The sequence below is a fragment of the Pseudolysinimonas yzui genome (assembly GCF_014653215.1).
GTDB classification, from domain to species: domain Bacteria; phylum Actinomycetota; class Actinomycetes; order Actinomycetales; family Microbacteriaceae; genus Pseudolysinimonas_A; species Pseudolysinimonas_A yzui.
Map to the genome: position 1 here is coordinate 165,294 of NZ_BNAI01000003.1, position 113,103 is coordinate 278,396.

Annotated in this window: 111 protein-coding genes, 1 tRNA gene and 1 riboswitch (2 of these 113 running past the window's edge); of the genes, 30 read left to right on the plus strand and 82 right to left on the minus strand. The window is 69.6% G+C overall.

The features are described from left to right. The 8 genes from dapC to IE173_RS09470 form a co-directional block, all read right to left on the minus strand. Window positions 1-450 carry the start of a succinyldiaminopimelate transaminase gene (gene dapC / locus IE173_RS09435; RefSeq protein WP_191283217.1) on the minus strand. The gene continues 645 nt to the left of window position 1, outside the view, so 450 of the gene's 1,095 nt are visible here — the first part of the coding sequence; its start codon is at window positions 448-450; its stop codon lies beyond the left edge, outside the window. 4 nt (window positions 451-454) lie between these two features. Then, window positions 455-775 carry a ferredoxin gene (gene fdxA, locus IE173_RS09440; RefSeq protein WP_191283218.1) on the minus strand — a complete coding sequence of 107 codons (321 nt, stop codon included), beginning with the start codon at window positions 773-775 and terminating at the stop codon, window positions 455-457. A 36-nt stretch (window positions 776-811) separates the two neighbouring features. Beyond that, window positions 812-1,195: a hypothetical protein gene (locus tag IE173_RS09445; protein ID WP_191283219.1), complete on the minus strand. Its 384-nt coding sequence runs from the start codon at window positions 1,193-1,195 to the stop codon at window positions 812-814. Then, a complete protein-coding gene (locus IE173_RS09450; RefSeq protein ID WP_191283220.1) occupies window positions 1,192-1,629 on the minus strand; it encodes a hypothetical protein in 438 nt (145 codons plus the stop codon). The genes IE173_RS09445 and IE173_RS09450 overlap by 4 nt, the downstream gene beginning before the upstream one ends. 8 nt (window positions 1,630-1,637) lie before the next feature. Further along, a complete protein-coding gene (locus tag IE173_RS09455) occupies window positions 1,638-2,117 on the minus strand; it encodes a hypothetical protein (RefSeq protein ID WP_191283221.1) in 480 nt (159 codons plus the stop codon). An 85-nt stretch (window positions 2,118-2,202) separates the two neighbouring features. Beyond that, window positions 2,203-4,107, minus strand: a complete 1,905-nt coding sequence (typA, locus tag IE173_RS09460) for a translational GTPase TypA (RefSeq protein ID WP_191283222.1) — start codon at window positions 4,105-4,107, stop codon at window positions 2,203-2,205. Window positions 4,108-4,261: 154 nt separating this feature from the next. Beyond that, window positions 4,262-6,085, minus strand: coding sequence for an ABC transporter substrate-binding protein (locus tag IE173_RS09465; protein WP_191283223.1), 1,824 nt, complete (start codon window positions 6,083-6,085; stop codon window positions 4,262-4,264). Window positions 6,086-6,109: 24 nt separating this feature from the next. After that, window positions 6,110-7,789 carry a dipeptide ABC transporter ATP-binding protein gene (locus IE173_RS09470; protein ID WP_191283224.1) on the minus strand — a complete coding sequence of 560 codons (1,680 nt, stop codon included), beginning with the start codon at window positions 7,787-7,789 and terminating at the stop codon, window positions 6,110-6,112. Between the two features lie 44 nt (window positions 7,790-7,833). On the opposite strand from IE173_RS09470, the gene IE173_RS09475 reads away from it, so the two are divergent. Next, window positions 7,834-8,454 (plus strand): PH domain-containing protein, encoded by a 621-nt coding sequence (locus tag IE173_RS09475; protein WP_191283225.1) that lies wholly within the window; start codon window positions 7,834-7,836, stop codon window positions 8,452-8,454. A 26-nt stretch (window positions 8,455-8,480) separates the two neighbouring features. On the opposite strand, the gene IE173_RS09480 is transcribed toward IE173_RS09475, so the two are convergent. From IE173_RS09480 to IE173_RS09490, 3 genes are all read right to left on the minus strand, one after another. Beyond that, window positions 8,481-9,536 carry an ABC transporter permease gene (locus IE173_RS09480; protein WP_191283226.1) on the minus strand — a complete coding sequence of 352 codons (1,056 nt, stop codon included), beginning with the start codon at window positions 9,534-9,536 and terminating at the stop codon, window positions 8,481-8,483. A 5-nt stretch (window positions 9,537-9,541) separates the two neighbouring features. Then, the gene (locus IE173_RS09485) at window positions 9,542-11,074 is read right to left on the minus strand and encodes an ABC transporter permease (protein ID WP_191283227.1); all 1,533 of its coding nucleotides are present in this window, start codon (window positions 11,072-11,074) and stop codon (window positions 9,542-9,544) included. Between the two features lie 111 nt (window positions 11,075-11,185). Further along, the gene (locus IE173_RS09490; RefSeq protein ID WP_191283228.1) at window positions 11,186-13,003 is read right to left on the minus strand and encodes an ABC transporter family substrate-binding protein; all 1,818 of its coding nucleotides are present in this window, start codon (window positions 13,001-13,003) and stop codon (window positions 11,186-11,188) included. A 254-nt stretch (window positions 13,004-13,257) separates the two neighbouring features. On the opposite strand from IE173_RS09490, the gene IE173_RS15495 reads away from it, so the two are divergent. Both IE173_RS15495 and IE173_RS09495 read left to right on the plus strand, forming a co-directional pair. Continuing rightward, entirely contained in the window at window positions 13,258-13,641 is a 384-nt protein-coding gene (locus IE173_RS15495; RefSeq protein WP_229842018.1) for a thiol-disulfide oxidoreductase DCC family protein, read from the plus strand. Then, window positions 13,614-14,426 (plus strand): CPBP family intramembrane glutamic endopeptidase, encoded by an 813-nt coding sequence (locus tag IE173_RS09495; protein WP_229842019.1) that lies wholly within the window; start codon window positions 13,614-13,616, stop codon window positions 14,424-14,426. Before IE173_RS15495 ends, IE173_RS09495 begins: the two co-directional genes overlap by 28 nt. Here the strand turns inward: IE173_RS09495 and IE173_RS09500 are convergent. From IE173_RS09500 to gcvT, 7 genes are all read right to left on the minus strand, one after another. Beyond that, complete coding sequence (locus IE173_RS09500; RefSeq protein WP_191283230.1) at window positions 14,423-15,463, minus strand: FUSC family protein; 1,041 nt, start codon at window positions 15,461-15,463, stop codon at window positions 14,423-14,425. The genes IE173_RS09495 and IE173_RS09500 overlap by 4 nt on opposite strands. Window positions 15,464-15,482: 19 nt before the next feature. Next, on the minus strand, window positions 15,483-15,947 hold the full coding sequence (locus IE173_RS09505) for an SRPBCC domain-containing protein (RefSeq protein ID WP_191283231.1): 465 nt from the start codon (window positions 15,945-15,947) through the stop codon (window positions 15,483-15,485). Beyond that, entirely contained in the window at window positions 15,944-16,600 is a 657-nt protein-coding gene (locus tag IE173_RS09510; RefSeq protein ID WP_191283232.1) for a dihydrofolate reductase family protein, read from the minus strand. The genes IE173_RS09505 and IE173_RS09510 overlap by 4 nt, the downstream gene beginning before the upstream one ends. After that, the gene (locus IE173_RS09515; RefSeq protein WP_191283233.1) at window positions 16,597-16,947 is read right to left on the minus strand and encodes an ArsR/SmtB family transcription factor; all 351 of its coding nucleotides are present in this window, start codon (window positions 16,945-16,947) and stop codon (window positions 16,597-16,599) included. Before IE173_RS09515 ends, IE173_RS09510 begins: the two co-directional genes overlap by 4 nt. Window positions 16,948-17,135: 188 nt before the next feature. After that, the gene (gcvP, locus tag IE173_RS09520; protein ID WP_191283234.1) at window positions 17,136-19,919 is read right to left on the minus strand and encodes an aminomethyl-transferring glycine dehydrogenase; all 2,784 of its coding nucleotides are present in this window, start codon (window positions 19,917-19,919) and stop codon (window positions 17,136-17,138) included. Next, window positions 19,916-20,278, minus strand: a complete 363-nt coding sequence (gene gcvH, locus IE173_RS09525; RefSeq protein ID WP_191283235.1) for a glycine cleavage system protein GcvH — start codon at window positions 20,276-20,278, stop codon at window positions 19,916-19,918. The genes gcvP and gcvH overlap by 4 nt, the downstream gene beginning before the upstream one ends. Further along, window positions 20,275-21,381 carry a glycine cleavage system aminomethyltransferase GcvT gene (gene gcvT, locus IE173_RS09530; RefSeq protein WP_229842020.1) on the minus strand — a complete coding sequence of 369 codons (1,107 nt, stop codon included), beginning with the start codon at window positions 21,379-21,381 and terminating at the stop codon, window positions 20,275-20,277. Before gcvT ends, gcvH begins: the two co-directional genes overlap by 4 nt. 124 nt (window positions 21,382-21,505) lie before the next feature. Beyond that, window positions 21,506-21,599: riboswitch (glycine riboswitch) on the minus strand. A gap of 86 nt (window positions 21,600-21,685) precedes the next feature. Here gcvT and IE173_RS09535 point away from each other — a divergent pair. After that, window positions 21,686-24,847 (plus strand): hypothetical protein, encoded by a 3,162-nt coding sequence (locus IE173_RS09535; RefSeq protein WP_191283237.1) that lies wholly within the window; start codon window positions 21,686-21,688, stop codon window positions 24,845-24,847. On the opposite strand, the gene IE173_RS09540 is transcribed toward IE173_RS09535, so the two are convergent. From IE173_RS09540 to IE173_RS09550, 3 genes are read right to left on the minus strand one after another with little or no spacing between them, the layout of a single operon-like run. Then, window positions 24,844-24,996, minus strand: a complete 153-nt coding sequence (locus IE173_RS09540; protein WP_191283238.1) for a hypothetical protein — start codon at window positions 24,994-24,996, stop codon at window positions 24,844-24,846. The genes IE173_RS09535 and IE173_RS09540 overlap by 4 nt on opposite strands. Further along, window positions 24,993-25,271 carry a DUF4190 domain-containing protein gene (locus IE173_RS09545; RefSeq protein ID WP_191283239.1) on the minus strand — a complete coding sequence of 93 codons (279 nt, stop codon included), beginning with the start codon at window positions 25,269-25,271 and terminating at the stop codon, window positions 24,993-24,995. Before IE173_RS09545 ends, IE173_RS09540 begins: the two co-directional genes overlap by 4 nt. Before the next feature lie 31 nt (window positions 25,272-25,302). Further along, the gene (locus tag IE173_RS09550) at window positions 25,303-26,091 is read right to left on the minus strand and encodes an SDR family oxidoreductase (protein WP_191283240.1); all 789 of its coding nucleotides are present in this window, start codon (window positions 26,089-26,091) and stop codon (window positions 25,303-25,305) included. 58 nt (window positions 26,092-26,149) lie between these two features. Here IE173_RS09550 and IE173_RS09555 point away from each other — a divergent pair, with 58 nt between their 5' ends. Genes IE173_RS09555 through IE173_RS09565 form a run of 3 tightly spaced genes read left to right on the plus strand, consistent with a single transcriptional unit; the run spans window position 26,150 to window position 28,689 of the window. After that, a complete protein-coding gene (locus tag IE173_RS09555) occupies window positions 26,150-26,512 on the plus strand; it encodes a DUF4180 domain-containing protein (RefSeq protein WP_191283241.1) in 363 nt (120 codons plus the stop codon). After that, a complete protein-coding gene (locus IE173_RS09560) occupies window positions 26,509-27,687 on the plus strand; it encodes a flavin-containing monooxygenase (RefSeq protein WP_191283242.1) in 1,179 nt (392 codons plus the stop codon). Before IE173_RS09555 ends, IE173_RS09560 begins: the two co-directional genes overlap by 4 nt. A 48-nt stretch (window positions 27,688-27,735) precedes the next feature. Next, the gene (locus IE173_RS09565) at window positions 27,736-28,689 is read left to right on the plus strand and encodes a hypothetical protein (RefSeq protein WP_191283243.1); all 954 of its coding nucleotides are present in this window, start codon (window positions 27,736-27,738) and stop codon (window positions 28,687-28,689) included. A 60-nt stretch (window positions 28,690-28,749) separates the two neighbouring features. Here IE173_RS09565 and IE173_RS09570 read toward each other — a convergent pair whose 3' ends face one another. The 5 genes from IE173_RS09570 to IE173_RS09590 are packed head-to-tail and all read right to left on the minus strand — an operon-like array spanning window position 28,750 to window position 31,067. After that, window positions 28,750-29,400 carry a DUF2461 domain-containing protein gene (locus IE173_RS09570; RefSeq protein ID WP_191283244.1) on the minus strand — a complete coding sequence of 217 codons (651 nt, stop codon included), beginning with the start codon at window positions 29,398-29,400 and terminating at the stop codon, window positions 28,750-28,752. Between the two features lie 47 nt (window positions 29,401-29,447). Next, on the minus strand, window positions 29,448-29,885 hold the full coding sequence (locus tag IE173_RS09575; RefSeq protein ID WP_191283245.1) for a hypothetical protein: 438 nt from the start codon (window positions 29,883-29,885) through the stop codon (window positions 29,448-29,450). 32 nt (window positions 29,886-29,917) lie between these two features. Then, a complete protein-coding gene (locus tag IE173_RS09580; protein ID WP_191283246.1) occupies window positions 29,918-30,376 on the minus strand; it encodes a hypothetical protein in 459 nt (152 codons plus the stop codon). A gap of 41 nt (window positions 30,377-30,417) precedes the next feature. Next, a complete protein-coding gene (locus tag IE173_RS09585) occupies window positions 30,418-30,837 on the minus strand; it encodes a type II toxin-antitoxin system VapC family toxin (protein ID WP_191283247.1) in 420 nt (139 codons plus the stop codon). After that, window positions 30,834-31,067 (minus strand): FitA-like ribbon-helix-helix domain-containing protein, encoded by a 234-nt coding sequence (locus tag IE173_RS09590; protein ID WP_191283248.1) that lies wholly within the window; start codon window positions 31,065-31,067, stop codon window positions 30,834-30,836. The genes IE173_RS09585 and IE173_RS09590 overlap by 4 nt, the downstream gene beginning before the upstream one ends. 185 nt (window positions 31,068-31,252) lie before the next feature. On the opposite strand from IE173_RS09590, the gene IE173_RS09595 reads away from it, so the two are divergent. Then, complete coding sequence (locus tag IE173_RS09595) at window positions 31,253-31,744, plus strand: tetratricopeptide repeat protein (RefSeq protein WP_191283249.1); 492 nt, start codon at window positions 31,253-31,255, stop codon at window positions 31,742-31,744. Here IE173_RS09595 and ychF read toward each other — a convergent pair. Then, window positions 31,734-32,810, minus strand: a complete 1,077-nt coding sequence (gene ychF / locus IE173_RS09600; protein ID WP_191283250.1) for a redox-regulated ATPase YchF — start codon at window positions 32,808-32,810, stop codon at window positions 31,734-31,736. The genes IE173_RS09595 and ychF overlap by 11 nt on opposite strands. A gap of 144 nt (window positions 32,811-32,954) precedes the next feature. On the opposite strand from ychF, the gene IE173_RS09605 reads away from it, so the two are divergent. Next, window positions 32,955-33,545 carry a 3'-5' exonuclease gene (locus tag IE173_RS09605; protein WP_191283251.1) on the plus strand — a complete coding sequence of 197 codons (591 nt, stop codon included), beginning with the start codon at window positions 32,955-32,957 and terminating at the stop codon, window positions 33,543-33,545. On the opposite strand, the gene ppsA is transcribed toward IE173_RS09605, so the two are convergent. Both ppsA and IE173_RS09615 read right to left on the minus strand, forming a co-directional pair. Then, window positions 33,542-35,917, minus strand: a complete 2,376-nt coding sequence (gene ppsA, locus IE173_RS09610) for a phosphoenolpyruvate synthase (protein WP_191283252.1) — start codon at window positions 35,915-35,917, stop codon at window positions 33,542-33,544. The genes IE173_RS09605 and ppsA overlap by 4 nt on opposite strands. An 86-nt stretch (window positions 35,918-36,003) precedes the next feature. Next, a complete protein-coding gene (locus IE173_RS09615; RefSeq protein ID WP_191283253.1) occupies window positions 36,004-37,497 on the minus strand; it encodes a CoA-acylating methylmalonate-semialdehyde dehydrogenase in 1,494 nt (497 codons plus the stop codon). A gap of 93 nt (window positions 37,498-37,590) precedes the next feature. Between IE173_RS09615 and IE173_RS09620 the strand changes: the two genes are divergently transcribed. Continuing rightward, a complete protein-coding gene (locus IE173_RS09620) occupies window positions 37,591-39,006 on the plus strand; it encodes a DNA recombination protein RmuC (RefSeq protein WP_191283254.1) in 1,416 nt (471 codons plus the stop codon). Here the strand turns inward: IE173_RS09620 and IE173_RS09625 are convergent. Genes IE173_RS09625 through IE173_RS09635 form a run of 3 tightly spaced genes read right to left on the minus strand, consistent with a single transcriptional unit; the run spans window position 38,984 to window position 43,256 of the window. Beyond that, entirely contained in the window at window positions 38,984-40,912 is a 1,929-nt protein-coding gene (locus tag IE173_RS09625; protein WP_229842021.1) for an ABC transporter ATP-binding protein, read from the minus strand. The two genes, IE173_RS09620 and IE173_RS09625, sit on opposite strands and share 23 nt — an antisense overlap. Beyond that, entirely contained in the window at window positions 40,912-42,645 is a 1,734-nt protein-coding gene (locus tag IE173_RS09630; RefSeq protein ID WP_191283255.1) for an ABC transporter ATP-binding protein, read from the minus strand. The genes IE173_RS09625 and IE173_RS09630 overlap by 1 nt, the downstream gene beginning before the upstream one ends. Continuing rightward, complete coding sequence (locus IE173_RS09635) at window positions 42,645-43,256, minus strand: TetR/AcrR family transcriptional regulator (RefSeq protein WP_229842039.1); 612 nt, start codon at window positions 43,254-43,256, stop codon at window positions 42,645-42,647. Before IE173_RS09635 ends, IE173_RS09630 begins: the two co-directional genes overlap by 1 nt. Window positions 43,257-43,334: 78 nt before the next feature. Between IE173_RS09635 and IE173_RS09640 the strand changes: the two genes are divergently transcribed. Both IE173_RS09640 and IE173_RS09645 read left to right on the plus strand, forming a co-directional pair. Beyond that, window positions 43,335-43,694: an ArsR/SmtB family transcription factor gene (locus IE173_RS09640; RefSeq protein WP_191283257.1), complete on the plus strand. Its 360-nt coding sequence runs from the start codon at window positions 43,335-43,337 to the stop codon at window positions 43,692-43,694. Next, complete coding sequence (locus tag IE173_RS09645) at window positions 43,694-45,343, plus strand: SulP family inorganic anion transporter (RefSeq protein WP_191283258.1); 1,650 nt, start codon at window positions 43,694-43,696, stop codon at window positions 45,341-45,343. The genes IE173_RS09640 and IE173_RS09645 overlap by 1 nt, the downstream gene beginning before the upstream one ends. A 10-nt stretch (window positions 45,344-45,353) precedes the next feature. Here the strand turns inward: IE173_RS09645 and glpX are convergent, their stop codons facing one another. Then, window positions 45,354-46,352, minus strand: a complete 999-nt coding sequence (gene glpX, locus IE173_RS09650; RefSeq protein ID WP_191283259.1) for a class II fructose-bisphosphatase — start codon at window positions 46,350-46,352, stop codon at window positions 45,354-45,356. A 139-nt stretch (window positions 46,353-46,491) separates the two neighbouring features. On the opposite strand from glpX, the gene fbaA reads away from it, so the two are divergent. Further along, the gene (gene fbaA / locus IE173_RS09655) at window positions 46,492-47,526 is read left to right on the plus strand and encodes a class II fructose-bisphosphate aldolase (RefSeq protein WP_191283260.1); all 1,035 of its coding nucleotides are present in this window, start codon (window positions 46,492-46,494) and stop codon (window positions 47,524-47,526) included. A gap of 6 nt (window positions 47,527-47,532) precedes the next feature. Here the strand turns inward: fbaA and IE173_RS09660 are convergent, their stop codons facing one another. From IE173_RS09660 to IE173_RS09675, 4 genes are read right to left on the minus strand one after another with little or no spacing between them, the layout of a single operon-like run. Further along, the gene (locus IE173_RS09660; protein WP_191283261.1) at window positions 47,533-48,696 is read right to left on the minus strand and encodes a hypothetical protein; all 1,164 of its coding nucleotides are present in this window, start codon (window positions 48,694-48,696) and stop codon (window positions 47,533-47,535) included. After that, entirely contained in the window at window positions 48,693-49,892 is a 1,200-nt protein-coding gene (locus IE173_RS09665) for a sensor histidine kinase (protein WP_191283262.1), read from the minus strand. The genes IE173_RS09660 and IE173_RS09665 overlap by 4 nt, the downstream gene beginning before the upstream one ends. Window positions 49,893-49,895: 3 nt before the next feature. After that, window positions 49,896-50,393: a DUF6264 family protein gene (locus IE173_RS09670; RefSeq protein ID WP_191283263.1), complete on the minus strand. Its 498-nt coding sequence runs from the start codon at window positions 50,391-50,393 to the stop codon at window positions 49,896-49,898. Between the two features lie 5 nt (window positions 50,394-50,398). Further along, window positions 50,399-51,484, minus strand: a complete 1,086-nt coding sequence (locus IE173_RS09675) for a 4-hydroxy-3-methylbut-2-enyl diphosphate reductase (protein ID WP_191283264.1) — start codon at window positions 51,482-51,484, stop codon at window positions 50,399-50,401. Window positions 51,485-51,585: 101 nt separating this feature from the next. Between IE173_RS09675 and IE173_RS09680 the strand changes: the two genes are divergently transcribed. The 7 genes from IE173_RS09680 (at window position 51,586) to IE173_RS09710 (ending at window position 56,700) form a co-directional block, all read left to right on the plus strand. Further along, window positions 51,586-52,134, plus strand: coding sequence for a hypothetical protein (locus tag IE173_RS09680; protein WP_191283265.1), 549 nt, complete (start codon window positions 51,586-51,588; stop codon window positions 52,132-52,134). A gap of 53 nt (window positions 52,135-52,187) precedes the next feature. Then, the gene (xseA, locus tag IE173_RS09685; protein ID WP_229842040.1) at window positions 52,188-53,354 is read left to right on the plus strand and encodes an exodeoxyribonuclease VII large subunit; all 1,167 of its coding nucleotides are present in this window, start codon (window positions 52,188-52,190) and stop codon (window positions 53,352-53,354) included. Between the two features lie 10 nt (window positions 53,355-53,364). After that, on the plus strand, window positions 53,365-53,592 hold the full coding sequence (locus tag IE173_RS09690) for an exodeoxyribonuclease VII small subunit (RefSeq protein WP_373298466.1): 228 nt from the start codon (window positions 53,365-53,367) through the stop codon (window positions 53,590-53,592). Continuing rightward, entirely contained in the window at window positions 53,589-54,176 is a 588-nt protein-coding gene (locus IE173_RS09695; protein ID WP_191283268.1) for a DUF4245 domain-containing protein, read from the plus strand. Before IE173_RS09690 ends, IE173_RS09695 begins: the two co-directional genes overlap by 4 nt. Further along, window positions 54,173-54,799: a carbonic anhydrase gene (locus tag IE173_RS09700; protein ID WP_191283269.1), complete on the plus strand. Its 627-nt coding sequence runs from the start codon at window positions 54,173-54,175 to the stop codon at window positions 54,797-54,799. Before IE173_RS09695 ends, IE173_RS09700 begins: the two co-directional genes overlap by 4 nt. Window positions 54,800-54,860: 61 nt before the next feature. Then, complete coding sequence (locus IE173_RS09705; RefSeq protein ID WP_268248910.1) at window positions 54,861-56,258, plus strand: class II fumarate hydratase; 1,398 nt, start codon at window positions 54,861-54,863, stop codon at window positions 56,256-56,258. 37 nt (window positions 56,259-56,295) lie between these two features. Next, window positions 56,296-56,700: an HNH endonuclease gene (locus IE173_RS09710; protein WP_191283271.1), complete on the plus strand. Its 405-nt coding sequence runs from the start codon at window positions 56,296-56,298 to the stop codon at window positions 56,698-56,700. A gap of 105 nt (window positions 56,701-56,805) precedes the next feature. Here IE173_RS09710 and IE173_RS09715 read toward each other — a convergent pair whose 3' ends face one another. The 3 genes from IE173_RS09715 to IE173_RS09725 all read right to left on the minus strand — a co-directional run bounded on the left by IE173_RS09715 (window position 56,806) and on the right by IE173_RS09725 (window position 60,241). Then, window positions 56,806-58,164 (minus strand): PhoH family protein, encoded by a 1,359-nt coding sequence (locus IE173_RS09715; RefSeq protein WP_191283272.1) that lies wholly within the window; start codon window positions 58,162-58,164, stop codon window positions 56,806-56,808. Window positions 58,165-58,349: 185 nt separating this feature from the next. Beyond that, window positions 58,350-59,459: an aminotransferase class V-fold PLP-dependent enzyme gene (locus tag IE173_RS09720; RefSeq protein ID WP_191283273.1), complete on the minus strand. Its 1,110-nt coding sequence runs from the start codon at window positions 59,457-59,459 to the stop codon at window positions 58,350-58,352. Further along, on the minus strand, window positions 59,456-60,241 hold the full coding sequence (locus tag IE173_RS09725) for an isoprenyl transferase (protein ID WP_229842022.1): 786 nt from the start codon (window positions 60,239-60,241) through the stop codon (window positions 59,456-59,458). Before IE173_RS09725 ends, IE173_RS09720 begins: the two co-directional genes overlap by 4 nt. Before the next feature lie 60 nt (window positions 60,242-60,301). Here IE173_RS09725 and trhA point away from each other — a divergent pair, with 60 nt between their 5' ends. Then, complete coding sequence (trhA, locus tag IE173_RS09730; protein WP_191283275.1) at window positions 60,302-61,021, plus strand: PAQR family membrane homeostasis protein TrhA; 720 nt, start codon at window positions 60,302-60,304, stop codon at window positions 61,019-61,021. Window positions 61,022-61,081: 60 nt separating this feature from the next. Here trhA and IE173_RS09735 read toward each other — a convergent pair whose 3' ends face one another. After that, entirely contained in the window at window positions 61,082-61,306 is a 225-nt protein-coding gene (locus IE173_RS09735; RefSeq protein WP_191283276.1) for a hypothetical protein, read from the minus strand. A gap of 48 nt (window positions 61,307-61,354) precedes the next feature. Here IE173_RS09735 and IE173_RS09740 point away from each other — a divergent pair, with 48 nt between their 5' ends. Both IE173_RS09740 and greA read left to right on the plus strand, forming a co-directional pair. Next, window positions 61,355-61,753 (plus strand): DUF4307 domain-containing protein, encoded by a 399-nt coding sequence (locus IE173_RS09740; protein ID WP_191283277.1) that lies wholly within the window; start codon window positions 61,355-61,357, stop codon window positions 61,751-61,753. Between the two features lie 80 nt (window positions 61,754-61,833). Further along, window positions 61,834-62,319, plus strand: coding sequence for a transcription elongation factor GreA (gene greA, locus IE173_RS09745; RefSeq protein ID WP_191283278.1), 486 nt, complete (start codon window positions 61,834-61,836; stop codon window positions 62,317-62,319). On the opposite strand, the gene IE173_RS09750 is transcribed toward greA, so the two are convergent. The 7 genes from IE173_RS09750 to IE173_RS09780 are packed head-to-tail and all read right to left on the minus strand — an operon-like array spanning window position 62,307 to window position 69,790. After that, window positions 62,307-63,284: a DUF2332 domain-containing protein gene (locus IE173_RS09750; RefSeq protein ID WP_191283279.1), complete on the minus strand. Its 978-nt coding sequence runs from the start codon at window positions 63,282-63,284 to the stop codon at window positions 62,307-62,309. The two genes, greA and IE173_RS09750, sit on opposite strands and share 13 nt — an antisense overlap. Window positions 63,285-63,291: 7 nt before the next feature. Continuing rightward, window positions 63,292-64,536, minus strand: a complete 1,245-nt coding sequence (gene ilvA, locus IE173_RS09755) for a threonine ammonia-lyase (RefSeq protein ID WP_191283280.1) — start codon at window positions 64,534-64,536, stop codon at window positions 63,292-63,294. Window positions 64,537-64,544: 8 nt separating this feature from the next. Continuing rightward, window positions 64,545-65,768, minus strand: a complete 1,224-nt coding sequence (locus tag IE173_RS09760; protein ID WP_229842023.1) for an AI-2E family transporter — start codon at window positions 65,766-65,768, stop codon at window positions 64,545-64,547. Between the two features lie 30 nt (window positions 65,769-65,798). Next, a complete protein-coding gene (locus tag IE173_RS09765) occupies window positions 65,799-66,905 on the minus strand; it encodes an ABC transporter ATP-binding protein (protein WP_191283281.1) in 1,107 nt (368 codons plus the stop codon). Further along, window positions 66,902-67,726: an ABC transporter permease gene (locus IE173_RS09770; protein WP_191283282.1), complete on the minus strand. Its 825-nt coding sequence runs from the start codon at window positions 67,724-67,726 to the stop codon at window positions 66,902-66,904. The genes IE173_RS09765 and IE173_RS09770 overlap by 4 nt, the downstream gene beginning before the upstream one ends. Next, window positions 67,723-68,664, minus strand: a complete 942-nt coding sequence (locus IE173_RS09775; protein WP_229842024.1) for an ABC transporter permease — start codon at window positions 68,662-68,664, stop codon at window positions 67,723-67,725. The genes IE173_RS09770 and IE173_RS09775 overlap by 4 nt, the downstream gene beginning before the upstream one ends. Window positions 68,665-68,677: 13 nt before the next feature. Next, entirely contained in the window at window positions 68,678-69,790 is a 1,113-nt protein-coding gene (locus IE173_RS09780; RefSeq protein ID WP_191283283.1) for an ABC transporter substrate-binding protein, read from the minus strand. A gap of 142 nt (window positions 69,791-69,932) precedes the next feature. Between IE173_RS09780 and IE173_RS09785 the strand changes: the two genes are divergently transcribed. Then, a complete protein-coding gene (locus tag IE173_RS09785) occupies window positions 69,933-71,141 on the plus strand; it encodes a winged helix-turn-helix domain-containing protein (RefSeq protein ID WP_191283284.1) in 1,209 nt (402 codons plus the stop codon). Between the two features lie 3 nt (window positions 71,142-71,144). Here the strand turns inward: IE173_RS09785 and IE173_RS09790 are convergent, their stop codons facing one another. The 20 genes from IE173_RS09790 to IE173_RS09885 form a co-directional block, all read right to left on the minus strand. After that, a complete protein-coding gene (locus IE173_RS09790; protein WP_191283285.1) occupies window positions 71,145-72,032 on the minus strand; it encodes a M48 family metallopeptidase in 888 nt (295 codons plus the stop codon). An 86-nt stretch (window positions 72,033-72,118) separates the two neighbouring features. Next, a complete protein-coding gene (locus IE173_RS09795; protein WP_191283286.1) occupies window positions 72,119-72,685 on the minus strand; it encodes a LemA family protein in 567 nt (188 codons plus the stop codon). Window positions 72,686-72,706: 21 nt separating this feature from the next. Next, window positions 72,707-74,092 carry a glycoside hydrolase family 1 protein gene (locus IE173_RS09800; RefSeq protein ID WP_191283287.1) on the minus strand — a complete coding sequence of 462 codons (1,386 nt, stop codon included), beginning with the start codon at window positions 74,090-74,092 and terminating at the stop codon, window positions 72,707-72,709. Window positions 74,093-74,096: 4 nt separating this feature from the next. Then, the gene (locus IE173_RS09805; RefSeq protein ID WP_229842025.1) at window positions 74,097-75,527 is read right to left on the minus strand and encodes a glycoside hydrolase family 1 protein; all 1,431 of its coding nucleotides are present in this window, start codon (window positions 75,525-75,527) and stop codon (window positions 74,097-74,099) included. After that, entirely contained in the window at window positions 75,524-76,843 is a 1,320-nt protein-coding gene (locus IE173_RS09810; RefSeq protein WP_191283288.1) for a D-arabinono-1,4-lactone oxidase, read from the minus strand. The genes IE173_RS09805 and IE173_RS09810 overlap by 4 nt, the downstream gene beginning before the upstream one ends. Continuing rightward, a complete protein-coding gene (locus IE173_RS09815; protein ID WP_191283289.1) occupies window positions 76,840-78,060 on the minus strand; it encodes an alanine racemase in 1,221 nt (406 codons plus the stop codon). Before IE173_RS09815 ends, IE173_RS09810 begins: the two co-directional genes overlap by 4 nt. Next, window positions 78,057-79,346, minus strand: coding sequence for an MFS transporter (locus tag IE173_RS09820; RefSeq protein ID WP_191283290.1), 1,290 nt, complete (start codon window positions 79,344-79,346; stop codon window positions 78,057-78,059). The genes IE173_RS09815 and IE173_RS09820 overlap by 4 nt, the downstream gene beginning before the upstream one ends. Then, window positions 79,343-79,954 carry a TetR/AcrR family transcriptional regulator gene (locus tag IE173_RS09825; RefSeq protein ID WP_191283291.1) on the minus strand — a complete coding sequence of 204 codons (612 nt, stop codon included), beginning with the start codon at window positions 79,952-79,954 and terminating at the stop codon, window positions 79,343-79,345. The genes IE173_RS09820 and IE173_RS09825 overlap by 4 nt, the downstream gene beginning before the upstream one ends. Before the next feature lie 87 nt (window positions 79,955-80,041). Next, the gene (locus IE173_RS09830) at window positions 80,042-80,989 is read right to left on the minus strand and encodes a heparan-alpha-glucosaminide N-acetyltransferase domain-containing protein (protein WP_191283292.1); all 948 of its coding nucleotides are present in this window, start codon (window positions 80,987-80,989) and stop codon (window positions 80,042-80,044) included. A gap of 35 nt (window positions 80,990-81,024) precedes the next feature. Next, window positions 81,025-81,098 (minus strand) — tRNA-Leu (locus tag IE173_RS09835). A 38-nt stretch (window positions 81,099-81,136) separates the two neighbouring features. Beyond that, window positions 81,137-82,213: a DNA glycosylase AlkZ-like family protein gene (locus IE173_RS09840; protein ID WP_191283293.1), complete on the minus strand. Its 1,077-nt coding sequence runs from the start codon at window positions 82,211-82,213 to the stop codon at window positions 81,137-81,139. A gap of 29 nt (window positions 82,214-82,242) precedes the next feature. Next, entirely contained in the window at window positions 82,243-83,565 is a 1,323-nt protein-coding gene (locus IE173_RS09845) for an NAD(P)/FAD-dependent oxidoreductase (protein ID WP_191283294.1), read from the minus strand. Window positions 83,566-83,598: 33 nt separating this feature from the next. Beyond that, the gene (locus IE173_RS09850; RefSeq protein ID WP_191283295.1) at window positions 83,599-84,816 is read right to left on the minus strand and encodes a S8 family serine peptidase; all 1,218 of its coding nucleotides are present in this window, start codon (window positions 84,814-84,816) and stop codon (window positions 83,599-83,601) included. Beyond that, on the minus strand, window positions 84,813-85,349 hold the full coding sequence (locus tag IE173_RS09855; protein WP_191283402.1) for a DUF501 domain-containing protein: 537 nt from the start codon (window positions 85,347-85,349) through the stop codon (window positions 84,813-84,815). The genes IE173_RS09850 and IE173_RS09855 overlap by 4 nt, the downstream gene beginning before the upstream one ends. Continuing rightward, window positions 85,346-85,858, minus strand: coding sequence for an FtsB family cell division protein (locus IE173_RS09860; protein WP_191283296.1), 513 nt, complete (start codon window positions 85,856-85,858; stop codon window positions 85,346-85,348). The genes IE173_RS09855 and IE173_RS09860 overlap by 4 nt, the downstream gene beginning before the upstream one ends. Before the next feature lie 65 nt (window positions 85,859-85,923). Then, the gene (gene eno / locus IE173_RS09865) at window positions 85,924-87,201 is read right to left on the minus strand and encodes a phosphopyruvate hydratase (RefSeq protein ID WP_191283297.1); all 1,278 of its coding nucleotides are present in this window, start codon (window positions 87,199-87,201) and stop codon (window positions 85,924-85,926) included. A gap of 53 nt (window positions 87,202-87,254) precedes the next feature. Then, a complete protein-coding gene (locus IE173_RS09870) occupies window positions 87,255-88,529 on the minus strand; it encodes a histidine--tRNA ligase (protein ID WP_229842042.1) in 1,275 nt (424 codons plus the stop codon). Between the two features lie 66 nt (window positions 88,530-88,595). Beyond that, on the minus strand, window positions 88,596-89,135 hold the full coding sequence (locus IE173_RS09875) for a carboxymuconolactone decarboxylase family protein (protein ID WP_191283299.1): 540 nt from the start codon (window positions 89,133-89,135) through the stop codon (window positions 88,596-88,598). 22 nt (window positions 89,136-89,157) lie between these two features. Then, window positions 89,158-89,757 (minus strand): gamma carbonic anhydrase family protein, encoded by a 600-nt coding sequence (locus IE173_RS09880; protein ID WP_191283300.1) that lies wholly within the window; start codon window positions 89,755-89,757, stop codon window positions 89,158-89,160. A 9-nt stretch (window positions 89,758-89,766) separates the two neighbouring features. Beyond that, window positions 89,767-90,426, minus strand: a complete 660-nt coding sequence (locus IE173_RS09885; protein ID WP_191283301.1) for a hypothetical protein — start codon at window positions 90,424-90,426, stop codon at window positions 89,767-89,769. Window positions 90,427-90,531: 105 nt separating this feature from the next. Between IE173_RS09885 and IE173_RS09890 the strand changes: the two genes are divergently transcribed. Beyond that, window positions 90,532-91,455: an ABC transporter ATP-binding protein gene (locus tag IE173_RS09890; RefSeq protein ID WP_191283302.1), complete on the plus strand. Its 924-nt coding sequence runs from the start codon at window positions 90,532-90,534 to the stop codon at window positions 91,453-91,455. Next, window positions 91,452-92,534 carry an ABC transporter permease gene (locus IE173_RS09895; protein ID WP_191283303.1) on the plus strand — a complete coding sequence of 361 codons (1,083 nt, stop codon included), beginning with the start codon at window positions 91,452-91,454 and terminating at the stop codon, window positions 92,532-92,534. The genes IE173_RS09890 and IE173_RS09895 overlap by 4 nt, the downstream gene beginning before the upstream one ends. 21 nt (window positions 92,535-92,555) lie before the next feature. Here IE173_RS09895 and IE173_RS09900 read toward each other — a convergent pair whose 3' ends face one another. Then, window positions 92,556-93,194: a nucleoside triphosphate pyrophosphohydrolase gene (locus tag IE173_RS09900; protein WP_191283304.1), complete on the minus strand. Its 639-nt coding sequence runs from the start codon at window positions 93,192-93,194 to the stop codon at window positions 92,556-92,558. A gap of 26 nt (window positions 93,195-93,220) precedes the next feature. Continuing rightward, the gene (locus IE173_RS09905; RefSeq protein ID WP_191283403.1) at window positions 93,221-94,612 is read right to left on the minus strand and encodes an MDR family MFS transporter; all 1,392 of its coding nucleotides are present in this window, start codon (window positions 94,610-94,612) and stop codon (window positions 93,221-93,223) included. A 110-nt stretch (window positions 94,613-94,722) separates the two neighbouring features. Here IE173_RS09905 and IE173_RS09910 point away from each other — a divergent pair, with 110 nt between their 5' ends. Then, window positions 94,723-95,469 carry a CPBP family intramembrane glutamic endopeptidase gene (locus IE173_RS09910; protein WP_191283305.1) on the plus strand — a complete coding sequence of 249 codons (747 nt, stop codon included), beginning with the start codon at window positions 94,723-94,725 and terminating at the stop codon, window positions 95,467-95,469. Here IE173_RS09910 and mfd read toward each other — a convergent pair. The 9 genes from mfd to IE173_RS09955 all read right to left on the minus strand — a co-directional run bounded on the left by mfd (window position 95,450) and on the right by IE173_RS09955 (window position 107,018). Continuing rightward, window positions 95,450-98,959, minus strand: a complete 3,510-nt coding sequence (mfd, locus tag IE173_RS09915) for a transcription-repair coupling factor (RefSeq protein WP_191283306.1) — start codon at window positions 98,957-98,959, stop codon at window positions 95,450-95,452. The genes IE173_RS09910 and mfd overlap by 20 nt on opposite strands. A gap of 25 nt (window positions 98,960-98,984) precedes the next feature. Beyond that, window positions 98,985-102,446, minus strand: a complete 3,462-nt coding sequence (locus IE173_RS09920) for a LamG domain-containing protein (protein WP_191283307.1) — start codon at window positions 102,444-102,446, stop codon at window positions 98,985-98,987. Beyond that, window positions 102,443-102,940: a hypothetical protein gene (locus IE173_RS09925; RefSeq protein ID WP_191283308.1), complete on the minus strand. Its 498-nt coding sequence runs from the start codon at window positions 102,938-102,940 to the stop codon at window positions 102,443-102,445. Before IE173_RS09925 ends, IE173_RS09920 begins: the two co-directional genes overlap by 4 nt. Beyond that, complete coding sequence (locus IE173_RS09930; protein WP_191283309.1) at window positions 102,937-103,455, minus strand: hypothetical protein; 519 nt, start codon at window positions 103,453-103,455, stop codon at window positions 102,937-102,939. Before IE173_RS09930 ends, IE173_RS09925 begins: the two co-directional genes overlap by 4 nt. Window positions 103,456-103,552: 97 nt before the next feature. Further along, complete coding sequence (locus IE173_RS09935) at window positions 103,553-104,041, minus strand: flagellar basal body-associated FliL family protein (RefSeq protein ID WP_191283310.1); 489 nt, start codon at window positions 104,039-104,041, stop codon at window positions 103,553-103,555. Window positions 104,042-104,185: 144 nt separating this feature from the next. Further along, the gene (pth, locus tag IE173_RS09940; protein ID WP_191283311.1) at window positions 104,186-104,797 is read right to left on the minus strand and encodes an aminoacyl-tRNA hydrolase; all 612 of its coding nucleotides are present in this window, start codon (window positions 104,795-104,797) and stop codon (window positions 104,186-104,188) included. An 11-nt stretch (window positions 104,798-104,808) separates the two neighbouring features. Then, a complete protein-coding gene (locus tag IE173_RS09945) occupies window positions 104,809-105,474 on the minus strand; it encodes a 50S ribosomal protein L25/general stress protein Ctc (protein WP_191283312.1) in 666 nt (221 codons plus the stop codon). Between the two features lie 181 nt (window positions 105,475-105,655). Beyond that, complete coding sequence (locus IE173_RS09950) at window positions 105,656-106,504, minus strand: hypothetical protein (protein WP_191283313.1); 849 nt, start codon at window positions 106,502-106,504, stop codon at window positions 105,656-105,658. A gap of 19 nt (window positions 106,505-106,523) precedes the next feature. Continuing rightward, complete coding sequence (locus IE173_RS09955) at window positions 106,524-107,018, minus strand: gluconokinase (protein ID WP_191283314.1); 495 nt, start codon at window positions 107,016-107,018, stop codon at window positions 106,524-106,526. Between the two features lie 23 nt (window positions 107,019-107,041). Between IE173_RS09955 and gndA the strand changes: the two genes are divergently transcribed. Next, entirely contained in the window at window positions 107,042-108,496 is a 1,455-nt protein-coding gene (gene gndA, locus IE173_RS09960) for an NADP-dependent phosphogluconate dehydrogenase (protein ID WP_191283315.1), read from the plus strand. 153 nt (window positions 108,497-108,649) lie between these two features. Here gndA and chrA read toward each other — a convergent pair whose 3' ends face one another. Further along, entirely contained in the window at window positions 108,650-109,858 is a 1,209-nt protein-coding gene (chrA, locus tag IE173_RS09965) for a chromate efflux transporter (RefSeq protein WP_229842028.1), read from the minus strand. Window positions 109,859-109,903: 45 nt separating this feature from the next. Here chrA and IE173_RS09970 point away from each other — a divergent pair, with 45 nt between their 5' ends. Continuing rightward, complete coding sequence (locus tag IE173_RS09970) at window positions 109,904-110,236, plus strand: hypothetical protein (protein WP_191283411.1); 333 nt, start codon at window positions 109,904-109,906, stop codon at window positions 110,234-110,236. A gap of 71 nt (window positions 110,237-110,307) precedes the next feature. Continuing rightward, the gene (locus IE173_RS09975; protein ID WP_191283317.1) at window positions 110,308-110,967 is read left to right on the plus strand and encodes a hypothetical protein; all 660 of its coding nucleotides are present in this window, start codon (window positions 110,308-110,310) and stop codon (window positions 110,965-110,967) included. Between the two features lie 3 nt (window positions 110,968-110,970). On the opposite strand, the gene IE173_RS09980 is transcribed toward IE173_RS09975, so the two are convergent. Both IE173_RS09980 and glmU read right to left on the minus strand, forming a co-directional pair. Then, window positions 110,971-111,948, minus strand: a complete 978-nt coding sequence (locus tag IE173_RS09980) for a ribose-phosphate diphosphokinase (protein WP_191283318.1) — start codon at window positions 111,946-111,948, stop codon at window positions 110,971-110,973. A gap of 38 nt (window positions 111,949-111,986) precedes the next feature. After that, window positions 111,987-113,103: the 3' portion of a bifunctional UDP-N-acetylglucosamine diphosphorylase/glucosamine-1-phosphate N-acetyltransferase GlmU gene (gene glmU, locus IE173_RS09985; RefSeq protein WP_191283319.1), read on the minus strand. Its footprint extends 299 nt past the window's final position; only the last 1,117 of its 1,416 coding nucleotides appear in the window; the start codon falls outside the window, past its right edge; it ends in the stop codon at window positions 111,987-111,989.

Below are 113,103 nucleotides of genomic sequence, written 5' to 3' on the forward strand. Positions count from 1 at the left end.
GTTGAGCCAGATCAGCCGAGTGGTCGTCGGCCATTCGTCGGGCTCGTCGGAGCGCAGCACCTCGGCACCGGCGATGCGCGCGCCCACCTCGTAGGTCGGGTAGGCGACGGTCGGGACGACGACGACATCGCCGGGGCCCAGCCCGAGCAGGGTCGGCAGGGTCGCGATGAACTCCTTCGAGCCGATCGTGGGGATGGCGTTCGGCGGGTCGATCTCGACGCCGCGCCGGGCGTACCAGCCGACGATCGCCGCGCGCACCTCCGGGCTCCCCTGGGTCTGCGGGTATCCGGGGCTGTCGACCGCCGCGGCGAGCGCATCGCGGATGAGCTCGGGAACGGGATCGACGGGCGAACCGATCGCGAGATCGACGATGCCGTCGGAATGGGCCCCCGCCGTCGCCCGGTACGGCAGCAACGAGTCCCAGGGGAAGTCGGGAAGAGCGAGCGGCACGGGCTCAGTGCGCCTGCGGCGGCAGAGCGGCGACCACCGGGTGATCCCCGGGGATGACGCCGACCTTCGCCGCGCCGCCCGGGGAGCCGACCTCGGCGAAGAACTCGACGTTCGCCGTGTAGTAGTCGGCCCATTTCGCGGGCAGGTCGTCTTCGTAGTAGATGGCCTCGACCGGGCAGACCGGCTCGCAGGCGCCGCAGTCGACGCATTCGTCGGGCTGGATGTAGAGCATCCGGTCGCCCTCGTAGATGCAGTCGACGGGGCATTCGTCGATGCAGGCGCGGTCTTTGACATCCACGCACGGAAGGGCGATCACGTACGTCACGCCTTCAGTCTACGAACAGTGGCGGGTGCTGGCTGGTTAGGGCACCCTTACCTGGGCTCGCCGCAGCGGCCACGCGATGATGACGACGGCCAACACCGTCGGCCCCACCGCCCAGATGTACCCGGCCGGGTCGTCGGGCAGGAACAGCGACCCGCTGTTGCCGGGCAGGGTCAGCACGGCCGTCCCGGCGATCACCCCCAACGCTGCGGCGATCGGCGCGGCGCGCTCCGCGAAGGCCAACCGCATCCCGGCGAGCAGCGCGGCCACGACGGCGAGGCTGCCGATCAGCCCCAGCGGCACCGACACGTCACCCCACTCGACGACGTAGTGACCGTGGACGAAGGTGAGCACGAAGCCCGTCCCCGCACCCGTGACGAAGGCGAGGACGAGCGTGAAGGCCCGCGATGCGATCCCGGTCACCCGGCCGTCTGCGCCACGGTGTAGTTCGCGGTCCACCCGGAGTCGGTCTTGCCGAGCAGCACGTTCACGACGAGGTTGTCCTTCGTGTAGGTGAGCGTTCCGCCGCTGTCGGAGACATCTCCCGTGCCGGCCGAGGCGAACCCGGCGCCCTCGAGCTGAGCGGCGATCGAGTCGGGCGCAGCCAGGTCGGAGACGTTCATCAGAACGTTCCAGACCGTCTCACCGTCGCCTCCGCTGATCTTCGACCCGTTGACGACCTCGCCATCGGCGAGCGGAACCGCCGACGGGAAGTCGGCGGGCACCGTGTTGCCACCCAGATCGACGTCGCCTCCGGTCTGCTGCTCGATGATCCCCTCGACGACCGAGCAGCCGGTCAGCGTCGGCAACCCGATCAGCAGGACGGCACCGAGAGCGACGGCGGCGGCCCGTGGCATCCGGGCGCTCACTGCTGCCTCTGAATCTGGTAGTAGACGTACCATCTGCCCTCGTCGTCCTGGTCGGAAGCCACGATCACCACGAGGTACTCCTCGTTCTCCCAGGCGAACACGCTCTCGTTGTTGAAGCCGGCATCCTCCAGCAGCTGAGCCGCCGATGCCGCCGTCTCCTCGTCTTCGGTGTAGATCGTGACCGTCCACGCCGCGCCGTTCGAGATCGACATGCTCGGCCCGACCTCGCCGGGAACGAGCGGGATGTCGCCGACCGGGAAGTCGGCGGGCAGCGAACCCGACTCGAAGTCGACGTCGCTGTCAGTGCCGCCTTCGACGATGTCCTCGACGAACTCCTCGTCGACTTCATCCGTTCCGCCGTTACCGCCGTCGGATCCGCCCGGCAGGTTCGGGATTCCGAAACACCCGGTGAGGGTGAGCGCGAGCGGGATGACCCCGATCGCGAGCAACCAGGGACGCAGATTCCTCTTCAGCATGGGATGCTCCTTGCCTCGATACTCGGGATCGTAGCGCGACCCGGCATCACAACGACGTATCGGATACCGATCGAGGTTGACGCGGTCAGGCCTGCTTCTTCGATCGCGACAGGTTGCGCGCCCGCGCCGTGGCATCCAGCTCGACCTTGCGGATGCGCACGACCTCGGGGGTCACCTCGACGCACTCGTCCTCGCGGGCGAACTCGAGGCACTCCTCGAGCGTCAGCTTGCGGGTCGGCGTGAGCTTCTCGAAGTTGTCGGAGGTCGAGGAGCGGATGTTGGTGAGCTGCTTCTCTTTCGTGATGTTCACATCCATGTCGTCGGCGCGCGAGTTCTCGCCGATGACCATGCCCTCGTAGACCTCCTGCGTCGGTTCGACGAAGAACGACATGCGCTCCTGCAGGGCGACCATCGCGAACGGCGTCACCGTGCCCGACCGGTCGGCGACGATCGAGCCGTTCACCCGGGTCGTGATCGTTCCCGCCCACGGCTCGTAGCCGTGCGAGATCGCGTTGGCGATGCCGGTGCCGCGGGTGATCGTGAGGAACTCGGTGCGGAACCCGATGAGTCCGCGCGAGGGAACGATGAACTCCATGCGCACCCAGCCGGTGCCGTGGTTCGTCATCGAATCCATGCGGCCCTTGCGGGCGGCGAGCAGCTGCGTGATGGCACCGAGGTGCTCCTCGGGCGCGTCGATCGTGAGGTGCTCGAACGGCTCGAAGGTCTTGCCGTCGACGGTCTTGGTGACCACCTGCGGCTTGCCGACGGTGAGCTCGAAGCCTTCGCGGCGCATGTTCTCGACGAGGATCGCGAGGGCCAGCTCGCCGCGGCCCTGCACCTCCCAGGCATCCGGCTGACCGATGTCGACGACCTTGAGCGACACGTTTCCGATGAGCTCGCGGTCGAGGCGGTCCTTCACCATGCGCGAGGTGAGCTTGTGCCCCTTCACCTTGCCGACCAGGGGAGAGGTGTTGGTGCCGATCGTCATCGAGATCGCCGGGTCGTCGACCGTGATCGCGGGCAACGGCCGGATGTCGTCGGGGTCGGCGATCGTCTCGCCGATCGTGATGTCCTCGAAGCCGGCGATCGCGACGATGTCGCCCGCCGTCGCGCTCTCGGCCGGGTAGCGCTCCAGCGCGCGGGTCTTCAGCAGCTCGGTGATGCGCGCCGTCGTGTGCGAGCCGTCGTGACGCACCCAGGCGACCGTCTGACCCTTCTTGAGCGTTCCCGAGAAGATGCGCAGCAGGGCGATGCGGCCGAGGAACGGGCTCGCGTCGAGGTTCGTCACCCACGCCTGCAGCGGCGCCTCGTCGTCGTACGTCGGGGCCGGCACGTGCTTGAGGATCGCCTCGAACAGCGGCTCGAGGTCGTCGTTGTCGGGCAGCGAACCGTTCTCGGGCTTGTTCCACGACGCGGCGCCGTTGCGGCCCGACGCGTAGACGACCGGGAGGTCAAGCAGGGCGTCGACGTCGAGGTCGGGCATGTCGTCGTGCAGGTCACTCGCGAGCGCGAGCAGCAGATCGTGGCTCTCCTCGACGACGGCGTCGATGCGGGCATCCGGCCGGTCGGTCTTGTTCACCAGCAGGATGACCGGAAGCTTCGCCTCCAGGGCCTTGCGCAGCACGAAGCGCGTCTGCGGCAGCGGACCCTCGCTCGCGTCGACGAGCAGCACGACACCATCCACCATCGACAGGCCGCGCTCCACCTCGCCGCCGAAGTCGGCGTGGCCGGGGGTGTCGATCACGTTGATCGTCACCGGACCGTCGGTCGCGTGGATCCCGGAATACGTCACCGCGGTGTTCTTCGCGAGGATCGTGATGCCCTTCTCACGCTCCAGGTCGTTCGAGTCCATGGCGCGTTCTTCCATGTGCTCGTGCGAACCGAAGGAACCGGTCTGCCGCAGCATCGCGTCGACGAGCGTCGTCTTGCCGTGGTCGACGTGCGCGACGATGGCGACGTTCCTCAAGTCAGTGCGACGTGCTTCGGACATACCTCTACCTCGGAAATCTTCTTGGGGGGAACTGACCAAGTGTACGGGGTTGGGTGGGGTGGCCCGCCCTGAGTAACTCGAATGCCCACGTCTTCCGGTCTGCTCTCGCAAACGTCAGGATGGGCTACCCCAGCCCTCCCCCACCTAACAAGGGTTACTCGGAAGAGGCGGGAGCCCACTCCCATGCGTTCCAGAACACTCCGCGCGCGAGGGGGCTCCTCGTGACGTTCTCGACGTCGCTGCTGACCGCGGTCAGCGTCGGGTAGGCGTAGAGGGGAAGGCCGTAGGCGTCCTGGTAGAGGTGGGTGTCGATCTCGGTGGCGATCCGGGCCTGGTCGCCGGGGTCGGTGGCGCGGGCGAGTTCGTCGACGAGGGCGTCGACGTCGGGGTTGGCGTAGCGGGTGAAGTTGGCCAGGGCGGAGTCGCTGCGGAAGATGGCGCCCGCCGCACCGGGGCCGAGGCGCGTGGTGTCCCAGGCGAAGAGCGCGGCGTCGTACGCTCCGGCGACGCCGAGCAGACCCTGCCAGTCGGGGCTCGAGCAGTCGGTGACGCTGAACCCGGCGCGGGCGGCGCTCTTCTGGATGAGCGCGAACTCCTCGAGCCGCCGATCGCTTGCCGGGTCGAAGAGCAGGCACACGGTGGGGGCCGTCACGTTCGCTTCGGCGAGCAGGTCGGCGGCGGCGTCGACATCCGTCGTGGCGTAGTCGGCGGAGCCGTTCTCGGCGATCGCGTCGGCATATCCGTCGGCTCCGGGGCGCAGCAGGAACGAGTCGAGCAGCATGGCGTCGGGCTGGACCGGGGTGACCACGGCGTCGAGGATCTGCTGCCGGGGCACGACGTGCAGGAACGCCTGCCGAACGCGCGGGTCGGTGAAGACGCCGGTGCGGCTGTCGGCGAACTGCAGGTCGAGGTGCTCGATGCGGCTGTCGGTGCCGGCGACGACGCTGACGCCGTCGACGTCGAGCAGCGCCGAGGCGGTGTCCTCGGTCGGCACGACGGTCGCGATGTCGACCTCACCGTCGGCGAGCAGGCGCACGGTCTCGAGCGGCTCGGGCGAGTAGCGCACCTGGATCGTCTCGATCGTCGGCCTGCGGTCGCCCCGGTACTCGGGGTTGGCGTCGAGCGTGACACCCTCGGCGTCGATCGCGGTGACGATGTACGGCCCCGCCGAGAGCAACAGGGTCGCATCCTCCGGGGTGCGATCGCCGGCGGTTTCGTCGATGTTGTACGCGTCGTTCCAGGTGCGGGCGAGTGCCCCCAGCGCGTCGGCATCCCGATCGACGATCGCGGCGACCAGGTCGTCTTGAGCGCTGTCGGCATCCTCGTAGTCGCGTCCGGTCGCCACCGTCTGCAGAACGTGCGCCGGGATGCCGGGGGCGAGCGCTGTCTGCCAGGTCGGCACGTATTCGTCGAAGTGAACGAACAGGGTGCGCCCGTCGTCGCCGAGTTGGGGCGTCTGCGTCGCGTGTTCGAGCCCGCCGCCGATGCGGCCGTCGAAGAACACGACATCGTCGGGAAAGTCGTCGGTGTAGCGCCCGGTTTCGGGGTCGACGTACTCGGAGTCGTCGAAGTCGGGGGTGTTGAGCACCCCCGAGTCGGCGGCCCAGGCGAGCAGCAGGTCGGCGGCGTCGACCGGCGTGCCGTCCGACCACCGGGCGTCGGCCGAGACCTGGTACCGCACGGTGAGCGGATCCTCGGCGACGATCTGCGCCGTGCCGAAGGAGTGGTCCTCGACGAGTCGGTAGGCGTCGTCGTAGTAGGCGAACGCCCCACCGGTGAGCCACGCCACGTCGGCGTTGGTCGCGCTGGATCGGCCGTACGAGGTGGCCGGGTTGAGCGAGGTGAACGGTTCCGCGACCGCGACCCCGACCTCGCTGCCCGCGACGACGGTCGACGTCGTGCAACCGCTCAGCAGGAGCGCGGCCCCCACGGCCGCTGCCGTGATCCGGAGCGCCGTCGTCGGCAGGTGCACCCTCATCGTCCCGAGCCTACGGGACGCCGCTCAACGCGCCCGGCGGCTCTCCCGCCGCTTGCGCTGCTCCTCGGGGTCGGGCACGGGCACGGCGGCGAGAAGTCGCTGCGTGTAGGCCTCTTTCGGCGAACGCAGGATCTCGTCACGCGTTCCGGTCTCGACGATCTTGCCGCGGTGCATCACCGCGATGCGGTGCGCGAGCAGGTCGACGACGGCGAGGTCGTGGCTGACGAAGAGGCAGGCGAACTGCAGCTCCTCCTGCAGACCCTGAAGCAGCGCGAGGAAGCGCGACTGCACCGACACGTCGAGGGCACTCGTCGGTTCGTCGGCGACCAGCAGGCTGGGCCGCAGGGCGAGCGCGCGGGCGATGCCGACGCGCTGCCGCTGGCCGCCCGAGAGCTCGTGCGGGTAGCGGTTGCGGAAGGAACGCGGCAGCTCCACCTGGTCGAGCAGCCGCTCCACCCGCTTGCTGAGGTCGGCGCCTTTCGCCTCCTGGGCGAGCAGCAGCGGCTCCCCGATGCTGTCGCCGATCGGCCAGCGCGGGTTGAGCGACGAGCCGGGGTCCTGGAAGACGATCCCGACCTGGCGTCGGATGGCCCGAAGTTCCTTGCTGGAGACCTGCGAGATGTCTTGCCCGAGGATCCGCAGTGACCCTTCGGCCACCGGCAGCAGCCCGACGGCGGCGCGGCCGACGGTGGTCTTGCCCGAGCCGGACTCGCCGACGAGACCCAGCACCTCACCGGGCCTGATGACGAGGTCGACCTTCTCGACGGCGCGGAAGGCCGGGATGCGACCCCGCTTCGGGTAGTCGATCGACACGCCTTCGAGTGCGAGCACCGGCTCGATCTTCTGTCGCGCCGCGGCGGCGGCCACCTCGGTCTCGTTGACGTTCAGCACCGCGGTGCCCAGGTGCGGGATGGCCGCGAGCAGCTGCTGGGTGTACGGATGCTGCGGGCGCTTGTAGATCTCCTCGATCGGGCCGCGCTCGACGATCCGGCCGTCCTTCATGACGACGATGTGGTCGGCGAGGTCGGCGACCACACCGAGGTCGTGCGTGATGAGCAGGATGGCGCTGTTGAGCCGGCCGCGGAGGTTGCGCAGCAGGTCGAGGATCTCGGCCTGCACGGTGACGTCGAGCGCCGTCGTCGGCTCGTCGGCGATCAGCAGAAGCGGATCGCACGAGATCGCCATCGCGATCATGGCGCGCTGGCGCTGGCCGCCGGAGAGCTGGTGCGGGTACTTCGAGAAGGCCACCTCGGGGTCGGGGATCTCGACCATGCCGAGCAGCTCGATCGCCCGCGAGCGCGCCTCGGTCGGGCCGACCTGCAGCTGGCTGCGGATCGCCTCGACGATCTGGAACCCGATCGTGAAGACCGGGTTGAGCGCCGTCATCGGCTCCTGGAAGATGACCGCGACATCCTTGCCGCGCAGGCGACGCAGTGCCGCCCCCTCGAGCCCGGCGACCTCACGACCGCTCAGCTTGATGCTGCCGCTCACGCGCGAGTTGCCCGGGAGGAGACCCATGAGGGCCATGGCGGACGAGCTCTTACCCGAGCCGGACTCGCCGACGACGGCCATGACCTCGCCGGGCAGCACCTCGTAGTCGAGATCGATCGCAGCCGGATACCACTCCCCGCTCACCCAGAAGTCGACGGAGAGCTTGTCGACCTTCAGGATCGGGTCGGTCGTACTGGTCGCCGAGGCGTTCATCGGGTCACTCCGTCTTGCTGGAAAAACTCTGGGACGATGGGGAGATGAGCGCTCCCGAGCAGGATTCCCCGGGCGTTCGGCTCCGTCCCCGATTCGGGCTGGTTCTCACGCTGCTGGTGGCGGCCCTCGCCGTGGCGGCTCTGGCGACGTTCCTCGTCGTCGGCGACCCCCTCGGGATGCTGCTGCACGGTTGGGGCGTCGTGCTGACCGCCTACCTGGTCTGGCTGCTGTTCTGGGCGCCGTCCGTGACGATCGCCGACCATGCGGTGATCGTCGACAACCCGTTGCGCCGGGTCACCGTCTCCTGGTCGGCGATCGAGCGCATCGACACCCGCTGGTCGTTGCGGCTGTACGTCCGCAACGGATCGGTCACCGCGTGGTCCGCGCCCGCGCCGAGTCGCTACGCCATGGCGCGGGTCTCGAAGACCGAGCTGAAGGGTCTTCCCGAATCGACGTACGGCCCGGGCGCCAGCGTCGGGCTCGGTGACCTGCCCGAGTCGGAGTCCGGCCTCGCGGCCTACTACGTGCGACGCCGCTGGGAGCAGCTGCGCGACGACGACGCCTTGACCGCCGCGGTGTCGGTGACGACGCAGTGGCTGTGGCCCCGCATCGCAGTGCTCCTGGCTCTGACCGCGGCGACCGTGGCGGGCTTCTTCCTGCCCTAGCGCCCGGTTCGCTTCGGCGACGGCGCTCATGCACCGACCTCCTCTGCGGGCCGGACGACGGTGCGCTGCTTGCGGGCGACGCGGTTCAGCCCGCGCTTCTGCCGCGGGTCGAAGGCATCGCGTAGACCGTCGCCGATGAAGTTGATGGTCAGCGCGATGATGATGATGAACAGACCCGGCCACCAGAACAACCAGGGGCGCGTGTTGAACGCCGTTTGGAAGTTGTGGATCAGGCTCCCGAGCGACACGTCGGGGAACTGCACCCCGAAGCCGAGGAACGAGACCGCGGCCTCGGTGAGGATCGTCGCAGACATCACGAGCGTCGCGTTGACGATGATGACGCCGATCGCGTTCGGAAGGATGTGCCGGAAGATGATCCGGCTATTGCTCGCACCGGCGACGCGTGCGGCATCCACGTACTCCCGCTCGCGCAGGCTCAGCACGTCGCCGCGGACGAGTCGCGACATGCCGGTCCAGAGCACCAGCCCGAGCACGATGGCCAGCACGAACGATCCGCTGCGATTGAAGGTCGACCCGAGCACCGCGGTGATGACGAGCACCGGGATGATGATGATCGCGTCGGTGAAACGCATGAGCAGCTGATCGATCCGCCCCCGGAAGAAGCCTGCGATCGAACCGACGAGCACGCCGAGAAGGGTCGCGACGATGCCGGCGACGAACACGATCATGAGCGATTGCTGCGTCCCCCGCATCACCTGCGCGAAGATGTCGTGTCCGACCTCGTCTTGGCCGAACGGATGGGTCGCCGAAGGCACGCCGCCGTCGAGGAGGTCGTAGATCGCGACGGAGTTGAACTGCCACCAGCCCGGGGTCTTGATTCCCATCGCGTCTATGCCGATCGAGCTGAACGCGAGCCCGACGACGCCGAGGAAGACGAACAGCGAGATCATCGCGGCCTTGTGGCGCACGAATCGCCGCAGCACGAGGCGCGTCTGGCTGATGCCTTCGACCTCTTTGAGCTCGATCGCGTTCTCGACCTGTTCGACGTCGTCTTCGCTCGTCTCCGGGAAGTGCGTCGTCTCTTCGATGTTCTGCCGCTCCGGATCGCTGGGAGGGATCATGCTGTTCACGAGTTCACCCGGATTCGCGGATCGAGGGCCGAGTATGCGAGGTCGGCCAGGAGATTGAAGGTGATCGCCACGACGCCGGTCACCAGGAAGAAGCCCATCATCTGGTTGACGTCGACCGTGGTCAGGGCGTCGACGAAGAGCTTGCCCATCCCCGACCAGCCGAAGACGTTCTCGGTGATCACCGCCCCGCCGATGAGTCCCCCGACGTCGAAGGCGACGATCGTGGTCAGCGGGATGAGGGCGTTGCGGAACGCGTGACGCACCACGACGGTGCGCTCGGTGAGGCCCTTGGCGCGTGCCGTGCGGATGTAGTCCTGGTTCATCACCTCGAGGAGGCTCGCCCGCGAGTAGCGGCTGTAGCCGGCGAGGGAGATGAGCATCAGCCCCGCCGTGGGCAGAAGCAGGTGGGTGAAGGTGTCGATGCCTTCGATCCAGAAGCTTCCGGTCAGGCCGGGAGTCGCCGAACCGACGGTACCGATCGGGCGACCGTTGATCGTGCCGCTGCCGACGTAGATGTCCCACGACTGCATGAAGCGGTCGAGCAGCACGAGCAGGCCGACGAACAGGGCGGTGATGCCGCCCGCGCGCATCGACTGGTCGCGGTCGGGCCCGGCGAACAGCCAGCCGATGACGACACCGACCACGATCGCGAGCACGCCGAGCGCGATCACCGACCAGAGCGTCAGCGAGAGCGAGATGAGCTGGAACGGGTAGTAGAGGGCGACGCCGACGAGGGCGACGACGAGGCTCGTGTACAACGCCTTGCGGTTGCGCAGCCCCGCGACCAGAGCCGTCACGAGCACCGCCACTCCGGCTCCGAGCAAGGCGATCACGACGATGCCGAGGCTCGGGTCGTTGAACCAGTCGGTCAAGGCGATGAAGGTGAACACCGCTCCCGTCGCGAGCGTCGCAGAGGCGAACACGATAAGCCGTCGACGCACGGGACCACCGATGATCACCATCCACACCAGGCCGGCGACGAGTGCGACGCCGACGATCACCAGTGGCGGGATCACCGGATCCTCGAGGTAGTCGTTGAAGGCGATGCCGACGTACTGCTTGAGCATGACCGCCACCCAGAACGAGGGCAGCGAGAAGAAGAGGAACGACAGGAACGTCGCGGAGTAGTCGTAGGTGCTGTACTGCCGCAGGGCCGTCGTGATGCCGATCGTGATGCCGATGAACACGGCGAGCACGAGGGAGGCGGTGATCAGCTGCAGGGTCATGCCGATCGCGGCCGCGACCTGATCGGTGACCGCCTGGCCGAGGATATTCTCGCCGAGCGTGAACTGGCCGATGAAGCCTCGCAGCAGGCCGCTGAGCCAGATGAAGTACCGCAGCGGCGGGGGCACGTCGAGATTGAACTTCTCGGTGCGCTGCTGCATCAAGTATTCCTTGTTGCGAGCTGTGCTCTGGCGCAGGTCTTCTAGGGGGTCACCGGAGTACGCGGTGAGTACGTAGACGATGTATGAGGCCACCAACAGCACCACGAGCGATGCGAGAAGGCGGCGGACGAGAAAGGTGAGCACGTCGGTGTTCCTCGGTTCTTCCTGGGCGGCCGTCGGTCGACGGCGTGGAAGGCGCCGGGGCGGGCGAACCAGCCCCGGCGCCTCCGCGGTTATGCCGCGGGTCTGATCGGACTAGCCGACCAGCTCCCACTCCCAGAAGTTCCAGAAGAACATCGGGGCGAGCGGAGCGGGAACGACGCCGTCGACGACGGTGTTGTCGTAGGCCGTCACGCCCGGGAACTGGAACACGGTGACGCCGTAGGCGTCGGCCCAGAGGATCTTCTCGATCTCGATGAGGAGGTCGATCTGAGCCTCGGGGTCGTACTCGACCGCGAGCTGGTCGTACAGCGCGTCGACCTCTTCGTTTGCGTACCCGTTGAGGTTGTTACCACCGGTGCTGTAGAACGTGGCCTGCGACGAGGTCACCGCGGTGGACGTCGACTGCCAACCGAACACGACGGCGTCGTACGAACCGTCGCCCAGCTTCGAGCCCCAGTCGTCGTTACCGGCGTCGATCACGGTGAAGCCCGCCTGCGCGGCCGACTCGGCGATCAGCTGGTACTCGTTGACACGGCGCGGGTTGCTCAGCGCGTACATGAAGTTGACCTCGACCGGCGTGGTGACGCCCGCTTCGGCCAGCAGCGCCTTGGCGCCCTCGATGTCGACCTCGGCGTACTCGGCCGAACCGTTCTCGGCGATCATGTCGTCGTAGCCCGGAGCCCCCGGGAAGATGGTCTGCGAGTCATCGAGGACCGCTTCCGGGTTCAGGGGCTTGATCAGCTTCTCGATGATCTCCGCACGCGGGATCGTCTTGAGGAACGCCTGACGAACGAGCTGCGCCTTCTCGGCGTCGCCGCCGTAGGTCGCGGGGTCGAACGGGCCGCCGTTGTTGACGGTCAGGTCGACGTGCTCGTAGGTCGCGTCGGAGGTGGTGTCCACCGTGACGTCATCCAGGCCCTCGAGAGCGGTCAGGATGTCGGCGGTCGACTGCGGGGCGATGATGCTGACCTCGCCGTTCTCGAGCGCCTGCACCGCGGCGAGCGGGTCGCCGATGAAGCGGACCGTGATCTCTTCGATGACCGGCTTGTGCTCGCCCCAGGTGTAGCCCTCGTTGGCCGTCAGCGTCACGAACTCGTCCTGGACGAGGTCGGTGATCACGTACGGGCCGTAGGACAGCACCAGGTCGGGGTCGGACGGCATGGAGACCATGTCGTAGCCGTGGCTCCAGAACGCCGAGAGCGGGCCGAGAACCTCGGTGTCGCCCTCTTCGATCGCGGTCGCGACCGCGGCGGCGGCGTCGGCGTCGGACGCCGCGTCATCCACCGACTGCTGGTAGGTCACGTGCGCCGGGATGAGCTGGAGGTTGAAGGCCAGCTCCCAGTCGACGAACGGCTCGGAGTAGGTCATCGTGATCGAGTTGCCGTCGACCTCGGGAACCTCGGTGACGAGGTCGAGCCCGCCGCCGATCGCCGCGGAGTCGAAGAAGACACCGGCGTCGATCTCGTCCTGGTTGAGGACCTCACCGGTCTCCGGGTCGACCTCCGGCTCGACGTTGTTGAAGGCACCGCTGTTCGCCGCCCACGACAGGAGGAGGTCCGCGGTGCTGACCGCGGTGCCGTCCGACCACTTCACGCCATCGGCGAGGGTGTACTTGATGGTCAGCGGGTCGTCCGAGAGCTTCTCGTAGGAACCGAAGTCCGGGTTCTGGACCAGAGCCGGGGTGTCGTCGTAGTACGCGAAACTGTCGCTCATCATGTAGATGATGTTGTTGTTCGCGGTGGCGTTACCGTCTGCCGTGTTGCCGTTGTAGGCGTAGAACGCCTGGTTCCACGCGACGCTCAGCGCGGTGCCTTCTTCGATCTCTGAGCCGCCCCCGGGGGCACAACCTGCGAGTACGAGAGCACCTGCTGCGATCGCGGCACCAGCGGCGCCGAATCTGCGAATACGCAATGTTCCTCCTGTGCAATGTGAGGCGAGGCACGGCGACGGACCTCGGCGTGCCACGCCGGATAGCTCGACCCTAGATAGGGGGTGAGTGCGGGTCAAAATTTGTGGGAGGAATCGTTACAAGGCGGAAACCAGGTCTGAGGATTCTTGCGCCGACGCGGGGATTGTGCAGGAATCAGGCGCGCGACGCACAATTCCTGCAAACAGGCCTCACCCGCTTGACGAATCGCCCGAAGCAGCCCGCGTAGCATCGAAATGTGGCCCCCCAGACGCCCCTTCTCGTCTTCGACGGCGATTGTGCGTTCTGCACAACCTGGGTGCGGCGCCTTGAACGGATGTTGCCGGTCTTCCCCGAGTCGCAGCCCTGGCAATGGGTCGACTACGAATCTCTCGGGCTGACCCGGCACGACGTCACCCACTACGTCTGGTTGCTCGTCGACGGCCGACGCGACAGTGGCCACGCCGCGGTCGCCGCCCTGTTCCGAGCCCAACGCACGGTCGGGTGGCGCTTCCTCGGTCACCTGCTCGTCACCCCCCCCTTCTCCTGGGCCGCCGCCATGGCGTACGCGCTGATCGCGCGCTTCCGCCATCGCCTGCCCGGAGGCACGCCGGCGTGCGCGATGCCCCGGCCGACCGCGTGACAGCCGCACCGCCGGCGGTGCCGGCCCGTCGCCGCATCGTCGCCGAGATCGTCATCGTGCTCGGGCTGTCGCTCGGGATGTCGGCGCTCTACTCGATCGTCACGCTCATCAACCGCGCGACCTACGAGACGCCGCTCGCCGACCAGACGGCGACGATCGTGGCGAGTCGCGACTCCCGCCCGATCTTCGACCTGTTGTACCAGCTGCTCGGCATCGCATCCGACCTGTTCCCGGTGGCATTGGTCTGCTTCCTGCTGTGGAGTGCGACGAAGCCGCATCTCGGCCGCCTCGGAATCGACGCGAAGCATCCGGTGCGCGACACCCTCTTCGGCCTCGGCCTCGCCCTGCCGATCGGCATCGCCGGGCTCGGCATCTTCCTCGCCGGGCGCGCCCTCGGCATCGGCGTGGGCATCAGCGCGTCGAATCTCACCGAACAGTGGTGGACGATCCCGGTGCTGCTGCTCACCGCGGCGCGGGCCGCCATCCAGGAGGAGGTGATCATGATCGGCTACCTGTTCGCCCGCCTCGGCGACCTCCGCTTCGGGCGGTGGGCGATCATCCTCACCTCCGCCGCCATCCGCGGCACCTACCACCTCTACCAGGGCTACGGCGCGTTCGTCGCGAACTTCGCGATGGGCGTCGTGTTCGGCTGGCTCTACACCCGAGGTGCGGAGCGACGGGTCATCCCGTTCGTGGTCACCCACTTCGCGATCGACGCCGTCGTGCTCGTCGGCGCACCCGCTGCGGCGAACGCCTGGCCGGAGCTGTTCGCTCCGCCGACCTAAGCGGCCGGGTCTTCGGTCAGCGCCTCGTGGATGCGGCGCAGGTCTTCGAGCAGGAACCCGATCAGGATCCAGTGCTGGGACGCAGGCACTCCGATCGCGAGTGGCGCGGTGAGGGCGGGGAGGGACTCCGTCGGTGGCTCAGCCGGATCGGCGACGGCTCGGCGCGTCACGCGTCGTGCGTCGTGCGCGGCTCGGCGCAACTGCTCCGCGATGGCACGAACCGTGGGCTCGGCGGCGAGCTGATCGTCGTACCGGTCATAGACCGCACGGGTCATGCCGATCACCTGGGTGACGATCGGCGAGAAGCGCCGCAGGGTCGTCTCCAACCGCTCCAATTCGTCTCGTCGACGCCGTCCGCGCGGGTTCAGGGTCAGCGACTCGGCCGCGGTCGTCAGTGCTGCATCCGCCGACACCACCATCGGTCGCATCAGCCGCGCGGTGATCATCAACTCCTCGAGTTCCTGAAGCGTCTGGGGCGTCGCGAGGGCCCCGGCGAGCCGTTCGAGCGAGGCCGCGATCTCGTCGCCGAGCGCGTCGACCGCGCGATTCGCCGGCGCGAGCGCGACCGGCGGCACGAGAGCCAGGTTGACGACGAAGCCGATGGCCGCGCCGATGATCGTCTCGAGCACCCGGTCGACGGCGTAACTCGGAGTCGCCGCGCCGAGCCCCAGCACGAGGAGCGCGCTGATCGCGACCTGGTTCGATGTGCCGGTCGTCATCTTCAACAGCCAGGCGATCAGCAGAGCCGCCGCGATCGCGACGAGGATCACCCACGTCGCCTGCCCGAAGGCGAGCGCCAAAGCGGATGCCACCACGACTCCGGCGACGACACCCACCGTGCGCTCGATCGCCTTCGACACCGACTGGTTGAGACTCGGCTGCACCACGAGGAGCGCGGCGATCGCCGCGAACACCGGCAGATGCGCCGGGAACAGGGCCCCGGCGATCAGCCAGGCCGCGATCGTGGCGATCGCCGACTTCGCGACCTGCAACCACGGCTGCCGCCGCGAGGCCCGGAACGCCGCGAGAAGCTTCATGGCTCCACGGTAGGCGCGATCACGCGGTGAGGTAGCGCCCGAGCGTGTCGAGGATCTCGGCGGTGCCCTGCTCGCGCAGCGACCCGTCGAGATCGAATCCGTCGAGGTGGATGCCGTGCTCGCCGTGGGTGAGGCGGGTTCCGTCGTCGGTCGCCTCGAACTCGAACGACGCCACCGAGGTCGAGATGTGCACGTCGTCGAGCCACATGTCGTAGCTGATGACGATCCGGTTCTCGGCGACGATGTCGGTGTAGGTCGCCTCGTAGCGCGACAGCGGTCCGTCGTGGAAGGTGCCTTCGGCGACATCCCTGCCGCCGACGCGGAAGTCGAAACGCCACTCCCCCGTCACCCAGTCGACGCTGTCGCCGAACCAGGCGCGCTTGCGCTCCTCCTCGGCGAAGGCCGCCCATACCGCGGCGATGGGCACCGGGTAGTCGCGCACGAGGGTGAACCCGGCGTGGCCGAGACCGCGTTCGACGGTCATGCGCGGGCATCCCGGCTGAAGGTGAGGTGCGTGACCCCGCTCGGTGCGCCCTCGGTCGTGACCCGGTAGCCGTCCTCCAGGCCGCGGAGGTCGTCCCACAGGCGGATGCCCCGCCCGAGCAGGATCGGCGTGATCGCGACGTGGAGCTGGTCCACGAGCCCGGCGGCGAGGAATGACCGCACGGTGGTCGGACCGCCGCCCACCCGAACATCGGCCCCGGCCGCGGCCTCGGTGGCGACGGCGAGCGCCTCCTCGGGGGTCGCCGTGAGGAAGTCGAAACTCGTGCCGTTCGCGAACCCGATCGCCGGGCGCGGGGCGTGCGTGAGCACGAAGACCGGCACCCCGAACGGAGGTTCTTCACCCCACCAGCCGCGCCAGTCGGTGTCGTCAGGATGGGCGTGGAGGCCGAACATCGCGGCCCCCATGATCTCGGCGCCGATGCCCTCGAAGTAGCGGGCGGCGTAGTCGTCGTCGACGCCCGACTCGCCCTCCCCCGACGTGTCGTGCAGCACCCGTTCCCGGAAGGTGCGGGTCTGCGCGTAGGCGGCGGTGAGTCGCGCCCAGTCCTGCCCGAACGGCTCCTCGGGGGTCTGATCGGTCGTCGTGGCGAAGCCGTCGAGCGAGATCATCAGGTCGACACGAACGCGCGTCATGGGGTCTCCTTCGGAGGGTGCGGGGTGGTGCGGGAGAGATGGATGCCGAGCCGGTCGGCCTGGCGTTCGGCGGGGGTGCGCTGGCCGTCGAGCCAGAGATGCAGCACGTCGAGCGCCCCGGGTCGCAGGCTCACGGTGCGCGAACGCCCGACCTTCTGCGACGTCACGATGCCCGCCTCCTCGAGGATGCGGAGGTGCTGCATGAGCGCCGGCAGCGTCATCGCGAACGGCTCGCCGAGCGCCGACACGATCGCCGGACCCTTCGCCAGCCGCTCGACGACCGCACGCCGCGTCGGGTCGGCAAGGGCGCGCAACACCGCGTCCACGTCTTCCCGATACTTAACCATTCCCTTAACTATTGCCCCACCGGGCGCGCGTGTCAACCCGACGTGCAATATGAGGAGGGCGCCGGGACGGTGCACGTGTCACGAGCGAAGAACCAGGAGCGGCCGAGGGCGAGGGCCGATCGAGTCAATCGGGGTAGGGGTCCCCGCTCTTGACTCGATCGGGCCTCACCCTCGGACGCGGCACCGGACTACTGAGCAAACGCTTCGATGGGTGGGCAGGCGCACACCAGGTTGCGGTCGCCGTACGCCTGGTCGATCCGTCGCACCGGCGGCCAGTACTTGGCGTGGATCTGCCCGGGCGCCGGATACACGGCGAGTTCGCGCGCGTACGGGTGCGACCACTCCCCCACGACGACCGACTCCGCGGTGTGCGGCGCGTTGACCAGCGGGTTGTCGCCGGGTGTCCACTGCCCGGCCGCCACGGCATCCGCTTCGGCTTTGATCGCGATCATCGCGTCGATGAAGCGATCGATCTCGGCGAGGTCTTCGCTCTCGGTCGGCTCGACCATGAGGGTGCCGGCGACCGGGAACGACATGGTCGGCGCGTGGAAGCCGTAGTCGATGAGGCGCTTGGCGACGTCATCCACCGTCACCCCGGTCGCGTCACGCAGCGGGCGCAGGTCGAGGATGCATTCGTGCGCGACGAGCCCGTTGTCGCCCGAGTAGAGCACCGGGAAGTGCTCGCGCAACCGGGCGGCGACGTAGTTGGCGGCGAGCACGGCGGCTCCCGTGGCGCGGGTGAGCCCGTCAGGTCCCATCATGCGCACGTACGCCCACGAGATCGGCAGGATGCTGGGGCTGCCGTACGGCGCGGCCGAGATGGGGTTCGCCTCTCCCCGCGGCAGGTACGGCGCGAGGTGCGCCTTCGCCGCGACCGGCCCGACGCCCGGGCCGCCCCCGCCGTGCGGGATGCAGAACGTCTTGTGCAGGTTGAGGTGCGAGACATCCCCTCCGATGTCGCCGAAGCGCGCGTACCCGAGCAGCGCGTTGAGGTTGGCGCCGTCGATGTACACCTGCCCGCCGGCGTCGTGCACGGCCTGGGTGATGGCGCGGATCTCGTGCTCGTAGACGCCGTGCGTCGACGGGTAGGTGACCATCAGCGCGGCGAGCGCCGCCGCGTGTTCGGTGACGCGGGCACGCAGATCGGCGAGGTCGACGTTGCCTTCGTCGTCGCACGCGACGACGACGACCTTCATGCCGGCCAGCACTGCGGATGCGGCGTTGGTGCCGTGCGCGCTCGACGGGATGAGGCAGACGTTGCGGCCGGTGTCGCCGTTGGCGAGGTGGTAGCCGCGGATGGCGAGCAGCCCGGCGAGTTCGCCCTGCGAGCCGGCGTTCGGCTGCAGCGACACGGCGTCGTAGCCGGTCAGTTCGGCGAGCCAGCCCTCGAGCTGCGCGATGAGGTCGCGGTACCCTGAAGTGTCGGCGTCGGGCGCGAACGGATGGATGTCGGCGAACTCCGGCCAGGTGACGGCGGCCATCTCGGTGGCGGCGTTGAGCTTCATCGTGCAAGAGCCGAGCGGGATCATGCCGCGGTCGAGTGCGTAGTCCTTGTCGGCGAGGTGCTTGAGGTAGCGCATCATCGTCGTCTCGGACCGGTGGGCCGAGAAGACGGGATGCTCGAGGTACCGCGAGGTGCGCACGAGCGACTCGGGCACCCCGACCGCCGTGGGCTTGAACCCGAGTTGCGCGTCGATGCCGAACGCGCCGAGCACCGTCTCGACGTCGTGCGCGCTCGTCGTCTCGTCGAGGGAGACCGCGACGTGGGTGTCGTCGACGAGCCGCAGCAGGTAGCCCCGCTCGGCCGCCTCGGCGACCACGGCAGCGGCATCCGGGGTGCTCACCAGCAGCGTGTCGAAGTACTCGGAGTGCACGACGGCGTCACCGAGGGCATCCGCCATCAGGCGGGTCAGCCGGTTCACCTGGTGGGCGATCGACTTGAGCCCCGACGCGCCGTGGTAGACCGCGTACATCGACGCCATGACCGCGAGCAGCACCTGCGCGGTGCAGATGTTGCTCGTCGCCTTCTCGCGACGGATGTGCTGCTCGCGCGTCTGCAGCGAGAGCCGGTAGGCGGGGTGGCCGTCGGCATCCACCGAGACGCCGACGAGGCGACCCGGCATCTGCCGCTCGAGCCCGGCCTTCACGGCGAGGTACCCGGCGTGCGGGCCGCCGAAGCCCATCGGCACACCGAAACGCTGGCTCGTGCCGACGGCGACGTCGGCGCCGAGCTCTCCCGGTGAGGTGAGCAGGGTGAGGGCGAGCAGGTCGGCGGCGACGACGACGAGGCCGCCGGATGCGTGGACCTTCTCGATGACGGAGCGCGGGTCCCAGACGCGACCCGAGGCACCCGGGTACTGGATGAAGGCGCCGAAGGCTTCGGGAAGCGCTTCGCTGAAGTCGGTGACCTCCAGCGAGATGCCGAGCGGCTCGGCGCGGTGCGCGAGCAGGCGCAGCGTCTGCGGCAGGGCGTCGGAGTCGACGAGGAAGACGTTCGACGTCGATCCGGAGGCACGACGGGCGAGCAGCATCCCCTCGACGACGGCGGTGGCCTCGTCGAGCATCGATGCGTTCGCCGTCGCCAGCCCGGTGAGGTCGGCGACCATCGTCTGGAAGTTGATGAGTGCTTCGAGCCGGCCCTGCGAGATCTCCGGCTGATAGGGCGTGTACGCGGTGTACCACGACGGGTTCTCGAGCACGTTGCGCTGGATGACCGCGGGCGTGATGGTGCCGTGATAGCCGAGACCGATCATGCTGCGGCGCACCCGGTTGCGTCCGGCGAGCACGCGGAGGTCGTCGAGGGCGTCACGCTCCGAGCGCGCGTCGGGCAGGGAGAGCGCGGCGGCGGCCCGGATGCCGGACGGCACCGCGGCATCCATCAGCTCCTCGACGCCGGCGTACCCGACGGCCTGCAGCATGATCTGCTGCGACGCGGAATCGGTGCCGATGTGCCGGTCGGCGAAGTTCGTCATCCCTGCGTCAACTCCTCGTACTCGGCGGCCGACAGCAGCTCGGGCAGTTCGGCGAACTTCACCTTGATGAGCCAGGCGGCGCCCATCGGGTCGGCGTTGACCATCGAGGGGTCGTCGACCACGGCGTCGTTGCGTTCCACGACCTCGCCGTCGACCGGCGCGAACAGCTCGCCGACCGACTTGGTCGACTCGATCTCGCCGACGACGCGGCCTGCGGCGACCGAGGCCCCGACGGCGGGCAGGTCGACATAGACGACATCGCCGAGCTTCTCGGCGGCGTAGGTCGTGATTCCCACCGTCGCGACGTCGCCGTCGACGGTGACCCACTCGTGGTCTTTCGTGTAGCGCACTTCGGTCATGAGACAGCCTTTCGCGAGTAGAAGGGAAGGGGAACGACACGGGCGGGGATCGCCGTGCCGCGGACGTCCAGGGCGAGTTCGGTGCCGATCGCGCTCGCGTCGGGGTCGACGTACGCCATGGCAATCGGGATGCCGAGAGTCGGCGACAGCGCGCCGCTCGTGACCTCGCCGACTACCGCGCCATCCCGCAGGACCGGATAGCCGGCCCGACCCGCGCGCTTGCCCTCGGCGGTGAGGCCGACGAGCACTCGTGCACCCGCGGGCGGCCCGGCCTCGACAGCGGCGCGGCCGACGAAGTCGCCCGGTTTGCCGAGGGCGACGACGCGGGAGAGGCCGGCCTGCGCGGGGAAGGTGTCGCGGGAGAGTTCGTGGCCGTAGAGCGGCATCCCCGCTTCGAGGCGCAGAGTGTCGCGCGCCGCGAGGCCGCACGCGACGGCACCCGCGGCCACGAGGTCGTTCCACAGCGCCGGGGCTGCCGCGGCATCCAGGTACAGTTCGAAACCGTCCTCGCCGGTGTAGCCGGTGCGCGCGACAAGCACGCTCACGTCGCCGTACGTTCCCTCGGCGATCCCGTAGTACGGCACCGTGCGGAACTCGGGCCCGGCGAGGGACGTCACGCGTTCGAGGACCGAAAGCGACTGCGGACCCTGAACCGCGATCAAGGCGCAGGTGTCGGTCTCGTCGGTGACGGCGACATCGAAGTGGGCCCGGCGTTCGGCGAGCGCCGCCGCGACGACGTCGTGGTTGGCGGCGTTCGCCACCACCCAGAAGTGCTCGTCATCCAGTCGGTAGACGACGAGGTCGTCGAGGATGCCGCCATCCTCCGCGAGCAGGAGCGAGTACTTGGCGCGGCCCGGTGTGATCACCGAGGCCTGCCCGGCGAGGGCGTGGTCGAGGAACGCCGCCGCATGGGTGCCGCCGACGAGGAACTCGGCCATGTGGCTCAAGTCGAACAGCCCGGCCGCGGTGCGCACCGTCTCGTGCTCGGCGAGGTCGGAGCCGTAGCGCACCGGCATCTTCCACCCGGCGAAGTCGGTGAACGCCGCCCCCGCGGCGACGTGCACGGCGTCCAGCGGCGAGAGGCGAGAGATCTGATCGGTCACGGAGTTCTCCATCGATTGCGAGTGGTGAGAACTCCCCCTCTGTCATGGTGCCTGAGAGTTTCGCGCTGCGAGCGCTTTCACCGACGGCGGCCCGGCGGATGCCCGGGCGCTTTCCAGAGTGGCCTTGTGCGATGCGGTACGTGTACCTGAGAGATTGGCGGGGAGGCTTGCTCCTTCGGTGCCCAAGCGCGTTCCTTGGGCTCTCCCGCATCGCGTGCGGCCCGATCTTCGATTGTGGATGTCAGCCTAGCCCCGCAACCCCACGCGGCGTACCCTGACCCGCAACGAGCCCCAGGGAGGCGCCGTGTCGGACCTGATCCACCGGGTGGCCGCCCGGGCGCGTTCGATGCCTGTTGTGCTGGTCGCCCTCGTCGTGCTGTTCCTCGCGTTCGAGGAGGTCGACCGGGTCGCCGGTCAGTTCCCGGGCACCCAGAGCAACACGCTGTCGATCCTCGGGATGACCGGCCCCCTTGCGCTCACCCGCATCGGCGGGTGGGAGGGCTGGGCCGCCACCATGGGACCCGACCCCGTCATCCCGGCGAGCCCGTGGGCCGCGATCGTGCTCTACCTCGTACTCGACCTCGCCTTCATCGGGGTCTACAGCTACCTGATCTCGCGCGGCATCGCCCGATGGATGCCGCCGGTCGCCGGTTCTTCTGAGAAACGGGTCGCGGAGCTCACCGACGACGAGCGGGCGCGCCGCCTCTCCCGCTGGCGTGCCGTCGTGGCCTGGCTGATCCTGCTGGGCGCCGACCTCGTCGAGGATGCGCTGCTCGGGGTGGCGGCGGGCGTGCTCGCGGCGCATGAACCCTTCCCCCTGGCGTTGCAGTGGGCGATCGCGGCAGCGTCGACGATCAAGTTCGGCGCGCTCGCGCTGCTCGTGCTGTCGTTCGTGCAGCTGTCGCAGTTCCGCGGTGACGTGCGCGCGATGCTGCGTCGCGGGTGGCACGCGGTGTACGCCCAGCGGCTCTCGGTCGTCGTCGTGCTCGTGCTCGCGGCGCTCTCGCTGCTGCCGCCCTGGCACGAGTTGCTCGAACAGCTGCCCGACGTCGAGCGCGCGTGGGCCGACACCGCGCGGGGCTGGGGACACTTCGCGGCCGCGCTGTTCGCGATCCTGCTGCTCGCCGTGACCTCGTTCCTGCTCGGCCGCAAGCGCGCGCAGCTCTACTGGGAGACCCACGTGCGCGGTCGCGGCGGAGCGGGCGAGGCCCGCAGCTACGGCCCGACCACCCCCGAAACCGCCCGCACCGCCTGGCCCGGTCGCCGGTACGTTCTCTGGGTTCTGCCGTTCGCGATCGTGCTCGTCACCGCGCTGATCTACGCGGCCGGCCCGCTGCGCGATCACATCGACGCCGTGCCACTCACGGTCTTCCTCGTCGCCACGAGCGGGATCGTGGTGGTGTCGGGCGCGCTCGAGGTGTGGCTCAAGCGGCGTCCGCGCAAGCTCGGCAAACCCATCCCGTCGGGTCGGCCTGAGGACCGGGCGTTCGTGCTGCGTGTCGCGGCGGCCGGCGACATCCTCGCGGTGCTCGTGATCATCGTCGGCGCCCTCGGCGTCGCGCGCTCGTTCGGGTCGCTCGTCATCGTCGGCGCCGCGGGCGGTGCGGTCGATCCGGGCACGTTCTGGCGTTCGGTCGTGTTCACGGTGCTCGCGATCGGGGTCGCGATGACTCTGGCCCTGCTACCGGGTCGGCTGGCCATCGAGTCGCCCGACGACCCGCCCGCGCCGAGCGGAGGGCGGCTGCGCCGAGCCGCGCTGCGCGAGTTCGACCCACGGCAGGACTGCCCGAGCATCACCGGACTCGGCATCGCCATCGTCGCGGTCGTGGCCGTCACCGCGGTCGGCTTCATCGGGGCGGCGGGACTCTGGCCGCTCACCGTCGGGGGCGCACTCGGCGTCGTCGCGGTCGCCGTCGGGTTGCTCGGCGCGATCACGTCGCTGCTCGGGCTCATCGTGCTGAGTCTGCGCCGGCGTCGTCCGCTCGCATTGTTCGAGCTGCTCGGCTTCCGTTCCGACCCGGTGATCGCGCTCGTGCTCGTCATCCCGCTGGTGGTCGCGCAGCTGAGCGGCAGCGTCGCATTGCACGGGGTCGACCGCACGGCGATCGACCCCGAGCAGGTCGAACGTCCCGACCTCGAGCAGGCCTTCGCCGACTGGATCGACCGCTCCGCAGGCTGCGAGAGCACCGTCGACGGCGTCGCGGTACGCCCGCTCGTGCTCGTCGCGGCGGAGGGCGGCGGCATCCGGGCGGCCACCTGGACCGTCGCGACCCTGGCCGAGTTCGCCGCCGACGGGCGGTGCGCCGCCGACTCGGTGTTCCTCTCCAGCGGCGTCAGCGGCGGGTCGATCGGGCTGGCGGTCGCCGCGACCCTCGACCGTGACGACGACGGGGATGCCGCCGGGCCGGACCCGGACTACCCCGACCGGGTGCGCGCCGCGATCGACGACATCGGGGACTCGGCCGCCCTCCCCGCCGCGCTCGTCGGGCTGTTCGGCAGCGACCCCCTCGCCTCGACGACCGGTCTCCGCTCGCCGACGTTCGAGGATCCGACCCGCTGGCGGGATCGCGCGGCCCTCATCGAGGATGCCTGGCGCGCCGCCGACGACCGGCTCGCGCTCCCGTGGGGCGCCGACCCCGCCGCGCCGACCGGGCTCGTCGTCTTCAACTCGACCGACATCCTCTCCGGCTGCCGCGTCGCCGTGAGCCAGGTCGAACTCGGAACCGGCCGCTTCGGATCGACCACCGACGAGTCGCACGGCGGTGACACGGAGGGCAACGCCCAGCGCCCGCGCTGCGATCAGGGATCGGCCGAGCCGCCGCTCACCCTCGACCTCGTCGACTTCTTCGGATCGTGCGGGTTCGGGGCCGACTGGGCCACGGCATCCATGCTCTCGGCGCGCTTCCCAGTCGTCACCCCGGGCGGCGTGATCGACCGCAGCGCCGCCTGCGGGGCCGACGAGGGCGCGGCGGGCGACGACCGCGACCGCCTGCACCTCGTCGACGGCGGATACGCCGAGAACTCGGGACTCGGGCTCATCGCCGACATCGCCCCCGATCTCGCCCGGGTGGTCGATGCCTACAACGCCGAAGCGGATGTCGACGTGGTGCCGTATCTCGTCTACATCCAGAACTCCCCCGGCGCCTACCTCGCCGCGCGAGCGCAGGAGTCGGTGCCCGAACTGTCGGTGCCGATCGCCGGGTTCGGCACGAAGGCCACCCAGGTGACCCCGAACGCGTGGATCCAGCGGGCGATGGCCGCCTTCGACATGACCTCCGAGCAGGTGGTGATCGCGGCCGCCGGCACCGAACCGTCGGTGACCGTGCCGCTCGGCTGGGGCCTGTCGGATGCGACCTACGACCAGCTGCTCGCGGCGGCCCGCACCCAGGCGTCGAGTGACGCCTGCGCGGTTCCGGAGTGGAGCGAGTACCACTGCGTGGGGGAACTGCTCGACCTGTTCGACTAGCTCTCGTCGTCATCGGCGTTGTTGTTGTTGCGGAAGTAGCGCACGGCCTGCCAGAGCAGCACGACGAACACCACGATGCCGCCCGCGAGAAGCAGCAGGTTGAGCCATGGGGGCGCCCCCGCGGGCACCGGGATCGGGTAGAGCCTCACTGCCAGGCCTCGTCGGGGATCTCACCGATGAACCAGAACGACCACCCGACGACGACGAGCACGAAGGCGATCACCAACAGGTAGATGGCCGTGACGGCGATACCGATCCAGAGGCCCGCGAGGGCGAGCCCGCGGCCGCGTTCGCCGGTGCGCTTGATCTGGCGCAGCGCGATGATCGCGAGCGGGATGCCGGCCGGCGCGAGGATCACGGCGACGATCAGGCTGAGCAGCGCGAAGTCGTTGACCCGCGTCGCCGGGGCACCCGCCGTGCTCATGGCTGGAAGCCTATCGACCACCCGCCCGCGCTCAGTAGGTGACGACGCCCGGGGTGCCGCCCCCGGCATCCACCGCTCCCCCGGTGATCGCGACACTGCGCGGCGACGCGAGGAATGTGATGACCGCGGCCAGTTCGTCGGGGGTGACGATGCGCCCGATGATGTTGCCCGCCATCGAGCGCTCTACGTCCGCGAGCGCCTCCCCCGCGGCGACCCGCTTCTCGACGAGCCCGGCGACCGCGTCGGTGCGGGTCAAGCCCGGATGCACGACCGTGACGTTGACCCCGTGCGGCCCCAGCTCGTCGGCGAGGTTCTTGGTGATCGCGGCGACGCTGATGTTGCGCACCGTCTGCGCCACCGAGCCCGACCGACGGGCTCCGAGACCGCTGATGTTGACGATGCGCCCCCACCCGTTGGCGATCAGGTGCGGGGCGACGGCGCGCGCGGTGCGCAGGTAGCCGAGCACCTTCTCTTCGAACTCGTCGCGCATCGCGTCATCGCTCGTCTGCGACGCGGCGGTGTTCTTCGCCGCGCTCCACGGAGCCGCCGCGGTGTTGACGAGGATGTCGACGCCGCCCATCAGGGCGACCGCCTCCGCCACGCCCGCCTGCACCGAGGCATCGTCCCGGGAATCGATCACGACGCCGTGCACCGTGCCGCCGGTCTCGGCCGCGAGGGTCGCCGCGATCTCGGCGACATCGTGCCGGGCGGCGACCGTGACGACGGCACCTTCCCGCGCGAGCGCGGCGGCCGCGGCCCGCCCGATGCCCTTCGTGCCGCCGACGACGAGTGCGTGCTTTCCGGTGAGCTGCAGATCCATTGCTTCAGGCTAGCCAGCGTCGGTGTCACATTGCCGGGCGGGGTTCTAGGGTGTGAGCGTGACCAGCGCAGACGCCGGATCCGGCATCATCCACCTGCCCCTCGACGGCCCGCCCCTCGCGGTCGGCCAGGACGCCCTCGATGCGATCGGCGCGGCCTGGGGATCCGACGCGTCGACGATCGTGGTGCCGGTGGAACGACTCGACGCGCGGTTCTTCGACCTGCGCACCGGGGTGCTGAGCGAGCTGACTCAGAAGTTCGTGAACTACCGCATCCGGCTCGTCGTGCTCGGTGATGTGACGGCGCACACGGAGGCATCGGGCGCGTTCCGCGACTACGTGCGCGAGACCAACGCGGGCGATCAGGTGTGGTTCGTCGCCGACGAGGCCGAACTCGCGACGCGACTCGGAGTCGACGCGTGAGCGCCCTGCCCGAGCGGGTGCCGGCGGTCGTGATCGGCGCCGGCCCCGCGGGCCTCGCCGCCGCGGCCGAACTGCAGCGCGTCGGCATCGAGGCGATCGTGCTCGACAAGGCCGACCGGGTCGGCGCGAGCTGGGCGGGCCACTACGACCGGCTGCATCTGCACACCTCGCGCGGGCTCTCTGGCCTGCCCGGCTACCGCATCCCGCGTCGCTATGGCCGCTGGGTCGCCCGCGACGGCGTGCTCGCCTACCTCGCCGAGTACGCCGACCTGCACGCCCTCGATGTGCGCCTCGGGGTGGAGGCGTCGGCCGTCGAACGCGGCGTCGACGAGTGGCGGGTGGCGTGGCGACGCGGCGACGAGTCGGGCGCCATCGCGACCGACACGGTCGTGGTCGCCACCGGCTACAACCACACCCCGAAGCGTCCCGACTGGCCGGGGCTGAAGACCTTCACCGGCAAGGTGGTGCACTCCAGCGAGTACAAGAACCCCGGGCTGCTCGCGGCCCGCGAGGCGCTCGTGATCGGGCCGGGCAACAGCGGCGCCGAGATCGCCGCCGACCTCGCGGATGCCGGAGTGCGAGTGTCGCTCGCGATGCGCACGCCACCGAACGTCGTGTTGCGGGCCGTCGCCGGCATCCCGAGTCAGGCGCTCGTGCTGTCGATGTCGCCGCTGCCGGTGCGGGCTCAGGATGCGCTCTCGGGTCTGCTGCAGCGACTGGTCGTCGGCGACCTGCGCAAGCACGGCATCCCGAAAGCGCCCCGCGGCATCGCCACGCAGCAGCTGCGGGATGACGTCACCCCGACGATCGATGTCGGCCTGCTGCGCGCCCTCAAGTCGGGAGCGGTGAAGGTCGTCGCCGCCGTCGAGCGGTTCACGACGGATACCGTGGTGCTCACCGACGGCACCGAACTGCACCCCGACGCGGTCGTGCTCGCCACCGGCTTCCAGCGCGGACTCGAGCCGCTCGTCGGAGACCTCGGCGTGCTCGCCGCCTCCGGCCGTCCGCTCATCAACGCCGACGCGCAGCTCGCCGCGCATCCGGGGCTCTTCTTCGTCGGCTACTCGAACCCGTTGACCGGCAACCTCCGGCAGGTCGGACTCGATGCGACGAAGATCGCGAAGGCCGCCGCCAGTGCGCTCGCGAAGAAGGGCCACCCGGCAGTTCTCCGCTGAGCGCTAGGCTCGGGGCCACCATTTCGTCCCCAGGGGAAGGCACATCACATGGCAGAGCGCAGCAGCCGTAGCGGCAAGAAGGTCGTTCAAGCGGAGTCAGCGCCGGCACCGGCGACGACCGCGAAGGAGCGAGCCGCCATCAAGGCGGAGGCCGACAAGCGCGTCCGCGAGGGCGACGGCTGGAAGGCATCCGATTCGGCGAAGTCCGGCGCCACCACGAAGCGCGTCATCGCGTTCATCCTGTGGGGCCTCGCGATCGCCGCCGAAGGTGTCGGCATCTGGTACCTGCTCACCCAGCTGCGGGGCACCAACGTCGACGGCGAGCCGAACACCGGATTCATCCCGAGCGACTACCTGATGTGGGCACTCATCGGGCTGCTGGTGTTCATCGGCATCCTCACCGTCATCGGATCGCAGCTCTGGAAGGCCGCCAACCAGGCCGACCCGGCGTCGCGGCAGGAAGCCTTCCGCTACTTCGTGCAGAACCAGTTGGGCGCGATCATCACGATCATCGCGTTCGTGCCGATCATCATCCTGATCCTGCTCAACAAGAACCTCGACAGCAGGACCAAGGGCATCGCCGGCGCGGTCGGCGCGGTCGTGCTCGTCGTCGCGGTTCTCCTCAACATCGAGTGGAACCCCGCCTCGGTGGAGGAGAACACCGAAGAGGTCATCGAAGGTGAGATCGCCAACGAGGGTCAGATCGACGAGTACACGGCGATCGTCACCGAACTCACCGGTGACGACGAGGTCGCCTGGACGCTCGAGGGCAAGGTCTACCACCTCTGCGAAGACACCTCGGCCGTCAGCCAGGACTCGGCGGACGGCCGGATCTTCACCGGCTCCGTGGCCGACGCGCACGCCGCGGGCAAGGCAGGCCTCACGCTGCAGGTCGACCAGGAGATGGAACAGTGCGGCCTGACCGACCCGGCCAACCTCGACGAGATCGAGGCCGAGATCGAGCAGCTGCGTGACGCCTACGAGTTGGAGAACGCGGGCTGACCCGCATCCTCACCGTCGATCGGCGCTCGACTCCTGCGGGAGGCGGGCGCCGATCTGGTGTCAGCGCGTTGCGGGCTCGGAGCCGACGTTCTCGGCGACCCAGTCGCACCAGATCGACACCGCGCGCCACGCCTCCCGGATGCGGTCGAGCGCGGCCGGACCCCACATCCACTCCTCCACGCCGAGACGGCGCTGAACGGCGAGACGCTTCAGGCGGAGCAAGTGGATGCGTGGATGGTCGACGCGGAATCCGCGGGGCGCGGTGGTGAGAGCATCTGTTTCGATCACGTCGAAGCCGAGGTCCGCGAGCTCGTCGAGGGTCGCCTCGAGGTCGCCGAACAGCCGCACGTCGTCGGCGATCTCGCGGAACCGCGCCAGTTGGGCCGGCGAAGCGTCGTAGACACCGCCCGCTGCGAGCAGCCCGTCGGCTCCGAGCTGCAGGTAGTGCACGGCGCCGCGATTGCCGCCCGTGACCATGCCGATGTGGTCTTTGTAGGGCGACTTGTCCGCCGAGAAACGCACGTCACGGTAGGGCCGGAAGATCTTCACCGCACCGAACTCAGGCCCCAGCGCCTCGGCGAGCGCCTCGAACGGGCCGCGCACCCGCTCGTCGTAGCGCGGCTTGTTCGCCGTCCACCACGCCTTGTCGTTGTGCTCCCGCAACTCGCGGTAGAACTCGACCGCGTCGGGATGCAGGCCGGCGAACTCCATGCCGCGAGATTACCCGGGTGGCGGAAAGGGATCGTCGTCGAGCCCCATCAGGTGTACGCCCGCAGCGAGTCGCCGGGTGGCAGCGGGAAGACCCGGCCCGTGCCGATCCACACATACCCGTCGCGGAGGAAGTTGTCGTAGTCGTCCCACAGCGCCGGCACGGTGTCGCCGCACGCGTCGAGCAGCGCGGAGAACCAGACCACGTAGGCGGGATCGGGACGCATCGCCGCAGCCTGCTGTTCCGGCGTCAGGGCCGCCCAGATGGCATCGGCCTCCTGCTCGGCGTCGACAACTGCTTCAGCCGCGAGGCCGGGGAGGTGCCAGCCCCACCCGTTCGTGTACTTGAGAACCTGCTCGCCGTCGACGAGGGTCGAGCAGCGCCAGTGCCCCGTCGCGTAGAAGTACGGGGCAGCTTGGATGCGGTGCGCACCGCGCCCGTGCAACACCCGGTACGCGTTGAGGAGCACGTGCTCGGGTCGACTCACGGACACAACGATGGCCGCTCCGACGCGCCGACTCAACCTGCCTGTCGTTCCCGCACTGCAGTTTCCCGGTCGAGGGCGCGCAGTCGGTCGACCTCGACTTGCAGTGTGAGCACGTCGCAGTACGACCCGTACCATCCGCTGCGCGGCGAAGCCATCCACCGCCCGAGGGCTCCGAGCACCTGAAGCTGCGCCCGGCGGTCGTGCGGATCGGCGGGCATCCATTTCTCGGTCGTCAACAGAAGCAGCAACGTCGGCAGCCCGTCGCGCGCGATCGAGCGGCCCACCGGATCGAGGGTGCCGAACGCGCGCTCGATCTCGATCATGCGGCGCTCCGGGTCGGTGGCGATCCGGTCGGATTCGGCTTCGAGGCACTGGGCCGCCCGCACCCTCACGGCGAGGATGCGGTCACGGCGGCGTCCGGAGCGCTCAGCCGCGTAGGCGGTCAGCCAGGGGTCGAGGATGTCGGCGATTCGAGGGGTGACGGGTTCCATGCGCGCAGGATGCTGCCGACGTCGGACATCGGTGTCAGCAGTCAGCCGGCCCAGGGATCGACCAGTTCGATCCCGGTGCCCGCGAAGTCCTTGGTGTTCCGCGTGGCGCACACGGCGTCGTGGCTGCGGCAAATCGCAGCGATCAGGGCGTCAGCCGTGCTGATCGGCAGCCCTGCCTGCTCTCGTGCGGCCAGGATGTCGGCATAGTGATCGGCAGCGTCATCGTCGAATGCGAGCACGGCCCTGGACTGTCGATACGGGCGTATCGCCGCGTCGATCCGCGCGGCGAGTGCGCTTCTGCGCTGACCATCGGGCAGGCGACGCACGCCCGCAAGTAGTTCGGCGAGCGTGACGGCCGTGATGGCGACCTCACCCGAGAGCGACTCCAGCCACGCCACGACCTTGGCGTCCGGGCGCGGTCGGAAGACTTCGGAAATGACGTTCGTGTCGAGGACGATCACCCGAAGTCGACCGCTCGCGCGACGTCGGTGCGGTCAGGGATGACGAGATCGTCGATGCCGCCGAGGTCGTGCGCTGCGTGCATGAGCGCCAGGCCGATGTGCGGCCTGTGCGCAGCCTTCGTGAGGATGTCACGGACCTCAGCCTCCATGGAGCGGCCGTGTTCTTTCGCCTGAGCGGCGATCTGCTTCTTCACGGACTCGTCGAGCCCGCGCACGATGATGGATGACATCGGCACACCTCCCGATTGCTATCAACAATGATAGCGTTTGCGTGGCAGGCAATGCGAGAAACTCGCTACCCGACGAGCCCTTAAGTGCAACCAAAGGCACCCGGGGTGCCGTGCGCGGTTTCCGCGCTCGAAAGTTGGTCGCGACCGACGTGAGGGCAAAGCCAATTCATGCTTGGGTGGATCCCATGACCGACGCTCCTCGACTCGAAGGCGGGCCGGGATGGTACATCGACCGCGAGTCCCTCCTGCCAGTGATCGAGGACGAAAGCGTTTTCAGGGCGGCCCACGCAGAGGACCCGGCGATCGAGGTTCTCGTCGCACTTTGGTCTGGCCGACCAACAGATGCGGAAGTGCAGATCCGTACTTGGTTGGATCACGCGGATTCCCCGAGATTGCGGGCTCTTCTCGCAGACGCGTGGCGCGACCAGGGCCGCACCGACGAGGCGATTGCCGCCTACGAGTCACTTATCGGCGAGGTCAGCGACATGAAATCTGAAGCAGTGATGCAGCAGCACCTGGGTAAGGCGCTCTTTGTCGCTGGACGTCACGAGGAAGCCGCCCAAGCTTTCGAGAAGGCTCTGGGCATGAGACTGAGGTTCGGTGCTGAGGACTCACTGGTCGAGTCGTCGCGGGCCGCGGCCGTGCGAGCCCGTGAGGCTGCCTCAGCTAAACATTGAAGCGGAACTCGACCACGTCGCCGTCGTGCATGACGTAGTCCTTCCCTTCGATGCGGGCCTTCCCTTTCGCGCGGGCTTCGGCGATGGAGCCGGTCACGACGAGATCCTCGAACGAGACGATCTCGGCCTTGATGAAGCCCTTCTCGAAGTCGGTGTGGATGACGCCCGCCGCCTGGGGGGCCTTCCAGCCTTTGCCGATCGTCCAGGCACGCGCCTCTTTGGGACCGGCGGTGAGGTAGGTCTGCAGGCCGAGGGTGTCGAATCCGATGCGGGCGAGTTGGTCGAGTCCCGACTCCGTCTGGCCGGTCGAGGCGAGCAGTTCGGCGGCGTCATCCTCGTCGAGGTCGATGAGCTCCGACTCCAGCTTCGCGTCGAGGAAGACGGCCTTCGCGGGGGCGACCAGCTCCGCGAGCGAGGCGAGCTTGGCGGCATCCCCCAGCACGGTTTCGTCGACGTTGAACACGTAGATGATGGGCTTCGCGGTGAGCAGGCCGAGTTCTCGCAGAGCGGCGAGGTCGACGCCCTTCGCGCGCGATAGCGGGGTGCCTTCGTTGAGGGCCTTCTGGGCGGCGAGCGCGGCATCCAGAACTCCGGGGTCGAGCTTCTTGCCGCGCACCTCCTTCTCGTAGCGCGGAATCGCCTTCTCGAGGGTCTGCAGGTCGGCGAGCGCCAACTCCGTCGTGATGACTTCGAGGTCGCTCTTCGCGTCGACGACGCCGGCGACGTGCACGACATCCGGGTCCTCGAACCCACGCACGACCTGCGCGATCGCCTCGGCCTCGCGGATGTTGGCGAGGAACTGGTTGCCCAGGCCCTCCCCCTCGGAGGCTCCCGCGACGATGCCGGCGATGTCGACGAACGACACCGTCGCCGGCAGGATGCGCTCGCTGCCGAAGATCTCGGCCAGCACCTTCAGGCGCGGGTCGGGCAGGTTCACCACGCCGACGTTCGGCTCGATCGTCGCGAACGGGTAGTTCGCCGCGAGCACGTTGTTCTTGGTGAGCGCGTTGAACAGGGTGCTCTTGCCGACGTTGGGGAGTCCGACGATACCGATGGTGAGTGCCACGGGGGTTCAGCCTATCCGTCCCCAACTCTCGGGAATCCGGCCCCTCATCGACGTCTCGTGCGCGAAGCCCCGGATTTCCAAGAGTTAGCGCCCAGGGCGGCGCGGCACAGGCCCAGCGTCGGAGGCCCGTGTCAGAGTCAAGGTGTGCCGCTCGACTTCACCGCCATCGACTTCGAGACGGCGAACTCCTCGATGGCGAGTGCGTGCTCCGTCGGCCTCGTGAAGGTGCGCGATGGTCAGGTCGTCGACCGCATCGGCTGGTTCATCCGGCCGCCGCTCGGGCACGACCACTTCATCGACTGGAACACCCGCATCCACGGCATCACCGCCGAGATGGTGAGGGATGCCCCATCCTGGCTCGACCAGATGGCCGACCTGCTCGCCTTCACCGGTGACGACCATCTCGTCGCGCACAACGCGGGCTTCGACATGGGTGTCATCAAGGCCGCCTGCGTGGCGACCGGACTCGCCACCCCGTCGTACTCCTACTTCTGCAGTCTGCAGATCGCCCGCAACACCTACACGCTCGACTCCTACAAGCTGCCCTCCGTCGCGTTCGCGGTCGGGTTCGAGGACTTCCCCCACCACGACGCCGTCGCGGATGCCGAGGCCTGTGCGGCGATCGTCATCCACGCGGCCGACCGCTACGGCGCGATCGATGTGGCGGAACTCACCGAGCGTTCGGGTGTGCGCATTTCGACGATCGTGCAGCCGCCCGCCGCCGCGATCGCTTAGACCGTCGCGACCAGCGCCTCCGCCTCGGCGATGCGCGGCAGCGTCTTCAGCACGCTGTCGGGGTTGAGCGAGATCGAGTCGATCCCCTCGCGCACCAGGAACTGGGCGAAGTCGGCGTGGTCGCTCGGGCCCTGGCCGCAGATGCCGATCTTGATGCCGGCAGCGTGCGCCTTTCGGATCGCTTCGGCGATCAGCGTCGTGACGGCGGGGTCGCGTTCGTCGAACAGGGCCGCGAGCGACCCGGAGTCGCGGTCGACTCCCAGCGTGAGTTGCGTGAGGTCGTTCGACCCGATCGAGAAGCCGTCGAATCGCGTCGCGAACTGTTCGGCGAGCACGACGTTCGCCGGGATCTCGCACATCATGTAGACCTCGAGTCCGTTCTCGCCGCGCTTCAGGCCGTTCGCCGCCATCACCTCGAGCACGCGGTCGGCCTCTCCGACGGTGCGGCAGAACGGGATCATGACGATGACGTTGCGGAACCCGATCTGCTCCCGCACCCGCCGGATGGCGCGGCACTCCAGCTCGAAGCCCTCGCGGTAGCGCGAGTCGTAGTACCGCGAAGCGCCGCGGAACCCGATCATCGGGTTCTCTTCCTCACCCTCGAACGCGGCGCCCCCGAGCAGGTGCGCGTACTCGTTGGTCTTGAAGTCGCTCATCCGCACGATGACCGGGTCGGGGTGATGCGGGGCCGCGAGCTTGGCGATGCCGAGCGCCAGCGTCTCGACGAAGTAGTCGCGCGGGTCGGCGTACCCGCGGGTGAGGTGCGCGATCCGCTTGCGCTCGGCGGGATCGGTCACCCGTTCCGGATGGATGAGCGCCATCGGATGCACGGTGATGAGGTTGTTGATGATGAACTCCATGCGGGCGAGGCCCACCCCGCTCACCGGCAGCCGCCACCACTGGAACGCCGCAGCCGGCGTCGCGACGTTGACGAGCACCTTCGTGCGGGTCGTCGGCAGCGCCCCGAGGTCGATCTCCTCCGTCTCGAACGGCAGCGCCCCGGCATACACCTCACCCCGGTCGCCGTCGGCGCACGACAGCGTGACGATCGCACCGTCGGGGATGTCGTGGGTGGCCGAGCCGGAACCGACGATCGCCGGGATGCCGAGCTCGCGACTCACGATCGCCGCATGACTCGTCGAGCCCCCGTGGTCGGTCACGATCCCGGCGGCACGGGCCATGATCGGCACCCAGTCGGGGTCGGTCATCTCGGTCACCAGGATCGAGCCGTCGACGAATCGCTCGATGTCGGCCGCGCTCTTGATGACACAGGCGGGCCCGGTCGCGATCGCGTCGCCGATCGCGGCGCCGGTGGCCAGCACGTCGCCGGTGCCGGTGAGCCGGTGCACGGTGAACTTCGTCGCACTGCGCCGCGACTGCACCGTCTCGGGGCGAGCCTGCACGATGAACAGCTCGCCGGTGACGCCGTCTTTGGCCCACTCCATGTCCATCGGGCGCCCGTAGTGCCGCTCGATCGCGACCGCCCACCGCGCGAGGGCGAGCACCTCGTCGTCACCGAGCACCAGGCGCGCCCGCTCCGTCGCGGTCGTCTCCTTGATGCGGGTGCGCACCGTACCGCCGGTGCCGAGCACCATCTTCGTGGCCTTCTCGCCGACGGTCTTCTCGATGATCGGCGAGAGCGTCGGGTCGTCGAGGAACGGCTTGAACACGACGTACTTGTCGGGGTCGACGATGCCCTGCACGACCGTCTCGCCGAGGCCCCATGCCGCGCTGATCACCACGACATCCGGAAACCCGCTGTCGGTGTCGATCGAGAACATCACGCCCGATCCGCCGGAGTCGGAGCGCACCATCCGCTGCACACCGATCGACAGCGCGACATCCAGCTGGTCGATGCCGTTGAGGTCGCGGTAGCTGATCGCACGGTCGGTGAAGAGCGACGCGTAGCAGCGCAGACAGGCGTCGAGCAGATCGTGCTCGCCGACGACGTTGAGGAAGGTCTCCTGCTGCCCGGCGAAACTCGCGTCGGGCAGGTCTTCGGCGGTCGCGCTGCTTCTCACCGCAACGGGCACCGGATGCGCGCCGCTGAGTGCGCGGTAGGCGGCTCGGATCGCATCCGCCGTCTCGTCGGAGAAGCTGCCCCCGAGGATCGTGTCGCGAATCGCCAGGCCGGTGACCTGAAGGGTCGCCTCGCCCGCGTGGTAGCGGTCAAGCGCCGATGAGATGCCCGCGCGTAGATCGTTCGCGTCGATGAAGGCACGGAAGGCGGCGCTCGTCGTCGCGAAACCGCCGGGAACGCTGACCCCCTGGGCACCGAGTTCGCGGATCATCTCCCCCAGCGAGGCGTTCTTGCCGCCGACCTGGGGAAGGTCGGCGAGACCGATGTCGGCGAAGTCGATGACGTGCTGCATGTGAGCCCTCCTCGGTGGGATGGCCCGAGGCTACGGAGCCGGGGCAGCCACGAGTAGGGACTAAAGCCACTTGGGGCTAGCGTGCCTCAGTTCGTGGGGAAGCCCAGGTTGATGCCGCCATGCGAGGGGTCGAGCCAGCGGGAGGTGATCGCCTTCTGGCGGGTGAAGAAATGGATGGCGTCGGGGCCGTAGGCCTTCGTGTCGCCGAAGAGGGAGTCTTTCCAGCCGCCGAAGGAGTAGTAGCCGACCGGCACGGGGATGGGCACGTTGATGCCGATCATGCCGACCGTCGCTTCGCGCTGGAAGCGCCGGGCGGCACCGCCGTCGTTGGTGAAGATCGCGGTGCCGTTGCCGTAGGGGCTGCCATTGATCAGGGCGAGGCCCTCCTCGTAGGTGGCGACGCGCACGACCGACAGCACGGGACCGAAGATCTCGTGCGTGTAGACATCCGACGTGGTCGGCACCTTGTCAATGAGGGTCGGGCCGAGCCAGAACCCGTCGGCCTCCCCGTCGACCGCGATGCCGCGCCCGTCGACGACGATCTCCGCACCGTCGGTCGCCGCCACGTCGAGGTAGCCGGCGACCTTGTCGCGGTGCTCCTTCGTGATGAGCGGCCCCATGTCGCAGCCGCGGGTGCCGTCGCCGACCTTCAGCGTCGCCATCCGTTCGACGATCTTCGGGATGAGGTCATCCGCGATGTCGCCCACGGCCACGACCACCGAGATCGCCATGCACCGCTCCCCCGCCGATCCGAAGCCCGCGTTGACCGCGGAGTCGGCGACGAGGTCGAGGTCGGCGTCGGGCAGCACGAGCATGTGGTTCTTCGCCCCGCCGAGGGCCTGCACGCGCTTGCCGGAGGCGGTTCCCGTCTCGTAGACGTACTTCGCGATCGGGGTCGACCCGACGAACGAGATCGACGCGACCTCGGGATGCGTCAGCAGCGCATCCACCGCCTCCTTGTCGCCGTGCACGACGTTCAGCACGCCGTCGGGCAGGCCGGCTTCCTTCATCGCCTCGGCCATCCAGATCGACGCCGACGGATCCTTCTCGCTCGGCTTCAACACGACGGTGTTGCCCAGGGCGATCGCGATCGGGAAGAACCACATCGGCACCATCGCCGGGAAGTTGAACGGCGAGATGATTCCGACCACGCCGAGTGCTTGACGCACCGAGTAGACGTCGACGCCGGTCGACGCGTTCTCGGTGTACTCGCCCTTCGCCAGATGCGGGATGCCGCAGGCGAACTCGACGACCTCGATGCCGCGCGCGATCTCGCCGAGGGCATCCGGAGTGACCTTGCCGTGTTCGCTCGTCAGGATCGCGGCGAGCTCCTCCTTGCGCGCGTTGAGGATCTCGCGGAACGAGAACAGCACCGCCTGCCGCTTGTTCCACGACGCCTCGCTCCACGCGGGGAACGCCGCGGCCGCCGCCTTCACCGCGTGATCGACATCCGCGGTCGAGGCGAGCCGCACCTCGCGCTGCACGACGCCGCGGGCGGGGTCGTAGACGGGGGCGGTGCGGGTCGAAGCGCCGGCGAACGCGGCTCCCGAGACCCAGTGATCGAGCACAGTCGTAGCCATGCCGACAGGCTAGCTCCGAGACATTTCTCGAACATTTTGGTTTTTCGGTGGGTGCAACGCGGGGATGTCGGTCGCCCTTGCGACACTTCAGGCATGGATGCGACGCTCACCCTGATCATCGGCCTCGCCGTCGGGCTCTTCCTCGGCACGGTCGTCGGCGTGCTCGTCGGGCGCGCCCGCCGCACGCAGGCCGTCGCGGGCGCCGACCCGGCCCTTCTCGCCGCACAGCACGAGTCGCGACTGGCCGCCGTGCGCGCCGAACTCGGCACCGAGCTCGCCGCCGCACAGGCGACCCTCGCCGGGCTGCGCGAACAGCTCGGCAGCGCCCAGGAGCAGTACCGCGACCTCATGGAGCGCACCCGCCTCGAGGCGCAGCAGCGGGCCGAAGCCGAACGCGCCGAGAGCAAGGTGCTGCAGGCGCTCGCCCCGGTCAAGGAGTCGCTCTCGTCGATGCAGCAGAAGGTCACCGACCTCGAGCAGCAGCGCAGCGTGCAGCACGTCGAACTCTCGCAGCAGCTCAAGAGCGCGGTCGAGTCCGAGGAGCGCCTGCGCACGACGGCCGAGTCCCTCGCCTCCGCTCTCAAGAACAACGCCACGCGCGGCGTGTGGGGTGAGACCCAGCTGCGTGCGGTCGTGGAGTCCGCGGGCATGATGGAGCACGTCAACTTCGACGTGCAGTCGAGCATCAAGATCGAGGGCCGCTCGGCACGGCCCGACATGGTCGTCACCCTTCCGGGCGGCAAGAGCATCGCGGTCGACGCGAAGGTGCCGTTCAACGCCTACCTCGATGCCGCGGCGATCCTGCCCACCGCGAACGACGCCGAACTCGCGCGTCGCGACACGCTCATGAAGCAGCACGTCAAGGCGGTGCGCGACCACATCGTGGCCCTCGGCGCCCGATCGTACTGGGACGGCCTCGACTCGAGCCCCGAGATGGTGATCGCGTTCATCCCGAGCGAGTCGCTGCTCTCCGCCGCCCTCGAAGCCGACCCGTCGGTCATGGAGTTCGCGTTCAGCAAGCACGTAGCCCTCGCCTCGCCGGTGACCCTGTTCTCGGTGCTCAAGGCCGTCGCGGTGAGCTGGCGGCACGAGGTCGTCACCCAGGAGGCGAAGAACCTGTTCGACGTGAGCCGCGAGCTGTACGGCCGGCTCACGACCCTGGCCGGTCACGTCGACAAGCTCGGGCGCACGATCGAGCGCAGCGTGAAGGACTACAACACCTTCGTCGGCTCGTTCGAGCGTCAGGTGCTGCCGTCGGCGCGCCGCATCAGCCAGCTCGACAGCTCGAAGCTGCTGCCGCCGCTCACCGAGATCGACGAACTGCCACGCGAGCTGACGGCATCCGACCTGACGGCGGTTCTCGAGAACCCGCTGCTCGAGCCGACCGTGCTCGACGACCGGGTCGTCGACGAGCTGGCCGCCCTCGACGAGACCGGCATCGCCCGGTCCGAGCTCGACCTCGGGCTGATCGAGCCCCCGACTCCGATCAAGAAGCCGAAGTCGGCATAGCCGGCACGGGCTCCGGCGCCCCCTCGTCGGTCTCCACGGGTGCGGCGAACTGCGCCTCGTAGAGCCGGGAGTAGGCCCCGCCGGCGGCGACCAGCTCGTCGTGAGTGCCCGTCTCGACGATCGAGCCCGCCTCCATCACCAGGATCAGGTCGGCATCCCGAATCGTCGACAACCGGTGGGCGATCACAAACGACGTGCGCGAACGGCGCAGTTCGCGCATCGCGCGCTGCACGAGAACCTCGGTGCGGGTGTCGACCGACGAGGTCGCCTCGTCGAGGATGAGCAGCGCCGGATCGGCGAGGAATGCCCGCGCGATCGTGATCAGCTGCTTCTCCCCGGCCGAGACGTTGGCGCCTTCGTCGTCGAGCACGGTGTCGTATCCGTCGGGGAGGGCGTGAACGAACCGGTCGACGTAGGCTGCCTGCGCCGCCTGGATGATCTCCTCCTCGGTCGCATCCGGCCGCCCGTAGGCGATGTTGTCGCGGATGGTGCCCTGGAACAGCCAGGTGTCTTGCAGCACCATCCCGGTGCGAGAGCGCAGATCATCGCGGGTCATCGACCGGATGTCGACGCCGTCGAGCGTGATGCGTCCGCCGTCGAGTTCGTAGAACCGCATGATGAGGTTCACGAGGGTCGTCTTGCCCGCTCCCGTCGGCCCGACGATCGCGACGGTGCTGCCCGGCTCGGCCACGAGCGACAGGTCGTCGATGAGCGGCTTCTCGGGGTCGTAGCGGAACGAGGCGTGCTCGAAGGCCAGCCGTCCGGCGGTCGCGGGGGGCGAGGTCGACTCGACCGGGTCGGGCCGCTGCTCGTCGGCGTCGAGCAGTTCATACACCCGCTCGGCACTCGCGACACCCGACTGCAGCAGATTGATGAGCGACCCGATCTGGCTGAGCGGCTGGGTGAACTGCCGCGAGTACTGGATGAAGGCCTGCACGCCACCGATCGACATCGATCCCCCGGCGACCAGCAGGCCACCGACGACGGCGATGCCGACGTAGACGAGGTTTCCGACGAACAGGGCCGCCGGCATGATGATGCCGCTGATGAACTGGGCGCCGAACGACGCCCGGTACAGCTCGTCGTTCTTCTCGGCGAAGCGCGCCTCCACCTCGCGGTGGCGGCCGAATACCTTCACCAGCGCGTGACCCGAGTAGCCCTCTTCGATCTGCGCGTTGAGGGCGCCGGTGTGGGTCCACTGCGCGACGAACAGCTTCTGCGAGCGCTTCGCGATGACGACCGTGATGCCGAAGGTGAGCGGAATGGCGACGAGCGAGATGAGGGCGAGTACCGGAGAGATGACGAACATCATCACGACGACGCCGACGACGGTGAGGATCGACGTGAGCATCTGGCTCATCGTCTGCTGCAGGCTCTGCGACACGTTGTCGATGTCGTTGGTGACCCGGCTCAGCAACTCGCCGCGCGGCATCCGGTCGAAGTACGACAGCGGCAACCGATGGATCTTCGCTTCGACATCGGAGCGGAGCCGGTACACGGTGCGTTGCGTGACGCCGTTGAGCACGTAGCCCTGCAGGTACTGGAAGAGCGACGAGAACACGTAGAGCAGCAGCACGATGCCGAGCACGACCTGAAGTCTCGCGAAGTCGATCCCCTGACCGCCCTGGAACGACGACACGGCCCCGTCGTAGACGATGTCGGTCGCCATGCCCAGGACGTTGGGCCCGAGCACCGAGAGCACGACGCTCACCACGCCGAGCAGGATGACGAAGACGACGGGCACCGCTTCGGGTCGCAGGCTGCCGATCAGGCGCTTCACCGTCGGCAGGAAGTGCGCGCTCTTCTCGACCGGCATGCCCATGCCGCCGAACGGGCCGCCGTGGCCGGGGCCGCGCCGCGGGATCGGCGGACGCGCGGGAGCCTCGGTGGATTCGGTGTCGGGCATCAGGCCGCCGCCTCTGCTGAGAGCTGGCTCGCGACGATCTCGGCGTACTCCGCCGACGTCTCGAGCAGTTCGGAATGGGTGCCGCGCCCGACGATCTCGCCGTGGTCGAGCACGAGGATCTGGTCGGCGTCGGTGATGGTCGCGACGCGCTGCGCGACGATGATCTTCGTCGCGTCGGGCACGGCTCGGGTGAGGGCGGCGCGCAGTCGCGCATCCGTCGCGGTGTCGAGCGCCGAGAACGAGTCGTCGAAGACGTAGATCGGGGGCTTCTTCACGAGCGCCCGTGCGATCGCGAGCCGCTGCCGTTGCCCGCCGGAGACGTTCGTGCCGCCCTGCGAGATCGGCGACTCCAACCCGTCGGGCATGGCTTCGACGAAGTCACGTCCCTGAGCCACCTCGAGGGCGGCCCACAGTTCGTCGTCGGTGGCGTCGGGCTTGCCGTACCGGAGGTTCGACGCGACGGTTCCCGAGAACAGGTAGGCCCGCTGCGGCACGAGCCCGATGCTGCCCCAGAGCAGGTCGGGATCGAGTTCGCGCACGTCGACCCCGTCGACCAGCACCGAGCCGCTCGACACGTCGAAGAGCCGAGGCAGCAGGTTGACCAGGGTGGTCTTCCCGGCGCCCGTGCTGCCGACGATCGCGGTGGTCGTGCCCGGGGTGGCGATGAACGACAGGTCGCGCAACACGGGGGCCTCGGCGCCCGGGTAGGAGAACGTGACGTCGCGCAGCTCGATCGTGCCGTGGCCGCGCAGTTCGGTGACGGGCGCGACCGGCAGCACCACGCTCGACGGGGTGTCGAGCACCGCGCCGATCCGGTCGGCCGACACCACGGCCCGCGGCAACAGGAAGGCGAGCATCGCCGCCATCATCACGGCCACCAGGATCTGCACGATGTAGCTGAGGAAGGCGATGAGCGACCCGACCTGGAGGCTGCCGTCTTCGATGCGGTAGGCGCCGAACCAGAGCACCGCGACGCTCGACACATTGAGGATGAGGATCACGATCGGGAACATCAGGGCGAACAGTCGGCCGGCCCGCAGGGCGGTGTCGGTGAGCTCATCGTTGGCGCGGCGGAAGCGGGCGGTCTCGACGGGTTCGCGCACGAACGCACGCACCACGCGGATGCCGGTCAGCTGTTCGCGGAGCACACGGTTGACGACGTCGATGCGCTGCTGCATCTTGCGGAACTGCGGCATCATCCGCACGATGATGAGCCCCATCGCGACGAGCAGTACCGGAACCGCGGCGACCATGATCCACGACAGGCCCGGGTCTTCGCCGATCGCGAAGATGACGCCACCGACCGCGAGGATCGGGGTCGACACGAGCATCGTGCAGCTGATGAGCACCAGCTGCTGCACCTGCTGCACGTCGTTGGTCGTGCGGGTGATGAGCGACGGGGCGCCGAAGTGCGAGACCTCTTGCTCGGAGAATCTGCCGACCTGCGCGAAGATCGCGCCGCGCAGGTCCCGGCCGAATGCCATCGCGAGCCGCGCACCGAAGTAGACGGCGACGACGGCACAGATGATCTGCGCCAAGGTCACCGCGAGCATGATGGCGCCGACCATGAGGATGTAGCCGATGTCGCCGGTCGCGACGCCGGAGTCGATGATGTCGGCGTTCAGGCTGGGCAACCAGAGCGACGCGATCGACTGGGCCGCCTGGAACACGACGACTCCCACCAGCAGCAGCCAATAGGGCTTGACGAAGCGCACGAGCAGCTTCCCGAGCATCAGTTCTCTCCTTCCCGGCGGATGATTCCGCGGGCGATCAGGGCGGCGAGCGTGGCGTTGCCGAGGTCGAAGGATGCCATCGGCAGCGCCGACGCGAAGGCGAGCAGCCGGATGTACTCGGCCACCGTCTCGATCGGCACGGCGAGTCGGTGGGCGTCGGGCGCGAGGAGGTCACCGAGCACTTCGGTGAGCCGCTGCTCCATCGTCGTCCGGTCGGCGACGGGCGGTCGCTCGCGAATGCCGAGCGCGACGACAGCGGCGACGACGTCGCGGAAGTGCGCGTTGAGCCGGGCGACGACCTGCTCCAGTTTCGTGTCGAGCGGCTGGTCGATGTCGATCGCCTGGAGTGCCATCCACAGCGGATGCGGATCGAAGATCTTCTCGATCGCGGCGGCGAGGAGCGCCTCCTTGTCGCCGAACGCCCGGAACAGCGTCCCCTCGGCGACCCCGGCCGCCTCGGCGATCTGACGCGTCGACACGTCGCGCCCGTGCTGGCGGATGAGCGGTACGGCAGCGAGCAGGATCGCTTCGCGACGATCCTCTGGGGCCAACGGCTTGGCGCGTTCGCGCGAGAACGCCTTCACGTCCACAAACGCATCCCCGGCCCGCATCACCCGACGATGCTAACTGAGTGAGTACTCACTCCGCAAGGGCCGGAGCCCCGGCCGGCGCGATATGATGATTTCATCATGTCACTGACCCACTCGGAACGGCCCCTCTACGAAGTGAAGGCCGGCCTGTTCAAAGGACTCGCGCATCCGCTGCGCATCCGCCTGCTCGAGCTGCTCGCCGACGGCACCGAGCGCAGCGTCGCCGAACTCCAACGCAGCACCGGGATGGAGCCGTCGCACCTCTCCCAGCACCTCTCGGTGCTCCGGCGACACCGGCTGGTCTCCTCCGATCGCCGCGCGAGCCACGTGTACTACCGCATCACCGCCCCCGAGGTGGCCGAGTTCCTCGCCGTCGCCCGCCGGCTGCTCGCCGCCGTACTGGTGTCCGACGCCGAGCAGTTCGGTCGCATCTCCGAACTCCCCGAACTGCGGCCCTGATGATCCGGGTCGCACGTCACCTGCGCCGGCTGCTGCCCGGCCCCGCTGACTACTCGGGCCTCGGCCGGTCGTGGCGCCGCGACCTCCTGGCCGGACTCACCGTCGGCATCGTCGCGCTGCCCCTCGCGCTCGGCTTCGGCATCTCATCGGGGGCCGGTGCCGAGGCAGGGCTGATCACCGCGATCGTCGCGGGTGTCGTCGCAGCCGTCTTCGGCGGCTCCCACGTGCAGGTCTCGGGGCCGACCGGGGCGATGGTCGTCGTGCTGGCGCCGATCGTCGCCTCCCACGGACTCGGGGCGGTCGCTGTGGTGAGCCTCATGGCGGGTGTCATCGTTCTCGCCGCCGGGGCGCTCCGGCTCGGGCGGGCGGTGTCGTTCATCCCCTGGCCCGTGATCGAAGGCTTCACGCTCGGCATCGCCGTGATCATCTTCCTGCAGCAGGTGCCCGCGCTCACCGGCCCGGCGCCCGCCGCATCCCACGGCAACGCCGTCCTCGGCGCGGTGACGGCGCTGCTCGCCGCCGACCCCGGCTACCTGCTCTGGGCTGCCGCGGCGGTCGTGATCGTGGCGGCCTGCATGTTGCTGCTGCCCCGGCTGCATCCGGCCGTGCCGGGGTCGCTCATCGGCATCGTCGTCGTCACCGTGCTCTCCCTCGTGCTCCCCACCCCGCTCGCCAGCATCGGCACGCTGCCGCACAGCCTCCCGGCACCCGCGCTGCCGCCTCTCGATCTCACGACGATGTCGAGCCTGGCGCTCCCGGCGCTCACCGTGGCGGCGCTGGCCGCGATCGAGTCGTTGCTGTCGGCACGGGTCGCCGCGTCACTCGCCGACACGGGTGCCTACGACCCCGACCGCGAGCTGGTCGGGCAGGGGCTCGCCTCGGTCGCCGCCGGACTCTTCGGCGGCATGCCGGCGACCGGCGCGATCGCCCGCACCGCCGTGAACGTGCGCTCGGGCGCCGCGACCCGGCTCGCCGCGATCACGCACTCCGTCGTGCTGCTGCTCGTCGTGCTCGTCGTCGCCGGGCCGGTGGGCACCATCCCGCTCGCCGCCCTCTCCGGGGTGCTCATGGTCACCGCGGTGCGCATGGTGCATGCCGCGACGGTGCGCTCGATCCTGCGCTCCACCCGGGCGGATGCCGTCGCCTTCGTCATCACGGCGATCGTCACGGTGTCGGTCGACCTCATCGTCGCGGTCGTCATCGGCGTGGTCGTCGCCGGGGTGTTCGCGCTCCGCGGCCTGTCCCGCGCGACGGGTGTACACCGCGAGCCGATCGCCGGCGACCCCGAGCGGGGCGACGACCGCATCGCGATCATCCGCTTCGACGGCCCGCTGTTCTTCGCCGCGGCCGACCGGGTGCTCGACACCGTGACCGGCCTCGGCGGGGTGTCGGTCGTCATCCTGCGGATGTCGCAACTGGAGCTGGTGGACGCCACCGGCGCCCACGTGCTGAGCGAGATCGTGCAGCGACTCGAGGCCCGCGGCGTCACCGTGCTCATCAAGGGGGTGCGGGAGGGCCACACCGAGCTGTTCCGCACCGTCGGGGTGCTCGACGCGCTCCGCGACCACCGCCACCTGTTCGACGACCTGCCGGCCGCGATCGCGCACGCCCGCAGTCACGTCGCCCGTGAGGCCGCCTCGGGCGGCTGACACCCGAGGATCAGGCGTCTTCGCCGAGCCACTTCTGCACGAGGTGATCGGCGGTCACCCGGCGGATCGTGCCGGATCGCGCCCGCAGCACGATGCTCTCGGTGCGGATGATCGGCCCCTTGCGCTCCACGCCGCGCACCAGAGCCCCGTCGGTGACCCCGGTCGCGACGAAGAAGGTGTTGTCGCCCTTCACCAGGTCGTCGGCCTCGTAGACCTCGTCGAACCGCAGGCCGGCGGCCGCACCGCGCTCGCGTTCGGCATCCGACTGCGGGTACAGCATCGTCTGGATGAACCCCCCGAGCGCCTTGATCGCGCACGCGGTCGCAACACCCTCGGGGCTGCCGCCGATGCCGACGCACATGTCGAGCCGGCTGTCGTAGCGGGCCGCGTTGATACCGCCCGCGACATCGCCGTCGAGCATCAGCCGGGTTCCCGCGCCGGCCGCCCGGATGTCGTCGATGAGCTTCTCGTGGCGCGGCCGGTCGAGCACACCGATCAGCAGCTCGTCGACCGCCTTGCCCTTCGCCTTCGCCAGGGCGCGGATGTTCTCGCCGATCGGTTTGCGGATGTCGATGACCCCGATGCCGCTCGCATCGGTGACGATCTTGTCCATGTAGAAGACGCTCGAGGCGTCGAGCATCGAGCCGCGATCGGCGGCGGCGATCATCGAGATGGCGTTGCTGCGTCCGGCCGCGGTGAGCGAGGTGCCGTCGATCGGGTCGACCGCGATGTCGCACTCCGGCCCGCGACCGTTGCCGACGACCTCGCCGTTGAACAGCATCGGCGCCTGGTCCTTCTCGCCTTCGCCGATCACGATCGTGCCCGCGAAGTCGACGGTGCCCAGGAACTTGCGCATCGCATCCACCGCCGCGCCGTCGGCGCCGTTCTTGTCACCGCGCCCGATGAACGGGAACGCACGGATCGCGGCGGCCTCGGTCGCCCGCACGAGCTCCATCGCGAGGTTGCGGTCGGGCTGGGTGAACAGGATGCCGGGGTCGTCGTCCGCCATGGAGGTCCTCATCGGTAGCAAAGCGTGGGAGTCGGCCCTAGTGGCGGAGAGGGCACTGCGATCAGCCTACCCAGCCCCCGGTAAGCTCGGGTCCCGCGGGATGCCACCCCGATCCACCGTTTTCGCCGAAGGAGTCCCCATGCCCGTCGCCACTCCCGAGCAGTACGCCGAGATGCTCGACACCGCCAAGAAGGGCGGCTTCGCCTTCCCGGCGATCAACGTCTCGTCGTCGCAGACGATCAACGCGGTGCTGCAGGGCCTCAGCGAAGCTGGATCCGATGGCATCATCCAGGTCACCACCGGAGGCGCCGACTACTTCGCCGGCCAGACGGTCAAGGCGCGCGCATCCGGTGCACTCGCGTTCGCGGCGTTCGCGACCGAGGTCGCCAAGAACTACCCGGTCACCGTTGCCCTGCACACCGACCACTGCCCGAAGGAGGCCCTCGGCGGCTTCGTCGAACCGCTCATCGCGGCGTCGGAGGCCCAGGTCAAGGCCGGTGGCAACCCGATCTTCCAGTCGCACATGTGGGACGGCTCGGCCGTGCCACTGGCGGAGAACATCGAGATCGCGAAAGACCTGCTGCCGCGCATGAAGGCGATCAACGCGATCCTCGAAGTCGAGATCGGTGTCGTCGGCGGCGAAGAAGACGGCGTGCAGCACGAGGGCAGCAACGAGGCGCTCTACACGACGCTCGGCGACGTGACGGCAGCGGTCGAGGCCCTCGGCCTCGGCGAGCAGGGTCGCTACATCGCCGCCCTCACCTTCGGCAACGTGCACGGCGTCTACAAGCCCGGCAACGTGAAGCTGCGCCCCGAGCTGCTCGGCGAGATCCAGGCCGGCATCGCGGCGAAGTACGGCACCGGCGCGAACCCCCTCGACCTCGTCTTCCACGGCGGGTCGGGCTCGACGGATGCCGAGATCGCCGAGGCGGTCGCCAACGGCGTCATCAAGATGAACATCGACACCGACACCCAGTACGCCTTCACCCGTTCGATCGCCGACACGATGTTCAAGAACTACGACGGCGTGCTCAAGGTCGACGGCGAGATGGGCAACAAGAAGGTCTACGACCCGCGCGCCTGGGGCAAGCTCGCCGAGACCTCGATGGCGGCTCGCGTGGCCGAGGCGACCCGTCAGCTCGGCAGCGCCGGGCGCTCCATCTCGTCGAAGTAGCGGCGATCAGCTCGACGTAGCGTCCGAGCTGGGCGGCAGGTTGAAGGTCACCCGCAGGAAGCGGTCGTCGCTCCACTCCAGATCCTCGACGCTGCCGCGCAGGGCGAGGTAGTACGGGGCGAGCTGCATCACGCGTCGCCCCTCGGGCAACTCGAAGTCGAGGCTCACCCCGACGGCGGTCGAGCCGTCGGGATGCGCGCGCAGCTCGACCAGGAGCGAGCCGGTATCCGTTCCAGGGGTGTCGAGGATCGCGCGGATGAGCGCACGGAGCGCGGTGCGCTGCGACGCCGTCATCCGGCGCGCCTGGGAGTCGGGATCGACGACGACGAGCCGATCCTGGGCGACCGAGTCGAGCCAGCTCAGGTTCGACTGGGTGACGAGGTCGTCGCGCAGCCGCCGGGCCAGGTTTCCGGCGAGGGTGCGGTCGGCCGTCGTGACCTCGCCGGCGCGCGCCACCCCTTCGATGAACGGGGCGGCGCGGGAGATGAGGCGAGCCAGGCGGTCGCGTTCCAGTTGCTCGTTGCGGGCACCTTGGGGGGCGTCGACCGAGAGCATCGTCTGGCTTCGGCGTTCGATCAGAGGCAGCGTGCGACCGACCACCGCGATCGAGAACGCGGCCGTCGCGACGATGGCGCTGACCAGAGGCGATGCGATGATGATCGCCGTCGCGATCGGGCCCCACCCGGTCACCTGGGCCTGCACGACGAGCTGGGCGATCGGCACGGAGATGAGGGTCGCGGCCGATCCGAGCAGGATGATCGCGCGGGCCGGCAGGTAGGGGCCGAGCGACCCGACGACGAGCGCGAGCCCGAACGGCGCCCACCACAGCTCGATCGAGAACAGGCTGTCGGCATAGCCGATCGCCGACAGGACGAAGCCGACCACGCCGAGGGCGAGCGAGAAGCTCGCCCTGCCCCACCCGAGTCCACGACGCATTGGTCGGGTGAGCAGGTGCACCACGACGCACGCCGCCGAGCAGAGGGCGACCCCGATGATCTGGATGAGCGGCTCGCGACTGGCTCCCCAGGTGAGAATCGCGAAGGTGCCGCCGTAGAGCAGGTTGAGTGCGGCGAAGACGAGCGGCACGAGGGAACCGGTGAACCAGCTGAGCGGATCGATCTCCTGGGCCGAGAGGCGCAGCCATCGACGATCGAGCGGGGACGACATCATGAGGCGTCCCGCCCGCTGGTCGGCGCGGAGATGATCACCGAGGTTCCCTCTCCCGGCGCCGACCAGACCTGTGCTCGACCGCCGACCGCGGCCATCCGCTCCACCACCGACGTACGCAGACCGAGCCGGTCGGGGGCGACCGCCGCCGGATCGAAGCCCACGCCCTGGTCGGTGACCATCATCGTGACGTGGTCGGCGTCGGCGATGACCTCCACCTCGGCCGTGGTCACGCCGGAGTGACGCAGCACGTTCTCGAGCGCAGCGCGCAGCGCCGCGAGCAGCGCCTCCGCGACGTCGGCCTCGAGAACGTGGTGGGCGAAGGGTGAACCGGTCAGGTGCAGGCTCAGCCCGCGCCACTGGAACTCGCTCGCCAGCCGGGCGAGGTCGTTGCGCAGACCGGCGTCCTCGGCGGGCAGGTCGACGGCGGCCGAGGTGCGGATCCAGTCCGCTCCGCGCAGCGTCTCGAGGTCGGTGAGCAGCCGGTCGCGGGTGCGCTCGTCGATCCGATCGGGGGCGTTCATGACGACCGCCAGGTCGTTGAGCAGGGTGTCGTGCACGACGGCGGTCGTGCGCCGCGCGAGATCCTCGCCGTGCTCGAGCGCCCGGGTCTCGGATTCGAGGTCGTCGAAGTTCGGCACCCGGCGACGGATGCGCGCTTGGATCGAGGCGAGCGTCAGGTAGGCGACGATCGTCAGGACCAGCACCATGAGGGGGCCGAACCCGGGCCTGATCGTGAGCCCGCAGATCGCGTAGGCCACCACACCGGCGATGATCGCCACCGCGAAGCCGAGCAGCGACCAGGCGATGCCGACGAGGGCTCGAGTGGCGGGGATGCCGACGAGCACGAGCGCGAGCGCCGGCCGGTTGACGAGATACGGCGAATGCTCGACGATCCCCGGGTCGTCCAGCAGCAGAGTCACCTCGTAGCCCAGCGTCGCGGCGCCGGCCACGACCAGGTAGGCCATCGCGACCCACCGGCGCGGCCGCAGCACGACGGCGACGATCCCCCCGAGCACCACCCCGAGGAGGATGAGGGCGAGCGGCAGGTCGTCGACCCGGTCGCGCAGCACGAGCGTCTCGACGAGCACGGGCGTGGTGAGCAGGATGGTGGCCGCCGCGACCGCCCACCCTGCCGCCGACACCGAGCCGGTGATGACGGCGGCGGCCGTCTCCCGAGGCAGGATGCGGACGCGCACCGGTCAGGACCCGGAGGCGGGCAGGGCGCCCGGCGTCAGCATCACGATCGCGACCAGCACGATGATCCAGGCGAGCACGGAGAGAGCACCCGCGACGAGCGGAACCCAGAACGCCAGGCGGCCGCGGCGCAGCAGCAGCACCGCGATCGCCGCCGACCCCAGTACCAGCGCGAGGGACAGCACGAACAGCACGATCCCGCCGATGCGCGCCGCCTCGGTGAAGTCGATCGATTCGGCGGCCGTGCCCTTCGTCGCCGTCTCGAGGAACCCCTCGAAGTCGAGGAGGGCACCGGAGTACTGCAGCAGGTTGAGCACCCCGAAGGCGATGAGCGCGATCGTGATCGGACGGTCGAAGCGACGACCCGTCGCGGCGCGAGCCGGGACGGCGGGGGGCGGCGTCTCAGCGATCGCCGGGGTCGCCACGTCAGGGCCGCGCAGTGCGGCCACCTCCTCGGGCGTCGCGTACTCGCCGTACTGCGGCGCGGGGCGGGGATCCGGCATCCGGATCAGTCCTGCCAGTCGAGCCGACGCGACCGACCGCCGAGCGCCCGCTCGTCCGTGTTGCCGGCGGCGTCGCGGCGCAGCTCCTTCGGCAGCGAGAACATGAGGTCTTCCTCGGCCGTCTTGACCTCTTCGACGTCGCGGTAGCCGGCATCCGCCAGATCGTCGAGCACCTCGCGCACGAGCACCTCGGGCACCGACGCGCCGCTGGTGACCCCGACCGTCGCGACCCCGTCGAGCCAGGACTGCTGGATCTCGCTCGCGTAGTCGACCCGGTACGCGGCACGGGCGCCGTGCTCGAGCGCGACCTCGACGAGCCGCACGCTGTTGCTGGAGTTCGCCGACCCGACGACGATCACCAGGTCGGCCGCCGGGGCGACCTTCTTGATCGCGACCTGACGGTTCTGGGTGGCGTAACAGATGTCGTCGCTCGGCGGGTCTTGAAGGTTGGGGAATCGCTCCCGCAGCCGGCGCACCGTCTCCATCGTCTCGTCGACGCTCAGCGTCGTCTGCGAGATCCACACCAGGTTGTCGGGGTCGCGCACCTCGAGGCCGGCCACGTCGTCGGGGCTCGTGACGAGGGTGGTGCGTTCGGGCGCGTGACCCATCGTGCCCTCGACCTCTTCGTGGCCGGTGTGACCGATCAGCAGGATGTCGAGGCCCTGCTTCGAGAAGCGGGTCGCCTCGCGGTGCACCTTGGTCACGAGCGGGCAGGTCGCATCGATCGCCTGCAGGCCGCGGTCGGCGGCACCTTGAACGACGGCGGGCGAGACGCCGTGCGCCGAGAAGACGACATGCGCTCCGTGCGGCACCTCGGCGACGTCATCCACGAAGATCGCGCCGCGCTGCTCGAGGGTGCTGACGACGTGCACGTTGTGCACGATCTGCTTGCGCACGTAGACCGGGGCGCCGAAGTTCTCGAGCGCCTTCTCGACGGCGATCACCGCCCGGTCGACGCCGGCGCAGTACCCGCGCGGTGCGGCGAGCAGCACCCGCTTGGTTCCGGCGACCGGCGCGTCGACGAGGCGCCCGCGGACCGCGGGGGTGCGAGGCGGCGTCAGAACGACCGCGCCGTTCGTGATGCCGGCCATGCCCCGATTCTACGGAGCCCACCGGGGAGCGGCTGGGAGGCCGGGGACTGGAGTACCCTCGCGAGCGAACACGGAAGGACGGAACGGGCATGATGCGACGGATGTCGTCAACGCTTCTCGCCGTCGGGCTCCTGCTCGCCGGGTGTGCGGCCCCGGGCACGACGCCCGCACCGAGCGGGAGCGCATCCGGCGAGGTCGGCGAGGCGGGCCCCTCGAATCCTGCGACCCCGATCCCCGCCGATAGCGGCTGGCTCGTCACGGCGACAACCTCGATGTTCACGGCGAGCGCCCGGCTGTGTCCCGGTGACGGATTCATCGAGACTCCCGACGACCCCGACTGGGCGGTGCGCACGGAGATCAACGGTGGCCCACCCGACACCTGGGACGGCGTGACGTGGGAGATCGATCAGGGTGTCACGATCAACGTGGCCACGTCGCAGTACTACTTCCTCTACACCTCGGGGCGCGACAGCTACCAGGTGCCCAACGGACACCTCGAGGTGACCTACGACGACGAGGGACGACCCCGATCGGGAACCGGGACGGGCACGATGGAGGTGATCCTCGCGGATGGCAGCGGCGATGACCGGGTGGACACCACGACCTTCACGGTCGAGCCCGTCGCCGCCCCGCTGTGGTGTGACGCGTGACATCGACCGAGCCGCCGGAGCGCTCCTCCCCGGAGGCGCCGTGGCCCGTCGCGATGATGTCGGGGAAGCTCAAGGAGTACATCGACCGGCTCGGCACGGTGTGGGTCGAGGGCGAGGTCACCCAGTGGGGGCTCTCGGGCGGCAACGCCTACGGCAAGCTCAAAGACCTCGAACAAGACGTCACCCTCTCGTTCCGGGTCTGGTCGACGACGCTGCAGAAACTCAAGGAGGAGTTCAGGCAGGGCGACCGGGTCGTCGCGCTGGTGAAGTCGGAGTGGTGGCCCAAGGGCGGCACGCTCACGATGCAGGTCTTCGACCTCCGTCACGTCGGCATCGGCGATCTGCTCGCGAAGCTCGAGGCGCTGCGCCGCAAGCTCAGCGATGAGGGGCTGTTCGCGGTCGAGCGCAAGCAACGGCTGCCGTTCCTGCCGACCTGTATCGGCCTGGTCACGGGCAAGGATTCGGATGCCGAGAAGGACGTGCTGCGAAACGCCCAGCTGCGGTGGCCGGCCGTGCAATTCCGCATCCGGCACGCCTCGGTGCAGGGCGACCGGGCCTGGGCGGAGGTCGCGGGAGCCATCAAGGCGCTCGACGCCGACCCCGAGGTCGACGTCATCATCGTCGCCCGCGGCGGAGGCGACTTTCAGAACCTGCTGCCGTTCAGCGATGAACGCCTGATCCGCGTCGTCGCCGAGTGCCGCACCCCGGTCGTCAGCGCGATCGGGCACGAAGCCGACAGGCCGCTGCTCGACGACGTCGCCGACCTGCGTGCCTCGACCCCCACCGACGCCGCGAAACGCGTGGTGCCCGACATCGCCGACGAGCTCGCCCGGGTTCGTCAGGCGCGGGGCCGGATGCTCGCCCGGGTGACCGGAATGGTGACGACCGAGATCGACCGCATCGGCCACATCCGCTCCCGTCCCGTGCTCGCCAGCCCCGACCGCATCGTGACCGACCGGGCCGAAGAACTCACCCGCTGGGTCGCGCGCGGGGCCGAGCTGCTCGACTACGCATTCGAGCGCGCCGGGCAGCGCGTCGTCGAACTGCGCGCGCAGTTGCGGGCGCTCTCGCCACAAGCCACGCTCGAGCGCGGGTACGCGATCGCGCGGCTCGAATCCGGTGCGGTGCTGCGCCGCGCCGACGACGCCGCGAGCGGCGACCGGCTGCGGCTGACCCTCGCCGAGGGAGAGGTCGCCGCGACCGTCGAGAGCCCTGGGTAAGGTGGAGGCCGTGTCCGAGATCGCCGAACTGAGCTACGAGCAGGCCCGCGACGAGCTCGTGAAAGTCGTCGGACAGCTCGAACAGGGTGGGGTCTCGCTCGAGGAGTCGCTCGCCCTGTGGGAGCGCGGCGAAGCGCTCGCCAAGCGTTGCGAGGAGTGGCTGATCGGCGCGAAGGCACGCCTGGATGCCGCCCGCAGTTCTGCCGCCCAGCCGGCCGCGACCGACGGGGCCTCGTGACGCTGCCCGACCAGGAGGCGGCACCGACCGCCGCCGAACGCCGCGCCGCCCGTCGGGCGAATCAGACGGCCTTCAACCTCGTGCTCGCCCTCATCGCCTCGCTCGGTGTCGTGCTGTTCCTCGTCGTCGTCGTCGTGCGCCCCGAGATGGAGCCGCGCACCGTCGACTTCCGCCAGATCGGGGCCGACGCCCAGAGCAGTGTCGACGAGCCGCTCGCGGTGCCCGACCTCCCCGACGCCTGGACGGCGAACCGCGCCGAACTGGTCGGGGACCCCGCCGACGGCGTGACGCGCTGGGAGATCGGCTTCCTGACTCCGAACGGCGAATACATCGGCCTCGTGCAGGGCGTCGACGCGAACGACTCGTGGCTCGCCGACCAGGTGCACTCCGCCCGATCCGACGGCACCGAACGCATCGGCGGCCTCACCTGGAGCAGCTACGACCGGCGGGATGTCGACGACCCCGGCAATGTCGAATACGCCCTGGTGACGACCTCCGGGGCCTCCACGATCGTGCTCGGCGGCACCGCGACCGACGAGGAGTTCGCGGTGCTCGCCGCCGCCGTCGCAAAGGAGCTGTCATGAGCGGACGCCGCACCCCGGCCCAGGTCTGGCGCGAGATGGCGCGCGGCAACGAGCGCTTCGTCGCCGGTGAGCCGCAGCACCCCCGTCAAGACGTCGAACGCCGCACCGAGCTCGCCGGCTTCCAGGCCCCGCACGCGGCGCTGTTCGGCTGCAGCGACTCCCGGCTCGCGGCCGAGATCATCTTCGACAAGGGTCTCGGCGACCTGTTCGTCGTGCGCAACGCCGGGCAGGTGATCTCCGACTCCGTCGTCGGGTCACTCGAGTACGCGGTCGCGGTGCTCGACGTGCCGCTCATCGTCGTGCTCGGCCACGACGAGTGCGGGGCGGTGCGCGCCGCGATCGACGCCGAGAAGCCCGACGCCGCTCCCCTGCCGCCGCACATCGCATCGCTCATCGCCCCGATCCGGCCGGCCGTCAAACGCGTGCCGAGCGACGGCGGCGACCCCGACATCCTCGAGGTCGGTCGCGAGCATCTGCGTGACACCGTCGCGGAGCTGCTGGAGAGCTCGGAGCTGATCAGCGCGGCCATCGCCGCGGGTACGCTGGCTGTCGTCGGCGCGAACTACCGGCTCCTCGAGGGTCGCGTGGTTCCGGATGTCGTCCTCGGCGCGATCGACTCCTGAGTCGGCCCGCCACCCCACGCCACCGCTCCCTCGCCCGCATCAACCGAAAGGCCACGTCGCCGTGAGCACCGAGCCCGCGTTTCGCATCGAGCACGACACGATGGGGGAGGTGCGGGTGCCCGCATCCGCCCTCTATTCCGCACAGACCCAACGCGCGGTCGAGAACTTCCCGATCTCCGGGTCGGGACTCGAAGCCGGCCAGATCGTCGCCCTCGCCCGCATCAAGCGCGCCGCCGCTCTCGTCAACAAGGAGCTCGGCATCCTCGACGGTGCCATCGCCGACGCGATCGTCGCGGCCGCCGACGACATCATCGGCGGAGCCCACCACGACCAGTTCCCGGTCGACACCTACCAGACCGGTTCCGGCACGTCGTCGAACATGAACATGAACGAGGTGCTCGCGACCCTCGCGACGCAGAAGCTCGGCTCCCCGGTGCACCCCAACGACCACGTCAACATGTCGCAGTCGAGCAACGACGTCTTCCCGACCTCGGTGCACGTCGCCGTCACCGGCGCCCTCGTGAACGACCTCGTGCCCGCGCTCGACCACCTCGCCAAGGCCCTCGAGGTGAAGGCCCACCTGTGGAGGGGTGTCGTCAAGTCGGGCCGCACCCACCTCATGGATGCCACCCCCGTCACCCTCGGCCAGGAGTTCGGCGGCTACGCGCGCCAGGTGCGACTCGGCATCGAGCGCGTCCAGGCCGCCCTCCCCCGCGTCGCCGAGGTGCCGCTCGGCGGCACCGCGACCGGCACCGGAATCAACACGCCCGCCGGCTTCTCGGCCCGCGTGATCGAGGTCGTCGCCGAGACCTCGGGTCTGCCGATCACCGAGGCGCTCGACCACTTCGAGGCGCAGGGCGCGCGCGACGGACTCGTGGAGGCGTCCGGTGCCCTGCGCGTCATCGCGGTGTCGCTCACCAAGATCTGCAACGACCTGCGCTGGATGGGGTCGGGGCCGAACACCGGGCTCGCCGAACTCTCGATCCCCGACCTGCAGCCCGGGTCGTCGATCATGCCCGGCAAGGTCAACCCCGTGATCCCCGAAGCCGTCATCATGGTCGGCGCCCGCGTCGTCGGCAACGACGCGACGATCGCCTGGGCCGGCGCGACCGGCAACTTCGAGCTCAACGTCGCCATCCCGGTGATGGGCACGGCGCTGCTGGAGTCGATCCGACTGCTCGCGAACTCGTCGGTGCTGCTCGCCGACAAGACCGTCGAGGGCCTCGAGGCGAACGAGGAGCGGGCCCGCGCGATGGCGGAGTCGTCGCCGTCGATCGTCACCCCGCTCAACAAGTTCATCGGCTACGAGAACGCCGCGAAGATCGCGAAGCATTCGGTGAAGAACGGCCTGACGGTGCGCGAGGCGACGATCGACCTCGGCTTCGTCGAGCGCGGCGAGATCTCCGAGGCCGATCTCGACAAGGCGCTGGATGTCTTGTCGATGACCCGCCCCGGCTAAGCCCGCCGTTCCCGCCGCGCGGTGGGACACTCGCCGCATGACGATCGACCGCTCACGTCGCGCCCGTGCGGCGCGCAAGCGTCGACGTCGCTTTCTCGCGGCCGACAATGACCTGACGCCCGCCCAGTGGACGGCGATCCGAGTCGCGTGGGGCGGGTGTGCCTACTGCGGCGCGTCGGATGCGTCTCTGCAGAAGGATTGCGTGCTCCCCCTGAGCCGGGGTGGCCGATACACGCTCGACAACGTCGTGCCCGCCTGTCGGTCATGCAACGCCAGCAAGAGCAACGACGAAGTGACCGGCTGGCTGCGCAGGAAGCGTCTCGACGAACCGCGGTTCCTGCTGCGGTGGGCTCAGATCGTCGTCGACCTTCGTACCCGACTCTCGGAATCCGAGGACTTCATCGACGTCTCATCCACGACCACCACGGATTCCGAGAGTTAGAGCACAGCCGCGGAACCGAGGCCCCCGACCGCGCTGGACGGACCGGGCCCACGCCGCGCTTCCCCGGCGACGTGGTGCCCGGCCCTAGACGCATACGCGACAGCGCTACGCCAGCTCGTTGCCCTCGAGCATCTCCGTGACGAGCGCGGCGATCGCCGACCGTTCGGAGCGGGTGAGGGTGATGTGCGCGAACAGAGGATGCCCCTTGAGGGTCTCGATCACGCTGGCCACCCCGTCGTGGCGTCCGACCCGGAGGTTGTCGCGCTGGGCGACGTCGTGCGTGAGCACGACCCGGGAGTTCTGGCCGATGCGGCTGAGCACTGTGAGCAGCACATTGCGTTCCAGCGACTGGGCTTCGTCGACGATCACGAACGCGTCGTGCAGCGAACGGCCGCGGATGTGGGTCAGCGGCAGCACCTCGAGGATGCCGCGCTCCACCACCTCTTCGAGCACGTTCTCGCTCACCAGGGCACCGAGGGTGTCGAAGACCGCCTGACCCCAGGGGTTCATCTTCTCGTCCTTGTCGCCCGGCAGGTAGCCGAGCTCCTGGCCGCCGACCGCGTACAGCGGCCGGAACACCATGATCTTGCGGTGCTGCTGCTTCTCGAGCACCGCCTCGAGGCCCGCGCACAGCGCGAGCGCCGACTTGCCGGTGCCGGCCCGACCGCCGAGCGACACGATGCCGATCTCCGGGTCGAGCAGCAGGTCGATCGCGAGTCGTTGTTCGGCGCTGCGACCGTGGAGTCCGAAGACATCCCGATCGCCGCGCACCACCCGGAACTCGCCCTTGCCGCTCACCCGCCCCAGCGCCGAGCCGCGCTCGGAGTGCACGACGAGGCTCGTGTTGATCGGAAGGTCGGCGACCTGGCGCGACGAGATCGTCTCGTTCTCGTAGAGATCGGCCATCTGTTCGGCCGAGAGGTCGACCTCGGCCAGACCCGTGTATCCGGAGTCGACCGCGAGTTCGGCCTTGTACTCCTCGGCGGTGAGACCGATGGATGCCGCCTTGACCCGCATCGGCAGGTCTTTCGACACGACGGTGACGTCGAGCCCGTCGTTCGCGAGGTTCATCGCGACGGCGAGGATGCGGGAGTCGTTGTCGCCGAGCTGCAGCCCCGACGGCAGCACCGACTGGTTGGAGTGGTTGAGTTCGACCCGCAACGAGCCGTTGTCACCGACGCTGATCGGGAAGTCGAGGCGTTCGTGCTGCCGACGCAACTCGTCGAGATTGCGGAGAGCCTGCCGCGCGAAGTACCCGATCTCGGGATCGTTGCGTTTCGCCTCGAGTTCGGTGACGACGACCACCGGCAGCACGACGGCGTGCTCCGCGAACCGGAAGATGGCCTTGGGATCGCTCAGCAGCACCGAGGTGTCGAGGACGAATGTCCGCTCCCCCTGCTTCGGTTTCCCACCTCCGCTCTTCGCGCTGGTGGACTTCTGCTGGGGCTTCTCGAGTGCGGGCACTCCCACTCCATCCCCGGGGATGTCTCCCCCGGCTGGTGTTACGTGGCGGCCACTTCACTCGGAACGAACTTACGTGGCCGCTCCGACCAGGCGCCGTGCCTGATGTCTCCGACGCTAACCCCGGCCGTGTGACGCGCGCGTTTCGACACGCCCCCATCGCGTTACGGGCGTGTGAATGTTCCTCGTCAGATCGACGTGGCGTACGAGACCAGCGCGGCGCGCAGCATCGAGAAGGTCTCCTCCTCGACGGTCGCGTGCGCCGAGAGGCGCACGGCGGTGTCGCGGACGGTCGCCGTGATGCCGTGGTTGTGCAGCGAAGCGACGAGCACCGTGAGGTGCTCGGGCAGCGGCTCGACGACGACGATCCCGGCCCGCTCCGCCTCGGCGCGTGGGGACACCACGGGCAGGGCGTACTCGTCGGCGAGGTCGATGAGACGCGACACGTTGCGCGCGATCTCGGCGTGAAGGGTCGGGATGCCGACGGCCGCGACCTCCTCAAGGGCTGCGGCGAGGCGGCCGGCAGCGATGGGGTCGGCGTTGCTGATCTGGTATGCGGCAGCTCCCGGAACCGGGTCGGTGACCTCCTGGTAGAAATCGTCCTCTGCCCCGGCGAAGTTCGACCAGACGGGAGTGAGGTGGTCACGTGCGCGGTCGCTCACGGCGAGGAACCCGCAGCCGATCCCCGCCCGCGCCCACTTCTGGCCGCCCGACGCGATGACATCGGCGACCTCGAACGGCGCGTCGACGACGCCGAAGCCCTGCGCGGCATCCACGATCAGCAGGCGATCGCCGATGACCTGTCGGATGCCCTCCAGGTCGACGAGATACCCGGTGCGGTAGTCGACGAGGCTCACCGCGACGGCGACGACCGACGACGTCAGCTGGTCGCGGAGGTTGCCCGGGGTGACGCGACCGTCTTCGGTCTCGAGCCAGAGCGGGGCGAGCACGCCGAGCGAGTCGGCAGCGCGGCGCACCGCGAAGGTCAGCGACGGGAACTCCGTCGGCGCGAGCGCAACGCCCCCGGTGACGCCGAACATCGTGTGCATGAGCCCCTGCGAGGTGCTCGGCTGGAACACCACCTGGTCGGGCCGGAACCCGCCGACCGCGGCCACGGCATCCCGCAACCGGTCATGTTGGGTGAGCAGCGCCGCGAGCGATCCGAATCGCGCATGCGCGAGCACCCCGCTCAGCGCCGTCTGCTCCTCGAGCACCGTGCGGCCGACCGGGCCGACGCGGGCGTAGTCGAGGTAGCCCGGCTCCTCTTCGAACCGCTCCTGATAGTCCCCCAGATTCACGCCCCGAATCTCCGATCTCGTGTGGCATACGCGCGCAACGCACGCAGGAAGTCGACCTCGCGCAGATCGGGCCCCAGCGATTCGAGGAAATAGAACTCGCTGTGCGCGCTCTGCCAGAGCATGAAGTCCGAGAGCCGCTGCTCGCCCGAGGTGCGGATGATGAGGTCGGGATCGGGCTGGCCCTGCGTGTAGAGGTGGTCGGCGATCAGCTCCGGGGTGAGGATCTCGGCGAGATCGTCGATCGTGCCGCCCCCCTTGCCGTGCGTGCGCACGATGCTCCGCATGGCATCCGCGATCTCCCGCCGACCGCCGTAGCCGATCGCCAGGTTGACGTGCAGACCGGTGTTGCCGGCCGTGCGGTCTTCCGCGCCGCGCAACACGTCGATGAGCGGCTGCGGCAGCCCCTCGGTCGTGCCGACATGCTGGATGCGCCAGCCGGCAGCCCGCGACAGGTCGTCGGCGAGGTCGGCGATGATCTCGAACAGCTGCCGGAGCTCTTCCGGATCCCGCCCGGTGAGGTTGTCGGTGGACAGCAGGTAGATCGTGACCATCCGGATGCCGAGGGAGTCGCACCAGCCGAGGAACTCGCGCATCTTCGCCGCCCCGGCCCGGTGTCCGTGAGCCGCCGTCTCGAGCGCCTGCTCCTTCGCCCACCGCCGGTTGCCGTCGATGATCATGCCGACGTGGTGGGGTCGCGGGAGGCCGCTGAGTTCTTTGCGCAGCCGGGCTGAGTAGAGGCCATACAAGAGGCCCTTGCCGGATGAGCCGTTCCGTTGTGGCACCTGACTAAGGTAGTCGACCGCTCCCAGGGACTTCGCCCGGGCTGGTCGTAAACTCCGGGCATGACCGCGCCCCGCACCCAGGCCGGGGATGACATCCCGAACATCCCGCTCCTCGAGGACGCGATCGCTCATCCCGAAGTCGAAGGCAAGCCCACCTGGCGCGGCTGGATCCATGCCGGTACGGCGCCGCTCGCCGTCGCCGCCGGGATCGTGCTCATCGTGCTCGCCGAAGGCGCCGCCGCGAAGGCGAGTGCCGCGATCTTCATGGCGTCGTCGATTCTGCTGTTCGGGGTCTCCGCCGTGTATCACCGGTTCAACTGGAGCCCGAAAGTCAAAGCCGTCTTCCGGCGACTCGACCACGCGAACATCTTCGTGCTCATCGCCGGCACCTACACCCCACTGGCGATCAACGCCCTCACTGTCGACAAGGGTCTCGTGCTGCTCATCGCCGTCTGGGTGGGAGCTCTGCTCGGCATCATCTTCCGGGTGTTCTGGGTGAACGCGCCCCGCTGGTCGTATGTGCCGCTCTACGTCGGCCTCGGCTGGGCCGCCGTGTTCTACGCCGTCGACCTCGTGCAGTTCAACGCCGTCGCGATGCTGCTCGTGCTCATCGGCGGGCTGTCCTACACCGCGGGTGCGCTGTTCTACGGGTTCAAGCGCCCCAACCCGTGGCCCGGCACGTTCGGGTTCCACGAGTTGTTCCACACCTGCACGGTGATCGCGTTCCTGTGCCACTGGACGGCGATCCTGCTCATCGTGCGGGCGCCGTTGGGGTGGTAGCCCGGGTAATCCGTCGCAGGTGTGACGGATTACCCGAGGATCGGGCTGCGGTTCGGCGGATTAGTCGTCCTGCTCCGCGGCGGCGGCCTCTTCGGCATCCAGTCGTTCGTTGACGGCGGCGCGGTGGTTGATGCGGCGGATGCGGCGCACCATGTCGATCACGAGCAGCACGACCGCGACCGCGACCAGGAAGGTCAGCGCGAACCCGATGACTCCGGGGGTGACCGTGTTGGGGTCGAGTTCCTCGCCCGGGGCGGGCGTCGACGCCCAGAGTGTGTGGAGCAAGGGGGCCTCCCGGTCCGAATAGCCTGGTTCCAGGGTAATGGAGGCGAGATGACAGACTCGGCGGTCGCAGCACGATACGGGCGCACCCCGGCCGACCGGCGACGGCGCGCCATCGTCGCGATCGTCGCGGCCGCGGGAGTGCTCGTCGTCGTCGTCGCCTGGGTCGTGTGGGTGGGGGTGTTCAGCCCGACCGCGAGTATCGACACCCGCGACACCGGCTATGTGACCCGCGCTGACTCCACCGTCGACATCCGCTTCGAGGTGACGACCGAGCCGGGCACTCCGGTGTCGTGTGCGCTCCAGGCGCTCAACGAGTCGTTCGCGATCGTCGGGTGGAAGATCGTCGAGCTGCCCCCCGGCGACGACCGAACCCGCGCCTTCGTCGAGAACGTGAGGGTCACCGAGCCCGCTGTCACCGGGTTGATCTACCGTTGCTGGCTGACCTAGCATGGTGCGACTGCCCGGCTTCGGCCGGGCTGTCGCATTAGTCGGGTCCACCCGACGCCCATCCCGCAAGGAGCATCCCGATGTCCGACACCGCTGCCACGACGTGGCTCACGCAGGAGTCCTACGACCGGCTGAGCGCCGAGCTCGCCGAGCTCGAAGGCCCCGCGCGCCTCGACATCGCCAAGAAGATCGAGATGGCGCGCGAAGAGGGCGACCTCAAGGAGAACGGCGGATACCACGCCGCCAAAGACGAGCAGGGCAAGATCGAGGCGCGCATCCGCCAGCTCACCCAGCTGCTGCGGCACGCGACCGTCGGCGAACCCCCGGCGGCGTCGGGTGTCGTCGAGATCGGAACCGTCGTCACGGCGAAGATCGCGGGCGACCCCACCACCTTCCTGCTCGGCAGCCGCGAGATCGCCGACGACGACATCGACGTGTACCCGGCGACGAGCGCGCTCGGCGAGGCGATCCTCGGCCTGAAGGTCGGCGAGAAGACCAGCTACACCGCACCCAACGGCAAGGAGATCGCCGTCGAGGTCACGAAGGTCGAGACCTACCGGGGCTGAATCGCCTCGTACGACCCGCCGTGAAACCCGGTGAGGGCCTGCGGAATCCCGTCGAGCGCCAGCACGTAGCGCGACGGCATTCCGAGATCCTCCGGTAGCCGATCGCGGACCTCGTCGATGACCGCGATGCCTTCTTGCGAGATCCATCGCGCGCCGGTGCCCCGGATGACATCGACCGCGTGCTGTCGACGGCCGGCCTCGAGGTAGTTGAGCACAGCGGTGTGCATGACGACGAGCGTCGCGTCGGTCGGCGCCTCCGCCGCGAGTGCCGGGAGAGCCTCGACCAGGTCGCCGCGCACGATGCGCACCGGGTCAGCCGCGACGACCGCCCGAGCGGCCCGCAATCGATCGAGACGGTCGGCGTGCTCGGGCCAGACGAGCAGCTCGAGCCAGCGCGCGTCGTCTCGGTCGCTTACGTCGAGCGGGTTGAGGTCGATGCCGGCGCGCCAGACGATCTCGGGATGCCGCGTCGGCGGTGCGACGCCCGAGATGACGCACGGGATGACCGGCGCCCCGGGATCTCCCGTCAGCATCGTCTCGCCCTGCGGCGTCTGGAAGACGTAGGAGTAGCGATCCGGAACGAGACACAACCCCGCCGACGCGCCCACTTCGATGAGCGCGATCGGACCGTCGATCGCCGACAGCACGGGAAGCAGGGCCCCGCAGCGCGCCGCCTCGTTCGTCTGCGTCGCGCGCGCCGACATCACCGCGACGACGTCATCCCAATGCGCGTGAATCCACGGCCCGACGATCTCGTACTCAGCGAGCGGCGCCCCGGCGAAGCGCACCGCCGCGAACAGCAGGTGCGGCTGTCGCTTCAGCCGTGGCAGGTTGACGAGCCGCGCTCGTAAGGCGTCATCGACGATGACCCCTTCCGCCCAGCCCGCGTAGGTCGGCGAGCTGCCGGTCACCTCGTGGTCGACGAACCAGCGGTAGCGATCGATCAGCTCCGCGTCGTCGGTCATGGACGACTCAGCTCGTGACGCGCGGGCGGTAGCCGGCGTCGCGGAGCCGCGTGAGCACGAGCTCGGCGTGCGACGGGCCGCGGGTCTCCATGTGGATCTCGATGCCGACCTCGCTGATCATGAGGCCGGTGCCGTGGCGGGTGTGCAGCACCTCTACGACGTTGGCGTTGGCATCCGCGATGATCTCGGCGATCCGCGCGAGCTGACCGGGGCGGTCGGGCAGCGGGATGACGACCTTGAGGTACCGCTGATCGGCGGCGAGACCCCGCCCGATGACGCGCTCCATCACCATCGGGTCGATGTTGCCGCCCGACAGCACGACGACGGTCGGACCCTCCGCGTCGATGACCCCGGCGAGCAGCGCGGCGACGCCGACGGCTCCGGCGGGCTCGACGACGAGTTTCGCGCGCTCGAGCAGCACGACGAGCGCGCGGGCGATGTCGTCGTCGCTCACGGTGACGACATCGTCGACGGTCTGGCGGATGATCTCGAAGTTGAGGGTTCCCGGACGGGCGACCGCGATGCCGTCGGCGATGGTCGGGCCGACGGTGACCGGGATGATCTCGCCTTCGGCGAGTGACCGAACGTAGGGTGCCGCGTGGTGCGCCTGCACTCCGATGACGCGGATGTTGCGCTCCGGTGCGGCGTGGGCGACCGCCGACGCGAGCCCCGAGATCAGCCCGCCACCGCCGATCGGCACCACGATCGTGCCGACCTCGGGCAACTGATCGAGGATCTCCAGGCCGAGGGTGCCCTGCCCGGCGACGATGTCGTGGTGGTCGAACGGGGGGATGAAAGTCGCGCCGGTGCTGGCCGCGAACGCCTGCGCGGCGGCGTTCGTGTCGTCGAAGATGTCGCCTTCGAGCACGACGTCGGCGCCGTAGCCGCGGGTGGCCTGCAGTTTCGGCAGCGCGACACCGGTGGGCATGTAGATGGTCGCGGTGATCCCGAGTTCACGGGCCGCGAGGGCGACCCCCTGGGCGTGGTTGCCAGCGGAGGCCGCGACGACTCCTCGACTGCGTTCCTCGGCGCTCAGCTGGGAGAGACGGTTGTAGGCGCCGCGGATCTTGTACGACCCGGTGCGCTGGAGATTCTCCGCCTTGAGGTAGACGGGCACGCCGGCGCTCTCGGAGAGGAAGCGCGACACCTCCATCGGCGTCGTCTGCACGACCGCCGAGACCCGGTCGCGGGCCGCGACGAACTCGTCGAGGGTGGGACCCGGGAGGGTCGACCGATCCAGCTCAGCTCTCATCGGGCGCCTCAGCCTTCACGTCGTCGCCGCGGTACGACGATCGGACTCGTCACGTCGGCGACACTCGGATGCGGGTTGGTGCGCCATTCGCCGCGACCGATGTAGCCGATCATGACGTTGAGCACGGCGACGAGCGGCACGGCGAAGAGGGCACCGGGGATGCCGGCGACGAAGCCTCCGGTGGCCACCGCGAGAACGACCGCAACCGGATGCACCTTCACGGCGGCACCGACGAGCAGCGGCTGCAGCACATGGCCCTCGAGCTGCTGAACGAGGATGACGATGCCGAGCATGATGAGCGCCGGAACCGGCCCGAGGTAGACCAGGGCGACGAACACGGCCAGACCGCCGGACACGACCGCGCCGACGACGGGGATGAACGAGGCCAGGAACACCGCGATCGCGATCGGGATGACGAGCGGGAATCCGCCGTAGAACAGCCCGAGGATGAACGCCCCCAGGCCGATGCCGACGGCGTCGATGGCGGCGACGAAGATCTGCACCCGCACGAAGGTCGAGAGAGTCAGCCAGCCGGCCTCCCCCGCGCCGATGATCGCGGGTCGGGCCCGCATCGGGAACACCTTGACGACCCAGTTCCAGATGCCGCGGCCGTCGATGAGGATGAACAGCGTCACGAACAGCGCGAGCAGCGTGCCGGCGAGGATGTGACCGCCCAGCGACGCGAGGTCGAAGCCCTGCTCGACGAGAGCGCTGGTGTCTTCGCTGATCGAGGTGACGAGGCCGTCGAAGTAGTTCTCGATGTCGGTCTCGGTGAGGTGCAGCGGCGAGGCCAGCAGGAAGTCTTTGAGTTCTTCGTACTTGGCGAGAGTCTGCTTCTGCAGGTCGGGGAAGCCGCTGCGCACCTGGATGACGACGACGGTGATCAGCCCGGCGACCACCGCGATGACCGCGAGTTCGTTGACGGCGACGGCGAGCCACTTCGGCCAGCCGTGACGCTGCAACCAGTTCGAGAACGGAACCAGGAGCGCGGCCAGCAACAGGGCGACGAAGAACGGAATCGCGACGAGCCGCAACTGCACGATGACGAAGCCGACGAGGGCGACCACCGCAGCGACCACGAGGATGCGCCACGACCAGGCGGCCGCGATCCGCATCGCAGGCGGAACCAGCTCGTCGGCGGTCGCCGCCGCGGAGGCTGCGGGTGGGGTGGCCACGTGGGCACGGGGTTTGCGCGGCGCGGGGCGCGCTGCAGGTTCGTCGGCTCGGGCCACCCGATCAGTCTAGGCGGGCGCCTCATCCGGTCACGGTGCAGAGATGGCGCTCACCGGGTTGCCTCGGAAGCCGACCCGCACGCCGTCGCCGGGCGCCGGTTGCAGCGACACATCATGCTGCACACTCAGCAGCAGATCGCCCTCCAGCCGCACGGTGGTGCGGCGCAACGATCCGAGGAAGCTCGATGCGACGACCGTCGCGGCAAGGCCCTTTCCGCGCGGCGACGTGTCGAGCACGACGTCTTCGGGTCGCACGTAGGCGAGAACCGGGCCGTCGGGCTGCGGGTCGCCGAGAAGCTCGAATGTCGCCCCGGCGGCGGTGATCGTTCCCGCCTTCAGCACCCCGGGCACCCGGTTGCTGAGCCCCACGAAGTCGGCGACGAACGGGGTCGCCGGGGTCACATAGAGCTCTTCGGGAGTTCCGATCTGCTCGATGCGACCCTCGCGCATGACCGCGACGCGGTCGGCGACGGCGAGCGCCTCCTCCTGGTCGTGCGTCACGAACAGCGTCGTGATACCCAGCTCGGTCTGGATCCGCCGGATCTGCTCACGCAACTGCACCCGCACCTTGGCGTCGAGCGCCGACAGCGGCTCGTCGAGCAGCAGCACCCGCGGCCGGGTCACGAGGGCACGCGCGAGAGCGACGCGCTGCTGCTGGCCGCCCGAGAGCTGGTGGGCGAACCGCTCCCCGCGGTCGCCGAGGCCGACGAGGTCGAGGGCCTCGTGCGCGCGGACGCGACGTTCTGCTGCGGCGACCCTGCGCATCCGCAGCCCGAACTCCACGTTCTCGAGCACCGTCATGTGCGGGAAGAGGGAGTACGCCTGGAACACCATGCCGATGTCGCGCTTGTTCGTCGGTAGGCCCGCGACGTCCTCAGCGTCGATGCGGATGGATCCGCCGTCGACCGCTTCGAGACCGGCGAGGGCGCGCAGGGCGGTCGTCTTGCCGCACCCGGACGGCCCGAGCAGTGCGACGAACTCGCCCGGTTCGAGGGCGAGCGAGATGCCGTCGAGCGCGCGATGCGTGCCGTAGACCTTGACGACGGCGTCGAGTTCGACCGTGGCCGGGGTGATCGCGAGCGTCGTGGCGGGTTCGGTCGGCCATGCGGCCGTGCGCAGGGCTTGGGTGTCGATCATGAGTTGCTCCGGTTTCCGGCCGATCCGATGCGACCGATGATGAGAAGGAGGACGAAGGCGAACGCGAGGGACAGCAGCGCCAGGATGGCGGCGACATAACCGTCGGACGTGGAGATCTGCAGAAGGGCGGTCTGCAGGTTGCGGCGGTTGAGCAGGCTCGCGATCGTGAACTCGCCGAGCACGACGGCGATCGTGATGAACGCGGCGGCGAGCACCCCGCGCCGCAGGTTCGGCAGCAGCACTCGCGCGACGACCGTCGGCCAGCCCGCGCCGAGCGAGCGCGCCGCTTCGACGAGGGTCACCACGGGCACGCCGTCGAGGTTCGCCTGGATCGCCCGGTACGCGTAGGGCAGCACGAGGATGCCGTAGGCGAAAGCGAGCGTCCACACCGAGCCGCCGAAGACCTGCACGACGATCGAGTACACCGGCGCGAGTCCGACGACGAGCACGATCGCGGGAACGGTGATCGGGATGATGCAGATGAACTCGAGCACGCGCCGCAAGCGCGGGAAGCTGATGTGCACGAGCAGCATCGTCGGGAGCAGCACGACCAGCACGATGCCGACGGTGACGCCGGCGAGCAGGAACGAGTTGCCGATCGATTGGAACAGCGTGCGGTACGGACGCGCGTTCTCGGGATCGAACAGCCCGGTCCAATGGGCGAGCGTGTAGCCGCCGCTGAGACCGTCGCGGAACGAGAACTCGAGCAGCGACAGCAGCGGGATGGCGAAGACGATCGCGACGACCCCGAGGATGGCGACACGCGTCACGGGGCTCGGCGCGAGTCCGAGGCGCACGGGGCCGGTGAGCCGGCGGTTCATCGCTGCCACCTCGAGGTGCGCGCGGCGAGCACCGAGTAGCCCCACATGACGACGACCATGATGACGATCATCCCGAGGGCGAGCGCACCGGCCATGTTCTCGCGGCCGAGCACGGTCTCGCTGATCAGCGCCGACCGGATCTGCAGCGGCACGATCTGCGAGCCCTGGCTGATGAGGGCGGCCGCGGTCGCGTAGGAGGAGAAGGCGTTCGCGAAGAGCAGCAGGAGACTCGCGATGAACGAGGGGGCGAGTACCGGCCCGGCGATGCGGGTCCAATAGGTCCAGCGCGTGCCGCCAAGGGTCGCGTTGGCTTCCGCCCACTGGGACTTGAGCCCCTCGAGGGCGGGCAGGAAGGTGATGATCATGAGCGGCACCTGGAAGTAGACGTAGACCGGGATGAGACCCGGCACCTGGTACAGCCACACGCCGCTCTCGTGCAGGTTGATGCCGAACGACTCGATGAGCCAGACGGTCACGAGGCCCTGATTGCCGATCGCGGCGATGAAGGCGAAGGCGAGCATGACGCCACCGAACTGGGCGAGCACGCTCGAGGCCGAGTCGACGAGGGTGCGCAGCGCGCCGGAAGCCTTCGTGCCGAGCATCGCGTAGCAGACGAACGCGCCGACGATGGCTCCGATGACGGCCGTCAGGGCCGAGACCCAGAACGAGCTGCCGAAGGTCGCCAGGACGGCCGGCTCGAAGATGCCCAGGATGTTGGCGAAGGTGAACGTGCCGTCTTCCGCGAAGAACCCGGTCGCGACCGCGAGCACGGTCGGGATCGCGAGGAAGACCAGCACGTAGAGGGCGAACGGAGTCAGCCCGAGGTACTTGGCGAGACCGCCGCGACGGCGACGGGCGGCAGGCCCCGCCACGGGATGCCGCCGGGGGGTCTCCCCGGCGACATCCGCGACGAGCGCCGCAGTGTGAGCGACGGTCATGGTGTGGTCGCGATCAGGAGATCGCGGCGGCCCACTTCTCGGCGAGCAGCGCGGCCGCGGCCTCGGCCTGCTCGGCCGTCGGGGTCACGAGGTCGCCTTCGAGCGCGCCGAGCGCGTCGAGGGCCGCCTGGTCGACGGTGCCGTTCTCCTGCAGCGTCTGGATGGTCACCGGGTAGGCGCCGCCGACGATGAAGAGGTTCTGCGCCGCGGCGCTGTAGAGGAACTCCATCCAGAGACGGGCTGCCGCCGGGTGCGGGGCGTCGTTGTTGATGGCCTGGTTGTAGAACGACGTGTACACCGGACCGGGGAGCGTGGTGACCTCCCAGCCGTCGACCGTGGCGGCCGCGGCGAGGTTGTTGTAGCTCCAGTCGAAGACGACCTTGGTCTCGCCCGAGGCGATCGTCGCCGGGGTCGCGTTCACCGGGATGAAGTTGCCGGCGTCGTTGAGCTGCTCGAAGAAGTCGATGCCGGCCTGGAAGTCGTCCAGGTCGCCGCCGTTCTGCACCGTCGCGAGGCCGACCGCGGCGAAGGCCGCGCCCGCCTGGGTCGGGTCGCCGTTGAGGGCGACCGCGCCGCGGTAGTCGTCACCGAGGAGGTCCTCGAGCGACTCGGGCTTCGGAACCTCGTTCGAGTTGTAGCCGATCGACATCGAACCCGTGTAGTCGTTCACCCAGAGGCCGGTGGCCTCCTTGTTGGCGTCCGGGATCTCGTCCCAGTTCGCGACCTGGTACGGCGCGAAGTAGTCGAGCGAGTCGAGGGTCACCGCGGTGCCGAGGTCGAAGACGTCCGGCGCCGTGTCCTGGCCGCGGAGGTTGTCGGCCGCGGCGATCTCCTCGGCCGAGGAGATGTCGGGGTCGGCGTCGTTGATGACGATGTCGTAGGTCTCTTCGAAGAGGGCCTTGATCTCGCCGTAGTTCGCCCAGTTGTCGGGCAGGGCGATGACGTTGAGCTCGCCCTCGGCCTCGGCTGCAGCGATGAGAGCGTCGAGGCCTCCGAAGTCCGAGGCGCTGGTGGCGGTCGCGGCGTCGACATCGGTCGCCGGGGCGTCCGATCCGGCGCAGGCGCTGAGACCGACGGCGAGCGCGGCAGCAGCCGCGACGCCGACGAGGGCACGCTTGGTGATCACAATTCCTCCGTGTGGATGGTGCGCGCGGTGCAGGGGTGACCGCGTCGAGCAGACGGTAGGAGTGGGAGACGACCCGTCGGCGGCGCGGAGGTGAACGCACAGCGACTCGGGGGTGTCCGAGGCGGTCGCTAGGGTCGACCTCGTGCCGGAGAACATCTCGGCGGCGAGCGCGCGCCGCATCGCCCTCGCCGCGCAGGGGTTCGGCATCCCGCGCCCGGCGAGCGTCGGAACCCGCCAGCTCAACCTTCTGATGCAGCGCCTCGGCACGTTGCAGATCGACTCGGTCAACGTGTTCGAGCGCAGCCACTACCTTCCGGTCGTCGCCCGGCTCGGGCCCTACGACAAGACTCTGCTCGACAAGCTCACCCTCCGTCCGAGGGCGCCCTTCCTCGAGTACTGGGCGCACGTCGCGACCTTCGTGCCGCGCGACGACTGGGGTCTGTGGAAGTGGCGCATGGCGCGCATGCGCGAGAAGTACAGCAAGCCCGGCGGGTGGGTCGCCACCCACCCGCATATGATGCGCTTCGTGCTCGACGAACTGCGCACCCACGGCCCGATGGCGGCGAGCGACATCGAGCATGAGGAGAACGTGCGGCGCGGGCCGTGGTGGGGCCTGTCCGACATCAAGGAAGCGCTCGAGTACCTGTTCGTCTTCGGTGACGTGGTGACGGCGGGCCGGAAGGGCTTCGAACGGGTGTACGCCCTGCCCGAGCAGATCCTGCCCCCGGCGCTGCTCGACGCCGAGGTACCCGTCGACGACGCCCAGCGCGAGCTGGTGCGCCGCGCCGTGCGGGCCCACGGCATCGGCACCGCCAAAGACATCGCCGACTACTACCGGCTCTACGTCGCGACGGCCGCCCGGCTGCTGCAGGAACTGGTGGATACCGGTGAGGTACACCAGGTGAGCGTCGAAGGGTGGAAAGCGCCCGGTTATCTCGCGGCCGAGGCCCGCATCCCCCGCCGTATCGAGACCGCCGCACTGTTGTCGCCGTTCGATCCGGTCGTGTGGGAACGCGACCGGGCGCTGCGGATGTTCGGGTTCCACTACCGCATCGAGATCTACACCCCCGCCCCGAAGCGCATCTACGGGTACTACACGCTGCCCGCCCTCGTCGACGACCGGATCGTGGGCCGCATCGACCTCAAGAGCGACCGGCAGGCGGGGATGCTGCGGGTGCAGTCCGCGTGGCGCGAACCGCACGCCCCGCGCGGAGTTGAGGAACGGCTCGTGCCCGTGCTGCGGGAGATCGCCGCATGGCAGGGGCTCGGCGACATCCTCGTGGTCGACCGCGGCGACCTCGCCCGCGACCTCGCCGCCGCGCTCGGCACCCCGCCACTCCCCGCGGGGTGACGGCTAGAAGCGGGTGGCGTTGCCGCGCAAGCGGGCGACCCGGTCGGGGATCGGCGGGTGCGTCGAGAACATCCGGGCGAGGAAGCCGGGGCGGTTCGGGTCGGAGATCCACAGGTGCGACATCGACGTATTCGTGCGTGCGACCGGGCGGCCGTAGGCGGCGAGCTTCTCGAGGGCCGAGGCGAGCGCTTCCGGGTGACGCGTCGTGAGCGCGCCCGTGGCATCCGCCAGGTATTCGCGCTGACGCGACACCGCGGCCTGCACCACGGCGGCGACGATCGGGGCGAGGATCGCCGCGATGATGCCGATCGCGAGGAAGACGAGCGCGGCGGGGCCGGCGTTACTGTCGCGGCTGCGGCCGCCCCAGAAGATCATGCGGAAGATGATGTCGGCGATCAGCCCGATCGCGATCACCAGCCCGAACACGATGAGCGAGACCCGGATGTCGTAGTTCTTGACGTGACCCATCTCGTGCGCCATGACGCCTTCGAGTTCGGAGTCGGTCATGATCTCGAGCAGGCCCGTGGTCGCCGCGACGACCGCGTGGTCGGGGTCGCGACCGGTGGCGAAGGCGTTCGGCGCCGGGTCGTTGATGATGTACACCTTCGGCATCGGCATGCCCTCGGTGATCGCGAGGTTCTCGACGATGCGGTAGAGGCGCGGCTCGTCGCGCTTCTCGATCGGGTGCGCCCCGGCGAGGGCGAGCGTCTCGCGGGTGGCCATGTAGTACTGGAAGATCGCGTACACCGCGGCGATGACGACGACGATGATCGAGATCGACCAGTCCCCGTAGATGAACGTCGGGATGAGGCTGAGCGCCGCGATGATGATCAGGAACAGGATGATGATCAGGATCGTGTTGCGCTTGTTCTTCGCGATCGCGGAGTACATGGGCGGGCTTCAGTTCCTCGTGGGTGTGGGTCTCGGGACGACGACGGCTCCGCCGACCGTGAGGCCGGCGGAGCCTGAGTCGCTTGTTAGAACTGCACCTTCGGCGGCTCGGCGATGGCCGACGGCTCGTCGACCTCGAAGAACTCGCGCTCGGTGAAGCCGAGACCACGCACGAAGAGGGTGTTCGGGAACACCTTGATCTTGGTGTTCAGCTCGCGCACCCCGCCGTTGTAGAAGCGACGCGACGCCTGGATCTTGTCTTCGGTGTCGACGAGCTCACCCTGGAGCTGCAGGAAGTTCTGGTTCGCCTGCAGTTGCGGGTACGCCTCGGCGACCGCGAAGAGGCTCTTCAGCGCCTGCTGGAAGTGGTTCTCCGCCACGCCGGCCTCGGCCGGGGTCGTGGCGTTGACCGTCTCCGAGCGCGCCTTGGTGACGTTCTCGAAGACCTGCTTCTCGTGCGCCGCGTAGCCCTTGACCGCTTCGATGAGATTCGGGATGAGGTCGGCGCGCCGCTTGAGCTGCACCGTGATGTCGCTCCACGCCTCGTCGACGCGAACGTTGAGCCGGACCAAGCCGTTGTAGGTCGCCCAGAGGTAGCCGCCGACGATGACGACGAGCAGCACGATGACTGCGACGACGATGAGGATCTCCATGCCCGCCATCATAGGGCCCGATCATCGCTCACGTGCTGCGAGAACCCTGCGATACCAGTCGAACGACGACTTCGGTCGTCGCTCCTGAGTCTCGGGGTCGACGGCGATCAATCCGAACTTCTGCGTGTATCCGGCGGCCCACTCGAAATTGTCGAGCAGTGACCAGACGAAGTAGCCTTCGACCTCGACTCCGGGCACCTGGTCGACCACCGCACTGATGTGGCTCTCGAGGTAGTCGATGCGCTGGTCGTCGTCGACGCTGCCGTCGGGCTGCGGGCGGTCGGGGTAGCTCGCGCCGCCTTCGGTGAAGATGAGGGGCGGCAGGCGCCCCCCGTATCGGTCGGCGAGCTGTCCGAGCAGCACGGGCAGCAGATCGGGCGAGTCGGGCCAGCCGAAGCCGGTCACCTCATACTCGGGCCACGGCTCCAGCCGCAGCGGAAGGTCGAGCATCGCCTTCGAGTGCCCGTCGTGCGTTCCGACCTTCACATGCGGCGGCCCCGCGGCGACGCGGCTCGGGAAGTAGTACTGCACGCCGTAGAAGTCGATCGGTTCCGCGATGATCTTGCGGTCGCCCCAATGCGGCAGGGCCGCGAGCCGCACCCCGAGCCCGACGAGCCCGGGGGCGCGCTTTCCGAGCAGCACCGGGTCACCGAACACCCGATTGCTGAGGATGTCGAAGTTGCGTGCCGCGAACCGGTCGCGCCAGTGCGAGGTCGCCGCGAAGACGGGGGTGTGGGCGTTCGAGATGCCGATCCGTCCGGTCACCGGAACCTCGCGCAGCGCCCGCACGGCGAGCCCGTGACCGAGCAGCAGGTGGTGAGCGGCCCGGGCGCCCGCGACCCACAGCGCAGTGCCGGGCGAATGCACATCGAGGGTGTAGCCCTCCAGCGCCAACGTCGCCGGCTCGTTGATGGTGACCCAATCGGCGACCCGGTCGCCGAACGCCTCCCCGCAGATGCGCACGTAGTCGGCGAACCGGTAGGCGGTGTCGCGTTTGGCCCATCCGCCGAGCTCGTCGATCTCGAGCGGGGTATCCCAGTGGTAGAGCGTCGCCATCGGCCGGATGCCGGCGGCGAGCAGTTCGTCGAGCAGCCGGTCGTAGAAGTCGAGGCCCGTAGGGTTCGCGGGGCCCTGGCCTCCGGGCTGCACGCGCGGCCAGGAGATCGAGAACCGGTAGGCGTCGACCCCGAGCTCTTTCATCAGCCCGACGTCTTGCGGCATCCGGTGATAGTGATCGGCGGCGACCAGCGCGTCCGTCCCGTCGAGGATCACCCCGGGGTCGGCGGCGAACCGATCCCACCCGGCGGGGCCGCGCAGATCGGAAGCGCCCTCGATCTGGTACGCGGAGGTGCTCACCCCGAGCACGAATCCCGGCGGCAGCTTCGCCGCCAGCTCCTCGGGTGTCATGTCACTAGCTTGGCTGAACTGTGGTCTCGGGTCCGGGATCTTGACGCGACCGCGCGTGCTGCACCGTGCGGAACCAGTGGTACGAGCTCTTGGGGGTGCGGGCGAGGGTTTCGGTGTCGAGGTGCACCATCCCGAAGCGCTGGGTGAAGCCGGCCGCCCACTCCCAGTTGTCGACGAACGTCCACACGAAGTAGCCGTCGACTTCGGGTCGGGCCGCCGCGATGGCGACGTGTCGCGCGAGGTAGTCGACGCGCGCGGCGTCGTCGACGGTGCCGTCGGGGCCGATCTCGTCGGGGAAGCTCGCGCCGCCCTCGGTGATCAGGATGCGGGGCAGCCGGTCGCCGTAGCGCTCGACGAGCCCGTCGATCGTGACCCCGAGCGATTCCGGTACGATCGGCCAGTCGAACCCGGTGACCGGATACTCGGGAAACCGCTCGAGCCGGAATGGCACGTCCTTCATCGCCTCGGTCTCACCGTCGGGGGTTCGCCCGTGCGGGTCGGCCCCCGCGGCGATGCGCGAGGGGAAGTAGTAGTTGAGCCCATAGAAGTCGAGGGGCCGCGAGATGACCGCGCGGTCGCGACCGAGCCGGGAGAAGAGGCGCAGCCCCAGCCGCTCGAGACCTTTCGCGCCGCGCGGCAGCTCGGCATCGCGGCCCAGCAGCACGGGATCGGCGAACAGCCGGTTGTGCACGAAGTCGAAGACGTCGGCGGCATCCCGATCGTCGTCCGAAGCACTCGCCGGTTCGACCGGGGTGTGCACGTTGGTGATGCCGATGCGGCCGACGACCGGCACCGCCCGCAGCGCGTCGACGGCGAGGCCGTGCGCGAGCAGCAGGTTGCCGACGGCGCGGATCGCCCCGAACAGCTGGGTGCGACCGGGGGCGTGCACGCCGAGGGCGTAGCCGTCGAGGATGACCGTCGTCGGCTCGTTGAGGGTGATCCAGTCGGCGACGCGGTCGCCGAACGCCTGACCGGCCGCGCTCGCGAAGTCGGCGAACCGCTTCGCGGTGTCGCGGCGCAGCCAGCCGCCGCGCTCCTCGAGCGGTGCGGGGGTGTCCCAGTGGAACAGGGTCACCACCGGGCGGATCCCCGCCTCGAGCAACCCGTCGATGACGCGGTCGTAGTAGGCGACCGCCTTCGGGTTGACCGGACCGCGCCCGTCGGGCATCAGCCGCGACCAGGAGAGCGAGAACCGGGAGGCGTCGACCTGCGCCTCCCGCATCAGCCCGAGATCTTCGTCGAAGCGGTGGTAGGCATCCGTCGTCACCGCCGGAGTCGAGCCGTCGCGGATGTTGCCCGGCCGCGCCGCGAAGACATCCCAGGTCGACGGGGTGCGGCCATCCTCGTCCGCGGCCCCCTCGATCTGCGCCGCAGCCGACGCGACCCCGAACACGAAATCCGGTCGCATCAGCGCCGCGAGGGCCTCCGGAGTCACGGGCCGAGCACTCGGTCGAGGTAGCGGTTCGCGAAGCGCCGGTCGGGATCGAGCTGGTCGCGCACACCGAGGAAGTCGTCGAAGCGCGGGTACGCCGGGCGCAGGTCGTCGGCTTCGCGGAAGTGCATCTTGCCCCAGTGCGGGCGGCCGTCGTAGGTGCGCATCAGGGCGTCGAAGGCCCGGAAGTAGTCGGTCGGGTTGTCGCGGAAGTAGCGGTGCACGGCGATGTAGGCACTCGGCCGACCGTAGGCGGTCGACATCCAATTCTCGTCCGCGGCGGCGGCGCGCACCTCGACCGGGAACGAGATGCGCCAGCCGCTGCGCTCGACCAGTCCCCGCACGTCGCGCAGCGCCTGCGGCAACGCCTCCAAGGGGATGGCGTACTCGCTCTCGCGGAACCGCACGTGACGTGGGCTCGCGTAGATCTCGTACGAGACGCCGGTGCGCACTCCGTCGCCGTAGACGTTCGTCGCGAACCGGCTGAGCGCGGGCACCAGCGGCGGGATCAGATGCCCCACCACTTGTTGCGCGCGCAGCGCGTCGTTCTCGAGCAGCCGACGCTCCGCCCACAGGGCGAGCCGGCGCGGTGGCGTGTGCGGGGTCTCGGCGGGCAGCCGGGTCTTGGTCTGCGTCATCGCCAAGTCGGTGTGCGGCCACCAGTAGAACTCGAAATGGTCGGCTTCGCGGGCGCGTTCGTGCCAGCTGTCGAGTACTTCGTCGAACGGGGCCGGATGGTCGACCGAGCGCAGGAGGAAACTCTCGACGCACTGCAGTTCGACCTCGACGAGGATGCCGAGCGACCCCAGCCCGAGACGTACGGCCGGCAACAGCTCGGGCCGGTGCTGCTCGTCGACGTGCAGCACCTCCCCGCGTCCGGTGACGAGGGTCGCCGCGGTGATCTGGGTCGCGAGGCCGCCGAACCGCAGCCCCGTGCCATGCGTCCCGGTCGAGGTCGCGCCGGCGATCGACTGGCGATCGATGTCGCCCATGTTCTGAAGGGCCAGCCCGTGCTCCCGCAGGGCGGGGCCCAATTGCCAGAGCCGGGTGCCGGCGGCGACCCGCACCCGCTTGCGCTCGGCGTCGACGGCGAGCACGCCCTGCAACCCGTCGAGGTGCACCAGCACCCCCTGCGTCGCGGCGATGTCGGTGAAGCTGTGGCCGGCCCCGACGACCTTGACCGGCAGCCCGCGCTCGGCGGCGGAGCGCACGATCGCGACCACCTCATCCACGCTCGTCGGCCGTGCCACGTGCGCCGGTGATGCCGCCGCCGACCGGCCCCAGTTACGCCAGCGGGCACCGGGTTGCAGGAGGGTCACAGGAATACCTTCCCCTCGCCGCGATAGGTCGGCAACTCCCCCACCAGGGCGCCGCCGTCGACGAGCGCGAAAGCTGCGAGGTGCTCGCTCAATTCGCCGGCCTTCGTGTGCCGCAGCCACACCCGGTCGCCGACCGCCAGATCGCGGGCGGCGGCTCCCCGCAGCGGGGTCTGCACCTCCCCCGCCGACTCGCGCGGGAGCATCCGCAACCCGCTCGGCCAGACCACCTTCGGCAGGCGATCGGGCGCCGGCGGCCCGGATGCGATCCAGCCGCCGCCGAGCACCGTCGCGATGTCGTCGGTGGGGCGCCGGACCACGTCGAGCGCGAACGCCGCCGCCGGAGCCGGGGTGAACTGCACGTAACCGTCGAACAGGTGCGGACCGAACAGGCCCGACCCTGCCGCGACCTCGGTGACCGACGCGTCGGCGTGCGTCGACTCGATCGAGCCGGTGCCTCCGCCGTTCACGAACTCGAGGTCGGCGACGTCGCGCACCCGGCGCACGGCCTCGCCGCGCCGCGCCGCGAGTTCGCGCGCCGACGCCCGCTGCATCGCCCGGACGGCGGCCTTGCGCGGCCCGGCATTGGTCACACCGGCGATCTGCGCCTCGTACGCCATCATCCCGACGAGCCGGAAGCCCCGGCGGGCGATGACCGCCTCGGCGAGCGCCTCCGCCTGCGCGGGCGTGAAGACCGGGGACCGACGCACGCCGATGTGCCCGAGGGTGCGTGAGCGGTACGACGCGTCGAGTTCGATCGCCACCCGGATCACGGCCCGCTTGCCGGGGGCGACCACGGCATCCACGAGATCGAGCTGGGCGACGTCGTCGACCATGATCGTCACCCGCGACGCCAGCTTGTCGTCGGCGGCGAGTCGGGCGATCGCGCCCCGATCGGCGGTCGGGTAGCCGACCACCACGTCGTCGCAGGTCTCGGCGAGCCAGAGCGCCTCGGCGAGCGAATAGGCGAGGATGCCGCGGTAGCCGGGCAGGGCGAGAACGGCATCCAGCACCCCACGAACGCGCACCGACTTGCTCGCCACCCGGATCGGCAGGCCCGCAGCCCGATCGAGCAGGTCGAACGCGTTCGAGGCGAGGGCCTCGACGGCGATCACCCCGACCGGTGCGTCGAGCTCGTGCGTCGCAGCGGTGAGCGCGGGCCACCAGTCCTCGGGGTCGTCCCAGGGCGCCATCGTCTGGCGGGTCAGGGTGAGGTTCATCGCACGGCCTTCACGGGGAGCACGGCGAGCGCGCCGAGGATGGTGATGAGACCCGACACGACGAAGAGGCCGACGAACCCGGTCGCGATCGCTCCCGTCGCCCCGGCGACGAGCGCCACGATGCCCGCGCCGAGCAGGGGAGCCATCGCCTGCGGGACCGTGGTCGCGATGTTCATGATGCCCAGATCCTTGCCGCGTGAGGCTGCATCCGGAAGCACCTGCGTCGCGAGCGCCTGGTCGACCGAGAGGAACGCGCCGTAGCCGAGGCCGAGGAAGGCGCTTGCGACGAGCGCGACAGTGAAGTCGGGCACGAAGGCCAGAAGGAGCGCGGCGACCGCCTGCATCCCCGCGGAGAAGACGACGAACGGTTTGCGTCGCGCGATGCGGTCCGACCACGCCCCGATGATGAACGACGACCCGACGATGAAGACCGTGTAGACGACGATCAGGATGAGCAGATCGGTGTCGGCATCCTCGCGGCCCAGCCCGTAGATGAGGAAGAACAGCAGCAGTGTCGTCCCGAGCGCGTTTCCGATGTTGACCAGGATGCGTCCGAGCAGCGTCCAGGCGAAGTCGGGATACCGGCGCGGACTGACCCAGAAGCCGCCGACCAGCGCCCGCATGGTGAACGGCGGACGATCGCCGGCGGCGAGTCGCGCGTCGGGAGTGACGATCACGAACGGCATGACGAGGGCGATCAGCAGCACGGCGACCAGCCCATAACCGAGCAACGTCGTGAGCTCGAGCGCGATCACCAGAAGCACTCCGAGGATGAGCCCCACCGCCTGGGGCGCCGAGATCCACGCCGAGATGACACCGCGTTGCCCGACCGGCACCTGATCCGAGATCATCGCCGTCAGCGCAGCGGTGAGCACGCAGAACCCGACGATCACCAGCACCCAGCAGATGCCGATTCCGACCATCGTGGTCTGCAGGCCGAGCACCCCGAGGGCCAGCCCGAACAGGATCGCGCCGCCGACGATCCACGGCCGCCGACGCCCGAAACGCGAGGTGGTGCGATCGGACAGCGCCCCGGCCAGCGGGTAGCTGACGAGTGCGAACACTCCGGCGATCCCGGAGATGATGCCAAAGGTCACGACGCTCTCGACGCCGTCCCCCTGCGGGCGGAGCGCGTCGATCTGACCGGGCAGAAGCAGCTGGACGGGCGTGAGCTGCGCCATCCAGATGCCGAGCCAGGCGATCGCGAACCCCGCGATCCACCGGCCGGGCACCCGGCGAGTGGGCTCGTCGAACACACGGAGGGCGGGCGGGGCGGTGTCGGTCACGGGGTCTCCTGGTGCGGGATGGCGTGGGCGGCGATCGCGTCGGCGGCGAGATCGAGGAGACGTTCGGTGGTGTCGTCGTCGCGGGTAGCGAGCCAGGTGAGCGTTGCGCCCTCGCTCAGCGCGACGGCGAGGGTCGCCAGATCGGGAATCGGCACGTCCCACGTCACGCGGTAGCGCGCGGCTCCGGCTTCGAGCAGGCGGACCGCGAGATCGCGGTAGACGCCGTACTGGGCGATGGGGAAGTCGTCGAGGGCGGGCGTGCGCAACGCGTACTGCGTGAGTTCGAACATCGCCTGCTGGCGGGCGGGGTCGGCGCGCAGGATGTCGAGGTTCGACCCGAACACACCCCGGATGGCGGTGCGGATATCGGGGGCGTCGAGCTCGAGGGTGCCGAAGGCGGCGGCGTCTTGATTGCCGACGACGAGCTCGACGACATCCCGCAGCAGTTCGTCGCGTGAGGCGACGGCGTAGTGGAACGAGGCGAGCGGCATCCCGGCCTCGGCGACGATCGCGCGGGTCGTCGCGGCGTGAACTCCCTCGCGCGCGATCACCACGAGCGCGGCGCGGGCCAGCGCCTCGCGACGCTCGGTCGCCGCCATACGCGCCATTCCCCCACCGCCTTCACGCGAAAAGTGGGTCAAGCGTCCCAGACGGGTGTCCCGGACGTCAAGCCTCGTCTTCGGGGGTGCTTCGACCTAGATCCGCACGCGCAGCCCGCGGTGATGCAGCAGCCACGCGAGAACCGACATCGCCACGAGGATCGCGACGACGTGCAGGCCCGCCAGCCACAGCGGCGCGTCGACGTACCACCAGGCGGGGCCGGGGAGTGCGACCAGCCCCAGGATCACCAGATGCACGAGGTAGAGCACGAGCGGATTCTCACCCCACCACGCGACGAACCCGGCGCGATCGGGAACCCTGCGCCCGAGGAGATCGACTGCCAGGAACGCGATCGCGCCGATCGCGGCCGTGATGATCAGATAGCTCAGCGACACCCGGTTCTTGCTGACCAGGACGAGAAGCGGAGAGCTCGCCGCCAGAACGATCAGCACGCCGCAGCACACCAGGTAGTTGCGGGTGCCGCTCCGCCAGATGTCGGCGATCGCGGTCGAGAGCACGAGCAGTCCGCCCCAGGCGATCGCGCCGAAGAAGCCGCCGTGAGCCGACTCGAGAACCGTTCCGACGAGCCACGCATCGAGGACGTACTGGTATCCGATCAGGATGAGCAAGCCGATGACCGCACGGGTGAGGGTTGCCATCCGCACGAAGATCAGGCAGATCAGACCCGCGACGCCCAGCGCCTGCAAGACGCCCCAGTCCGACGGGCGGTCGGCCACCGCCGTTCCCCCGGCGCTGAGGATCGCGCCGATCCCGATCAGGGCGAGATACCGCGTCGCCATGTGGCGGTAGGCGCCGGACAGGCCATCCGCCGCGCGACGGGCGAACGACGGCCCGTAGGTCAGCCCGATCGCGAACACGAAGCAGGGGGCGACGAGGTCGGCGATCGTCAATCCCACGTCGGGCGCGTGCTTGAGAAAGGCCGGCACCGCGCGCACCTCGGCCGCGTAGTTGCCGGCGACCATGAGCATGACGAGGCCGCCACGGAAGCGGTCGATCGCCAGAATCCGGTCCTGAACCGACATCGAGGACTCGCCTCCGATCATCCGCGGAACGCCCGTGCCCTCGCTGGGATTCGAACCCAGACTGAAGCGATTTTAAGTCGCCTGCCTCTGCCGGTTGGGCTACGAGGGCGCGGATTCGAGGGTACGCGGGTGGGGGTCGCTCGTGTGTCACCAGGCCGCGAGGGTGACGCCGAGCCAGGCCGCGAGATCCTCGAGCTCGACCCGCACGATCTCCTCCTCCTCGGGATCGAAGGGCAGCAACTCGTGCACGGCCGTGACCTTGAGCACCTCGGTCGCACGGTCGACCTCGGCATCGAGCAGCCCGACGAAGCGGTCGCCGAGCAGGATCGGATGCGCGAAGTAGCCATAGCGCCGCTGCGGCTTCGGCTTGAACTGCTCGAACACGTACTCGAAATCGAAGAGTTCTGCGAGGCGCGGGCGGTCGAAGAGCATCGGGTCGTACGGGTTGAGGAAGGCGATCCGGCCGCCCGGGTCGTCGTCGAGCGTGGCGAGTGCGTCGGGGTCGACCCGCCACTTCCACTCCGACCCTTCCACCGTGGCCGCCTCGCCGACCGTGCCCACCGGAGTCCACGGCGACTTCTGCTTGGCGATGCCGGCGGCGCGCAGCCGACTCTGCTGCAGCAGCAGTTCGGCCTCCTCCGCTGTGTACTCGGGAAGATCCCGCGGATACACCCGCTCCGCCAGGTCCCAGCGCTTGTGTCGCCCCTCCCTCCCGACGACGGCGACGACCCCCTGGCGCAGCAGGAAGTCGAGCATGATCGGGGTCTGGTTCGCGCCGGTCCAGCCGTCGGGCGGCCGCACGACTTCCGCCGTGTCGGGGATGTCGGCCGCGAGCAGCGGTCCGTCGGCGCGCAGGCGGGCGATCACCTCGGCTCGGAACGTCGCATTCGCGTCGAGCCAGGCACGCGAACTCTCGCGCCGCGGCCACGTCCGCATCGCCGGCAACATCAGGGGCAACATCCGGATGGGGCGGAACGCGCCGTCGAATTCGAACAGGTGCCGGTCGCGTTCGACGGCCTTCGACAGTTGCGCCGATTCGTACCCGCGGCCGATCCGCGACCAGAGGATCGTGTGCTCGGCCGGGGCGATCGTCGCCGTCGGGTCGATCTTGATCGCGCCAAGCTGGTCGGCGACCTCGACGACATCGCCGGGACGTTGCGCGTCGAGCAGCTGCGCGCTCACCGCGATGCGGCGGGCCTCATCCCTCGTGAGGTGGTGAACCACGCGACGAGACCCCGATTCCCGCGCCGGGTCTAGACCTTCGGGCGAACGGCCCAGGTCTCGAAGGCGGCGCGCGGGGTGTCGCGGGCCGGGATGCCGACGAGGTCGCGGCGGAACAGGAAGTTGATGATCCAGTTGCCGAAGACCCGCGCCTTGCGTTCCCACATCGGCATCGCGAAGCCGTGGTAGCCGCGGTGGGCCAGCCACGCGAGGAAGCCCTTGAGCGCAATCGGGCCGGACTGGAAGACACCGATGTACAAGCCGATGCCGGCCACGGCGCCGAGGTTCTTGTGACGGTACTCCCGCGGCTTCTCGCCCCGGATGTCGGCCACCAGGTTCTTGGCGAGCAGCTTGCCCTGACGCACGGCGTGCTGGGCGTTCGGCACGGTGAACCCGCCGACGCCCTGGTTGGGGACGAGGTCGGGGACCGCGGCGACATCACCGGCACCCCAGGCGTCGGGCACGACGCCGGCGTCGGAGATCACCCTGAGGTCGGCGCCGACGCGGAGGCGTCCGCGCTCCTCGGCGGGCAGATCGGTGTTGCGCATGACCGGGTTCGCCATCACGCCGGCCGTCCACATGATCGTGTCGGACTCGAACGACTCACCCGTGGAGAGCTCGATCTTGCCGTTGACCGCGCTCGCGAGCTGGGTGTCGAGGTGAACCGTCGCGGCGCGCTGTGCGAGGTTCTTCAGCACCCAGTGGCTGGTCTTCAGCGACACCTCGGGCATGATGCGGCCCATCGCCTCGACGAGGTGGAAGTGCGTGTCGTCGATCGTGAGGTTCTTGTAGTGCCGCAGCAGGGCCGACGCGTAGGAGCGCAGCTCGCCGAACAGCTCGATGCCGGCGAAGCCGCCGCCGACGACGACGAAGGTCAGCAGGCGGTCCCGCTCGGGGCCGGCCGGCAGATTGGATGCCTTGGCGAAGCAGTCGGCGATGCGGTCGCGGATCGCGATGGCCTCTTCGATGTTCTTGAGACCGATCGCCTCATCGGCGAGACCCGGAATCGGGAAGGTGCGGGTGATCGCACCCGCCGTGACGACGATGGTGTCGTAGTCGACATCCCAGGGGTCTCCGACCGCGGGCGTGACCGTGACCTTCTTCGCGGCGTGGTCGATCTTGCTGACACTTGCCGTGATGACTGTCGTCTTCTTGAGGTGGCGGCGGTGCGAAACGACCGCGTGACGCGGCTCGATCGACCCGGCGGCGACCTCGGGAAGGAAGGGCTGGTAGGTCATATACGGCAGCGGGTCGACGACCGTGACCTGAGCCTCTCCACGGGCAAGGTGCTTCTGCAGCTTCTTGGCCGTGTAGAAGCCGGCATAGCCACCGCCGACGATCAGGATTTTGCGCACGTTACAAGGACTCCTCGCTGGATTACCACCAATCTACCGCGAACGCGACGACCGATTTCCCCGCACCGCCCCGACGGCGAGGCCACCGATGACGAACACCATCAGCGCGACCGCGAACAGGGGCGCCCCGACGAGTTGGAGGCTGACGAGACTCGGCAGCAGGACCCCGGTCGGATCCGGCACCCCGCGGTCGGGCTCGCGCTCCGGTGCCGCGATCGCCTCGGACGGCTCGGGGGTCGGGTCGGCTCGACGGTTGATGCGCACCCACTCGGCGAGATCACCCATCGGGTTCGCCGTCACCTCGGGCACCGTGGCGGAGACCGCGGCGCTCGCGTCGACGTAGCCGAACCCATAGGTGAAGTCGGCACCGGCCGGCCCGGTGTCGTGGGCGGTCGCGACGATCCGGTTGATCACGTTCGCGGCGTCGAGGTCCGGATGCGCGGCCCGCACCAACGCGACCACGCCGGCGACGATCGGCGTCGCGCCGCTCGTCCCCGCCCAGGTGATGTACCGACCGGCCGGGGTGACGCCGACGAGGCGTTCACTGGGCGCCGCGACCCCGATCGTGATGCCCTGCGCCGACGCGTTCCAGGACGCCTGACCGTTCTCGTCGACCCCGCCGACGGTGAGCACGCCGGGGATGGTCGCGGGAGCGCCGACCTCGACCGAACCGCTGCCGCGATTGCCGGCCGCCGCGACCACGACCACGTCGTGCTCGGCGGCGTAGAGGAAGGCGTCGTCCCAGCTCTCCGGCCAATCGAGGGTGTTGCGCGACAGCGACATGTTGATGACATCCGCCCCGTTGTCGACCGCCCACGTCACGGCGTCGGCGATCTGGCCGTCGGAGTCGCCGTCGAACCCGACCGAGATGGTGAGCAGGGATGCCTCCGGCGCCGCCCCGATGACACCGGAGGTCGCACCGGTGCCCCGCCCCGCGGCGAGCGAGGCGACGAGGGTTCCGTGCTCGGGGTTCTCACCGATCGGCCGCTGCCCGTCGGGTGACCCGACGCCCGAGAAGTCGGTTCCCCCGACGACCGCACCCGCGAGGTCGGCGACCCCACCCGCGACCCCGGTGTCGATGATCGCGATCGTCACGCCGGCTCCGCGGGTCACCGCCCACGCGTCGCGGATTCCGTAGTCGTCGAGCCAGTACTCGCGGTCGCGCACCGCATCCCCGGGCGTGGCCTGCGCCGCCGGGGCGAACGCCAGAACCGCTGCGGCCGCCAGCACGAGCGCGAGCGCCCGCCTCATCGGGGTTCCGACACCGCCCGCAGGGCCGCACCCGGCTCGGCGCACTCGCAGCGCGCCGGCGACCAGGTGCACCGCTCGAGCGCGCGATCGCCGATCGGGTTCACCCCGGTGCCCGCGGCGAGCGCGTGCCCGGCGAGCGCATGCAGGCACTTCACCCGGTCGGGCATCCCGCCGGCCGAGAACCCGGCGATCTCGTCGACGACCTCGATCGTCTCGCGGTCGGCGAGGTAGCTCGCGTGGGCGGCGCGGTAGGCATCCGCCACCTCATCGTCGGCCAGTTCAGCCGCCAGCTCGCTCATGACCCCCGTCGCCTCGAGGGTCGAGATCGCCGCGGTCGCCGCCGGATGCGACAGGTAGTAGAGAGTGGGGAACGGCGTGCCGTCGGGAAGCCGCGGGGCCGTCGCGACGACCGTCGGGTTGCCGCACACGCAGCGCGCGGCGATGCCGACGACGCCGCGGGCGGGGCGGCCGAGCTGAGATGAGACGACGGCGATCTCGGCGGCGGTCGGCTCGGGGAAGGGCGGACGCATCAGCCGCCCTGCTGCGGGCTCTCGAGCTGCGCGGGAGTCGCATCCGTCAGCCCTGCCTCGTAGACGGTGGACAGCAGTGCGCGCACCCAGTCGACCTGCGTCGTCTGGATCTCGTCGCTGATCGGCAGGCCGCCCTCGTCGAGACCGTCCTGGTCGTCGCCGATCACCAGGAAGGTGATGTCGCCCGGATACACGTAGTAGAGCCGGTCGCGCGCTTGCGCCTCGATGTAGGCCGGGTCACTCCAACGGTCGATCTCGGCGGTCAGATCGTCGACATCCTCCTGGGCGAGCCGCACCGACTCTTCGAGCGCGGCGATCTGCTGACGCTGCTCGACGAAGGTCTTCAGGCTCGGCGCGAGCACGACGAGAGCCGCGACGACGAGCAGCAGCATCGAGAGCGCGAACCCCGAGAGCCGGAAGTTGCGCAGCCAGGCGGCCGTGCGGGGCTCCTCGGGCATCGCGACGGGCACGTTCCGCGTTCGCTCACGCGTCGGTCGCTGCACCCGGGCCATACGTCAAGGTTAGGTCTCTCGGTGGTCGAGCAGCCGCGCAGCGGCGTGTCGACCACCGAGAGGAACTACTTCGCGCGGGGGAAGGCCGAGCGGCCCGCGTAGACGGCGGCGTCGCCCAGTTCTTCCTCGATGCGCAGCAGCTGGTTGTACTTCGCGACGCGGTCGGAGCGGGCCGGGGCGCCGGTCTTGATCTGACCCGAGTCGGTCGCGACGGCCAGGTCGGCGATCGTCGTGTCCTCGGTCTCGCCCGAACGGTGGGAGAGGATGGCGGTGTAGCCGGCGCGCTGGGCGAGCGAGACCGCATCCAGGGTCTCGGTGAGGGTGCCGATCTGGTTGACCTTCACCAGGATCGAGTTCGCGACCTTGAGGTCGAGGCCCTTCTGCAGCCGCACCGGGTTGGTGACGAACAGGTCGTCGCCGACGATCTGCACCTTGTCGCCGAGCTCCGACGTGAGATGCACGTAGCCGTCCCAGTCGTCTTCGGCGAGCGGGTCCTCGATCGTCGCGAGCGGGTAGTCGGCCACGAGGCCGGCCCAGAACTCGGTGAGCTGGTCGCCGGTGAGCTTCTGCTTCTCGAAGGAGTACACGCCGTCGGCGAAGAACTCGGTCGCGGCGACGTCGAGACCCAGCAGGAAGTCCTTGCCTGCCGAGAAGCCGGCGGTGCCGATCGCCTCGAGGATGAAGTCGAGCGCCGCCCGGGCGCCGGGAAGGTCGGGCGCGAAGCCACCCTCGTCGCCGAGACCCGTCGACTGGCCCTTCTTCTTGAGGCCCGACTTGAGCGCGTGGTAGACCTCGGCGCCCCAGCGGAGGGCGTCGGCGAAGGTGTCGGCGCCGACGGGGAGCACCATGAACTCCTGGATGTCGAGCGCGGTGTCGGCGTGCGCGCCGCCGTTGATGATGTTCATCAGCGGCACGGGCAGGGTGTGCGCGTTGGGCCCGCCGAGGTAGCGGAACAGCGGCAGGTCGGCGGAGTCGGCGGCGGCCTTCGCGACCGCGAGCGAGACACCGAGGATGGCGTTCGCGCCGACCTTGCTCTTGTTGTCGGTGCCGTCCGCGGCGATCAGCTCGGCATCCACGAGGCGCTGGTCGGCGGCGTCGAAGCCTTCGATCGCCGGGCCGAGCACGTCGAGCACACCGGCGACGGCCTTGAGCACGCCCTTGCCGCCGTAGCGGTTCTCGTCGCCGTCACGCAGCTCGTACGCCTCGAAGGCGCCGGTCGACGCGCCCGAGGGAACGGCGGCGCGGGAGACGGTTCCGTCGTCGAGCAGCACTTCGACCTCGACGGTCGGGTTGCCCCGGGAGTCGAGGATCTCGCGGGCGCCGACGGCTTCGATGGCAGACATGGTTTTCCTTTGATCTGGGTGTGGGGTGTGGTGGCGGAGCCCCTGAGTCGAGCTTAGGACGACGCGGATTCGGTGAGAGAACGCAGGGACAGGGATGCCAGGGTCGTCGAGCGGTCGACGAACGCGAAACTCGTGAAGCCTTCGCCCGCGAGCGCGTCGAGGGTGGGCTTGACGTTCTTCGGACGGGCGACGAGGCGCACCCGGGAGCCGGTCGCGATGAGTTCGGCTTTGAGCGTCAGCAGTTCCGCGAGGTCGACGTCGGCGTCGTGCAGCAAGGCGATCGCCTCCGCCCCCTCCCCGGCGGGCAGCTCGACGAGGTCGACGAGCCGTTCGAAGCCGAGCGAGAAGCCGGTCGCGGGCACGTCGGTGCCGAGGAACCGGCCGATCATCCCGTCGTAGCGGCCGCCGCCGCCGAGCGAGTATGGCACCGAGGGGTGCGCGAGTTCGAAGATCGGGCCGGTGTAGTAGCCCATGCCGCGCACGAGGAACGGGTCGAACTGAAGCAGCGCGGCGCTCGGGTCGGCGCCGCGCGCCGCCGCGACCGCATCGCCGATCGCGACGAGCCCGGCGATCGCGTCGGCATCGGGGTTCTCGGGGAGGGCGTTGCGGATCGCGGCCTCGCCGAACGGCAGGAACTCCATCGTCTGCGGACGGCGGAAGAACGCCTCCAACGCGTCGACCGCCGTCGGGGTGACGCCGCGCTCCCGCAGCTCGGCGAGCACGCCGTCGTGCCCGATCTTGTCGAGCTTGTCGATCGTGATGAGAGTGCCGTCGTACTCGTCGGGCGCGAACCCGAGGGTGGCCAGCATCCCGGTCAGCAGGCGACGGTCGTTCACCCGGATGAACCCGCCGTCGAGGCCGAGGGCGTCGACCACGGCGAGCGTCGCGACCAGCAGCTCGGCTTCCGCGCGCGGCCCGGGCTCGCCGAGCACGTCGATGTCGCACTGCACGAACTGCCGGTAGCGCCCCTTCTGCGGCCGCTCCGCCCGCCACACCGGGGCGATCTGGATGCTGCGGAACACCGTCGGCAACTCGGCGCGGTGCGATGCATAGAAGCGCGCGAGCGGCACGGTGAGGTCGAAACGCAGGCCGAGGTCGGCGAGGTCGAGCGGCTCCTGCGCGGCCTGCAGGTCATCGCGGGTGAGGCCCCGCTTCAGGATGCCGAACGCGAGCTTCTCGTTGTCGCCCCCGAGACCGGCGTGCAACCGCTCGGAGTCCTCGGCGACCGGGGTCTCGATCTCGTCGAACCCGTGCGCCCGGTAGACGGCACGGATCACGGCGAGGATGCGCTCCCGCTGTGCCTTCTCGGCGTGAAGGAAGTCGCGCATCCCGCGCGGAGGATTGACCTGCTGTGCCACCCCCCTAGTCTGTCGGAGAAGTCAGCCCAGCTCCGGTCAGCCCAGCCCCGGGCAACCGAGTCCCTGCGCGACTCGAGCCCAGTAGCCGACCTGCGCGACGGTCGTGGCGAGCACGACGATCTCGCGTTCGGTGAAGTGCGCGTTCAGCCGATCCGCCATGTCTCGGGGCACGGCGACCGGGGTCGCCGACAGCACCCGGGCGTACTCGATGGCGAGGCGCTCCGCCGCGTCGAGGGTCGCGACGTCGGCGGCATCCCGGCGCCCCTGCACGACCGCGAGCTCGTCGTCGGTGAGGTGCTTCTGCCAGTCGCGACCGTTGAAACCGACGCAGAACGGGCAGTCGGTGACGGACGAGACGGTCATGCGCACGAGCTTGAGCATCCGCTCGTCGACCCGGCCGACATCGTGGGCGACCAGGGCCTCCATGACGCCCGCGCCGATCGCGGCTCTCGGGTACCAGGTGAGCAGCCGCGCGACCAGGGTGTCTTCCCCGGAGGCGCGCTTGGCGATCCAGAGCCCGAGCCGCAGCGGAAACGGGATGCGTCGCGGGGGCGCGATGAACGCGGGCAGAGTCATCTGCCCATCTTCACCCCACAGATCAGCCGATGGGGTGGTCGTCGGCGTGGCGAGAGAGGTGCCGCGCGTACCGCTCGGTGAGCTGCACCATGAGGTCGGGGGTGTCGCGGTCGAGGCCGAACACGTAGCCCGGGAAGTCGAGCTGCAGCTGGCGTGCCCAGATCTCTTCGTGCTTGTCGGGCGAGAACATCTCGACCGGCGAGCCGACGGCCACCCAGCCGATCGGCACGACCGACTCCGGCGGAAGCTCGGTGCGCAGGTGCACGACGGCGTTGATGCGCACCTCGCTGCGATCGCCGATGACGGCCCCGTTGAAGATGCGGGCACCCGTGGCGATGAAGACCTCTTCGCCGACCCGGGCACCGGAGATCGAGGCGAGCGGGCCGACCAGGCAGTGGTCGCCGATGCGGAGCGGATCGGATGAACTCGCCCGCAGCACCGCGTTCTCCATGACGATGACGTGCTCGCCGAGCACGATCGGCCCGCCCTCGGCGCTGATCACGGCACCGTGCAGCACCTGGCAGTCGGCGCCGATCGTCACGTCACCGCTGACGACGGCTCCCGGCGCGACGACGGCGTCGGGATGGATGCGCGGGCTCTGCCCGAGGTGTTCGACGAGCATGCGCCGAGCCTACGCCGCCGACGCCGTGCTGCCGTTGTCGGCGGAGCGGCGATACTGCGAACGCACGACGACCCGACCGTGGGGCAGCGAGCACGCGACGGCGAACACGATCATGAGGGCCAGGAAGGTCACGCCGGTCCAGACGCGACGGGGCTCCCAGTCCGCACCGACCGGCAACTCGAATCCGGACGTGAAGGATCCGAGTGCGAAGAGGGTGCCCGCGACGAGGTAGGCGAGGGCGATGACGCCGGACACGATGCGCAGCCAGAGCGGTCCGCGCCGCGAGAGCGCGTAGCCGCCGAGGATCCCGAACAGCGGCACCGCGACCGCGCCGCCGCCGATGCCGGTCGTCACGAGCGCCTCGAACCCACCCGGCACGAACAGGGGCGCCGTGAAGAGGAGCGGCGCCGCGGCCAGCCAACGCCACCCCGGGCGCCCTGCCGTGCGGCGGGCGTAGTCGGCGAGGCCGAGCAGCAGGCCCGCGAGTGCCCCGGGCAGGAGGATCAGCACGAAGGTTCCGACCCAGTCGAACTCCGACCCGCGGCCGGCGATCTCCGCCATCCAGCCGCGGAATGAGGCGGCCCAGGCGATGCCGCCGACGGCCCCGAGTGCTGCCGAGGGGAAGGCACCGAGGGTGCGCCAGTCGGGCAGGTCGATCGTCGCGGGCATTGCACGCCTTCCCCGCCGCCCGACGGCGGCGGTCACGCCCATTACTAGCGGCTCGCCCGCCCGCGCGGCAAGAGCAGGGGTCGTCGTCGGTGTTAGGGTCTGGGCATGGCCGAGGGTCCCTCAGCATCAGGAATCGTCGCGACCGGGTTGGCCCGGTCGTTCGGATCCGTGCAGGCGGTGCGCGACGTGACCTTCGAGGCGCGACCCGGCGAGATCACGGCTCTCATCGGCCCGAACGGCTCCGGCAAGACGACGCTGTTGCTCATGCTCGCCTCTCTGCTCGCGCCGGAACGCGGCGAGATCCGCGTCGCGGGTCACGACCCCGTCGCCGACCCGACCGCGGTGCGCCGGGTCATGGGCTGGATGCCGGACGTGCTCGGATCGTGGGCGCCGCTGTCGGTGCGCACGACGCTCGAACTCACGGCTCGGCTCTACGGCATCCCGAAGCAGGTGGCCCGCGACCGGGCCGAGGAGCTCATCGAACTGGTCGACCTCCTCCCCCTCGCCGACCGGCCGACGCGGGTGCTGTCGCGGGGCCAGAAGCAGCGGCTCAGTCTCGCCCGGGCCCTCGTGCACTCCCCCGAGGTGTTGCTGCTCGACGAACCGGCGTCGGGTCTCGACCCCGGGGCTCGGGTCGCCCTGCGCAAGCTGCTGCGCCAGCTCGCCGACGGCGGACGCACCATCCTGGTCTCGAGCCACGTGCTCGCCGAACTCGAAGAGATGGCCGACGCCGCCGTGTATCTCGACGCCGGGGTGACCGCCAGTGCCGAGCGCATCGCGGCCGCACGAGCCGCCGGACGCGAGTGGCGCATCCGCTCACTCGACGCCACCGCGTTGCGCGAGGCGCTCGGGTCGACGGCGGCCCGCTGGGAGGGAGCCGACGCGATCGTGGCGTTGACCGACGACACGGCCGCAACGCAGCTTCTGGCGCGCCTGGTCGCCGACGGCGTGCCGGTGCTGCTGTTCGCGCCCTCGGTGGGCGACCTCGAGCAGACCTTCCTCGGGCTGTCGACGGGAGCGTCGTCATGACCGCGGCGCTCACGGGCATCTGGACGATCGCGTCGATCGAACTGCGACAGCGGGTGCGCGGATCGGCCTGGTACGTGCTGCTCGGAGTCTTCGTCGCGCTCACGCTCATCGTCACGATCGGCGCGACGCTCGCGCTGAGCTACGCCCCCGAACCCGGCAGCGCGCTCTACTCGATCGTCGTCTACTTCGTGCTGCTGCTCGCGACCCTGGTGACCCCCGCCCTCTCGGGCAACGCCATCAACGGCGACCGGGATGCCGGCACCCTCGCCACGACGCAGGTCACCCTCGTCTCGACGACGCAGATCGTGCTCGGCAAGTTCCTCGCCGCCTGGCTCTCCTCGCTCGCCTTCCTGGTCGCGGCGGTGCCGTTCATCGCGTACTCGTTCGTGCTCAGCGAGGTGCCTCCGCTCACGGTCGCCACGTCACTCGGGGTGCTCGTCATCGAGCTGGCCGTCGTCTCGGCGGTCGGCGTCGGACTGTCGGGGCTGCTGCGCCGACCGCTGTTCTCGGTCGTCGTCACCTACCTCGTCGTGGCGCTCCTGAGCGTCGGAACCCTCATCGCGTTCGGCATCGCCGGCACCGCGATCCAGTCGCCCGTGACGGCGACGAACCGTGGCATCGACTGGGCTCAGTACGAGGGCGACGAGGTCGAGTACGACCCGCAGACCGGGTTGCCCCGGGGCGCCGAATGCACACTCGTCTCGACCTACGAATACAACGCGCCGCGCTTCGACTACGTCTGGTGGCTGCTCGCGGCGAACCCGTACGTCGTCGTCGCTGATGCCGCGCCGACGGCGTACGACGCGAACGACTACCCGGTCGACGTCTTCGGGTGGATCAAGGCCGGCGTGCGCGGCGTGCAGCAGGCGCCCGACCTGACGCCGCTGTGGGACGAGTGCGATCCCGAGTCGTGGAACGGCCAGGGCCCCTCGACCCGCGACCTCATCGAGAACTCGACACCGAGCTGGTTCGTCGGGCTCGCGATCCACGTCGTGCTGGGCGGTGCCCTGCTGGTCGGCGCGGTCGGGGCGACACGCACCCCCGCGCGACGCCTGAGTCCCGGCAGCCGGATCGCCTGAGCGTCAGGACCCGCACACCGGTCAGGCCGACTCGGCGAGCGCCACCCGATCGCGCAGCGACCGCAGGGCACCGCGCAGCGCGCGTTCGGCATCCAGACCCTGAGCCCGGGCTCCGGCGACGACCGCGAGCAGCTGCGCACCGAGCTCGTCCTCGGTGGCCGGCACCGGCGCCGGCTCGACGGTGACGCCGACCTTCTCGGCGCGACCGAGCGCCTTGTCGGCGAGGGCGAGCCCGGGCATCCCGGCCGGGATCCCCTCGAGCACGCTCGTGCGGTGCGCCTTCTCGACCGCCTTGACCGCCTCCCAGGTGGCGACCACGGCATCCGGGGTCTCGGCGATCACGTCACCGAAGACGTGCGGATGCCGCCCCTTCATCTTGTGCGTCATGTGCTCGGCGACGTCCTCGAGCGTGAAGCGGCCCGCCTCGGCCGCGATGTCGGCGTGGAACAGCACCTGGTAGAGCACGTCACCGAGCTCCTCGACCAACTCGTCGTCGTCGCCCGACTCGATCGCCTCGACCAGTTCGGCGCTCTCCTCGACGAGGTACTGCACGAGCGAGGCGTGGGTCTGGTCGCGATCCCAGGCGCAGCCCCCGGGCGCGCGCAGGCGTTCGAGCGTCGCGATCAGTTCGTCGAGACGAGGATGCGGGGCATCGGTCATGCCGCCATCCTCACATCTCGGGAGAGTCAGGCGGGTGCGGCTTCCGGCGGCGCCTCGGGTGAGCCCTCGGCCGCGACCAACGGAACGCGCGGCATCGCGATCGCGGCGACCAGCAAGACGGCGGCGCCGATCGCCCCGCCGAGGAACACCGCACCCGCGGCCGCCTCCATCGTCGACGGAATCGTCTCGTCGCCGCCATTCGCGAGGATGACGGCGTTCGCGACCGCGCCGAGTGCCGCCGCCCCGATCGACTGCCCGATCGAGCGCGAGAACAGCTGGGTGCCGGTCACGACCCCGCGTTCGCTCCAGTCCACGCTGGACTGGGCGGCGACCAGACTGCTGACCGCCGCGAAGCCGAACCCGGCACCGATCAGGAAGCACAACCCGGCGACCACCCAGATCGACGGGCTGAAGGTCGATAGGGCGAGCCCCGCGGTGCTGACCACCAGCAGAGCCGCGCCCAGGATCGTCGTGGGGCGGAAGCCGAACCGCAGATAGAGGCGACCGGCGATCGTCGCGGCGAGCGGCCAGCCGATCGTGAGGGCGCCGAGCGCCAGACCGGCCGCGATCGGCTCGGCCCCGGTCGTCACCGTCAGGAAGGTGGGCACATATGCGGTGAGGCCGATGAGCACCGCGCCGACGCAGAATCCGAGGAGGTTGGTGGTCCACAGCAGACGCCGCGACAACGCCCAGAACGGCAGGATCGGCTCAGCCGCCCGCCGCTCGACCAGCACGAAGGCGACGAGCAGCAGCGCGCCCGCACCCAGCACCGCGAGGCTTTGCGGCGAATCCCACGCCCATCCGGTGCCGCCCTGCAGCACGCCCAGAAGCAGCAGCGTCACCGACACGCTCAGCAGTGCCGCCCCCGCGTAGTCGATGCGATGCTGCCGCGGCTCGACCTTCTCCCGGAAGCGCGACCAGATCATCCAACCGGCGAGGAGGCAGAGCGGGATGTTGATGAAGAAGATGCCGCGCCACAGGTCGAACTGCGCGAAGACGCCGCCCAGGGTCGGGCCGACCACGGCGGCGATCGCCCACACGCTCGCCATGTAGCCCTGCACCCGGGCGCGTTCCTCGAGCGTGTAGATGTCGCCGACCATCGTGATGACGATCGGCAGGATCGCTCCGGCGCCGATGCCCTGGATGGCGCGGAAGACGATCAGGCTGGGCATGTCCCAGGCGAACCCGCAGAGGATCGAGCCGAGCAGGAACACCGAGATCCCCCACAGGATGAGCGGCTTGCGTCCGAACAGATCGGCCAGCTTCGCGTAGATCGGAACGGTGACCGCCGAGGCGAGCAGGTAGATCGAGAACAGCCACGGGAACGACGTGAAGCCCCCGATGTCGGCGACGATCGACGGCACGGCTGTGGCGATCACGGTGGAGTCGATCGCGACGAGACCGGTCGCCAGCATCATGGCGAGAAGGAGGGGTCCGCGCTCGGACCGGAAGCCGACGGCAGTGCTCACTCGCCCTAGCCAACCACCACGGCGCACGCCCGCGCTGGCAATTCGAGGATGATGGGCAGGTGGATGCCCCTGCTCTCGCCCTCCTCGGCGTCGTGGTGGGGGTGCTGCTCTGGCGGGCGCTCACCCGCGAGCGTCGTGAATACGGTCGCTTCAAGCGGCTGCGCTCGACGGTCGCCCGGCAGAAGGTCTACCGGCGCTGGCTGATCGAGGGGGCGCTCGCACTCGGCGGTCTGTCGCTCGCGACGATCGTCGGGGCGTGGCCGCAGATCTCCCCGGTGCTCGTCGCCGCCCAGCGCTGGGAACCGATCGCCGCGATGCGCGCGTTCCTCGCCTCCGACGTCGGGCTCGCCGTGGCGGTTGCGGCTGCCGTCGTCGTGCTCGCGGGACTTGTCGTGCCGGTCGTGCTCCTGCGCCGCTCGCTCGACGAGGCACCGGCGATCGGCGACATCCGCGCGCTGCTGCCCCGCACGCGCGGCGAGCTGCCATACGGCGCGGGGCTGTCGGTGAGTGCCGGGGTCTTCGAGGAGCTGCTGTTCCGCCTCGGCCTGCCGGCGCTGGGGTTCGCGGTGACCGGTGATGCCGTCGTGGCGTTTCTCGGCGCGACCCTGCTCTTCGGGGTGCTGCACGTCTACCAGGGCCCGCTCGGCATCCTCTTCTCGACCGTGCTCGGGGCGGTCTTCGTGGCGCTCTACCTCGTGACCGGGTCGATCCTCGTGCCGATCGTGCTGCACGTGGTGATCGACCTGCGGTCGATGGTGCTCATCCCGATCGCCCTCGGCCGCGTCCTCAACCCGCGGGAGGCGTAGGAAGGGGCGGGGCGAAGAGAGCGGTGAGCACGCCGTCGACCCAGGCGATGAGGTCGGCGTCGGTGCCCTGCGGCAGCGGGATGCTGAGCGCTTTCGCGGCGGCGAACACGCGGGCTCCCGGGTACATGCGCTTGAGCCGCAACTGCTTCGAGTCGGGCAGCTCGGCGGGGGCGATGCGCAGGTTGCCGCCGACGGCGACCACCTCCGAGAGCCCCGCCTTGATGGCCGCGCGGCGCAGTCGGGAGATCGCGACCAGGTTCTTCACGGCATCCGGCAGTTCGCCGTAGCGGTCGGCGAGCTCCTCGGCGACCGCGTCGATGGCGTCGTCGGTCGACGCCGGAGCCGCCGCCGTGGAGAGCTTCTGGTACGCCTCGAGCCGTAGCCGCTCGCTCTCGAGGTACTCCTCGGGGATGCGGGCATCCACCGGCAGCTCGAGGCGCAACTCGGTCTGCCCTTCGGCGACGTCGCCGCGGAAGGTCGCGACGGCCTCGCCGATCATGCGCAGGTAGAGGTCGAAGCCGACACCGGCGATATGACCCGACTGCTCGCCGCCGAGCAGGTTGCCGGCACCGCGGATCTCGAGGTCCTTCAGGGCGACCTGCATCCCCGAGCCGAGTTCGGTGTTGGCGGCGATCGTCTCGAGGCGGTCCTGCGCGACCTCGCCGAGCGGCTTGGCGTCGTCGTAGAGGAAGTACGCGTAGGCGCGCTCCCGTCCGCGGCCGACCCGCCCGCGGATCTGGTGCAGTTGCGAGAGCCCGTACTTGTCGGCGGCGTCGATGATGAGGGTGTTGGCGTTGGCGATGTCGATGCCGGTCTCGATGATCGTCGTGCTCACCAGGACATCGAACTTGCGTTCCCAGAAGTCGACGATCACCTGCTCGAGCACGTTCTCGGAGAGCTGCCCGTGGGCGACGGCGATGCGGGCCTCGGGCACGAGGTCGGCGAGCTGTGCCGCGACGCGGTTGATCGACGAGACGCGGTTGTGCACGAAGAACACCTGACCCTCGCGCAGCAGCTCGCGCCGGATGGCGGCCGCCACCTGCTTCTCGTTGTACGGGCCGACGAAGGTGAGGATCGGATGCCGGTCTTCCGGCGGGGTCGCGAGGGTCGACATTTCGCGGATGCCGGTCACCGCCATCTCGAGCGTGCGCGGGATCGGCGTCGCGCTCATGGCGAGGATGTCGACGTTGGTCTTCAGCTTCTTCAGCGCGTCCTTGTGCTCGACCCCGAAGCGCTGCTCCTCGTCGATGACGACGAGCCCGAGATCCTTGAAGCGGATGCCGTCGCTGAGCAGTCGGTGGGTGCCGATGACGACATCCACCGAGCCGTCGGCGAGCCCCTCGATGGTCTCCTTCGACTCCTTGTCGGTCTGGAACCGGCTGAGCGCACGCAGGTGCACGGGGAAGCCGGCGAAGCGCTCGGCGAAGGTCTCCATGTGCTGCCGCACGAGCAGCGTCGTCGGCACGAGCATCGCGACCTGCTTGCCGTCCTGCACGGCCTTGAACGCGGCGCGCACGGCGATCTCGGTCTTGCCGTAGCCGACGTCGCCCGAGATGAGCCGGTCCATCGGGATCGGCCGTTCCATGTCGGCCTTGACGTCGTCGATCGTGATGAGCTGGTCGGGCGTCTCGGCGAAGGCGAAGGCCTCCTCGAGTTCGCGCTGCCACGGGGTGTCGGGCGGGAAGGCGTGCCCGACACTCGCCATGCGCGCGGAGTAGAGCTTCACCAGTTCGACGGCGATGTCGCGCACCGCCTTGCGGGCCTTGCCCTTCGCGGCCGCCCAGTCGGATCCGCCCATCTTCGACAGGGCGGGTGCCTCACCGCCGACGTAGCGGGAGAGCAGATCGAGCTGGTCGGTCGGCACACTGAGCCGGTCGGGCGCGCCGCCGCGTTTGCTCGGCGCGTACTCCAGCACGAGGTACTCGCGTACAACGCGGGCGTGTTGCGTGCCGAGCGGGCCGCGCGCGGTGCGCTCCCCCGACGCCACCTCGCGCTGGATGAGTTCGACGAACCGGCCGATCCCGTGGGTCTCGTGCACGACGTAGTCGCCGGCCTTCAGCTGCAGCGGGTCGACGACGTTCTTGCGGCGGCTCGCCAGCCGCCGGGTGCCGCGCGCGTCGACCGATGCGGCTCGCCCGTAGAACTCGGCCTCGGAGAGCACGGCGATCTTCTCGTCGGGCAGCGCGAACCCCGCCTCGATCGCGGCCTGCTCCAGCGTGGGCGCCACCCCGGCCTCGGCGAGCACGTCACCCGCACGTTCCACGAGGCCCGCGCCGGCTGCGGTCACCGTCACGTTCCAGCCATCGCGCACGAGACCCGCGACGTAGTCGACGGCGCCCTCGACCTGACCGGCGAAGCTCGGGATGACGGTGCCCGGGATGCGCACGACCTCGTCGGCGTCGGAGTCGAACGGGCTGAACGTCCACCAGGTGCGCGGCCTCGCCGCCGCGCGCAGCTGGGAGACGGTGAGGAAGTCGCCGCGGTCGAGGCTGATCGGCGCCTTCGCCCCCGCCGTCGCCGCGCTCCAGGCCGCCTCGAGGAACTCGCGGTTGGTCTCCGCGAGGCTCAGCGCCCGGGTGGCGACGCGTTCCGGGCTGAGGATCGCCACCGCGGCATCCTCGGGCAGCAGGTCGGTGACCGGCACCAGTTCGCCGACGAGCGCGGGGGCGAGACTCTCCATCCCCTCGACCGGGATGCCTTCGGCGATCTTCGCCAGCATCCCCTCGAGACTCGGGAACTCGCGCTCCATCTCCCGGGCGCGCTGCCGCACCGCGTCGGTGAGCAGCAGTTCGCGGCTCGGCAGCAGGTCGACGGAGGTCAGATCGTCGGGCAGCGAACGCTGATCGGCGACCGAGAAGAAGCGCAGTTGCTCGATCTCGTCGCCGAAGAAGTCAGCGCGCACCGGATGTTCGGCATCCGGCGGGAAGACGTCGAGGATGCCGCCGCGCACCGCGAACTCGCCGCGTCGGGTGACGAGGTCGACTCGGGCGTAGGCCAGCTCGGCGAGCTTCAGGGACAGGCCGGGGAGGTCGTAACCGCGCCCGCCGCGGGTGAGTTCGAGCGACGGGACGTCGGCGAGGCCGGGCACGACGGGCTGCAACGCGGCACGCACGCTGGCGACGACGACGAGGTGGCCACGACGGGCGGCGTCCCACCGCGCGATCTCGCGCAGGGTGCGCAGGCGTCGTCCCACCGTCTCGGCGCTCGGGCTCAGGCGCTCGTGCGGCAGGGTCTCCCACGCCGGGAAGTCGAGCACCGTCGCGTCGGGCAGGTAGGCGTGCAGCGACCCGGTGATCGCCTCGGCCTCACGGCTCGTCGCGGTGACGGCGAGCACCGCCTGCGCCGGTCCCCGGGCGTCGAGCAGCGCGGCGATGACCGGCACACGCAGCCCCTCGACGAGGGAGAAGTCGGCGTCGGTTCCGCTCAGTTTCAGGGCGGTCTGGAGCGCGCGGGCATGCGCCAACCTCGGAATCACGGCATGCAGACCCACTCGTTCGAGCTTAGGCGGGCGAGGATCACATCGCCGCGAGTGCCGCGATCTCAGCACCGCTCAGCACGCGGCCGTAGAAGCGCACCTCGTCGATCGCGCCGTTCACATAGTCGGTGCGGACGCCGTTCCACTTGGCGGCGCCGACGATGGTGGGCCCGAAGGCGGTCCACGAGGTCGGTGCCGTGGCCGTCCCCTGCGACACGCCGTTGACGTAGAGCTGCATCGTGCCCGCCGTCTTGTTGTAAACACCGGCGACGTGATACCAGGTGCCCGTCACAAGCGTCGCCGCACCGTCGATGGTGACGAACGCGCTCGAGGTCGAGTCGCCGCCGGTCTGCGCGAAGCGGAACTTGCCCGCACCGTTGGTTCCGATGAAGAAGGGGCTGACATTGGTGCCGTCGATGGAAGCCAGCGTCTGGTAGCCCGCGGTGTTGTTGAACTTGACCCAGGCGGCGACGGTGTAGCTCTCGCTCGTCTCGATCACGCGCTGGTTGCCCGACGTCAGCGCCCAGCTGTTGGTCGCGCCCGATAGGTTCAGCGCGGACCCCAGCCCGGATTTGCTGACCGCCCACGTGGCGCCCGCTTGCAGGGTGAGCGAGTTGAGGTTGCCCGAACTGTCGGCGGCCGTGGCACCGAAGCCTTCATTGAAGGCCCAGATGGCGCCGGGCGAACGGGCAACGTTCGCGTTCGTCGCAATGTGCTGGTTGCCGACGTTGTCGGTGACGACGTAGCGGTACATGTAGCACGTGCCGCTCCCGCTCACCGTGTCGGTGAAGGGCGAGGTCGGGCTGGTGCCGCCGGACACGGTCGCGAAGCTGCCGAAGGTGCCGCAGGTTCCGCCGTTCTGAGTTGCCGTCGCGCGTTGCAGCAATCGGCTCGCAATGCCGGAACCGCTCTCGGTTCCCGTCGTGAACGAGACCGAGATCGTGGTGCCGCTGTAGATGCCGTTGAGGTAGCTGACCGTGCCCGCGGCCGGCGCCGTGTTGTCGGCCACGAACGTCAGGTTCGACGCGGTGGATGCCGTGCCGGCGTTGTTCGTCGCCGTCACCGTACGCGTGCCCGGAGCCGCCGGGGCGCCACTCCAGGAGTAGGTGTTCACGCCGAGAGCGCCGGGCGTGGACGTCCAGTTCGTGCCCGCCGCCTGGTATGCCCAGCTCGCGATGCCCGACTGAGCGTCAGTCGAGGTGCCGGTGACGACGAACGAGCCCGATGCCGCACCGGAGTTGTAGTAGACGGTGGAGCCCGAGCCGCTCCAGTAGGAGTTGACCGGCGACGAGATCGCGAGGGTCGGCGTCGACGGGGCGGTGTCGTCGACCTTGATGTCGCCGCTCGTGTAGGTCGTCGTGTTGCCGAGCGTGTCCGAGACCGTGTACTGGTACCGGTAGCAAGCGCCCGTAGTGACGGTGTCGGCCCTCGGCGACGTCGGGTCGGTCCCACCGGTCACCAGCGCGTAGCTGCCGAAGGTGCCACACGTTCCGGTGGTCAGCGTCGCTGTGGCGCGGGTCAGCGTGCGGCCGGTGGTCAAGAGTCCGCTCGAGTCGGTGCCCGCGCTGAACCCGATGCTGAGGTTGGGCGACGTCGAGTAGCGCGACCCGGTGCCGACGAGTCCGGTCGCGTCGACCGAGCCGCCGGTCGGGCCGGTCGTGTCGGATGCACCGGACGTACCCAGCTGGTAATGGTTCGTCACCGTCCCCGCGGGGAGCACGCTCGTGTAGACCGCGACCTCGTCGAGGGTTCCCGCGAAGTAGTTGGCCCCGAAACCCAGCCGGCCGAAGTTGAGCGTCGACTGCGCGTTGAGCAATCCAGTGTTTCCCGTCGTCGTGCCGACGAGCGCACCGTCCACATAGAGCGCGAGCGCGCCCGTCGACTGGGTGCGGGTGAAGACGACGTGGTGCCACCGGTTGTCGTTGTAGGTGGCGGGCGACGCGACGCTGATCTCGGGCAGCCCGACGCCCGCGACGATCTTGCCCGCGCACATCGAGACCCCGAAGTCCTGCGCCCCACCGGCGAGGTCGGCGTCGACCAGTCCGGCGCCGTGCCACCACTGGGTGCACGGGGTCTGCCCGTAGACCTCGCCGACGAAGTTCTGCGAGGACTTGACCCAGAACTCGATCGAGAAGTCGGCGGCGATCTGTCGAGCCGCGGTCGCGTAGTCGTTGATCCCGTCGAACTGCACCGCGGTGTCGAGGTCGTTGGGCAGAGCGCCGGTCACCCCCGGTGTCGGAGCGTTGAAGAAGGTGCCGTCGTTGTTGGCGACGCCCTTGTCATCCATGACCCCGGCGGTGCTGGCATCGCCGAGCCGCCACCGGCTGAGCTGCCCGGCCGTGTCGACCACCGCTCCCCGATAGTCGACCTTGGCGACACTCGCGCTCGTCGTGATCGATTGATTGCCGACGGCATCCGTCACCACGTAGCGGTAGATGTAACACATCGCGTTCACGACCTGGCTGTCGACGTACGGTGACGTCGGCGAGGTGGACCCGATATCGATGAAGTTCGAGTACGTGCTGCCGCAGGTGCCGCTGTTGTTGGCCGCCTGCGAACGCTGCAACTGTCGAGTAGCCACGCCGGCGCCGGCGTCCGTGCCGGTCGTGAAGGTCAGCGTCACCGACTTGCCGGGCTGGTTGCCGTCAAGGTAGCTGAGCGAGCCGAGGGGCGGTGCGGTCGTGTCGTTGGTGAAGGTCAGGTTGGTGACCGCTGTGTTGCCGATCACATCACGCCCGGTGACGGCGACCGTGGGGGTGCTGGCCGTCGCCGCGCCCCACGCAAACGGGTTGGAGACGTACGGCCCGCCCGCCGGAGCGGAGACGGTCGACGGGGTGTGGGTCCACCCAGTCGTCGTGCCACCCAGTGCACCGGTCTGGCTCGAGGCCGGTCCCGTGCCGCCGTCGGTGACGGTGTTGGTCACCGTGAACGATCCCACGGTGGATCCGCGGTAGTAGACGGTCGAACCGACGAGAGCCGCCCCGCCGCTGACGTTGCTCAGCGAGAGGGCATTGACCGGCGGAGTCGTATCGACGGTGACGACGGCGCTCATGGCGCTCTCGGTGCCGCGCCAGTTCGTGGCGAACACCGGCGTCACCGTGTATCGCCAGGTACCCGCGGGAACCGAGCTCTCGATGCAGCTCGTCGCCGTCACCACACCTGTGCACGCGCTGAGGATCGTCTGCAGAGCGAGCGTCGACGAGTTGTACCGGCGGATCTCGTATCCGGTCACCGCCGCCCCGTTGGCCAGGGTCGACGCCGACCAGCTCACGGTGACATTCGCGCCGCTCGCGGTCGCGGTCGGCGTCGCACCGGCGCTCACCGAGGTCGCGAGGGCCGAGCCGGCACTCCCCGCCGTGACGGCGACGAGCCAGTACGACCACGCAGCGCCGCCGACGAGCACGAGCAGGGCGGCGGCGCACATCATGAGGAGCGCGCGCTTCCACCGGGCCGGCGCAGAGAGGTGCCGGGCCCGGGGTGCGGAGAGCGCGGCTGTCGTCATGCGCTCACCAGATAGACCGTGAACGTGGCGCCTTGACAGGCGTTGGCGGCGGATGTCGACATCCCGATCGCGTTCGGCAGGGTGATGCCCAGCGAGCCGTTGACCAGGCCCACCCGGGCCGGGATCGTCCACCCGCTGCCGCCGTTGGTCTGCGTCGAGAAGCTCAGGACGGCGACGTTGCAGCTGCTGTGGCCGGCGTCGACGGCGAAGCCTCCCGTGCCGCTGGCCGTGTCGAGGCTGAGCGAGTTGATGCGCACCGCGGTGTCGTTCGTGTTGGTCGCCGTCAGGACGACGTGGGCGGTGGCGCCGGGGCGAAGGTTGGCCGGCGGCGTGCCGACCGTGAGGGTGACGGGCACGACGTCACCGGTCGCGCTGGTGCCGGTGCCGTTCCCGGTGCCGCCCCAGTAGGCGAGGGCGATGCCTCCCACCGGCAGCACGACAAGTGCGAACGCGGCGCAGGCACCGAGGATCGCGAGACGGCGACGGCGGATCATTCGACGATCCTCCCGACTGCCGAATAGGCGAGGGCGAACGAGGCGGCCTTGCAGCCGTCCTGATTGCGCGCGGTGTCGAGCATCAGCACTTGCGGCCAGTCGTCACTCGGAACGCCGAGTTCTGCGAGGGACGTCGTCGTCCCCGCGGGGACGACGAGTTCGCCGGCTCCCGCGATCTGTTTCACCGCGAAGTCCTCGACGCTGCACGGAAGCGACTCCGTGGCGTTCGGCGCGTCCACCCCGTCGACCTCCACGCGAAGTTCGGTCACCACGAGGTCGGTGTCCAGTGGATTCGAGATGCTGAGGTTCAGGGGGGCAGACCCTCCGGGGAAGAACGGTTCAGCCAGATCGCCGCTGATCGAGAACGAAGGCGAGGGCCGATCGGCGACGGCGTCTGCGTTCCCACCGAACGAGAACGAGCGCGTCACGATCGCCCACGTCAGTGCGGCCCCGATGACGAGGCCGACGACGAGCATCCCGATGGCGATCAGCCAGCGGCGTCGGGGGGTGACCATGTGCTGCCTCCCTTCGCCCCTCGAAACTCAAGGCGAAGCGGTACGCGGCTGAGCGGTGGAGTGACGACCGTCACCCCACCGCTTCAGCGACCGACGATCAGTTGGACGTGTAGACCAGGTTGACCGTGGCGTTCTTGCAGCCGTCCTGGTTCTCGGCTGCCTCGTTCACGAACGCGATGGTGGCTCCCGACCAGGAGCCCACGCCGCTGCCCGAGGGCACGTTCGCGTTGACGGTCATCGTCGCGTTGGCGATGACGTAGTCGTCGGCTTCGCAACCCACGGCCGGCTCGCCCAGCGCGTCGACAACGCTGTCGATGCTGACGGTGACCGACGCGACGAAGACCGACCCGTCGTTCGGGTTGTTGAAGTTGCCGCTCAGCGTCTGCGGAGCCACCCCCGGCTCGAGATCCGTGAGGACGCTCGTCTGAACGACGGTGATCGGCGTGTTGGTGCCGGTGTCAGCCGACCCGGTACCCGACCCGGAGTTGGTCCAGTACGCGTAGGCGGCTCCAGCGCCACCCAGAACGATCGCGGTGACGATGCCGGCGGCGAGAAGGCGCTTCTTGTTCCCCTTGTTGGCGCTCATTGCAGACTACCTCTTCAGTTACAGGGGAAGCCTGCGGCCCAGCTCGCGCGAGCCCCCCCGAGTCGCGCGACCGTTCTATGAGCTGAAGCTAATCATCGGCGTTCAGGCTCCACCAGTGCCAGAAGTAGGGACAGACCGATCTGTCTATCCCTTGTCCCCCGTCGGCTCGGGGGCCCCACGCGGCGCGTGCCAGCGTTGCTGAGCGGCGAGGAGGCCGTCGGTGAGGATCTGCTCGGTCGCGTCGGCGGCATCCGAGATGAGACTCGGCAGCGCCTCACGCTCCGCCTTCGCGAACGGCGACAGCACGTAGTCTGCGGGATCCTGACGGCCCGGCGGGCGACCGATCCCGACCCGTACGCGCACGAAATCGGGCCCGGCGACGGCGATGATGTCGCGAACGCCGTTGTGGCCGCCCGGGCCGCCCCCGGTCTTCAGGCGCACGGTGTCGAACGGCAGGTCGAGCTCATCGTGGACGACGATGAGCTTCGAGGCGTCGAGGGAGTAGAACTTCAACAGCGCCGCGACGGGTCGACCCGACACGTTCATGAAGGTCGACGGGACGGCCAGTGCGATGCGGTCTCCGCCGGGGCGCACTCGAGCCTCCCCGACGGTCGCGCCCGCCTTGTGGACCTTGAGCGTCGTGCCGAGGCGCGAGGCCAGCTCGGCCACGACCATCTGGCCGACGTTGTGACGATGGCCGGCGTAGCCGGGCCCGGGATTCCCGAGCCCGACCACGAGCCAGCGATCGTCGGCCATGCCGGGTGGCGTTACTCGGCGGCCTCGGCGGCCGCGGCGTCGCCCTCGGCCGACTCGGCGGCTTCACCCTCCGCGGCCTCGCCTTCGGCGGCGACCTCTTCGGCCTCGCCGAGGTCGACCTGGGCCTCGCCCGTGATGCCGACGATCAGCACCTCGGGGTCGGTGACCAGCGTCGCGCCGGCAGGCAGCTTGACGTCCTTCGCCAGGATGTGGCTGCCCTCGGTGAGGCCCTCGATGCTGACCGTGATGCTCTCGGGGATGTGGGTCGCCTCGACCTCGAGCGAGATCGTGGTCGAGTCGAGGTTGACGCTCGTCTCGGGAGCCGACTCGCCTTCGAGGTGCACCGGCACGTCGACCGTGACCTTCTCGCCGGCACGCACGACGATGAGGTCGAGGTGCTCGATGACCTGGTGCACCGGGTCCTTCTGCACATCCTTGACGAGCGCGAGCTGGCTCTTGCCGCCGATCTGCAGGTCGAGCACCTGGTTCGCCTTGCGGATGATGAGCGCGGTCTCGTGACCCGGCAGAGCCACGTGCTGCGGCTCGGTTCCGTGACCGTAGATCACGGCCGGGATCTTGCCGGCGGCGCGCAGCCGGCGGGCGAAGCCCTTACCGAATTCGGTGCGCACCTCGACGGTGAGTTTGTTGTCCTGTGCAGGCTTGGTGTTGTCAGCCACGGGTGTACTCCTGGATTCCGGGGCCTTCGCCCCACTGTGTCGGATTCAACTCGAACGCACGAAAGCGCGAGGAAGACGTAAGGCCCGCCCACCGCGTCGATCACGGCCCCGCAATGCGGATGCCCTCGCCGAAGTTCAGGTGCCCATGTTACAGGCACCGGGCGGAACGGACACCCCGGGGTCAGAGGACCGCGGACTCCTCGATCACCTCGTCGCGCCCGCGCACCGCCCCGCCGATCGCGGCGGCGAGAAAAGTGGCGCCGGCGATCATCACCAGACCGTAGGCGGCGGGGAGTCGTCCCGGGAACGACGGCGGAAGCGGCAGTAGCGCCGCGAAGAGCACGAACCCGGTGATGAACACGATCGTGGCGGGCAGGATGACGCCGATCGACGACCAGCGCAGCAGCAACCCGGCGAGCCCGGCGAGCACTCCCGCGACGACGGCGATCGCGGCCGAGACGGCGTCGTACCGCAACAGCTGGAAGATCTGCTGCACGAAGGTCCCGCCGGCGACCAGCAGCAACGCCGACGCGCCGACCAACGTCACGGCGCTCAGCGACGACGACACGGCGACGGCCTTCGGGCTCGACGGCCCGGCGAGCCGACGCGAGCGGATGCCGAGGGCGGCTCCGACGAGGAAGGCGCCGACGACGAGCGCGGTGCCCGAGAAGTAGAACATCGTGGCGCCGTCGCCGAATGCCGGGTCGACCTTCGACAGCATCCGGGTGATCTGGAAGACCGGGCTGAAGATCCCGCCCGCGAACGGGTTACCGAACGGCACCACGAGGGCGAGCAGCCCGAGCAGCCCGTGGATGGCGCCGACGACGAGCGCACCGACCCAGTGGATCGCCACCGACAGCGCCGCACAGCCGACGATGCTCGCGCCGACGAAGCCGAGCGCCAGCCCGGCCGGGTCGGGCTCGAACCGCGCGGCGAGCGCGGCGTGGGCGGTCGCGCCGACCCAGCTCACGACGAGTCCGACCACCGTGGCGGAGGCCGCCACGAGAAGGCTGACGAATGGTCGCACCACGGCGTCAGCCTATCGGGGCTCAGCCGCGCGACCCGAGGCGATCGACGACCAGCTCGACGATCTCGTCGGGTTGCAGCGCGACGTCGACGGGGATCGCGTCCTCATCGGCGGACGGTTCCTCGAGGGTCGCCAGCTGGGACTCGAGCAGCGACGGCGGCATGAAGTGACCGTCGCGCTGCGCCATCCGCGCCGCCAGAAGTTCAGGCGATCCGTGCAGGTAGACGAGCACGAGATCCGGTGCTGCGGCGCGCAATCGGTCCCGATAGCTGCGCTTCAGCGCGGAACAGGTGATGACGACGGGTCGATCGAGTTCGGCGGCGATCCGGTCGAGCCAGGGGGCGCGGTCGGCGTCGGTGAGCGGGATGCCGGCCGCCATCTTGGCGACGTTGGCGGGTGGATGCAGGTCGTCGCCCTCCACGAACGGAAGGCCGAGCGTCTCGGCGAGGCCGCGACCGATCGTGGACTTGCCGGTGCCGGAGACACCCATGACGACAAGGGCGCGTCGGAAGGACATCCCGCCAACGGTAGCCTGATCCGGTGAATTCCCCGTCTGCTGCCACCGCCAACATCGGAGTCGTCGGCCTCGCCGTCATGGGCTCCAACCTCGCCCGCAACCTCGCCAGCCGCGAGGGCAACACCGTCGCGATCTTCAACCGCTCCCCCGAGAAGACCGATGCGCTGGTCGCCGAGCATCCCGAGGCGAACTTCGTCGCGACGAAGTCGTACGCCGAGTTCGCCGCCGCCCTGCAGAAGCCGCGCGCGGCGCTCATCATGGTGCAGGCCGGCAAGGGCACGGATGCCGTCATCGACGAACTGGTGAAGGTGTTCGAGCCGGGCGACATCATCGTCGACGGCGGCAACGCCCTCTTCACCGACACCATCCGCCGCGAAGCCGCCGTGCGCGCCACCGGCATCAACTTCGTGGGCGCCGGCATCTCCGGTGGTGAGGAAGGCGCGCTCAACGGCCCGTCGATCATGCCCGGCGGATCCGACGAATCCTGGGTCACCCTCGGCCCCATCCTGAAATCCATCGCCGCGATCGCCGAAGGCGAGCCCTGCGTCACCCACGTCGGCCACGACGGCGCCGGCCACTTCGTGAAGATGATCCACAACGGCATCGAGTACGCCGACATGCAGCTCATCGCCGAGGCCTACGACCTCATCCGCCGCGGCACCGGTAAGACGCCCGCTGAGATCGCCGACATCTTCGCCGAATGGAACCGCGGCGAACTCGAGTCCTACCTCATCGAGATCACGGCCGAGGTGCTGCGCCAGGTCGACGCCGAAACCGGCAAGCCCCTCGTCGACGTCATCCTCGACCAGGCCGGCTCGAAGGGCACCGGCGTCTGGACCGTGCAGACCGCGCTCGACCTCGGCATCCCGGTCTCCGGCATCGCCGAAGCCGTGTTCGCCCGCTCGCTCTCGTCGAAGCCGCTGCAGCGCGCCGCCGCCGGCAACCTGCCCGGCCCGGAGGTGCACCCCGTCGCGGATGCCGACGCCTTCATCGACGACGTGCGCCAGGCGCTCTACGCCTCGAAGATCGTCGCCTACAGCCAGGGTTTCGACGCGATCGTCGCCGGTGCCGAACAGTACGGCTGGAACATCCAGAAGGGCGAGATCGCCAAGATCTGGCGCGGCGGCTGCATCATCCGCGCGTCGTTCCTCAACCGCATCACCGAGAGCTACGCCGACGACCCGGGGCTGGTGAGCCTCATCACCGCCCCGTTCTTCCGCGGCGTCGTCACCCGCACCCACGACGCCTGGCGTCGCGTCGTCGCCGCGGCCGCGGTGTCCGGCATCCCGGCTCCCGCGTTCTCGTCGTCGCTGTCCTACTACGACGGTCTGCGCGCCGAGCGGCTGCCCGCCGCCCTCGTGCAGGGGCAGCGCGACTTCTTCGGCGCCCACACCTACCAGCGCGTCGACAAGGAGGGGACGTTCCACACCCTCTGGTCGGGCGACCGCTCCGAGGTTTCGGCGACCGACTCGCACTGACGTCTCTCGGGGGGTCGCCACCGGATGGCTCGTGCGAGTCAAGAGCGGGGACCCCTACCCCGCGCGCTGGAGCACAGAGCGAAGGCCATTTCTGGCCTTCGCCGCGACGCCAGCGCCGGCGGCTGTCCCGGTCGACGGTCAGCGAGGTGCAGCTCAGAGGAATTCGAGGAGGATGCCGGCGGCGGCTCCGAGGAGGACGACCGACCAGGGCGGGGACTTTGCGACGGTGAGGAGCACGAAGCAGGCGACCGCGAGGGCGAAGGTGGCGGGGTCGACGATCGCGCTCGTGAAGACCGGGTCGTAGAGGGCGGCGGCCAGGATGCCCACGACCGCGGCGCTCGCGCCCCTGATGAAGCCTTGAGCCCGGGGGCGGGTGCGCAGGGCGCTCCAGAACGGCAACACGCCGATCAAGATGAGAAAGCCCGGCAGGAAGATCCCGGCGAGAGCGAGTGCGGCCCCCGCGATTCCGCCCGGTCCGGGTTCGGCGAGCGCGCCGAGGTAGCCGGCGAAGGTGAACAGCGGCCCCGGCACGGCCTGCGCCGCGGAGTAGCCGGCCAGGAACTCGTCGGATCCGACCCAGCCCGGCCCGACGACCTCGGCTTCGAGTAGCGGCAGCACGACGTGCCCCCCGCCGAAGACGAGAGCGCCCGAGCGCACGAAGGAGTCGAACAGCGTGAGTGCGGGTGAGCGCACCAGGGCCGCGAGCACCGGCAGCCCGGCCAGCAGCACCGCGAAGCCGGCGAGCGCGGTGACGCCGACCCAGCGCGGGATCGGGAAGCGCAGCTCCGCACCCGACGCATCGGCCGGCGCCCGGCACAGCAGAACTCCTGCGACCGCGCCGACGAGGATCGCCGCCACCTGGCCGACCGGGCCGGCGAACGCGACGACGATCACCAGCGCGGCAACGGCGATGGCCGCGCGGCGCCGATCGGGGGTCAGGGTGCGCGCCATCCCGACCACCGCCTGGGCGACGATCGCGACGGCCACGACCTTGAGCCCGGCGAGCGCTCCCTCGGCGACCGGGCCCTCGAACCAGGCGACCCCGAACGCGAACAGCACGAGCAGAACGGCCGACGGCAGCGTGAACGCCGTGAAGGCGGCGAGCGCCCCGAGCGGCCCGGCGCGGAGCAGGCCGAGGACGAACCCGACCTGGCTCGACGACGGACCCGGCAGGAACTGGCTCACCGCGACGAGTTCGCCGTAGCCCCGTTCGTCGATCCAGCGTCGCCGCTCGACGAACTCGGTGCGGAAGTAGCCCAGATGGGCGATCGGCCCACCGAACGACGTGAGCCCGAGCTTCAGGAACGCGGCGAAGACCTCGGCGACCCCGCCCGGCTGAGGGGAATCACGGGAGGGGCTCACCGCCGCATCGTACCGACGGCCGACAACGGGTGGTTGAGTAGAGCGATGTCGCACGACGAAGATCCCCCGGAACTGCGCGGCTACGTTCCGAACGACGACCGGCCGTTGCGGCATCCGGCCACCCTGCGCATCATGCGCGTCGTCATCGTGCTGGGGGTCATCGGACTCGTCGTGCCGAGCCTGTACGCGACGATCGCGCTGCAGGCCCGCACCGCGGCGGCGCTCTGCGACCGCGCGACGGCGGCCGGCACCATCGACGCCGAACCGGTCACCCGCTTCGAACTGCTCGGCCCGGCCGGTCCCTCCTGGTACTGCTACGCGCGCGACTTCGGCGGTCGCGAGCTGCTGATCGGGTCGCTCGGCCTCATCCCCGGGTGACACCGCGCGTTTCGCGACTCTCGGGCTCTGCCCAGGCTCTGGTCAGACCCATCTGTTAGCCTCCCCGGCGGATGACTTCTGCCACGAAACTGCCTTCTCGCGTGACCAACCTTCGTGCCCTCGGTGCGACGGCGGGTTCGTTCATCCTTCTCGGCGGCATCGCCATGTATCCCCTGGCCGCCCCGCCTTCGCTCGCCGAGCAGCGGGCCGAGTACGCCGCTCAATACGCCCAGGACTTCGCCGTGCCGGCTGCTCATGCCGCCAGCGCCGCGGCGACCACGCCGGCGATCGCCCGCGACGCCTTCGGCTCGACGCCCGGCCCCGAGACCTTCATCGCCGGCGGCACCAACCACGACTGGGCCAAGCTCGTGCTGCTCTACGCCGGCTGGCCGATCACCGACAGCAACGTCACCGTGATCACGCGGTGGATGCGGCAGGAGAACGGCCCCGACGACTGGTACCGCCGCAATAACCCCCTGAACATCGGCATGGGCGGCTTCGCCTCGTATTCGAGTCTCGACGAGTCGGCACGGGTCGTCGCGAAGGCCCTCACCACGAGCGGCGGCTACCGCGAGATCGCGGCCGGTTTCGCGGCATCCGCCGACACCGCGACCATCGAATACGCGATCTGGGCCTCACCGTGGGCCGGCGGCCACTACGCGTGGGGCGGCCACTGGCACTACACGCCGGTGGAAGTCGTCACGGCTCCGGCGAGCGCCTGGGGGCGCTGACCGCTACGCGGCGCCGTCGAACATCGAGGTGACCGACCCGTCGTCGAACACCTCGTGGATGGCGCGGGCGAGCAGCGGGGCGATCGGCAGCACCGTCAGCCGATCCCAGCGCTTCTCGTCGGGAATCGGCAGGGTGTCGGTGACGACCACCGAGTCGATGAACTCGCTCTGCAGGATCTCGACGGCGGGGTCGGAGAAGATGGCGTGCGTCGCCGCGACGACGACGCCGAGCGCACCCTGCTTCTTGAGGGCCTCAGCAGCTTTGACGATCGTGCGTCCGGTGTCGATCATGTCGTCGACGAGCAGGCACACCCGGCCCTCCACCTCGCCGACGATCTCGTGCACGCTCACCTGGTTGGCCACCCGTGGGTCGCGGCGCTTGTGGATGATCGCGAGCGGGGCGCCGAGCTTGTCGCTCCAGATGTCGGCCACTCGCACCCGGCCCATGTCGGGGCTCACGACGGTCAGCGTCACGGGGTCGAGTTTCGACCGGAAGTGCTCGAGCAGCACGGGCATCGCGAAGAGGTGATCGACGGGGCCGTCGAAGAAGCCCTGGATCTGCGCGGCGTGCAGGTCGACGCTCATGATGCGGTCGGCGCCGGCTGCCTTGAACAGGTCGGCGACCAGGCGGGCCGAGATCGGCTCCCGGCCGCGGCCCTTCTTGTCTTGGCGAGCGTACGGATAGAACGGCGCGACGACCGTGATGCGCTTCGCGCTCGCGCGCTTGGCCGCGTCGATCATGATGAGCTGCTCCATGAACCACTCGTTGATCGGCGACGTGTGCGACTGGATGACGAAGACGTCCGCACCGCGGATGCTGTCGCCGTAGCGGGCGTAGATCTCGCCGTTCGCGAAGGTGCGGGCTTCGGTCGGGACGAGCTCGGAATCGAGTTCCTCGGCGATGTCTTCGGCGAGCTGCGGGTGGGCCCGACCGCTCACGATGACCAGTCTCTTCTCACCGGTGATCTTGATGGCCGACACGCCTGGCTCCTGCCCCTTTGGATCTCCAGCTTAGAGGGTCAGTCCTGGGCGTCGGCGGCGGTCTGGGCCGCCGCCTGGTGGCGTGCCGTCCAGCCCTCGACGAACTTCAACTGCGCCACGCTCACCGCGAGCGCGCCGGGCGGCACGTCGCGCCGCACGACGGTGCCGGCTCCGACGGTGGCGTCGTCGCCGATCGTCACCGGGGCGACGAACGAGTTGTGCGTGCCGGTGTGCACGTGCGAGCCGATCGTCGTGGGGTGCTTGTTCACGCCGTCGTAGTTGGCGGTGATCGCGCCGGCGCCGATGTTGGTGCCTTCGCCGATCGTCGCGTCGCCGATGTAGGACAGATGCGGCACCTTCGACCCGGCGCCGATCTTCGCGTTCTTGGTCTCGACGTAGGTGCCGATCTTGCCGCCCTCGCCGAGCTCGGTTCCCGGCCGGAGGTAGGCGAACGGCCCGACCGTGGCGTTCTTGCCGATCACCGCGAGGGTCGCGTCGGTGCGTTTCACGACCGCATCCTCGCCGACCTCGCAGTCGAGCAGCGTCGTGTCGGGCCCGATGCGCGCGCCGCGGGCGATCGTCGTCGCCCCGGAGATGTGCGTGTTCGGCAGGAGTTCGACATCCTCGGCCAGGGTCGCGCGCAGATCGATCCAGGTACTGCCCGGGTCATGCACCGTCACGCCGGCGAGCTGCCAGCCGCGGACGATCATGGCGTTGAGCCGGGCGGCGGCGCGGGCGAGCTGCACCCGGTCGTTGATGCCCTCGACCACCCAGGCGTCGCGGGCGGGCACGGCCTCGACGGCCTCGCCGGCCTCGTGCAGGAGGCCGACGACATCGGTGAGGTAGCGCTCGCCCTGGGCGTTGTGGGTCGCGAGTTGCGGCAGCTGCGCGCGCAGTGACGCAGCCGTGAACACGTAGGTTCCCGAGTTGACCTCCGCGATCGCCCGCTCCTCGTCGCTCGCGTCACCATGCTCGACGATGCGGAGGAGGGCGCCGTCGGCATCCCGCACGATGCGACCGTAACCGGTCGCGTCATCGACGATCGCCGACAGCAGTGTCGCGGCGGCGGTCGCGCGACGGTGGGCCTCGAGCAGCCCGGCGATCGTGTCGGCGTCGAGCAGCGGAACGTCGCCGGAGATGACGACGACGTCGCCG

Excerpts from the sequence above, each read along its gene's own strand:
- IE173_RS09450 (WP_191283220.1), bottom strand. The coding sequence starts at position 1,629 with ATGCCACGGGCCGCCGCCGTCGCTCTCGGTGCCGTCCTGCTGATCGGG.
- fbaA (WP_191283260.1), top strand. The coding sequence starts at position 46,492 with ATGCCCGTCGCCACTCCCGAGCAGTACGCCGAGATGCTCGACACCGCC.
- IE173_RS09895 (WP_191283303.1), top strand. The coding sequence starts at position 91,452 with ATGACCGCGGCGCTCACGGGCATCTGGACGATCGCGTCGATCGAACTG.
- IE173_RS09580 (WP_191283246.1), bottom strand. The coding sequence starts at position 30,376 with ATGGAACCCGTCACCCCTCGAATCGCCGACATCCTCGACCCCTGGCTG.
- IE173_RS09955 (WP_191283314.1), bottom strand. The coding sequence starts at position 107,018 with ATGTCCTTCCGACGCGCCCTTGTCGTCATGGGTGTCTCCGGCACCGGC.
- IE173_RS09975 (WP_191283317.1), top strand. The coding sequence starts at position 110,308 with ATGACTTCTGCCACGAAACTGCCTTCTCGCGTGACCAACCTTCGTGCC.
- pth (WP_191283311.1), bottom strand. The coding sequence starts at position 104,797 with ATGGCCGACGATCGCTGGCTCGTGGTCGGGCTCGGGAATCCCGGGCCC.
- IE173_RS09640 (WP_191283257.1), top strand. The coding sequence starts at position 43,335 with ATGTCACTGACCCACTCGGAACGGCCCCTCTACGAAGTGAAGGCCGGC.
- IE173_RS09930 (WP_191283309.1), bottom strand. The coding sequence starts at position 103,455 with ATGGTCACCCCCCGACGCCGCTGGCTGATCGCCATCGGGATGCTCGTC.
- IE173_RS09565 (WP_191283243.1), top strand. The coding sequence starts at position 27,736 with ATGGCAGAGCGCAGCAGCCGTAGCGGCAAGAAGGTCGTTCAAGCGGAG.
- IE173_RS09850 (WP_191283295.1), bottom strand. The coding sequence starts at position 84,816 with ATGAGGCGGGCGCTCGCGCTCGTGCTGGCGGCCGCAGCGGTTCTGGCG.
- IE173_RS09825 (WP_191283291.1), bottom strand. The coding sequence starts at position 79,954 with ATGGCGCGTATGGCGGCGACCGAGCGTCGCGAGGCGCTGGCCCGCGCC.
- IE173_RS09455 (WP_191283221.1), bottom strand. The coding sequence starts at position 2,117 with ATGCTGAAGAGGAATCTGCGTCCCTGGTTGCTCGCGATCGGGGTCATC.
- IE173_RS09815 (WP_191283289.1), bottom strand. The coding sequence starts at position 78,060 with ATGAACCTCACCCTGACCCGCCAGACGATGGCGCCCTGGGACGACCCC.
- IE173_RS09515 (WP_191283233.1), bottom strand. The coding sequence starts at position 16,947 with ATGGTTAAGTATCGGGAAGACGTGGACGCGGTGTTGCGCGCCCTTGCC.
- IE173_RS09700 (WP_191283269.1), top strand. The coding sequence starts at position 54,173 with ATGAGCGGACGCCGCACCCCGGCCCAGGTCTGGCGCGAGATGGCGCGC.
- IE173_RS09615 (WP_191283253.1), bottom strand. The coding sequence starts at position 37,497 with ATGGCTACGACTGTGCTCGATCACTGGGTCTCGGGAGCCGCGTTCGCC.
- IE173_RS09590 (WP_191283248.1), bottom strand. The coding sequence starts at position 31,067 with ATGTCATCCATCATCGTGCGCGGGCTCGACGAGTCCGTGAAGAAGCAG.
- IE173_RS09830 (WP_191283292.1), bottom strand. The coding sequence starts at position 80,989 with ATGTCGGTTCAGGACCGGATTCTGGCGATCGACCGCTTCCGTGGCGGC.
- typA (WP_191283222.1), bottom strand. The coding sequence starts at position 4,107 with ATGTCCGAAGCACGTCGCACTGACTTGAGGAACGTCGCCATCGTCGCG.
- ilvA (WP_191283280.1), bottom strand. The coding sequence starts at position 64,536 with ATGAGAGCTGAGCTGGATCGGTCGACCCTCCCGGGTCCCACCCTCGAC.
- IE173_RS09630 (WP_191283255.1), bottom strand. The coding sequence starts at position 42,645 with ATGCTCGGGAAGCTGCTCGTGCGCTTCGTCAAGCCCTATTGGCTGCTG.
- IE173_RS09635 (WP_229842039.1), bottom strand. The coding sequence starts at position 43,256 with ATGCGGGCCGGGGATGCGTTTGTGGACGTGAAGGCGTTCTCGCGCGAA.
- IE173_RS09545 (WP_191283239.1), bottom strand. The coding sequence starts at position 25,271 with ATGAGCACGGCGGGTGCCCCGGCGACGCGGGTCAACGACTTCGCGCTG.
- IE173_RS09470 (WP_191283224.1), bottom strand. The coding sequence starts at position 7,789 with ATGAACGCCTCGGCGACCAGTACGACCGACCCGATCCTGAAGGTCGAC.
- IE173_RS09680 (WP_191283265.1), top strand. The coding sequence starts at position 51,586 with ATGTCGTCAACGCTTCTCGCCGTCGGGCTCCTGCTCGCCGGGTGTGCG.
- ppsA (WP_191283252.1), bottom strand. The coding sequence starts at position 35,917 with ATGCAGCACGTCATCGACTTCGCCGACATCGGTCTCGCCGACCTTCCC.
- IE173_RS09660 (WP_191283261.1), bottom strand. The coding sequence starts at position 48,696 with ATGATGTCGTCCCCGCTCGATCGTCGATGGCTGCGCCTCTCGGCCCAG.
- IE173_RS09870 (WP_229842042.1), bottom strand. The coding sequence starts at position 88,529 with ATGCGCGACTTCCTTCACGCCGAGAAGGCACAGCGGGAGCGCATCCTC.
- gcvH (WP_191283235.1), bottom strand. The coding sequence starts at position 20,278 with ATGACCGAAGTGCGCTACACGAAAGACCACGAGTGGGTCACCGTCGAC.
- IE173_RS09620 (WP_191283254.1), top strand. The coding sequence starts at position 37,591 with ATGGATGCGACGCTCACCCTGATCATCGGCCTCGCCGTCGGGCTCTTC.
- IE173_RS09505 (WP_191283231.1), bottom strand. The coding sequence starts at position 15,947 with ATGACCGTCGAACGCGGTCTCGGCCACGCCGGGTTCACCCTCGTGCGC.
- IE173_RS09900 (WP_191283304.1), bottom strand. The coding sequence starts at position 93,194 with ATGACCGATGCCCCGCATCCTCGTCTCGACGAACTGATCGCGACGCTC.
- IE173_RS09890 (WP_191283302.1), top strand. The coding sequence starts at position 90,532 with ATGGCCGAGGGTCCCTCAGCATCAGGAATCGTCGCGACCGGGTTGGCC.
- IE173_RS09595 (WP_191283249.1), top strand. The coding sequence starts at position 31,253 with ATGACCGACGCTCCTCGACTCGAAGGCGGGCCGGGATGGTACATCGAC.
- IE173_RS09625 (WP_229842021.1), bottom strand. The coding sequence starts at position 40,912 with ATGCCCGACACCGAATCCACCGAGGCTCCCGCGCGTCCGCCGATCCCG.
- IE173_RS09770 (WP_191283282.1), bottom strand. The coding sequence starts at position 67,726 with ATGAACCGCCGGCTCACCGGCCCCGTGCGCCTCGGACTCGCGCCGAGC.
- IE173_RS09875 (WP_191283299.1), bottom strand. The coding sequence starts at position 89,135 with ATGACTCTGCCCGCGTTCATCGCGCCCCCGCGACGCATCCCGTTTCCG.
- IE173_RS09750 (WP_191283279.1), bottom strand. The coding sequence starts at position 63,284 with ATGACCGACGACGCGGAGCTGATCGATCGCTACCGCTGGTTCGTCGAC.
- trhA (WP_191283275.1), top strand. The coding sequence starts at position 60,302 with ATGACCGCGCCCCGCACCCAGGCCGGGGATGACATCCCGAACATCCCG.
- IE173_RS09500 (WP_191283230.1), bottom strand. The coding sequence starts at position 15,463 with ATGAAGCTTCTCGCGGCGTTCCGGGCCTCGCGGCGGCAGCCGTGGTTG.
- xseA (WP_229842040.1), top strand. The coding sequence starts at position 52,188 with ATGATGTCGGGGAAGCTCAAGGAGTACATCGACCGGCTCGGCACGGTG.
- IE173_RS09885 (WP_191283301.1), bottom strand. The coding sequence starts at position 90,426 with ATGCCCGCGACGATCGACCTGCCCGACTGGCGCACCCTCGGTGCCTTC.
- IE173_RS09935 (WP_191283310.1), bottom strand. The coding sequence starts at position 104,041 with ATGAGCGCCAACAAGGGGAACAAGAAGCGCCTTCTCGCCGCCGGCATC.
- IE173_RS09550 (WP_191283240.1), bottom strand. The coding sequence starts at position 26,091 with ATGGATCTGCAGCTCACCGGAAAGCACGCACTCGTCGTCGGCGGCACG.
- IE173_RS09740 (WP_191283277.1), top strand. The coding sequence starts at position 61,355 with ATGACAGACTCGGCGGTCGCAGCACGATACGGGCGCACCCCGGCCGAC.
- IE173_RS09860 (WP_191283296.1), bottom strand. The coding sequence starts at position 85,858 with ATGGCCCGGGTGCAGCGACCGACGCGTGAGCGAACGCGGAACGTGCCC.
- IE173_RS09675 (WP_191283264.1), bottom strand. The coding sequence starts at position 51,484 with ATGGCCGGCATCACGAACGGCGCGGTCGTTCTGACGCCGCCTCGCACC.
- IE173_RS09800 (WP_191283287.1), bottom strand. The coding sequence starts at position 74,092 with ATGACACCCGAGGAGCTGGCGGCGAAGCTGCCGCCGGGATTCGTGCTC.
- IE173_RS09465 (WP_191283223.1), bottom strand. The coding sequence starts at position 6,085 with ATGAGGGTGCACCTGCCGACGACGGCGCTCCGGATCACGGCAGCGGCC.
- gcvP (WP_191283234.1), bottom strand. The coding sequence starts at position 19,919 with ATGACGAACTTCGCCGACCGGCACATCGGCACCGATTCCGCGTCGCAG.
- IE173_RS09670 (WP_191283263.1), bottom strand. The coding sequence starts at position 50,393 with ATGCCGGATCCCCGCCCCGCGCCGCAGTACGGCGAGTACGCGACGCCC.
- IE173_RS09710 (WP_191283271.1), top strand. The coding sequence starts at position 56,296 with ATGACGATCGACCGCTCACGTCGCGCCCGTGCGGCGCGCAAGCGTCGA.
- IE173_RS09905 (WP_191283403.1), bottom strand. The coding sequence starts at position 94,612 with ATGATGCTGGCGACCGGTCTCGTCGCGATCGACTCCACCGTGATCGCC.
- IE173_RS09775 (WP_229842024.1), bottom strand. The coding sequence starts at position 68,664 with ATGACCGTCGCTCACACTGCGGCGCTCGTCGCGGATGTCGCCGGGGAG.
- IE173_RS09795 (WP_191283286.1), bottom strand. The coding sequence starts at position 72,685 with ATGGAGATCCTCATCGTCGTCGCAGTCATCGTGCTGCTCGTCGTCATC.
- IE173_RS09510 (WP_191283232.1), bottom strand. The coding sequence starts at position 16,600 with ATGACGCGCGTTCGTGTCGACCTGATGATCTCGCTCGACGGCTTCGCC.
- IE173_RS09880 (WP_191283300.1), bottom strand. The coding sequence starts at position 89,757 with ATGCTCGTCGAACACCTCGGGCAGAGCCCGCGCATCCATCCCGACGCC.
- IE173_RS09925 (WP_191283308.1), bottom strand. The coding sequence starts at position 102,940 with ATGATCCGCCGTCGCCGTCTCGCGATCCTCGGTGCCTGCGCCGCGTTC.
- IE173_RS09790 (WP_191283285.1), bottom strand. The coding sequence starts at position 72,032 with ATGTACTCCGCGATCGCGAAGAACAAGCGCAACACGATCCTGATCATC.
- eno (WP_191283297.1), bottom strand. The coding sequence starts at position 87,201 with ATGTCTGCCATCGAAGCCGTCGGCGCCCGCGAGATCCTCGACTCCCGG.
- greA (WP_191283278.1), top strand. The coding sequence starts at position 61,834 with ATGTCCGACACCGCTGCCACGACGTGGCTCACGCAGGAGTCCTACGAC.
- IE173_RS09480 (WP_191283226.1), bottom strand. The coding sequence starts at position 9,536 with ATGATCCCTCCCAGCGATCCGGAGCGGCAGAACATCGAAGAGACGACG.
- IE173_RS09645 (WP_191283258.1), top strand. The coding sequence starts at position 43,694 with ATGATCCGGGTCGCACGTCACCTGCGCCGGCTGCTGCCCGGCCCCGCT.
- IE173_RS09475 (WP_191283225.1), top strand. The coding sequence starts at position 7,834 with ATGAGCGCTCCCGAGCAGGATTCCCCGGGCGTTCGGCTCCGTCCCCGA.
- glpX (WP_191283259.1), bottom strand. The coding sequence starts at position 46,352 with ATGGCGGACGACGACCCCGGCATCCTGTTCACCCAGCCCGACCGCAAC.
- IE173_RS09570 (WP_191283244.1), bottom strand. The coding sequence starts at position 29,400 with ATGGAGTTCGCCGGCCTGCATCCCGACGCGGTCGAGTTCTACCGCGAG.
- IE173_RS09920 (WP_191283307.1), bottom strand. The coding sequence starts at position 102,446 with ATGACGACAGCCGCGCTCTCCGCACCCCGGGCCCGGCACCTCTCTGCG.
- IE173_RS09970 (WP_191283411.1), top strand. The coding sequence starts at position 109,904 with ATGTCGCACGACGAAGATCCCCCGGAACTGCGCGGCTACGTTCCGAAC.
- IE173_RS09765 (WP_191283281.1), bottom strand. The coding sequence starts at position 66,905 with ATGATCGACACCCAAGCCCTGCGCACGGCCGCATGGCCGACCGAACCC.